The sequence below is a fragment of the Candidatus Deferrimicrobiaceae bacterium genome (genome assembly GCA_036504035.1).
Classification (GTDB): domain Bacteria; phylum Desulfobacterota; class Deferrimicrobia; order Deferrimicrobiales; family Deferrimicrobiaceae; genus JANXPS01.
Genome location: DASXVV010000011.1, coordinates 1 through 115,343, shown reverse-complemented (window position 1 = coordinate 115,343; position 115,343 = coordinate 1). Strand labels below are relative to the sequence as shown.

The 115,343-nt window shown below is 63.8% G+C and carries 106 protein-coding genes and 2 tRNA genes (1 of these 108 running past the window's edge); 83 read left to right on the top strand and 25 right to left on the bottom strand.

What is annotated here, in order from left to right; genetic code table 11:
• Positions 1–844, bottom strand: partial view of an ATP-binding protein gene (locus VGK27_09605; GenBank protein ID HEY3490360.1) — the 5' end (the start) only. 2,042 nt of this gene lie to the left of the window's left edge; the window shows 844 of its 2,886 coding nt (coding positions 1–844); its start codon is at positions 842–844; its stop codon lies off the left edge, out of view.
• A gap of 81 nt (positions 845–925) precedes the next feature.
• Here VGK27_09605 and VGK27_09600 point away from each other — a divergent pair, with 81 nt between their 5' ends.
• Together VGK27_09600 and glgP are read left to right on the top strand one after the other, a co-directional pair.
• Positions 926–2,584, top strand: a complete 1,659-nt coding sequence (locus tag VGK27_09600; GenBank protein ID HEY3490359.1) for an AMP-binding protein — start codon at positions 926–928, stop codon at positions 2,582–2,584.
• Positions 2,581–5,133, top strand: coding sequence for an alpha-glucan family phosphorylase (gene glgP, locus VGK27_09595; protein ID HEY3490358.1), 2,553 nt, complete (start codon positions 2,581–2,583; stop codon positions 5,131–5,133). Before VGK27_09600 ends, glgP begins: the two co-directional genes overlap by 4 nt.
• 279 nt (positions 5,134–5,412) lie before the next feature.
• Here the strand turns inward: glgP and VGK27_09590 are convergent, their stop codons facing one another.
• Both VGK27_09590 and VGK27_09585 read right to left on the bottom strand, forming a co-directional pair.
• Complete coding sequence (locus VGK27_09590; GenBank protein HEY3490357.1) at positions 5,413–6,108, bottom strand: TIGR04283 family arsenosugar biosynthesis glycosyltransferase; 696 nt, start codon at positions 6,106–6,108, stop codon at positions 5,413–5,415.
• Entirely contained in the window at positions 6,105–6,830 is a 726-nt protein-coding gene (locus VGK27_09585; protein ID HEY3490356.1) for a VTT domain-containing protein, read from the bottom strand. Before VGK27_09585 ends, VGK27_09590 begins: the two co-directional genes overlap by 4 nt.
• A 66-nt stretch (positions 6,831–6,896) precedes the next feature.
• Here VGK27_09585 and VGK27_09580 point away from each other — a divergent pair, with 66 nt between their 5' ends.
• The 39 genes from VGK27_09580 (at position 6,897) to VGK27_09390 (ending at position 49,672) form a co-directional block, all read left to right on the top strand.
• The gene (locus VGK27_09580; protein HEY3490355.1) at positions 6,897–7,478 is read left to right on the top strand and encodes a DUF3332 family protein; all 582 of its coding nucleotides are present in this window, start codon (positions 6,897–6,899) and stop codon (positions 7,476–7,478) included.
• Positions 7,479–7,511: 33 nt separating this feature from the next.
• Entirely contained in the window at positions 7,512–8,975 is a 1,464-nt protein-coding gene (locus VGK27_09575; protein HEY3490354.1) for an ATP-binding protein, read from the top strand.
• 3 nt (positions 8,976–8,978) lie between these two features.
• On the top strand, positions 8,979–10,340 hold the full coding sequence (locus tag VGK27_09570) for a sigma-54 dependent transcriptional regulator (protein ID HEY3490353.1): 1,362 nt from the start codon (positions 8,979–8,981) through the stop codon (positions 10,338–10,340).
• Positions 10,341–10,516: 176 nt separating this feature from the next.
• A complete protein-coding gene (locus VGK27_09565) occupies positions 10,517–11,011 on the top strand; it encodes a hypothetical protein (protein ID HEY3490352.1) in 495 nt (164 codons plus the stop codon).
• A 216-nt stretch (positions 11,012–11,227) separates the two neighbouring features.
• The gene (gene serA / locus VGK27_09560) at positions 11,228–12,805 is read left to right on the top strand and encodes a phosphoglycerate dehydrogenase (GenBank protein HEY3490351.1); all 1,578 of its coding nucleotides are present in this window, start codon (positions 11,228–11,230) and stop codon (positions 12,803–12,805) included.
• Positions 12,806–12,833: 28 nt separating this feature from the next.
• Positions 12,834–14,129 carry an adenylosuccinate synthase gene (locus tag VGK27_09555; GenBank protein ID HEY3490350.1) on the top strand — a complete coding sequence of 432 codons (1,296 nt, stop codon included), beginning with the start codon at positions 12,834–12,836 and terminating at the stop codon, positions 14,127–14,129.
• 40 nt (positions 14,130–14,169) lie between these two features.
• Positions 14,170–14,245, top strand: a tRNA-Lys gene (locus VGK27_09550).
• 15 nt (positions 14,246–14,260) lie between these two features.
• A tRNA-Glu gene (locus tag VGK27_09545) sits at positions 14,261–14,336 on the top strand.
• 1,033 nt (positions 14,337–15,369) lie between these two features.
• Complete coding sequence (locus VGK27_09540; protein ID HEY3490349.1) at positions 15,370–17,262, top strand: FAD-dependent oxidoreductase; 1,893 nt, start codon at positions 15,370–15,372, stop codon at positions 17,260–17,262.
• A 26-nt stretch (positions 17,263–17,288) separates the two neighbouring features.
• A complete protein-coding gene (locus VGK27_09535; protein HEY3490348.1) occupies positions 17,289–17,627 on the top strand; it encodes a cytochrome c3 family protein in 339 nt (112 codons plus the stop codon).
• Between the two features lie 123 nt (positions 17,628–17,750).
• On the top strand, positions 17,751–19,136 hold the full coding sequence (locus VGK27_09530; GenBank protein HEY3490347.1) for a cytochrome c biogenesis protein ResB: 1,386 nt from the start codon (positions 17,751–17,753) through the stop codon (positions 19,134–19,136).
• Positions 19,136–20,005: a c-type cytochrome biogenesis protein CcsB gene (gene ccsB, locus VGK27_09525; GenBank protein ID HEY3490346.1), complete on the top strand. Its 870-nt coding sequence runs from the start codon at positions 19,136–19,138 to the stop codon at positions 20,003–20,005. Before VGK27_09530 ends, ccsB begins: the two co-directional genes overlap by 1 nt.
• Positions 20,006–20,064: 59 nt before the next feature.
• Positions 20,065–21,372 (top strand): cytochrome c3 family protein, encoded by a 1,308-nt coding sequence (locus VGK27_09520; protein ID HEY3490345.1) that lies wholly within the window; start codon positions 20,065–20,067, stop codon positions 21,370–21,372.
• Positions 21,373–21,382: 10 nt separating this feature from the next.
• The gene (locus VGK27_09515; protein ID HEY3490344.1) at positions 21,383–22,396 is read left to right on the top strand and encodes a tetratricopeptide repeat protein; all 1,014 of its coding nucleotides are present in this window, start codon (positions 21,383–21,385) and stop codon (positions 22,394–22,396) included.
• Between the two features lie 9 nt (positions 22,397–22,405).
• On the top strand, positions 22,406–23,155 hold the full coding sequence (locus VGK27_09510; protein ID HEY3490343.1) for a cytochrome c3 family protein: 750 nt from the start codon (positions 22,406–22,408) through the stop codon (positions 23,153–23,155).
• Between the two features lie 8 nt (positions 23,156–23,163).
• Positions 23,164–24,291 carry a redoxin domain-containing protein gene (locus tag VGK27_09505; GenBank protein HEY3490342.1) on the top strand — a complete coding sequence of 376 codons (1,128 nt, stop codon included), beginning with the start codon at positions 23,164–23,166 and terminating at the stop codon, positions 24,289–24,291.
• Positions 24,292–24,510: 219 nt separating this feature from the next.
• Positions 24,511–25,386, top strand: a complete 876-nt coding sequence (locus VGK27_09500; protein HEY3490341.1) for a 4Fe-4S binding protein — start codon at positions 24,511–24,513, stop codon at positions 25,384–25,386.
• The gene (locus VGK27_09495; GenBank protein ID HEY3490340.1) at positions 25,373–26,320 is read left to right on the top strand and encodes a cytochrome c3 family protein; all 948 of its coding nucleotides are present in this window, start codon (positions 25,373–25,375) and stop codon (positions 26,318–26,320) included. The genes VGK27_09500 and VGK27_09495 overlap by 14 nt, the downstream gene beginning before the upstream one ends.
• 55 nt (positions 26,321–26,375) lie before the next feature.
• Positions 26,376–27,878: an ATP-binding protein gene (locus tag VGK27_09490; protein ID HEY3490339.1), complete on the top strand. Its 1,503-nt coding sequence runs from the start codon at positions 26,376–26,378 to the stop codon at positions 27,876–27,878.
• Complete coding sequence (locus VGK27_09485) at positions 27,878–29,311, top strand: sigma-54 dependent transcriptional regulator (GenBank protein HEY3490338.1); 1,434 nt, start codon at positions 27,878–27,880, stop codon at positions 29,309–29,311. Before VGK27_09490 ends, VGK27_09485 begins: the two co-directional genes overlap by 1 nt.
• Before the next feature lie 70 nt (positions 29,312–29,381).
• Positions 29,382–31,148: a peptidylprolyl isomerase gene (locus VGK27_09480; protein HEY3490337.1), complete on the top strand. Its 1,767-nt coding sequence runs from the start codon at positions 29,382–29,384 to the stop codon at positions 31,146–31,148.
• On the top strand, positions 31,145–32,677 hold the full coding sequence (locus VGK27_09475) for a hypothetical protein (protein HEY3490336.1): 1,533 nt from the start codon (positions 31,145–31,147) through the stop codon (positions 32,675–32,677). The genes VGK27_09480 and VGK27_09475 overlap by 4 nt, the downstream gene beginning before the upstream one ends.
• Positions 32,678–32,977: 300 nt before the next feature.
• A complete protein-coding gene (locus tag VGK27_09470; GenBank protein ID HEY3490335.1) occupies positions 32,978–34,540 on the top strand; it encodes a hypothetical protein in 1,563 nt (520 codons plus the stop codon).
• Positions 34,541–34,600: 60 nt separating this feature from the next.
• Positions 34,601–35,758 (top strand): hypothetical protein, encoded by a 1,158-nt coding sequence (locus tag VGK27_09465; protein HEY3490334.1) that lies wholly within the window; start codon positions 34,601–34,603, stop codon positions 35,756–35,758.
• A gap of 165 nt (positions 35,759–35,923) precedes the next feature.
• Entirely contained in the window at positions 35,924–36,433 is a 510-nt protein-coding gene (locus VGK27_09460) for a redoxin domain-containing protein (protein HEY3490333.1), read from the top strand.
• Between the two features lie 149 nt (positions 36,434–36,582).
• Entirely contained in the window at positions 36,583–37,485 is a 903-nt protein-coding gene (locus tag VGK27_09455; protein ID HEY3490332.1) for a hypothetical protein, read from the top strand.
• A 37-nt stretch (positions 37,486–37,522) separates the two neighbouring features.
• Positions 37,523–38,074 (top strand): TlpA disulfide reductase family protein, encoded by a 552-nt coding sequence (locus VGK27_09450; GenBank protein HEY3490331.1) that lies wholly within the window; start codon positions 37,523–37,525, stop codon positions 38,072–38,074.
• A 29-nt stretch (positions 38,075–38,103) separates the two neighbouring features.
• Positions 38,104–38,616 (top strand): TlpA disulfide reductase family protein, encoded by a 513-nt coding sequence (locus VGK27_09445; GenBank protein ID HEY3490330.1) that lies wholly within the window; start codon positions 38,104–38,106, stop codon positions 38,614–38,616.
• Positions 38,613–39,737, top strand: a complete 1,125-nt coding sequence (locus VGK27_09440; protein ID HEY3490329.1) for a multiheme c-type cytochrome — start codon at positions 38,613–38,615, stop codon at positions 39,735–39,737. Before VGK27_09445 ends, VGK27_09440 begins: the two co-directional genes overlap by 4 nt.
• 25 nt (positions 39,738–39,762) lie before the next feature.
• Positions 39,763–40,341, top strand: a complete 579-nt coding sequence (locus tag VGK27_09435) for a TlpA disulfide reductase family protein (GenBank protein ID HEY3490328.1) — start codon at positions 39,763–39,765, stop codon at positions 40,339–40,341.
• A complete protein-coding gene (locus VGK27_09430) occupies positions 40,338–40,871 on the top strand; it encodes a redoxin domain-containing protein (GenBank protein HEY3490327.1) in 534 nt (177 codons plus the stop codon). The genes VGK27_09435 and VGK27_09430 overlap by 4 nt, the downstream gene beginning before the upstream one ends.
• 8 nt (positions 40,872–40,879) lie before the next feature.
• Complete coding sequence (locus tag VGK27_09425) at positions 40,880–42,142, top strand: multiheme c-type cytochrome (GenBank protein HEY3490326.1); 1,263 nt, start codon at positions 40,880–40,882, stop codon at positions 42,140–42,142.
• A 7-nt stretch (positions 42,143–42,149) separates the two neighbouring features.
• Positions 42,150–44,051: a hypothetical protein gene (locus VGK27_09420; protein ID HEY3490325.1), complete on the top strand. Its 1,902-nt coding sequence runs from the start codon at positions 42,150–42,152 to the stop codon at positions 44,049–44,051.
• Entirely contained in the window at positions 44,048–45,103 is a 1,056-nt protein-coding gene (locus VGK27_09415; protein HEY3490324.1) for a glycosyltransferase family 2 protein, read from the top strand. The genes VGK27_09420 and VGK27_09415 overlap by 4 nt, the downstream gene beginning before the upstream one ends.
• A gap of 51 nt (positions 45,104–45,154) precedes the next feature.
• Complete coding sequence (locus VGK27_09410; protein ID HEY3490323.1) at positions 45,155–45,604, top strand: dTDP-4-dehydrorhamnose 3,5-epimerase family protein; 450 nt, start codon at positions 45,155–45,157, stop codon at positions 45,602–45,604.
• A gap of 19 nt (positions 45,605–45,623) precedes the next feature.
• Positions 45,624–46,664: an SDR family oxidoreductase gene (locus VGK27_09405; protein HEY3490322.1), complete on the top strand. Its 1,041-nt coding sequence runs from the start codon at positions 45,624–45,626 to the stop codon at positions 46,662–46,664.
• A 3-nt stretch (positions 46,665–46,667) separates the two neighbouring features.
• Positions 46,668–47,534, top strand: coding sequence for a dTDP-4-dehydrorhamnose reductase (gene rfbD, locus VGK27_09400; GenBank protein HEY3490321.1), 867 nt, complete (start codon positions 46,668–46,670; stop codon positions 47,532–47,534).
• 55 nt (positions 47,535–47,589) lie between these two features.
• On the top strand, positions 47,590–48,756 hold the full coding sequence (locus VGK27_09395) for a glycosyltransferase family 4 protein (GenBank protein HEY3490320.1): 1,167 nt from the start codon (positions 47,590–47,592) through the stop codon (positions 48,754–48,756).
• Positions 48,757–48,775: 19 nt separating this feature from the next.
• Positions 48,776–49,672: a glycosyltransferase family 2 protein gene (locus VGK27_09390; protein ID HEY3490319.1), complete on the top strand. Its 897-nt coding sequence runs from the start codon at positions 48,776–48,778 to the stop codon at positions 49,670–49,672.
• Between the two features lie 25 nt (positions 49,673–49,697).
• Here VGK27_09390 and VGK27_09385 read toward each other — a convergent pair whose 3' ends face one another.
• From VGK27_09385 to VGK27_09360, 6 genes are all read right to left on the bottom strand, one after another.
• Entirely contained in the window at positions 49,698–50,951 is a 1,254-nt protein-coding gene (locus tag VGK27_09385) for a class I SAM-dependent methyltransferase (GenBank protein HEY3490318.1), read from the bottom strand.
• A gap of 49 nt (positions 50,952–51,000) precedes the next feature.
• A complete protein-coding gene (locus VGK27_09380; protein HEY3490317.1) occupies positions 51,001–51,966 on the bottom strand; it encodes a GDP-mannose 4,6-dehydratase in 966 nt (321 codons plus the stop codon).
• Between the two features lie 49 nt (positions 51,967–52,015).
• Entirely contained in the window at positions 52,016–53,158 is a 1,143-nt protein-coding gene (locus VGK27_09375) for an ATP-binding protein (GenBank protein ID HEY3490316.1), read from the bottom strand.
• 137 nt (positions 53,159–53,295) lie between these two features.
• Positions 53,296–54,462, bottom strand: a complete 1,167-nt coding sequence (locus VGK27_09370) for an ATP-binding protein (GenBank protein HEY3490315.1) — start codon at positions 54,460–54,462, stop codon at positions 53,296–53,298.
• 157 nt (positions 54,463–54,619) lie between these two features.
• Positions 54,620–55,864: a HipA domain-containing protein gene (locus VGK27_09365; GenBank protein ID HEY3490314.1), complete on the bottom strand. Its 1,245-nt coding sequence runs from the start codon at positions 55,862–55,864 to the stop codon at positions 54,620–54,622.
• A gap of 2 nt (positions 55,865–55,866) precedes the next feature.
• Positions 55,867–56,163 (bottom strand): helix-turn-helix transcriptional regulator, encoded by a 297-nt coding sequence (locus VGK27_09360; protein ID HEY3490313.1) that lies wholly within the window; start codon positions 56,161–56,163, stop codon positions 55,867–55,869.
• Between the two features lie 256 nt (positions 56,164–56,419).
• On the opposite strand from VGK27_09360, the gene VGK27_09355 reads away from it, so the two are divergent.
• The 4 genes from VGK27_09355 to VGK27_09340 all read left to right on the top strand — a co-directional run bounded on the left by VGK27_09355 (position 56,420) and on the right by VGK27_09340 (position 60,058).
• Complete coding sequence (locus tag VGK27_09355; protein ID HEY3490312.1) at positions 56,420–56,941, top strand: helix-turn-helix transcriptional regulator; 522 nt, start codon at positions 56,420–56,422, stop codon at positions 56,939–56,941.
• Positions 56,919–57,590 (top strand): nucleotidyl transferase AbiEii/AbiGii toxin family protein, encoded by a 672-nt coding sequence (locus tag VGK27_09350; protein ID HEY3490311.1) that lies wholly within the window; start codon positions 56,919–56,921, stop codon positions 57,588–57,590. The genes VGK27_09355 and VGK27_09350 overlap by 23 nt, the downstream gene beginning before the upstream one ends.
• Before the next feature lie 82 nt (positions 57,591–57,672).
• The gene (locus VGK27_09345; GenBank protein ID HEY3490310.1) at positions 57,673–58,641 is read left to right on the top strand and encodes a glycosyltransferase; all 969 of its coding nucleotides are present in this window, start codon (positions 57,673–57,675) and stop codon (positions 58,639–58,641) included.
• A gap of 43 nt (positions 58,642–58,684) precedes the next feature.
• Positions 58,685–60,058: a radical SAM protein gene (locus VGK27_09340; GenBank protein ID HEY3490309.1), complete on the top strand. Its 1,374-nt coding sequence runs from the start codon at positions 58,685–58,687 to the stop codon at positions 60,056–60,058.
• A 5-nt stretch (positions 60,059–60,063) separates the two neighbouring features.
• On the opposite strand, the gene VGK27_09335 is transcribed toward VGK27_09340, so the two are convergent.
• The 8 genes from VGK27_09335 to VGK27_09300 all read right to left on the bottom strand — a co-directional run bounded on the left by VGK27_09335 (position 60,064) and on the right by VGK27_09300 (position 66,357).
• Positions 60,064–60,237, bottom strand: coding sequence for a hypothetical protein (locus VGK27_09335; protein HEY3490308.1), 174 nt, complete (start codon positions 60,235–60,237; stop codon positions 60,064–60,066).
• 102 nt (positions 60,238–60,339) lie between these two features.
• Complete coding sequence (locus VGK27_09330; GenBank protein ID HEY3490307.1) at positions 60,340–61,332, bottom strand: glycosyltransferase family 2 protein; 993 nt, start codon at positions 61,330–61,332, stop codon at positions 60,340–60,342.
• Between the two features lie 17 nt (positions 61,333–61,349).
• Positions 61,350–62,804, bottom strand: a complete 1,455-nt coding sequence (locus VGK27_09325; GenBank protein ID HEY3490306.1) for a glycosyltransferase family 4 protein — start codon at positions 62,802–62,804, stop codon at positions 61,350–61,352.
• Positions 62,801–63,748: a class I SAM-dependent methyltransferase gene (locus tag VGK27_09320; GenBank protein HEY3490305.1), complete on the bottom strand. Its 948-nt coding sequence runs from the start codon at positions 63,746–63,748 to the stop codon at positions 62,801–62,803. Before VGK27_09320 ends, VGK27_09325 begins: the two co-directional genes overlap by 4 nt.
• Positions 63,749–63,769: 21 nt before the next feature.
• On the bottom strand, positions 63,770–65,272 hold the full coding sequence (locus VGK27_09315) for an oligosaccharide flippase family protein (protein HEY3490304.1): 1,503 nt from the start codon (positions 65,270–65,272) through the stop codon (positions 63,770–63,772).
• Between the two features lie 359 nt (positions 65,273–65,631).
• Complete coding sequence (locus VGK27_09310) at positions 65,632–65,757, bottom strand: hypothetical protein (protein ID HEY3490303.1); 126 nt, start codon at positions 65,755–65,757, stop codon at positions 65,632–65,634.
• 22 nt (positions 65,758–65,779) lie between these two features.
• The gene (locus VGK27_09305; GenBank protein HEY3490302.1) at positions 65,780–66,031 is read right to left on the bottom strand and encodes a type II toxin-antitoxin system RelE/ParE family toxin; all 252 of its coding nucleotides are present in this window, start codon (positions 66,029–66,031) and stop codon (positions 65,780–65,782) included.
• The gene (locus tag VGK27_09300; GenBank protein ID HEY3490301.1) at positions 66,028–66,357 is read right to left on the bottom strand and encodes a type II toxin-antitoxin system RelB/DinJ family antitoxin; all 330 of its coding nucleotides are present in this window, start codon (positions 66,355–66,357) and stop codon (positions 66,028–66,030) included. Before VGK27_09300 ends, VGK27_09305 begins: the two co-directional genes overlap by 4 nt.
• A 358-nt stretch (positions 66,358–66,715) precedes the next feature.
• On the opposite strand from VGK27_09300, the gene VGK27_09295 reads away from it, so the two are divergent.
• On the top strand, positions 66,716–67,108 hold the full coding sequence (locus VGK27_09295; protein HEY3490300.1) for a nucleotidyltransferase domain-containing protein: 393 nt from the start codon (positions 66,716–66,718) through the stop codon (positions 67,106–67,108).
• Positions 67,098–67,517, top strand: coding sequence for a DUF86 domain-containing protein (locus VGK27_09290; protein ID HEY3490299.1), 420 nt, complete (start codon positions 67,098–67,100; stop codon positions 67,515–67,517). Before VGK27_09295 ends, VGK27_09290 begins: the two co-directional genes overlap by 11 nt.
• Positions 67,518–67,686: 169 nt before the next feature.
• On the opposite strand, the gene VGK27_09285 is transcribed toward VGK27_09290, so the two are convergent.
• Positions 67,687–68,811 carry an ATP-binding protein gene (locus VGK27_09285; GenBank protein HEY3490298.1) on the bottom strand — a complete coding sequence of 375 codons (1,125 nt, stop codon included), beginning with the start codon at positions 68,809–68,811 and terminating at the stop codon, positions 67,687–67,689.
• A 197-nt stretch (positions 68,812–69,008) separates the two neighbouring features.
• On the opposite strand from VGK27_09285, the gene VGK27_09280 reads away from it, so the two are divergent.
• Together VGK27_09280 and VGK27_09275 are read left to right on the top strand one after the other, a co-directional pair.
• Complete coding sequence (locus VGK27_09280; protein ID HEY3490297.1) at positions 69,009–69,953, top strand: GDP-L-fucose synthase; 945 nt, start codon at positions 69,009–69,011, stop codon at positions 69,951–69,953.
• Positions 69,950–71,221, top strand: coding sequence for a DegT/DnrJ/EryC1/StrS family aminotransferase (locus VGK27_09275; protein HEY3490296.1), 1,272 nt, complete (start codon positions 69,950–69,952; stop codon positions 71,219–71,221). The genes VGK27_09280 and VGK27_09275 overlap by 4 nt, the downstream gene beginning before the upstream one ends.
• Here the strand turns inward: VGK27_09275 and VGK27_09270 are convergent.
• The 7 genes from VGK27_09270 to VGK27_09240 are packed head-to-tail and all read right to left on the bottom strand — an operon-like array spanning position 71,218 to position 77,346.
• Positions 71,218–71,565: a DUF2304 domain-containing protein gene (locus VGK27_09270; protein HEY3490295.1), complete on the bottom strand. Its 348-nt coding sequence runs from the start codon at positions 71,563–71,565 to the stop codon at positions 71,218–71,220. The genes VGK27_09275 and VGK27_09270 overlap by 4 nt on opposite strands.
• Complete coding sequence (locus VGK27_09265; protein ID HEY3490294.1) at positions 71,562–72,254, bottom strand: glycosyltransferase family 2 protein; 693 nt, start codon at positions 72,252–72,254, stop codon at positions 71,562–71,564. Before VGK27_09265 ends, VGK27_09270 begins: the two co-directional genes overlap by 4 nt.
• Positions 72,251–74,425, bottom strand: a complete 2,175-nt coding sequence (locus tag VGK27_09260; protein ID HEY3490293.1) for a hypothetical protein — start codon at positions 74,423–74,425, stop codon at positions 72,251–72,253. The genes VGK27_09265 and VGK27_09260 overlap by 4 nt, the downstream gene beginning before the upstream one ends.
• 3 nt (positions 74,426–74,428) lie before the next feature.
• Complete coding sequence (locus VGK27_09255; GenBank protein HEY3490292.1) at positions 74,429–75,388, bottom strand: glycosyltransferase family 2 protein; 960 nt, start codon at positions 75,386–75,388, stop codon at positions 74,429–74,431.
• A 28-nt stretch (positions 75,389–75,416) separates the two neighbouring features.
• Positions 75,417–76,211, bottom strand: coding sequence for a class I SAM-dependent methyltransferase (locus tag VGK27_09250; protein ID HEY3490291.1), 795 nt, complete (start codon positions 76,209–76,211; stop codon positions 75,417–75,419).
• A 2-nt stretch (positions 76,212–76,213) separates the two neighbouring features.
• A complete protein-coding gene (locus VGK27_09245) occupies positions 76,214–76,783 on the bottom strand; it encodes a TlpA disulfide reductase family protein (GenBank protein ID HEY3490290.1) in 570 nt (189 codons plus the stop codon).
• A gap of 14 nt (positions 76,784–76,797) precedes the next feature.
• Complete coding sequence (locus VGK27_09240) at positions 76,798–77,346, bottom strand: TlpA disulfide reductase family protein (GenBank protein HEY3490289.1); 549 nt, start codon at positions 77,344–77,346, stop codon at positions 76,798–76,800.
• A gap of 328 nt (positions 77,347–77,674) precedes the next feature.
• Between VGK27_09240 and VGK27_09235 the strand changes: the two genes are divergently transcribed.
• The 34 genes from VGK27_09235 (at position 77,675) to VGK27_09070 (ending at position 115,232) form a co-directional block, all read left to right on the top strand.
• Positions 77,675–79,189 carry a VCBS repeat-containing protein gene (locus tag VGK27_09235; protein ID HEY3490288.1) on the top strand — a complete coding sequence of 505 codons (1,515 nt, stop codon included), beginning with the start codon at positions 77,675–77,677 and terminating at the stop codon, positions 79,187–79,189.
• A gap of 94 nt (positions 79,190–79,283) precedes the next feature.
• The gene (locus VGK27_09230; GenBank protein ID HEY3490287.1) at positions 79,284–80,246 is read left to right on the top strand and encodes a HEAT repeat domain-containing protein; all 963 of its coding nucleotides are present in this window, start codon (positions 79,284–79,286) and stop codon (positions 80,244–80,246) included.
• 6 nt (positions 80,247–80,252) lie between these two features.
• Complete coding sequence (locus VGK27_09225; protein HEY3490286.1) at positions 80,253–81,221, top strand: permease; 969 nt, start codon at positions 80,253–80,255, stop codon at positions 81,219–81,221.
• A 20-nt stretch (positions 81,222–81,241) separates the two neighbouring features.
• Positions 81,242–81,991, top strand: a complete 750-nt coding sequence (locus VGK27_09220) for a carboxypeptidase-like regulatory domain-containing protein (protein ID HEY3490285.1) — start codon at positions 81,242–81,244, stop codon at positions 81,989–81,991.
• A 7-nt stretch (positions 81,992–81,998) separates the two neighbouring features.
• Positions 81,999–83,105, top strand: a complete 1,107-nt coding sequence (locus VGK27_09215; protein HEY3490284.1) for a carboxypeptidase-like regulatory domain-containing protein — start codon at positions 81,999–82,001, stop codon at positions 83,103–83,105.
• Positions 83,106–83,221: 116 nt separating this feature from the next.
• The gene (locus VGK27_09210; GenBank protein HEY3490283.1) at positions 83,222–84,247 is read left to right on the top strand and encodes a PQQ-binding-like beta-propeller repeat protein; all 1,026 of its coding nucleotides are present in this window, start codon (positions 83,222–83,224) and stop codon (positions 84,245–84,247) included.
• Positions 84,244–85,689, top strand: coding sequence for a right-handed parallel beta-helix repeat-containing protein (locus VGK27_09205; GenBank protein HEY3490282.1), 1,446 nt, complete (start codon positions 84,244–84,246; stop codon positions 85,687–85,689). The genes VGK27_09210 and VGK27_09205 overlap by 4 nt, the downstream gene beginning before the upstream one ends.
• A complete protein-coding gene (locus VGK27_09200) occupies positions 85,686–86,774 on the top strand; it encodes a hypothetical protein (protein HEY3490281.1) in 1,089 nt (362 codons plus the stop codon). The genes VGK27_09205 and VGK27_09200 overlap by 4 nt, the downstream gene beginning before the upstream one ends.
• A complete protein-coding gene (locus tag VGK27_09195; protein ID HEY3490280.1) occupies positions 86,771–87,943 on the top strand; it encodes a hypothetical protein in 1,173 nt (390 codons plus the stop codon). Before VGK27_09200 ends, VGK27_09195 begins: the two co-directional genes overlap by 4 nt.
• A 17-nt stretch (positions 87,944–87,960) precedes the next feature.
• A complete protein-coding gene (locus VGK27_09190; GenBank protein HEY3490279.1) occupies positions 87,961–88,830 on the top strand; it encodes a right-handed parallel beta-helix repeat-containing protein in 870 nt (289 codons plus the stop codon).
• Entirely contained in the window at positions 88,827–89,792 is a 966-nt protein-coding gene (locus VGK27_09185) for a DUF362 domain-containing protein (protein ID HEY3490278.1), read from the top strand. The genes VGK27_09190 and VGK27_09185 overlap by 4 nt, the downstream gene beginning before the upstream one ends.
• A 5-nt stretch (positions 89,793–89,797) precedes the next feature.
• Positions 89,798–91,240, top strand: coding sequence for a VCBS repeat-containing protein (locus VGK27_09180; protein HEY3490277.1), 1,443 nt, complete (start codon positions 89,798–89,800; stop codon positions 91,238–91,240).
• Between the two features lie 2 nt (positions 91,241–91,242).
• Positions 91,243–92,817, top strand: coding sequence for a 4Fe-4S binding protein (locus VGK27_09175; GenBank protein HEY3490276.1), 1,575 nt, complete (start codon positions 91,243–91,245; stop codon positions 92,815–92,817).
• Positions 92,814–93,884 (top strand): hypothetical protein, encoded by a 1,071-nt coding sequence (locus VGK27_09170; GenBank protein ID HEY3490275.1) that lies wholly within the window; start codon positions 92,814–92,816, stop codon positions 93,882–93,884. Before VGK27_09175 ends, VGK27_09170 begins: the two co-directional genes overlap by 4 nt.
• 14 nt (positions 93,885–93,898) lie before the next feature.
• Positions 93,899–94,348: a hypothetical protein gene (locus VGK27_09165; protein HEY3490274.1), complete on the top strand. Its 450-nt coding sequence runs from the start codon at positions 93,899–93,901 to the stop codon at positions 94,346–94,348.
• Positions 94,349–94,353: 5 nt separating this feature from the next.
• Positions 94,354–95,325, top strand: coding sequence for a U32 family peptidase (locus VGK27_09160; protein HEY3490273.1), 972 nt, complete (start codon positions 94,354–94,356; stop codon positions 95,323–95,325).
• A complete protein-coding gene (locus VGK27_09155; GenBank protein HEY3490272.1) occupies positions 95,322–96,116 on the top strand; it encodes a hypothetical protein in 795 nt (264 codons plus the stop codon). The genes VGK27_09160 and VGK27_09155 overlap by 4 nt, the downstream gene beginning before the upstream one ends.
• Positions 96,117–96,178: 62 nt before the next feature.
• Positions 96,179–97,057, top strand: coding sequence for an AAA family ATPase (locus tag VGK27_09150; GenBank protein HEY3490271.1), 879 nt, complete (start codon positions 96,179–96,181; stop codon positions 97,055–97,057).
• Between the two features lie 21 nt (positions 97,058–97,078).
• The gene (locus VGK27_09145; protein HEY3490270.1) at positions 97,079–97,705 is read left to right on the top strand and encodes a glycine betaine ABC transporter substrate-binding protein; all 627 of its coding nucleotides are present in this window, start codon (positions 97,079–97,081) and stop codon (positions 97,703–97,705) included.
• A 19-nt stretch (positions 97,706–97,724) separates the two neighbouring features.
• Positions 97,725–99,467, top strand: coding sequence for a right-handed parallel beta-helix repeat-containing protein (locus VGK27_09140; GenBank protein HEY3490269.1), 1,743 nt, complete (start codon positions 97,725–97,727; stop codon positions 99,465–99,467).
• 31 nt (positions 99,468–99,498) lie between these two features.
• A complete protein-coding gene (locus tag VGK27_09135) occupies positions 99,499–100,449 on the top strand; it encodes a DUF362 domain-containing protein (GenBank protein ID HEY3490268.1) in 951 nt (316 codons plus the stop codon).
• On the top strand, positions 100,446–102,275 hold the full coding sequence (locus VGK27_09130; protein ID HEY3490267.1) for a NosD domain-containing protein: 1,830 nt from the start codon (positions 100,446–100,448) through the stop codon (positions 102,273–102,275). Before VGK27_09135 ends, VGK27_09130 begins: the two co-directional genes overlap by 4 nt.
• The gene (locus VGK27_09125) at positions 102,275–103,951 is read left to right on the top strand and encodes a hypothetical protein (protein ID HEY3490266.1); all 1,677 of its coding nucleotides are present in this window, start codon (positions 102,275–102,277) and stop codon (positions 103,949–103,951) included. Before VGK27_09130 ends, VGK27_09125 begins: the two co-directional genes overlap by 1 nt.
• Positions 103,944–104,852, top strand: coding sequence for a phosphate/phosphite/phosphonate ABC transporter substrate-binding protein (locus VGK27_09120; protein ID HEY3490265.1), 909 nt, complete (start codon positions 103,944–103,946; stop codon positions 104,850–104,852). The genes VGK27_09125 and VGK27_09120 overlap by 8 nt, the downstream gene beginning before the upstream one ends.
• 38 nt (positions 104,853–104,890) lie before the next feature.
• Positions 104,891–105,274, top strand: coding sequence for a hypothetical protein (locus VGK27_09115; GenBank protein ID HEY3490264.1), 384 nt, complete (start codon positions 104,891–104,893; stop codon positions 105,272–105,274).
• Positions 105,271–106,329 (top strand): YedE family putative selenium transporter, encoded by a 1,059-nt coding sequence (gene yedE, locus VGK27_09110; protein ID HEY3490263.1) that lies wholly within the window; start codon positions 105,271–105,273, stop codon positions 106,327–106,329. The genes VGK27_09115 and yedE overlap by 4 nt, the downstream gene beginning before the upstream one ends.
• A gap of 5 nt (positions 106,330–106,334) precedes the next feature.
• Positions 106,335–107,339 (top strand): permease, encoded by a 1,005-nt coding sequence (locus VGK27_09105; protein HEY3490262.1) that lies wholly within the window; start codon positions 106,335–106,337, stop codon positions 107,337–107,339.
• Positions 107,336–107,653: a PqqD family protein gene (locus tag VGK27_09100; protein ID HEY3490261.1), complete on the top strand. Its 318-nt coding sequence runs from the start codon at positions 107,336–107,338 to the stop codon at positions 107,651–107,653. The genes VGK27_09105 and VGK27_09100 overlap by 4 nt, the downstream gene beginning before the upstream one ends.
• On the top strand, positions 107,650–108,663 hold the full coding sequence (locus VGK27_09095) for a GeoRSP system radical SAM/SPASM protein (protein HEY3490260.1): 1,014 nt from the start codon (positions 107,650–107,652) through the stop codon (positions 108,661–108,663). Before VGK27_09100 ends, VGK27_09095 begins: the two co-directional genes overlap by 4 nt.
• A 58-nt stretch (positions 108,664–108,721) precedes the next feature.
• Complete coding sequence (locus VGK27_09090) at positions 108,722–109,624, top strand: SPASM domain-containing protein (protein HEY3490259.1); 903 nt, start codon at positions 108,722–108,724, stop codon at positions 109,622–109,624.
• Positions 109,621–110,205, top strand: a complete 585-nt coding sequence (locus VGK27_09085; protein ID HEY3490258.1) for a sigma-70 family RNA polymerase sigma factor — start codon at positions 109,621–109,623, stop codon at positions 110,203–110,205. The genes VGK27_09090 and VGK27_09085 overlap by 4 nt, the downstream gene beginning before the upstream one ends.
• A gap of 43 nt (positions 110,206–110,248) precedes the next feature.
• A complete protein-coding gene (locus VGK27_09080) occupies positions 110,249–111,094 on the top strand; it encodes a zf-HC2 domain-containing protein (protein ID HEY3490257.1) in 846 nt (281 codons plus the stop codon).
• Positions 111,091–111,717, top strand: coding sequence for a hypothetical protein (locus tag VGK27_09075; GenBank protein HEY3490256.1), 627 nt, complete (start codon positions 111,091–111,093; stop codon positions 111,715–111,717). The genes VGK27_09080 and VGK27_09075 overlap by 4 nt, the downstream gene beginning before the upstream one ends.
• Before the next feature lie 2 nt (positions 111,718–111,719).
• Positions 111,720–115,232 carry a CxxxxCH/CxxCH domain-containing protein gene (locus tag VGK27_09070; protein HEY3490255.1) on the top strand — a complete coding sequence of 1,171 codons (3,513 nt, stop codon included), beginning with the start codon at positions 111,720–111,722 and terminating at the stop codon, positions 115,230–115,232.
• Positions 115,233–115,343: the final 111 nt, after the last annotated feature.

Below are 115,343 nucleotides of genomic sequence, written 5' to 3'. Positions count from 1 at the left end.
GCGCCCGCACGATTCCCCGCGCGTCGACGACGCCCAGGCGGAGCAGCCCCGGGGCGGCGGACCGGAGCGTTCTGAGGCTCATCCGGATGTTGGCTGGCATCTTCCCGGGCTCGACCACCGCGGCGACGGCGGCGACCGCCCGCACGTTGTCGCCGAGCCACGCGTCGAGGATGTTCTTCCCCTGGTCCGCCACGTTGAGGAGGTTCGTCCGCACATCGGACACGATGCGGTCACCTTCGGCCTGGCCGTTGACGACGACCATGGCGAGGGCGGGGATCAGGACGAAGCAGGAGAGCGCCGCGAAGAGCGATTCGCGGAAGCTGACCCTTTCGCGCACGCCGAACGGCCTGACCAGCGGGGTGAAGGAGAGCAGGATCACCAGCGTCCGGGCGACCAGCGCGTTGAGGATCTGGTTGGCGGCGTTCTTGGTGAGGATGAAGAGCGCATTGGTCGTCTCGGCGTGCAGCAGCCCGGTGTAGATGAAGAAGTAGCAGGGCATGCCCGCGAGGAACCAGAAGAGCACGTCGGCGACGACGAGGTCGACCTTGAAGCGCCGCCAGAGGAGGGCGACGACGGCCGCCTCGGCCGTGAAAGTGACCATCGCCCAAGGGTGATTGTAGAGAAGGGTCGTATAGGCGGAGGCGACGAGCGCGGCGAGGATCCCCCACGCGCTCCCGTACCATTGCAGCACCATCATGGCGGGGATCGAGCCGAACAGGAGGTCGGAGGTGAGCAGGAAGGGCACGCGGAAATGATTGCCCGCCACGCCTGCCAGCATCAGCACGGGCAGCATCGCCTGCCGGACCAGGCGTTCCCTGCGCGATAGCGCGTTCTGCAACGTCACCCCCTGATCCGATATATTGCCCTATTCCACAGCGGCTTTGTATACTGTCCGCGCCATATTCGATGCTTGGGAGGGGATCTCATGGATTTTCTGAACGTTACGACCGGGCGGATGGTCGACGAGATCGCGCGGCAATTTCCCGAAAACGACGCCTTGGTCTACGTAGACCGGGGGCTCCGGCTGACCTACCGGCAGTTCCGGGAGCAGTGTCGCGCGCTGTGCCGGGGGCTCATGGCGATGGGGGTCCGGAAAGGCGACCACGTCGCGATCTGGGCGACCAATTATCCCGAATGGGTACTCCTCCAGTTCGCCGCGGCCCGCATGGGTGCCGTGCTGATCACCGTCAATACCGCCTACCGTCCCTTCGAACTCGAATACCTGCTCAAGCAGAGCGACGCCGCCACGCTCATCCTGATCGACGGCTTCAAGGACGTCAGCTACCCCGACACGCTCTACGAAGTTTGCCCCGAGCTGAAGAAGGCCCACCCGGGGGCGCTCCGGTCCGACAAGTTCCCGCATCTCCGCAACGTCGTCTACATCGGGCAGGAGAAGATGCCGGGCATGTTGAACTGGGACGAGATGATGTCGATGGGCGAGAACATCCCTCCCTCTGCGCTCCTGGAAATCGAGCAGTCGTGCGACCCGGATGACGTCATCGCCCTCCTCTACACGTCGGGCACCACCGGCTTCCCGAAGGGCGTCATGCTTACGCACCGGAACCTGGTGATGAACGGCTACTGCATCGGCGAGCGCATGCTGTTCACCGAGAAGGACCGGCTCTGCATCCCGGTGCCCTTCTTCCATTGCTTCGGCTGCGTGCTGGGGACCATGGCGTGCGTCACCCACGGGAGCACGATGGTGCCGGTCCAGCACTTCAACCCGGCGGCCGTCCTCGAGTCGATCACGAAGGAGAAGTGCACCGCGGTCCACGGCGTCCCGACCATGTTCATCGCCGAGCTCGAGCTGTTGGAAAAGTCCGAGCCGGGCAAGTACGACCTTTCGTCGATGCGCACCGGCATCATGGCGGGCTCGCTCTGTCCGACCGAGATCATGAAGGCGGTCATGGAGAAGATGAACATGACCGAGATCACGAACGTCTACGGCCAGACCGAATCCTCGCCGGGGATCACCCAGACCCGCACGGACGACACGTTCGAGCAGCGGGTGTCCACGGTCGGGCGCGTGTTCCCCGGGGTCGAGGCCAGGATCGTCGATCCCGAGACGCGGAAGGAGCTCCCCGTCGGCACGCCGGGCGAGCTGGCGACGCGCGGCTACCACGTCATGAAGGGCTACTACAAGAACCGCGAGGCGACCGAAGAGGTGATCGACAAGGACGGCTGGCTCTACACCGGCGACCTGGCGATGGTCGACAAGGACGGCTTCTACTCGATCACCGGGCGCGCGAAGGACATGATCATCCGGGGCGGCGAGAACATCTACCCGCGCGAGGTCGAGGAATACCTCTACACCCATCCCCACGTCCTCGATGTGCAGGTCGTCGGCGTCCCGAGCGTGAAATACGGCGAGGAGGTGTGCGCCTGCGTCCGGCTGCGATCCGGCGTCACGGCAACCGAAAAGGAGCTCATCGACTTCTGCAAGGGGAAGATCGCCAATTTCAAGGTGCCGAGATACATTGCCTTCGTCGACGATTTCCCGAAGACGGCGAGCGGCAAGATCCAGAAATACAAACTTCGCGAGGACGTCATCAAGCTGTTCGGCCTCGAAGGGATCAAGCCATGAAGGTTCGCCATTTCCACGTCCGCCCGGACATCCCCGCGGCGCTCAAGCCGCTCGAGGACCTCGCGCGCAATCTCTGGTTCTCCTGGAACTGGGAAGCGGTCCAGCTGTTTATCCGGCTGAACCCGAAGCTGTGGGAGCGCTCCTATCAAAACCCGGTGCTGATGCTTGGCCTTCTTTCGCAGGAGGATTTCGAGGAGGCCGCGCGCGACGAGAGCTTCGTGGCCAACCTCAACCGGGTCCACCGCACCTTTACCGAATACCTCGGCGCGAACACCTGGTTCCAGGAGCGCCACGCCGACGCGAAGGGCTTCCTGACGGCCTACTTCTGCTGCGAGTTCGGCATCGACGAGGGGCTCCCGATCTATTCCGGCGGGCTGGGGATCCTCTCGGGCGACCACCTCAAGTCGGCCTCCGACCTGGGGCTTCCGCTCGTGGGCGTCGGGCTTCTCTACCAGAAGGGTTACTTCCGGCAGCAGCTCAGCCTCGACGGCTGGCAGCAGGAGCTCTACCCCGACAACGACTGGTACAACATGCCCGTGATACTCATGCACGGGCCCGACGGCAAGCACCTGACGATCGACATCGATCTTGCGGGCGAAAACGTGACCGCGCGCGTCTGGAGGGTGCAGGTCGGGCGCACGCCGCTCTACCTGCTCGACACCAACGTGCGGAGCAATTCCCCACGGGCGCGCGAGATCACGTCCACGCTTTACGGCGGCGACCGCGAGCAGCGGCTCCGGCAGGAGATCGTGCTGGGAATCGGCGGCGTCAAGGCGCTCAAGGCGCTGGGGCTCGCCCCGACCGCCTACCACATGAACGAGGGGCACTCGGCGCTCCTGATCCTCGAGCGGATCCGCATGCTGATGGCCGACCACGGGGTCAACTACGAGGCGGCGCGCGAGCTGGTGTTCGCCACCAACGTGTTCACGACTCACACGCCGGTTCCCGCGGGCAACGAGGTGTTCGACCCCGAGCTGCTTCGCCGGTACCTGTCGCCGATGGCCGATGCGCTCGGGCTCGACTGGAACGGCTTCCTGGCGCTCGGGCAGGGGTGCGAGCCCGAGGGGCAGGCGCCCCGGTTCGGCATGACCGTGTTCGCGCTGCGCAACGCGGCCTTCGCCAACGGCGTGAGCCGGCTCCACGGGGAGGTGTCGCGCCGGATGTGGCAGGGGCTCTGGCCGACGCTGCCCGAGTCCGAGGTTCCGATCGGCAGCATCACCAACGGCGTGCATACGCTGAGCTGGCTCAGCCACGAGATGGAAGACCTCTACCTTCGCTACCTGGGCCCCCGCTTCATCGAGAAGCCTGCGGACCACAAGGTGTGGGAGCGGATCTCCGCCATCCCCGACGGCGAGATGTGGCGGGTGCACGAGGCGCGCAAGGAACGGCTGGTCTTCTTCGTGCGCAAGCGGCTCAAGAAGCAGCTTCTCCGGCAAGGGGCGGGCGCGGCGTCGCTCCACGCGGCCGAAGAGGTCCTCAACCCGCATGCGCTCACGATCGGGTTCTCCCGCCGCTTCGCCACCTACAAGCGTGCTGGGCTTCTGTTCCGGCAGCCCGAGCGGTTGGCGAAGCTGCTGGCCGACACCGACCGGCCGGTCCAGATCATCTTCGCGGGCAAGGCGCACCCGCAGGATCTTCCGGCCAAGGAAATCATCCGCTCCGTCGTCCACTTCACGCAGGACCCGCGCGTCCGGCACCAGATGGTGTTCCTCGAGGATTACGACATCAACGTCGCCCGCTACCTGGTGCAGGGGGTCGACGTCTGGCTCAACACGCCGCGCCGGCCGCTCGAGGCGTCGGGCACCAGCGGCATGAAGGCCGCGGTCAACGGGGCGCTCAACGTGTCGATCCTCGACGGCTGGTGGGCCGAGGGAAGCGACCTCGACACCGGGTGGGCGATCGGCGGCTCCGAGGAATACACCGACACCGAGGAGCAGGACCAGGTCGAGTGCGAGGCGCTTTTCAACCTGCTCGAGCGCGAGATCGTGCCTCTCTACTACAAGCGCGACCGGTCCGACCTCCCGCGTGAATGGATCGGGATGATGAAGTCGGCCGTGCGCAAGCTGGGCGCGGTCTTCAACACCAACCGGATGGTGGGGGAATATGCCGAGCGGTTCTATCTGGCGGCCCACCAGGTGGGAAGCCGGCTATCGGCCGACGGGCTCGAAGGGGCGAAGCATCTGGCCGAGTGGCGAAAGCGGGTGCGGGGGGCCTGGAGCCGCGTGTCCGTACGAACGGCCGAGCGGCGCAAGGACAAGGAGATCGTCGTCGGGAACGCGATGGAGCTGACCGTCCGCGCGGCGCTCGGCGACCTGTCGCCCGAGGATGTCGCGGTCGAGATCCTCTACGGCCCGCTCGACTCGAGCAACGAGATCCGCGACGGGCGGATCGTCCGCGCGATGCACGAGGGCCGCGAAGACGGCGAAGACGTCTTCCGGGCCGACCTGCCCACAGTCCTCACCGGCCGGTACGGCTACGCGGCGCGCGCCGTTCCTCTCCACCCCGACCTGGTCAACCCGCTCACGCCGCTGCTCATCTCCTGGGAGTAAGCGAGGGGCGCCCGCCGCGGAGGCAGCCACGGTCGTCGCCCCTCCCGGGAGGCAAAGCGGAGCCGGGGTGTCCCCTGAAGGAGGCCTATCCGCCCCGCGACGTTCGGGTCTGCCGCCATGGATGGCGGCGCGGGGCGGGGTGGAGTCGCAGGCCGGGCCATGGATGGACCGGACCAGACGTCCTCCGAAAGGGGATACTCCGGTCCGCGTCGCCGGACGGGACTAGGCGACGATCCCCCCCCCCCCTCCCGCGGAGCCCGGGAAACCGGGGCATCCGCTTCAGCGGTAATATTTCGCGCACCGTTCGGCGGACATGCCCAGCGCGTGCGCCGCGCGCAGTGACCACATCCGCAGGATGGTCCGCAGCGGCCCGCGCGCTTCCCAGCGGCGAGCCGACGTGATAGCCCGTTCCCCGAGCAGCACGGTTTTTCCCGCCCGCCGCATCGCGGCCGAGAGCCGAACGTCCTCCATCAGCGCGACCCGCTCGTAACCCCCGATACGCTCGAAGAAACTTCCCCGCACGAAGATCGCCTGGTCGCCGGTATAGGCGCGAAACAGCCGCGACCGGACGCCGATCATCCTCCCCGTCAGCCGGAGCAGCATCCGGGTCCACTGCCCGGCGCTCCCCGAGGCGCCGAGCGCCAGGGGGAAAGCCCCCCCGACGACCCGTCCGTCCGCCATCGCCTTCCTGACCGATTTGCAGGCCCCCGCGGGAAGGCGGGTGTCCGCGTGCAGGAAGAGGATGAAGTCGCCGCCGGCTGCGGCGGCCCCGGCGTTCATCTGGAGGGCGCGCCCGGGCGGGCTCGACAGGAGACGATCGGCGCCGGCGCGCGTCGCCTCGGCAACGGTGCCGTCGGCGCTGCCGCCGTCGACGACGATCACCTCGTCCGCCCCGGCATCGCGGGCGCTCCGGATGCAGTCGGCGATCTGCCCCGCCTCGCCCAGCGCCGGGATCACGATCGAGACCCGCGTCACACTGCACCGTTTTCCGGCAGCGCCCCCTTGCGGAATCTCCGGACGATCCGGGGGAGGAACAGCGAGAAGATGATCAGCGCGACAGGAAAGAGGACGTCGAACGTTGCGAGGTCGGCCGGCGACTGGTAGGTGCGGGCGATCTCCCAGAAACTGCCGTAGCAGAACGAGGCGATGAAGAACGGGGCGACGCTGCCCAGGAGCGTGCCCCAGATATAGTCGCCGAACCGGATCCGCGATGCGCCGGCGCCGTAGTTGAGCACGATGAAAGGAAACCAGGCGAGCCGGAGGTAGAAAACAACCGAGAAGCCGTGGGCCTCGGCCTTCGCGTTCAGGCCGGCGAGCTTTCCCGACAGGAGCCGGTGGGCGAGCCCGTGCAGGAAGTAGCGGCCCAGGACGAACGAGATCGCGGCGGCCGCCATCGCCGCCACGAAGTTGTAGAGCGAGCCCGCGAACTTGCCGAACAGAAGGGTGCCCGCCAGGACGAACGGCGTGGCGGGCAGGAAGAGCAGCCCGACGATCATCACCCCGATGAACACGAGCGGACCCAACGGGCCCGCGCCGGACACGAGCGCGTTCATCCGGGCCAGGAGCTGCGCCCGGCCGTCGGCGGAGGCGAGCATCGCGCCGGCCGGCGACAGGAAGAGAAGCCAACAGACTCCGGAAAAGATCATGACGAACGCGGCGATCTTGATCCAGGACGAGCGGGGAAGGGGATTCTTCATGGGGAGATATTACCATCCTGATACAATGGTCGCCGAATCCACAATCCCAGCAAGGGGGTAAGCAGCATGTCCATGCGCCGTGTGATCAAGGGTATCGCGCTCGCGACCACCCTTTCCTTGTCCGCCCTGTCCGTCGGCTGTTACGGCAAGTTCCAGCTCACCCGGATGATCTACGATCTCAACCGCTCGGTCGAGGACAAGTACGTCCGAAGTGCGGTCACGTGGGCGTTCGTGATCGTCCCGGTCTACGGATTTTCGGCCTTCCTCGACTTCGTCGTCTTCAACGTCGTCGAGTTCTGGACCGGCGAGAATCCGATGGCGGTGACCCGGGTCCACACCGAAGGAACCGACACGATGGCGATGACGTTATCCCGCGACGGCAAGGGTACGCTGGCGACGCTCGACCGTTTCCGGGCGGGCAAGCGGATGGATTCGCTCGTGATCCGCGACGCGGGCGACGGCGTGGTCCGCGCGTCGCTCTTCGAGAACGGGCTCGAGACGCGCCATTCGGTCGCACGTCTCGGCGCCGACGGCGCCGTAACGGTCGACGGCCGCGCCGCGGGCGCCGCCTTCTCCGTGCGCCACGCCCCTGCCGAGGTCGAAACGCTGCAAGCGCGGTTCAAGTCGCTTCCGGGCATCCGGGGCTAGCCGGCCGCCGCCGGGAAAGGACGCCAGAAGCCGATGGCCGGATTTCGCCTGTCTCTCCGCGACCGGGGCTTGCAATTCAAGCTCACGATGGTGATGTTCATCCTGTTCGCCTGCACCATGTCGGCCGTCGTCGTGCCGTACTACTGGGGGCGCGAGTCGCTCAAGCAGGATCTCGAGAAAAGCTTCCTCGAGCTCTCCAACGCCATTCGGGTCAGCGTCGACCAGCTCACGGCGCCCGAAGAGACCGAGCAGGACCGCCTCCGCGGCTACGTCGAGGGGCTCAAGCGCTCCGGCATCCGCGAGGTGTCGATCATCGGCGAGGACATGGGGGTCATCGACAGCACCAACCCAAAGGAGATCGGGAAGCATTCGAAGATCAAGCTTCCCTCCAAGAAGCAGCTGATCATCAACGCCACCTTCGGCGAGGAGGGGCCGCCGAGCGAGGGCAAGATCCAGTCCAAGGATCTGGTCATCCCCGTCACGGTGGGGGGCGATTCGCTCGGCTACATCCACGTCCGCATGCAGATCGAGGATTTTACCGACACCATCCGGAGGAACCTTTATCTCCGTACCGTCAGCATGATGGCCATCTTCTCGCTTGGCCTTGCGCTGGCGGTCTCCATTTCCTCCCACTACGTCCGGCCGGTCGAGCAGCTGGCCCGGGCGGCCGAGAAGGTCGCGGCCGGAGACCTGTCCCAGACGCTGGCCGAGACCGGCAACGACGAGGTCGGGCGGCTCACCCGCTCCTTCAACGAGATGATCGCCAAACTGCGGCAGAACCGGGAGCTCGAGGAAAAGATCCGGGAGACGCAGTACCTCACGCACCTGGGGCGCCTCGCTTCCGGGGTGGCGCACGAGATCCGCAACCCGCTCAACCTGATCGGGCTGGCCGTCGACCATCTCGATGCGCTGACGGTCGGAGTGACGCCCGAGGCCGGCGCCGAAAAATCGCAGACCATCCACCGGATCAAGGAAGAGATCCTGCGGCTCAACGAGCTGGTCACCAACTTCATCATGTACGGCCGCCCCCCCGCGCTCGCGCTCGCGAGCGTCAGCATCCCCGAGATCATCGACAGCGTGATGGCGATGGCGGGCCCGCGGCTTCGCGCCCAGAAAGTCCACCTCGAGAAAACCTTCACCGATTCTCCCCCGCTGCTGATCGATCCCGACATGATCCGGCGGGCCGTGCTCAACCTGGTCGGCAACGCACTCGACGCCATGCCCAGCGGCGGGGTGCTTCGCATCGCCTCCGGGCCGGCCGAGGGGGGCGGATACGCGATCTCCGTCGAGGATACCGGCGCGGGAATCGCCCCGGCCGACCGCGAGAAGATCTTCGAGCCCTACTTCACCACCAAGAGCACGGGGCTGGGACTCGGGCTCATCCTGTCCAAGCGGATCGTCGAGGCGCACGGCGGCGACATCACGCTGACCTCCGAGGAGGGCAAGGGCACCTGCATCCGCATCCTGCTCCCGGGGGCAGCGAATGGAGCCGCTTAAGCCATGACGGGAACCATCCTCGTCGTCGACGACGAGCACAACCAGCGCGAGATCCTCGGATCCATCCTGCGCAGCCAGGGTTATGCGACGATCCTGGCCGGCAGCGCCGAAGAGGCGTTGCGGGCCGTCGAACGCGAGCCGGTCGATCTCGTGCTGACCGACCTCATCATGCCCGGCATGACCGGCGTCGAGCTGATCGATGCCCTGCACGAGAAAAACCCGGGCATGCCCATCCTGCTGACGAGCGCCTACGGCACGATCCAGACCGCGGTCGACGCCATCAAGCGGGGCGCCTACTACTATCTGGAAAAGCCCGTCGACCGGGCCCGCCTCCTCATCATCATCGAGCGCGCGCTCGAGAACCTTAGGCTGCGCGAATCCCACCGCGTCCTGTCCGAAAAGCTGTTTCCCGGCGCGGCCGAGATCATCGGCGAGCACCCGAAGATCCGCGACCTCAAGCGGATCCTCCCCCGCATCGCGCGCAGCGAAGCGACCGTTCTGCTCACGGGCGAGAGCGGCACGGGAAAAGAGGTGGTGGCCCGCAACATCCACGCGATGAGCGACCGAAGCGACGCCCCGTTCCTTGCGGTCAACTGCGCTTCCCTTCCCGAGAACCTGTTCGAAAGCGAGCTGTTCGGCCACGAGCGGGGGGCCTTCACCGGGGCGCACCGGCGCGAGATCGGGCTGTTCGAGGCGGCCGAGAAAGGCACCCTGTTCCTCGACGAGATCGCCGAGGTCAAGCTCGAGATCCAGGCCAAGCTGCTGCGTGCGCTGCAGGAGCGGGAGATCCGGCGGGTCGGGGGAAAGGACAACATCCCGATCGACGTCCGGATCGTCGCGGCCACCAACCGGGGACTCGAAGATGCCGTCAAGGCCGGGTCTTTCCGGGCCGACCTGTTTTATCGCCTCAACATCCTCAAGGTGTCGCTCCCCCCGCTGCGGGAGCGGATCTCCGACATCCCGGCGCTGGCGCTCCACTTTCTCGGGAAGCATGGCGAAAAGGGGATTCCCCCGGTCCGCGAGATCTCGAAGGAGGCGATGCGGCTGATGATGCGCTATGGTTGGCCGGGCAATATCCGCGAGCTCGCGTCGGTGATCGAGCGTGCGGTGGTTTTGGCCGAGGCGGGCGTCATCACTCCCGAAGAGCTTCCTCCCGAATTGAGCGACGAAGCCGGCGCTGCCGGAGTCCAGCGCGCCTTCGAGCTGCCGCCGCAGGGCGTCGATTTCGAGGCGGTCGAAGAAGGGTTGCTTCGGCAGGCGGTCGAGCGCTCCGGGGGTGTTCATACGCGGGGGGCCGAGCTGCTCCGGATGAGCTACAAAACATACATCTACCGGCTCAAGAAGTTCGGGATCATCGCCCCCTGACGGGCGAATCCCCAAATGGGGAATCGCAGGCCGATTTGGGACAGGCCGGCCCGTCGAAAGGCGGGGCAAGACCTTGCATTGCCCCTCCCGTCTGGCTTCCGGGACCGGGTCCGCTTTGGCACCATTATTGATTGCTCAATCCCGACAAACATTTTTTCCACAGGAGGATTTTCCCCATGAATAAGCTGTTGGCACTGATGATGGCCGGTTGCTTCGCCCTGACCGTCGCGGGCGCGGCCGTCGCCGAAGAGCCCAAGGCGCCCGCTGCCGCCCCCGCCGCCAAGGAAGCGCCCGCGAAGAAGGCCGCCGGCAAGGTCTCCAAGGTGCGCGTCATCACCGGCGCGGTCGAGTCGGTCGATGCCGCTGCCGGCACGCTCGCCGTCAAGGGCCGCAAGGAGACCGTCACGCTCAAGGCCGCCGAAGGCGTCAAGCTCGACGATGTCAAGGTGGGCGACAAGGTCACGGTTACCTTCCGGGGCGACGCCCTTTCCAAGGTCGTCAAGGCCAAGGCCCGGGCGGCAAAGGACTGCAAAAATTGCCCCAACGACAACAATTGCAAGGATTGCCCCAAGGGAGCCCACGCCGGCAAGGCGACCAAGGGCGGCAAGGCGACCAAGGCAGACAAGGCTTGCAAGGAATGCCCCCAGTCCGGGGCGGCGCCGAAGAAATAAGGCATTTTCACCCGTAATTCCGCCCTCGCCGGGCCCGGCGGGGGGTTAAACCGCAAATCCCGTCGCGGTCCGTGCGGTGGGAAATGCGGGTTCGGGGCAGGGGAGAGGCGACTCTTCCCTGCCCCTTTTCCGTCAAATTGACTTTCGGGTTGCCGTCTGGTAGATAACTGGTTTGCGCATCAGTCCTAAAACCCCCCTTTTGGAGGTCCTTATCCCATGAAGGTTCTTTGCCTCGACAACCTGCAGCAGGTCGGAATCGACGTGTTTCTCAAGGAAGGCATCGAGGTCGACGTCAAGGGCAAGATGACGCCCGAGGAGCTGGCCAAGGTCATCAACGATTACGACGGCATCGTCGTCCGGGGGGCCACCAAGGCCACCGAGGTCTCCTTCGCCAACGTTTCCCGTTGCAAGGTCATCGGCCGGGCCGGCAGCGGCACCGACAATATCGACAAGCCCGCCGCCACCAAGAAGGGCGTCGTCGTCATGAACACCCCGGGGGGCAACAACGTCACCACCGGCGAGCACGCCGTCGCCATGATGATGGCGCTGGCGCGCCAGATTCCGCAGGCCACCGCCTCGATGAAGGCCGGCAAGTGGGAAAAGAACGCCTTCATGGGCACCGAGCTCACCGGCAAGGTGCTGGGCGTCGTCGGCATGGGCCAGATCGGCAAGGTCGTCGCCGAGCGCGGCCTCGGGCTCAAGATGCAGGTGCTGGGCTACGACCCCTACGTGAGCAAGGAAGATATGGCCCGGCTCGGCATCGAGTGCGTCACGCTCGACGAGCTATATGCCCGCGCCGACTACATCACCCTCCACACCCCGGGCACGCCCGAGACCAAGGGCATGATCAACGCGGCCACGATCGCCAAAATGAAAGACGGCGTGTCGCTCATCAATTGCGCCCGCGGCACCCTCATCAACGAGGCCGACGTGCTCGCGGCGCTCCAGTCCGGAAAGATGAAGGGCGCGGCGCTCGACGTCTACGCGGTCGAGCCGCCGGCCGATTTCAATGCTCCTCTGCTCCAGAACCCCAACGTCATTCTCACGCCGCACCTGGGCGCCTCCACCAACGAGGCCCAGGAAAAGGTGGCGGTTCTCATCGCCGAGCAGATCAGCGATTACCTCAAGAAGGGGACCATCCGCAACTCGGTCAACTTCCCGTCGGTTTCCGCCGAGCTGATGCCCACGCTCAAGCCCTGGCTCGAGGCGGGCGAGAAGCTGGGCGCGTTCCACGGCCAGCTCCTCGACGCTCCCGTCAAAGAGCTCAAGATCGAATTCCTCGGCGAGATCGGCAAGCTGTCGACCGCGCCGATCACCATCTCCATCCTCAAGGGCATGCTCCAGTTCCAGACCGAAGACGTCAACCTCGTCAACGCCCGCATGGTGGCCGAAGAGCGCGGCATCAAGGTCAGCGAGGCCACGTCGCCGCGTTCGGCCGACTACGCGAACCTGCTCCAGGTGACGGCCGTCACCGAGAAGGGCGATACATCCGTCGCCGGCACCGTGTTCGGCGCCAGCCCGCGCATCGTTTCGATCGGGTCGTTCCCGATCGAGGCCGAGCTCTCCGGCGGGATCCTCCTGCTCAAGAACGAGGACGTCCCGGGCGTGGTCGGCAAGATCGGCACCTTCCTCGGCGAGAAAAAGATCAACATCGCCGGCCTTCAGCTTGGCCGCGAGAAGGCGGGCGGCATGGCGATCAGCCTCTTCAACGTCGACCAGCCGGTCCAGGGCGAGGTGCTCGACGCGCTCAAGAAGCTGCCCAACATCAAGGGCGCCCACTACCTGTCGTTCTGACAATCAAGAAGAAGAGAGGCAATCCAAGGTGAAAAGCATCATCGTGCTCGGCGCCCAATGGGGCGACGAGGGCAAAGGGAAGATCGTTGACATCTACTCCGAGTTCGCCGACACCGTCGTCCGTCCGACGGGAGGCAACAACGCCGGGCACACGCTCGTCGTCAAGGGCGAGAAATTCGTATTTCACCTGATTCCCTCCGGCATCCTTCATCCCGGCAAGAAGTGCGTCATCGGCAACGGCACCGTGATCGATCCCAAGGTTCTCCTGACCGAGATCGACCGTCTCCAGGAACGCGGCTACCTCAAAGACGATAACCAGCTCCGCCTGGCGCTGCTCGCCCACATCATCATGCCCTGGCACGTCCTGCTCGATCGCGCCCGGGAAGACAAGCTGGGATGCAACAAGATCGGCACCACGGCGCGCGGGATCGGCCCCTGCTACGAGGACAAGGTGGCGCGGGTCGGCATACGCGGCATCGATCTCCTGCAGCCCGAGGTGTTCGCGGCCAAGCTCAAGGCCAACCTCGAGTTCAAGAACTTCCTGTTCACGAACTACTACGGTCTCGAACCGCTGTCGTACCAGGCGATCTACGACGAATACCTCGGCTACACCGAGCGGCTCAAGCCCTACTTCATCGATACGTCGCTGTTCGTCAACGAAGAGATCGTCCGCGGCGCCAAGGTCCTGTTCGAAGGGGCGCAGGGCTCTCTGCTCGACATCGATCACGGCACCTATCCGTTCGTCACTTCGTCGAATACCACCGCGGGCGGCGTCTGCACCGGCTCAGGTGTCGCGCCCACGCGAATCAGCGGTACCATCGGCGTCTCCAAGGCATACGCCACCCGGGTCGGCGGCGGCCCTTTTCCGACCGAGCTCCTCGACGAAGACGGCAACACGATCCGCGAAAAAGGCCACGAATTCGGCGCCACCACCGGTCGCCCGCGCCGGTGCGGCTGGTTCGACGCCCCGGTGGTCCGCTATGCCAACCGGGTCAACGCCTTGGCAGGCATCGCCCTGACCAAGCTCGACGTCCTTTCGGGCATGCCGCGCCTGAAGGTCTGCGTCGGTTACGACGTCGCCGGCGTCCGCCACGACGAAGTGCCGCTGGCGCTGGCCGAGCTCGAGGCAGCGAAGCCGATCTACGAGACGGTCGAAGGATGGCCCGAGGACATCACGTCCGCCCGCGAGTTCGGCGACCTGCCCAAGGCGGCCCAAAGGTACGTCCGGACGATCGAGGAACTATGCGGGGTCGAGGTGACGCTGGTATCGGTCGGCGCCGACCGGAACCAGACCATCATCCGGAAGAACCCGTTTCGCGCTTGACAAAGGGCACGGCATTCCGGTAGCATCTTCCGTTCCGGTCGAGCCCATAGCTCAGTTGGCAGAGCATCTGACTTTTAATCAGAGGGTCGCGCGTTCGACCCGCGCTGGGCTCACCAACTTGTTTTTCATGCGTCCCCATCGTCTAGAGGCCAAGGACACCGCCCTTTCACGGCGGCGACGGGGGTTCGAATCCCCCTGGGGACGCCAACATACGAAGTCTTTTTCCCAAACATATCGTCCCCAGGGGGATTCGAACGCGCACCGGCCGCCGAGCGAATAGCGAGGATGAGCCCGCATGGATGCGGGCGTAAGGCCGGAAGCCGGGCCCGAGCGAGCGCACAGGATGTGCGCGAAGGGAGGGCGAATCCCCGCAAACGCCAACATATCAGGACTTTTTCCCAAACATATCGTCCCCAGGGGGATTCGAACGCGCACCGGCCGCCGAGCGAATAGCGAGGATGAGCCCGCATGGATGCGGGCGTAAGGCCGGAAGCCGGACCCGAACGAGCGCACAGGATGTGCGCGAAGGGAGGGCGAATCCCCGCAAACGCCAACATACGAAGTCTTTTTCCCAAACATATCGTCCCCAGGGGGATTCGAACGGGAGACTGTCGCCGGGCGAGTAGCCCGGAAGAGCGGCCATGGATGGCCGCGGCAGGCAGACGACCCGGGCCGGAGCAAGACGAACAGGATGTTCGGCTTGCGTAGGCGAATCCCTTGGCAAGACGCCAACATACGAAGTCTTTTTCCCAAACACATTGTCCCCAGGGGGATTCGAACGGGAGACTGTCGCCGGGCGAGTAGCCCGGAAGAGCGGCCATGGATGGCCGCGGCAGGCAGACGACCCGGGCCGGAGCAAGACGAACAGGATGTTCGGCTTGCGTAGGCGAATCCCCGCAAACGCCAACATATCAGGACTCTATCCCAAACACATTGTCCCCAAGGGGAGCGAGAATCCGTCTGGTAATATTCGTGACGGGGATTCGAGCTCTGAGGCAAGCGCCGAGCGAATAGCGAGGATGAGGCGCCGTGGATGGCGCCGGCAGCGCGCCGAGGCCGCCGGCGGCAGCGAGGACAGGATGTCCGAGCGTGAGCCGGTGAACGCGCACCGGCCGTCGAGCGAATAGCCAGGAAGAGCCCGTTCTGCTATATTGCCGGCTTGTGTCGTATAAAGCCTTTTTGCCTTTGACCGCCTATCCCCTTGATTTTTCGCCTGCGAGAGACTAGAAGTAAAAGACTTATGGATTTTCTGCGTCCTGAAAACCTGCTTCGTTACGGCTACAAGGACTGCCTCCTCTGCGAGGTCGACCGGAAGGGCGAAGAAAAGCGTTGCCGGCGATGCGGCGGCCGCGTCGGGCAGCGCGACCGCCTCCTGTGGGAGATCAACCGGGAGCGCATTCGACGTAACGCCGCCACGCTCTCCCGCTTCTGGCCGGGGGCAGGCCATATTTATAGTGGCCGCTACGGCATCGGATTCTTCTGGGCCATCCTGATCCCGCTTGCGCTTGGGCTCATGGTCAATGTGTGGCAGGGGCCTTCCATCCGGTCCGCGTTCCGCATGATGGGGCACGGGGCAGCCGGCAAGGCGTTCCTCGACGTCTGGCACGCCGCGACCTACGGTCACTTCGTCCTCATCCTTGCCTTCTGCTACATCTGGTACCTTGCGCGCAAGGACGCCGCCAGGGGTTTCAAGACGATTCTCGCTCCGTGTCAGGCAGCCTGCCCCTCCGGCGTCGACATCCCCGATTATCTTGCGCTCGTGCGTGAAGGGCACCCGGTCGAAGCGCTGGCGCTCGTGCACGACAAGCTGCCCTTCGCCGCATTCTGCGGGCGCGCCTGTCCCCATCCTTGCGAGCAGAAATGCGTCAGGAACGAATGGAACGCTCCCATTTCGATCATGCAAATCAAGCGGTTCGCCGCCGACCGGGGCTATGCGGCCGGCGTCGCCCCCTCCAATGAGATCGTCGACGGCATTCCCTCGCCGCGCATCGCCGTCATCGGAGCTGGCCCTGCGGGCCTGTCCGCCGCGAACACGCTGGCAAGGCTGGGCTGCAAGGTCACTGTCTACGACGAAAACGAGGAGCCGGGCGGCACCATCCGATACGGCGTCACCGACTTCCGGTTCCCGTACGAGGCGTTGCTCTCCGACGTCCGGGCCATCCTCGCCCGGGGGGTCCACTTCCAGGGGGGCCGGAAATTCGGCGCCGATCTGTCGTTCCCCGATCTCGCCCGCGAAGGATTCGACGCCATGTTGATCGCCGTCGGCACCAACGCCGCGATCCGCCTCCCCGGGACGGGGGGCGAAAACGAAGGCTTCCACGACGCGCTCACGTTTCTCGCCAAGGTCAAGCGTAAGGAGCCGGTCCGTCTCCAGGGCAAGGTCGTCATCATCGGGGGCGGCGCCGTCGCGATCGACGTCGCCCGAACCGTGGTCCGGCTCGGGGCGCCCGATGTCACGATCACCTGCCTCGAGTCACGCGAGACCATGCCCGCGTTCAAGTGGGAAGTCGAGGAGGCGCTCGATGAGGGAATCAAGCTGCTCCCCGGCACCGCATCCAAGAAATTTCTCATGCGCGACGGCCGTGTTTGCGGATTCGAGGCGCTCCAGGTCGAGCGGATCGACCTTGATCCCAAGGGGCGCATCCTGCCGCGCACCATCCCGGGAAGCGAGTTCGAGGTCGGAGCCGACGTTGTTATCATGGCCATCGGAAGCCGTCCTGCGATGGAATTCCTCCCGGCCGGTTCGTCCCGCCGGCTCGTCGATCCGGGCCATCACGTTTACCAGTTGATTTCCACGGGGAAGGATTCTACAATTCCCGCCTATATGTGCGGCGACTGCGTCAGGGGCCCCGCGACCGTTGTTGAAGCCTCCGCTTCCGGTCGCGCAGCCGCATTGAATATTTATGGCGGCCTGTGCGTCTCAGAGGTCAAGAAGGCGCGGTTCGAAGACAATTATCGCCGCCTGCCCGAACCCCAGGTCACCGATCGCCCCGAGTGGCGGGTTCGGCTCCATGGTCCCAAGCTCATGGCCGAAGAAAGTCGTTGCACGTTTGAAGAAGTCGAAAAGGGGTTCACCGAAGAAAGCGTTCGCCGCGAGGCCGAACGTTGTGCCAGGTGCAATCTCTGGTTATAAACCAACACGGAAGGGGGTGAGTTCCAATGAAGAAGTTTGCGGCGTTTATGGTAGTGGCCTTGGCGGTTGTTTTTGCCTTCGGCACGGCTTTCGCGAACCCTGAGAAGATCGTCATCAAGGAGTTTCAGAAGTCGAAGCCCGCTGTCACGTTCGACCACAAGGCCCACCAGGCCAAGGTGAAGGTCTGCAAGGACTGTCACCACAAGAACGAGGCCGGCAAGGAAGAGAAGTGCTCCAAGTGCCATGCGGCAAAGGCGGACGGCAAGAAGCTCGAAGCCAAGGAAGCCTTCCACAAGCAGTGCAAGGGTTGCCATCAGAAGGAAAAGAAGGGCCCGACCAAGTGCGACGAGTGCCACAAGAAGTAAGGTGCGCACGGGCTTTAAAATGACGAGGGCGGGGATCTCCCCGCCCTCGCCTTTTATCCTTTGACTTGAGCGCTTCCTGCAAGGTATACAGTATACAATCCCGACAATTGAAGGTGACTGGCAATGGTTGACGAGAAACGCGCGCAATCCCCGATCGACCGGGCATGGGAACTTCTCATTTCGCTCAAGCTGGCCATCACGGTCCTCATTCTGCTGGCGACCGCCTCGATCTTCGGTACGATCATCGAGCAGAACCAGTCGATCGAGAAATACAGCCAGGTCTACGAGGACTGGCTGGTCAAGATCCTGAACTCCACCGGCATGTTCGACATGTACCACTCGCTCTGGTTCAACGGATTGCTGGTGCTGTTTACGGTCAACCTGACCTGCTGCACGATCGACCGGCTGCCGCGCGTCCTCAAGATCGTCCGGAATCCCAAGAAGATTTTCGATGAACAGTTCGAAAAATCGCTTTCGCTCGCCGGCAAGTGGCGCAAGAAGGGGAGCGTTTCCGAGTGGAGCGCCAGGTACACGGGCGCCCTCGCCTCCGCCTTCACCGCGCCCGTCGTCACGAACGACGGTGAGGCGGTCCACCTTTATGCCGAGAAGGGGATCATCTCCCGCTTCGGCGTCTACATCACCCACCTCTCGATCATCATCATCTTCCTGGGGGCGATCATCGGGAACGTGATCGGCTACAAGGGATTTCTCGGTCTTCCCATCGGCGATGCCGCCCAGTTCATCCCGGTCAGGGGCGGGTCCGACCTGAAGGACGTCGGATTCAAGGTCCGTTGCAACAACTTCTGGGTCGAGTATTACCGCGACCAGTTCGGTAACCCGACCGAACAGCCGAAGGAATATGCCTCCGACCTCAGCATTCTCGAGAACGGCCGCGAGGTCGTCCGCAAGAAGATCGTGGTCAACGACCCGCTGCGCTACAAGGGCGTCTGGTTCTATCAGTCCAGCTACGGCCAGGACAAGCCTTCGGCGCGCATGCTCCTTCGTCGCGCCGACGGATCCATGCCCCCCGAGACGTTCCACCTGCTGTTCACCCGCGGTGAGGCGTTCGGCGTTCCGGGCATGGGTATCGTGCGCATCCTCGATTTCCAGGACAACTTCGAGGGCAAGGGCCAGGCGATCCAGGTCCAGATCGAGAAGCCGGGGCAGCAATCCGTCACCGAGTGGCTGCCGGCGGCCGATCCCGAGGCCGATCGCAAGCGGGGCGACGCCTTCATCGTCTCGCTCCAGGGCGTCGAGCAGGTCACCTTCACCGGGCTGCAGGTGGCCCACGACCCGGGTGTCAACACGGTTTGGCTCGGGTGCACGCTCATGGTCATCGGCATCATGATCGCCTTCTTCATGTCCCACCAGCGCGTCTGGGTCCGCATCACGCCTGCCCCCGAGGGCAAGGTCGATGTGGCCGTGGGCGGTGCCGCGACGCGCAACCGGCTTGCCTTCGAAAATAAATTTGAGAAAATACAAGGCGAATTGAAGGAGCTGCAAAGCTAATGGAACCCACCGTCGCGAACATCGGTAACAACGTCTATTTCTTCGACTTCACGATGATTCTGCTCGGCGTCGCCTCGGTCGTCTATCTCGTGGGGCTCTACGGCGACAAGCCGTCGATTTCCCGGGGCGGCACCTGGATCTGCATCCTGGCCGCCATCTCCTCGTTCGTCGCGCTCGGGTTGCGCTGGGTCGAATCCTACCAGATGGGCATCGGCCGGATTCCGGTGACGAACCTTTACGAATCGCTCGTATTCTTCGCGTGGGCGGTGGTCCTCTTCCACCTGTTCGTCGAGAGAAAATACCATTCGCTCGTGTTCGGCGCCTTCGTCATCCCGATCGCCTTCGCGACCATGGTGTTCGCCCACTTCAAGGGCGGCGGCGGCGCGATCACGCCGCTCAACCCGGCGCTCCAGTCCTACTGGCTCCATGCCCACGTCATCACCTGCTTCATCGGCTACGCGGCGTTCGCCGTTTCGGCCGGGGTCGCGGTGATGTACTTGCTCAAGGCGAAGCAGGAAGCGGAAAAGCGCACCAGCGGGGTCGTCACGCTTTTCCCCGCAGCGAAGCAGCTCGACGAGCTGGTCTACAAGGCCATCATCTGGGGCTTCCCGTTCCTGACGGCGGGCATCATCACCGGCGCCGCCTGGGCCAATTACGCCTGGGGCACCTATTGGTCCTGGGACCCCAAAGAAACCTGGTCGCTCATCGTCTGGCTGGTCTACGCCGCCTTCCTCCACGCCCGGGTTACCCGCGGCTGGCACGGCAAGCGGGCCGCTATTTTATCGATTGTAGGTTTCCTTTCCACCATCATGTGCTACCTTGGCGTCAATCTGTTCCTGGCCGGGTTGCATTCCTATGGTGGGGGCTGATCAGCTACAGGGGGAAAAGTTTTTCGCACAATAACCAACTTGGGGCAGGGAGGTTGCGAATGCGAAAGTTCTGGCTTGGCCTGGTAGCATTGCTACTTGGGATCTTCGGAACGGCAGTTCTCTCCGGAAAGGCGTCTGCGGCCGATGCGTGTGTCACGGCCGAATGCCACGCCACGATGGGTAAGGCGGCCTATGTCCACGGTCCCGTTGGAGCGGGCATGTGCACCGTTTGCCACGCCGAGGCGCGCAAGGGGCATCCGAACAAGGACAAGAAGCCCGATTTCACGCTCGTTGCCCAGGGCAAGGCGCTCTGCGACAAGTGCCACCAGGAAAAGCCGGTCGATCGCTTCGAATACAAGCACACGCCGGTCAAGCGGGGCGAATGCACGGGGTGCCACGATCCGCACCAGTCCGACGCGCCCAAGCAGCTCAAGAAGAAAAAGACCTCCGACCTGTGCTACCTCTGCCACAAGAACACCCAGCAGATCAAGAAGTTCCTCCACGGCCCGGTCGCATCGGGCGACTGCAACGTCTGCCACAACCCGCACTCCTCGCCCAACCCGCACCAGCTCGAAGCGCGCGGCAACGACGCCTGCTTCCTTTGCCACGAAGACCGCAAGGCCGAATTCTCCCGCAAGTACCCGCACAAGCCTGCGCTCGAGTCGTGCCTCAAGTGCCACGATGCCCACAATTCCGACCACAACTTCATGCTGTCCGGCGAAGGGGTCGCACTCTGCTACTCGTGCCACCCCAAGGTCAAGGCGCATATGGAGCAGGCCACCGTACGCCACTCGGCGCTCGACAAGGGGCCCTGCACCACATGCCATACGCCGCACTCCTCCGATTATCCGCGGCAGCTCAAGACGCACACCAAGGACATCTGCTACACCTGCCACAAGGAAATGGGGGCCAAGGTCCGGGCCGCCAAGAACCTTCACGGGCCCGTCCAGCAGAACGACTGCTATGCCTGCCATGATCCGCACGGGAGCAAGAATCCCCAGATCCTGAAGAAGTACTTCCCGTCCGAGTTCTACAAGCCGTACGCCACCGAGAACTACGCGATGTGCTTCGACTGCCACAACAAGGATATCGCGCTCGACAAGGTCACGACCAAGCTGACCAACTTCCGGAACGGCGACGTCAATATGCACTTCCTCCATGTCAACAAGGAGAAGGGGCGGTCCTGCAAGGCGTGCCACGAAGTCCACGCGGGCGATCAGGAAAAACACATCCGGAAAGAGGTCCCGTTCGGCAAGTCCTGGATGCTTCCAGTCCAGTTCACCAAGACCCAGAACGGCGGCAATTGCGTCGTCGGCTGCCACAAGCCCAAGTCCTACGACCGCGTCAATCCGGTCAAATACGAATAGGGGGACGGGAATGTTGAGGATCGTCAAGAATCGTGCTTCCCTGTTCGTGTCGACCATCCTGGTCGGGCTTATCGTCTTCACCGTGCCCGGGACCGGTTCGGCGTTCCGTAACCTGAAAGAGGGCGCTCCGGCGCTCCCCTTCTCGCTGAACGATGCCGACGGGAAACCTTTCGAGTTCAAGCCCGACGGCGGCAAGGTCACGGTCTTGTCGTTCCTCAAGCTGTCGCAGGACCGCTCGGTCGACCAGATCAAGGACCTGGTGACACTCAGCAACGAGCTGACGGGCAAGGGCGTCGAATTCATCATTGTCGCCTCCTACACCGACAACGTCGAAGACGCCAAGAAGATCACGGCCGACCTGGGCGTCAAGTTCCCGATCCTGATGGATCGCGACCAAAAGGTATATTCCGACTACGGCCTCTACATCCTGCCCACCACCGGCATCATCGGCAAGGATGGCAAGTTCGCCTTCGAGCACGCCAGTCACGGCCGCGACTTCAAGGACCTGGTCGGCGGCAAGGCCAGGGTCATGGCCGGGCTGATGAAGGAAGAGGAATACCAGAAGCTCATCACGCCGGTCGAAATCCCCAAGAAGAGCAAGGAAGAGGGCGAGGCCGAGAAAGAGCTCAACTTCGGCAAAACGCTCATGAAGCGCGGGATGATCGACAAGGCGGGCGCCGCGTTCGCCAAGGCGGTCGCATTCGACCCCAAGAACGTCCATGCGCGCATCGCCTACGGCGAATCGCTTGTCGCGTTGAAACAGCTTGACAACGCGTTCGTCCAGTTCGACGAGGCGAAGAAAATCGCTCCGACGAACCGCGAGGCGCAACTCGGCATCGGTGCGGTTCATCTTGAGAAGGGTGCCATCGATAACGCCATCACCGAGATCACGGCGGCGGCCCAGCTCAATCCCAAGCCCGAAAAAGCTTGGTACTGGCTCGGCATGGCCTATGAAAAGAAGGGCGACATGAAAAACGCCGTCCTTTATTATAGAAAAGCTGTCGAAAAGCTCATCAAGGAGTAGGGCGCGCCGATGCAGAACGGAAAGTCGCTCGCGCTCGGTGTCCGCACCGCATTTGTCCTGTTCCTGGCGTTGACGGCGGGGGATTTCATGTCCCCCGCCGTTGCCGCGCCGCCTCCCAAGTCGGCACCCACCGGCCCGCTGGTCATCGAAACGAAGCTCCCGAAGTCGCGTTTTGCGATCCTGGCTCCCGCAGAAGGAGCGAATCTCCCGGCCGGCAAGACGATGATCATCGGTCGCACATCCGAAGAGGGGGGGAGAGTCGACCTGTTCGTCGACGGCTCCATGGCCGGGCAGGCCACCCTCGAGCGTGACGGGTTTTACTGCCTCGTCACGCTATCTCCGGGGAAGAACACGATCGTCGCCCGATCCGGCAAGAATGAATTCACGATCACGGTGAACGCCGGCGGCAAGCCCGACTACGTTTCGCACCCTTCCCTCGAAAAGTGCGGCGGCTGTCATCCGGCGGCAGACGCTTCGTTCAAGATGGCCGGTCCGAAAGACAAGATGTGCTACCGTTGTCACCAGCGCAAGGACCGACGAAAGAACGTCCATGGCCCGATGGGCGCGGGAGAATGCACCGCGTGCCACGATCCCCACGGTTCTTCCCACAAGTCTCTGACCGTGGCCGAGCCGTTGAGCCTTTGCGTGATGTGCCACGACCAGGAAAGCTCCGAGAAGCACATGACGAGATCCAAGGGGAAGCCGTGCACCCAGTGCCACGATCCCCACGCATCAGACAAACCTTATCATCAGAAGTAGGTCCTGACATGTCGAGCCGTACCGCTACGTTTTTCTCCGCCATTTCGCTGGCCGCTGCCGTTCTGCTTTTCGTCTCTCCCCCCTCCGCCGCCGCGTTCAAGAATGTCGCTGAAGGCAGCGAGGCGCCTTCGTTCAAGCTGAAAGCCGCAGACGGCAGCGAAGTCACCCTCGACGGGTACAAAAAGGAAAAGGCTGTCATCCTCGTCTTCTTCGCCACCTGGAGCGACCGGGCCATGGCCGAGCTGTCCGATCTCCAGAAGTTCGCCGCCGAGCTTGGCCCGAAGGGGCTGAAGATCGTCGCCCTCAACGTCGAGCACGAACACGGGTCCGAAGAAGACATCAAGAGCATCAAGGAAAAGGTCGCCGCCCTCGGCATCTCCTTCCCGGTGCTGTTCGATGCCGGGCTAGATACTTACCGCAATTACGGGGTCGTTGCCGTTCCGTCCACGGCGGTCCTCGGCGAGGGAGGCATCGTCCGCTCCACCCTCAACGGATATCCCTCGTTCGCCTCGGGCGAAATCCGTGCGCAGGTCGAGGTGATGCTCGGTCTCCGGAAACCCGAGACCGCCGAGGTTGCCAAGGTCGAAACCGGGCACAAGCCGGTCCACGCCGCGCTGCTCAACTACAATCTCGGGCGGCGCCTTTATCTCACGGGGATGTCCGACAAGGCCGAACCAAAGCTGAAGGCCGCGGCCACCGCCGATCCGGCCTGGGCGGCGCCGCGGGTCATGCTGGGCGAGATTCTTCTCATTCGCGCCAAGAAGGTTCGTGCGAGCGCTACCGAGGCCAAGGCCGAATTCGAGGCGGCGATTGCCGCCGAACCCGAAAACGTAGTGGCGCGGACCGGGCTTGCGCGGGTATACTGGCGACTTGATTCGATCGCGGATTCCGAGCGCGAGATCGACCTGGCGCTCGCAAAGAACGGCGCTTATCCCCCGGCCATGCTGCTCAAGGCGGCGATCCTGGGCAAGAAGGGCAAGCTTCCCGACGCCGACAAATTGATCGCCGACGCCCTCGCGTTGAATCCGAACGATCCCGAGGCGAACGCAATGGCCGGCTTCGCCTATGAGGCGGCCGGCAATTTGGCGCGCGCCGCGTCGATGTATCGCAAGGCATGGCTTTTGAGCGGAGACTGACTATTCCGCTGATCAAGGAGCACGGCATGAAGAATATGCGCCCTATCGCGTTTCTCGTCACGGTCCTGGCTGCTGTGTCCCTATTGGGCTACGGCATCTTCCGCGAAGAGATCGGCGAGGTCATGTTCAACGCCGCGATGCTTTGACTTTCGTGCATCGGGGTCGGGTGATCCCGCAGCATCGCGGTCAACGAGGGGAAATCGTCAAGGTGGCAATCCATTGGGCTTCCTGAAACGCCGCATCTTCCAGGGACTGGGCACGTTCCTTCCCAACTCCTATCTTCAGGGCTTCCTGACGGCTTCCCTGTACCAGGGGTCGTTGAAAGGGATGTGCAGCCCCTTGCTCAACTGCTACGCCTGTCCGTCGGCGCTGCTATCCTGCCCCATCGGCACGCTCCAGCATTTCATGGTTACCGGCACCGTCCCCTACTATGGGGCCGGCACGCTCGCCGTCATCGGCGCGTCCGTCGGCCGCATGACGTGCGGCACACTGTGCCCATTCGGATTCCTGCAGGACCTGCTTTACAAGATCAGGGCCTACAAGGCGTCCATGCCGGTCTGGACCCGCTGGTTCCGCTACTTCGTACTGGTCGGGCTGGTGTTCATCATTCCGTTCCTGACCCACGAAAACTGGTTCTCGAAACTCTGCCCTTGCGGCACGCTCATCGGCGGCTTGCCTTGGGTCACCCTCAATCTCAACGTCCGGTCCATGATCAAGGCGCTATTCTGGGTCAAGGTCGCCATGCTCATGTTCATCGTCGGCACGTCCACGATGATCAAGCGTCCGTTCTGCCGGGCCGCTTGTCCCCTGGGCGCCATCTTTTCCCTGTTCAACAAATCCAGTCTTGCCCAGCTTGCCTGGAACGCCGAGACGTGCACCCGCTGCGGCAAGTGCCAGAAGATCTGCCCGGTCGATATCCGTCCCGACCGAAACTGGACCAACCCCGACTGCCTGCGCTGTCTCGACTGCACCCGCTGCCCCAGCCTCAAACTAACGACCGTCTTCCAAAGAAACCCCTTCGGATTGCCCACGCAGCCGCAAGCCGGGAACGGAACGGAAAGAATCGAGGAGGTCTCCGCTCTTGAACACCCGTAACACGCTCCGCATCCTGGTGATGTTATTCCTGCTCTTTTCCGCGACCGCTCGCGCAGCCGACGGCCCGGTTGTCCTTTACCCCCCCGACCTGATGCTTTCATCCGAGGGGAAGGTCAAGGTATTCATCTTCTCTCCCGACAAGGCGACGCCCTTGGGCGCGACCATCAACTTCAAGGCGCTGACCGGCATCGAAGGAGACAATTTCAAGAAGGGCGAGATCGCGCTCAACCCTGGGCTCAACTTCCTCGAAGTTGCCGGCAAGCGCGTCCGCATCTACTACCTGCCCAACGCCAAGATGGACCGCTTCATGCTCCAGGGGAAAAAGAGCGAGGAGCCCTACGTCTTCCTCTCATCCAAGCTCCATCCCGCGCTCGACGACGGCTGCGAGGGCTGCCACACGTTCGAGGACGGCAAGCTGTCGTCCAAGCCCCAGAAAGAATCGTGCTACGCCTGCCACACCGATTTCACCAAGGTCGAAGAGGGCAAGACAGTCTTCGTTCATACGCCCGTCGCGGGCGGCGAGTGCACCTCCTGCCACGATCCCCACTTTTCTTCGTTTCCCAAGCTCCTGAAGACCGAGAAGGGATGCCGCGAGTGCCACGATCCATTTCCCGAGGACGGCGTTGTCCACAAGCCCGTCAGCTACGGCGACTGCGTCGCTTGCCATAGCCCCCACGCGGGACCGGGGGCCAAGCAGCTGATCAAGACGGGCAACCTGCTTTGCCTGACCTGCCACGAAAGCCCCCACAGCCAGCACCGGTCGGCCGTGTCGAAAGGCAAGCTGACCACGATCCCGCCCGACTTCCCGGTCGACAACACGGCGGGCACCCTCGAGATGGCATGCATCGGCTGCCACGCGCCGCACCAGTCGCCCGAGCGGCGCCTCTTCGTCAAGAGCCAGGGGCAGCTTTGCAAGACTTGCCACCAACTATGATCTCGCAAGGTCCCGGCGCCCTCGAGGGCGCCGGGATTCCTGGCCCCCCCCGGTGATGAGGATTCTCCCCCGCTCTCTCTTCTTCCGCATGTCGCTCGCCATCAGCATCTCCCTGGTGGTGGTTTTCGGCACGTCGTCCTACCTGATGTACCGCATCCAGTCCGACCAGGCGATCGAAGCCACCAAGCTTCAGGCGCAGATCCTGACGCGGGCGCTCAAGAACACCATCCGCATCGGCATGGAGAGCGGCCACGCCAACTCGCTCATCTCCATCTTCCACACGGTCGGCGCGCTGCCGGGTGTCGAGAAGATGCGCGTGTTCAACGATGACGGCGTCATCCTCTATTCCGCGAAGCTCTCCGAGATCGGCAAGCTCACCGACGAACTTGACTATGACACCTATCGCAAGCCTGGCCCCGACCGCAGCACGCCGTTCGCGAGCACGAGCACAGGGCACCGCTCCTTCTGCATGGTCGAGCCGATCGAGAACCAGCCGTCGTGTCGCCGCTGCCACCCGGCCGGCCGCGAGGTCCTGGGCATCCTCGACGTCTGCCTCTCGATGGAAGAAACCGAGAAAAAGATCGAATCGAACCGGCTGATCCTGCTCTCTTTCACCGGCCTGGCCATCCTCCTCACCTCGCTGCTCAACAGCATCATGCTCAAGCGGTTCGTCTCCACCCCCGTTTCCCGGCTGGTCGACACCATGATGTCGGTCGAGGCCGGGCATCTCGACGTCAAGGTCGACCTGCAAAGCGGCGACGAGCTCGGGCGGCTCGGCAGCAGCTTCAACGAGATGATCCGAAAGTTGGCCGAGGCACAGGCCGAGATCGAGCGGTTCCACCACCGCCAGCTTGTTCGCGCCGACCGGCTGGCTTCGCTGGGCGAGATGGCGGCCGGCATCGCCCACGAGATCAAGAATCCGCTGGCCGGCATTTATGGCGCAGCCCAGGTCCTCGCTCGCGAATTTCCCGAGGGCGACGTCAAGCGCGAGATCGTCGAAGAGATGATGGTGCTCATCAAGCGTCTCGACAACACCATACGCGACATGCTCAATTTCTCGCGCTACACCGAGCCGCGCTTTGCGCCCGGCAACCTCAACGACGTCATCGACAAGGTGCTCTTCCTCGTGCAGCAGATCCGGGAGGGTAAACGGGCCAAGATCGTCCGCGACTTCGATCCGGCGATGCCCGAGATCGAGATGGATGCCGAACAGTTGAAGCAGGTATTCCTCAACCTCGCGCTAAACGCGCTGCAGGCCAATCCCGACGGCTGCACGCTGACGGTCCGCACCTACTCCGAAGTCCCGGCCGAGTTCGAGGACATCAAGCATCGAAACCGCTTCGTCATGGCCAGCATTGCCGATGACGGTCCGGGTATCCCGGCCGACAGACTGGGCAAGATCTTCCAGCCCTTCTTCACGACCAAGGAGAACGGGACCGGCCTCGGGCTTTCGATGACCCGCAAGATTCTCGATATGCACGACGGCAGGATCTCCGCGGCCAACGGCCCCGAGCGTGGCGCCGTATTCTCGGTATTCCTCCCCAAGGAGAAACTCTGATGGGCCGATCGAAGATCCTTGTCGTCGACGACGAGCGGATGATCCGCTGGTCGATCCAGCAGGCGCTCTCCAAGGACGGTCTCTCCGTGGCGGCGGTCGAGACGGGCGAGGAGGCGGTCGCCCAGGCGACCGACGAGATGCCCGATCTTGTCCTGCTCGACATCACGCTCCCGGGCATCGACGGCATCGAGGTGCTTCGCCGCCTCAAGTCGATCGACCCGGCGCTTACCGTCGTCATGGTCACGGCGATCGAAGATGTCAAGGTCGCCGTCGAGGCGATGCGGCTGGGCGCCTACGATTACATCAGCAAGCCATTCGACCTCGACCGTCTCAAGGTCATTGTCCACAACGCGCTCGACCGCCACGAGCTTCGTCAAGAGGTCGAGTTCCACCGCAAGGAGTCGGTCAAGAAATACGGCTTCCATCGCGTGATCGGTCCCAGCCGCAAGCTTGCCGATGTTATCGAGATCGCCCGGAAGGTCACGATGTCCGAGGCCACCACGGTCCTCATTCAGGGCGAAAGCGGCACCGGCAAGGATCTCCTGGCGCAGGCCATCCATTACGAGAGCAGCCGCGCCACCCGGCCCTTCATGGCCATCAACTGCACCGCGCTCCCGGCCGAGCTGCTCGAGTCCGAGCTGATGGGGCACGAGAAGGGCGCCTTCACCGACGCCAAGTCGGGAAAGAAGGGGTTGTTCGAGATCGCCGACGGCGGCACCATCTTCCTCGACGAGATCGGCGACATGCAGCACGGCCTGCAGGCAAAGCTGCTCCGCTTCATCGAAAACAAGGCCTTCCGGCGCGTGGGCGGCCACCGCGACATCGAAGTCGACGTCCGGATCATCGCAGCGACGAATAGAAACCTGTCCGAGCTCGTCAAACGGGGCATGTTCAGGGAAGATCTCTATTTCCGGCTTAACGTCATTCCGATCTTCATCCCGCCGCTGCGCGAGCGCACCGAGGACATCCTCCCGTTGGCCGACCATTTCCTGGCCGAGATCTCGCACGACTTCAAACGACCCGTCCGATCCTTCAACGACACCGTACGGATCCGCATGCTTTCGTACGAGTGGCCCGGCAACGTTCGGGAGTTGAAAAACTTGACCGAGCGTGCAATCATACTCGGAACCAGGGAGGTGATCGACGAGACCGACCTTCCTCTTCCCGTGTCTGATCCGGGGCCGGGAGGGGGGATTTCTTCCTTGGCGGCCGGTGAAGGCGAATATCCTCACCCTTCGGGTGATGTCATTCCCGAAAATTCCGGTTACAGGTTTCGGCTGCCGAGCGAGGGAATCGATCTCGAGAGCGTCGAGCGCGATTTCATCCGGCAGTCCATCGATGTCACGTCGGGCAACCAGACGCGCGCCGCCGAATTGCTGGGGTTGACCCGGGATGCGCTCCGGTATCGCATGAAGAAGTTCGGGTTTCTTTAAAAAAATAGCACCGCGTTCCCACGGAGGACACTTGGTTACCGCAATTCAAAACGTCGATTCTCGGAGGCGAATGGCTGCGCCGGTCCTGGCGCTTTGCCTGTTCGCTGCAGTCGGATGCTCGGGTCCGGATTCGTCCAAAACCGCGTCTCCCGCCCGCGACAATGCCTTGGCCGACAATGCCCTGGCGGCAACAGCCCCCAGCCTTCCCTCCGACAACATGGCCGCCGTTGACGCCGCCCTTGCCGGTGCATCCCCAAAGCCGTTGTTCCTCGTAAACCAGGTCCCCGTTCCCGCGATCGAATTCCGGATGTACATGGACGTGATCGCGGGGCCCGAGGCCCAAAAGGGGCCCCAGGTTCTGCCGGAACTGGTCGATTCCATGATCAACAATCGTTTGCTGGCCACGATGGCGGTCAAGGAAGGCGTCGACAAGCTACCCCGCTCCCGGTCCAAGATCGAATCGCGCTGCAACCAGATCTGGAAAGACGTTTTATGGACCCGGGTGGTGCAGCCCTCCATCAAGGTCACCGACAAGGAAGTGCTGGCCAAGGCACCCAAATTCGAGGAACTCGTCTCCGTCCAGCAGTTCATCGCCGATTCCCCGGAAAAGGCCGAGCAGTTCCGCAAGCGCATGGCCGCGGGCGAATCCTTCGACGACGTCGCCAAGCAGGAATCCCTCGGGCTCACCGCGAAAAACGGCGGCAAGGTCGGTTATATCAAGCGGGGGTCGACCATGTACGATCCCAAGGTGATCGCGTCGATCTTCCGGCTCAAGAAAGGCGAGCTGTCTCCCGTGATCGAGACCACGCTCGGCCAGTCCGTGTTCAGGCTGCTCGACCGGAAGATGCCCGAATCGCAAAAGATCGAATGGCTCCCGAACGGCCGCAAGGAGGTCCTCGCCCAAAAGGGGAAACAGGTCTGGGACGATTACAAGGCGAAGGTGATCAAGAAGCACAAGATCGTCCTCAACAAGGCGGTGATCGACGGCTACATGAAGGCGCGCGCGAACAAGCAGTCGATCGAGCCGCTGATGCTCAAGTCCGCGTTCAAGGTCGACAGCGTCGATTTCTTCCTGGTCGACCTGGTCGATCCCTCGGGTACGGGGCTCATCCACGGTGAAAACACACTCGAGATCATCGCCAACAAGCGTGCCGAGGATTATGCCGTCGCGCAAGAGGTTGCCCGCCTGGGGCTGAAGGCGCAGGAACCCGCCCGCAGTCTCCAGGAAAAGCTGCTTACAGAAGAGGTGCTCGCACGCGAGTTCATCAATTACCGCTGCCGCGACATTCAGGTGACGGGCCCCGAGATGAAGGACTATTACGACAAGCACCTGGCCGAATTCAGCGTCGGGCATTCTCTCGATGTCTCCCTGATAGAGACCAAGTCCAAGTCGCGCCTCGACGAGATCTACGGGCTGCTGGCCAAGGGGACCCCTTTCGAGGAGGTCGCCGAGAAATGGTCCGACAACAAGACGCTCAAGGGGGGACGGCTCGGGTTCGTTCCCGAGGCCACGATCGCTCCCCAGTTTGCCGACGTCAAGAAGCTCAAGGTCGGCGAATATTCGAAAGAGCCGATCAAGCTTCGGGCCAAGAAAGAGAACGTCGACCTTTATATCGTCGCCCGGGTCAACGGCGTCCGCGAAAAGGGGGTCATCCCCTTCGAGCAGGCCGACAAGCCCAGCCTTGAAAAGGCCGTCATGGCCGGCAAGCGCGAGGGCGTCGTCAAGTCGGTCCTGTCCGGCCTGAAGAAAAACAACAAGATCCAGTTCACACCGGAATACGACCGCTTTTCCTCTACATACTCAAAGATGTCATCCAAGGAAGGGAGAATGAAATGAAACAGTTTGCAAAGCGAATTTTGCTTTTCGGGCTGCTCGTGGTTCCCGTTGTCATGATGTCCATGGCGGGGGTCGCGCAGGCAGCCGGACCGATGTGGATGCCCGGCTTCCCGCTTCGTGCTGGTGCGGCGGTCATCATCATGTGGACCCCGGTTCCCGGGGCGACCGAGTACCGGCTGTTCAAGAAGATGGGCTCCGAAGATTTCAAGGAAGTCTACAAAGGCCCGGTCAACACCTATAACGATGCCGATGCGCCGGTTACCAAGACCATCGAATACAAGGTCGTCGGCGTCGCGGGCGGCAAGGACACCGACTTTTCCCCCGTCGCGGCTCTCAGGGGCGTCGAGCCGTTGAAACCGCCGGCGTTCACGGGGGTCATCCCCGCTGCCGATGCGATTACCCTACGCTGGTCGAATCCGGTCGGCTCCGTCTTCTTCAATCTTTACCGTTCCGATAAGAAAGACGGCCCCTACGACCTGCTCGGATCGTTTCAGCAGGAAATCTACACCGACCGCAAGATCGACAAGATGAAGACCTACTTCTACCGCGTGACCGCCGTCGACAAGAACAACACCGAGTCCGAAAAATCGGCTCTCCAGGAAGCCAAGACGGTTGAAGTGGTCAAGGTGTCCGATATGAAGATCCTGGTCAAGAAGCCGGTTCCCAAGGGAACGTTCGCCGGGGAAGATCTCTACGAATTCGAGGCGCCCGCCTGGATGACCCTCCTCGACAACGGCGAACTGGCCGTTCTCGACCGCAACAGCATCCAGTTCGTCGACAAGGACGGAAAGTTTCTCCACCGGATCACCCTCGATCCCAAGTGGTCACACCCGTCGGCGATCGTGCCCGACAAGGACGGCAATTTCCTCCTGGTCTTCTATGCCGAAGCGATGGTCCGCAAGGTCGGCGCCGACGGGAAGGTCGTCCAGGAGATCACCTATCCCGAAGATCCCCAGAAAAGATCGGTCAACAATCCGAACTTCGTCGCGCAGGACAAGGAAGGCAACTACTGGATCTCCGACGGCAAGCGGTTCCAGCTGATCCAGCTTGACCCCTCCGGCAAAAAGGAGCTCGCGGTCCTCGGGCGCATGACCGGTACTTTCAATGCCCAGACCATCGCCCCCGAAGACATGCCGGGCGTCGGCATCCTCTACTGCAACCCGTACGACGGCAATCTTTACGCCATCCTGGCGATGAACGCCCAGATCAAGGTCTTCGACCCCAAGACCAAGAAGCTCATCAAGGTCCTGGGCGGCGTCGGCGGCCAGCTCGACCAGTTCCAGGGAATTGGCGGATTATACTTCAAGAAAGACGGCGGGATGTTCGTGTTCGACAGCCAGATGCAGGTCCTCAAGGAATTCGACAAGGATTTCAAGTATCTCGCCAGCTACGCCGATATCGAGCAGAAGGGCATGTTCAAGCTGTCGACGAACCTGGCGTCCTCCTTCGTTTATAACGAAAAGGCGGGGCGGTTTTACATCCTCAGCGCGATGGGCAACAAGGTCTACATATACGACATGCCCAAATAGCTGGGCCATATCACCCTCCAGGCGCGCGGTATCGCACCGCGCGCCTGGCTCTTTTTCTCCCTCTCCAAGAACCCTGGTCCGACCTTGCTGATTTTAAACGGTTATATTTAATCGATCCGTCGCGATCGCGCTTGGCATGTTCCTTGTAAAGTTACGGCTAGGAATTGATGGTCGAGTCTTTTCACACACCGGGTCGAGATTGATTAGCACAATCCATCCGAAAGCGAGGTGAGGATCAAGGACGACGTGGCGAACAAGGTTCGAAAGGCTACCAAAGAGTGAAAACAGGAGGAAAATAAGATGAGGAAGTCGAAGGTTTTGCTTCTTGTTCCGCTGATGTTGCTGTTCTGCGTGGGCATGGCCCAGGCGGCGTTCGACAACTCGCACCACGACATGCGGACTTACAACGCCCAGAAGGAAGGCTGCTTCCAGTGCCACGGCCGTTCGTCCACCTTCGTGTTCTCGGGTGCGACCGACAACCAGTTCGGCAACGTCGGCGGCCTTTGCCTCGCACGCTGCCACGCGGGCGTTTCCGGCCAGACGATCCTCGGGCCTTCCGCCACCCTGATCCCATCCACTTCGGTCAGCATCGATCCATTGACCTATAACGCCGTGGCCAACACCAAGACCTACGACGTGGTCTATTTCGAAAATTCGCACGGTCACCTGAAGTCCGCCCTCAAGAACGCGGCGGGCGCCACGCAGGACCTGACCGCCCTCACGACGGGCGCCCAGACCTGGCCGTACGTCGGCACCGCCGCGACGACGATCGAATGCACTTCCTGCCACGCAGTCCACGACAGCGCCAATGCGCCGTTCCTTTGGGCGCCGCTGGCCGCGAGCAACGCGACCACGCTCGACGGCTTCTGCGACAAGTGCCACACCGAACGCGCCACCAATAACCTGACCGCAAATCCGGACGGCAACCACCCGGTCGACTTCTTGGTCGACAACACGGCAGCCGCCGGCCGCAACACGCTCACCCGTCATGCTCGCTCCATCGTCATCCAGGGCTACACCGGCGGGCGCATCTTCGACGTCGCCAACAACTTCACCGCAGCCGCGATGACCGGCACGGCCAATTCCTGGGCCAGTGGCGGCCACCTGACGTCCGGCCAGAACGCCGCAATGAACAACTGGACCGGGGGCGCCAGCACCCAGCAGATGGGCTGCTACACCTGTCACGCAGCGCACCGCAACGGTGGCATTGCCGGCGAAAACGCCCTGACCGTCATCCAGACGGCCGACCTCAACAACGGCTGGAACCCCCTCTGCGTCGGTTGCCACGGCTCCTCCACCACGCAGGCGGCCGATGCTTCCGAATACCGCGTCGGCACCACGGCGTGGGGCCACCCGGTCGGCACCTCCACCGCGGTCGGCGCCAACGGTTACGTCTCGAGCGTGGGCAACTTCAATTTCCAGATCGCCACGCTGACGCCGGCAAGCTGGAATGCGGGTCCTGCCAACAACAACGAATACAACCAGCTCGGCACCACCGGCCGCGTGCTTTGCACCTCCTGCCACAAGGTCCACTTCGGCACGGGCATGTCCATCGCCAACCTCGGTCAGGGCACCAAGGCCATTTGCAAGCAGTGCCACAGCGGCGTCGGCATCCCCAACGAAGCTGACCAGTCCAAGGGTTCCTCGGTGGCCACCGGCGCGAACGTTGCCAACTCCCACCATGTCACGCACGCTGGCGCCATTGCGGCCGGCTCGGTCGACAAGGTCGGCGACACGGCCACCAAGCTCCAGATCGCGCTGCCGTCCTGGCGCAACACCACCACGGGCCTCGGCGACGTCACCGTCACCGGCATGGACTGCGCGGATTGCCACACCTTCAACAACACGGCACACAACTGGTAATCAACGCACCGGCAGTTCGATAACGAACGAACGTAAATCCTTTTCGGAGGTACATAAAAGATGAGGTACACCAAGATCTTGCTTTTGGGCATGAGCGCTCTCGCCCTTGCCTTCGGTACAGCCGGTGCTGGCCTGAATCCCCAGAACCCGGGCCTGGCCGGCGGCACCACCTTCTACAACCCGGGAGCATCGCGCATCTGCGTCGATTGCCACTCCCGTATTCCTAGCGCCTCGGCCAACAACGGCACGCACTTCGTGACCGGCGGCGGCACCACGCACGACACCCGCACCGGCGGCGGCTGGTCCGGCTCCCGGTTCGGCGTGCGCGATGGCGCCACCGGCGGCCAGTACTTCAAGATCTCCGCATGGCCCAACCCCGTTGCCGCCCGCGGTAACGTCTACTCCAAGTACAGCAACGCAGCCGACAACGTGACCTACATCTTCGGGGCACGCACCGACAACACCGGCCTCGCGACGGCGCAAGCCACCGCATCTTCCTTCGGCGGCTACGAAATCATCTGCGAATCCTGCCACAACATCGTTTCCAACGTGGCCGGCGGCAACAACCTGCTCGCGCCGATGTCCGGTGCCTATGTGGCCGGCGGCGGCAACCTGGTGCAGGCCAGCCCGTGGTCCGTTTCCGACGAAGCTACCCTTTGCGTCGGTTGCCACGGCTTCCTGTACGCCACCAACGCGACCGCCCAGCAGCCGCGCTACGCGGACACCCGGAAGGCCAACGAAGTGACTGCAGGCGACAAGCAGAACAACCACCAGCACTACATCAACGGCGCTCCGATGGCCCAGAACCACCATGTCATGACGGCCGACACGATCACCCAGGCCATCGCGGGTCAGGGCCTCTACTGGGCTGACACGCTCGTCAAGGACACCTCGGCTGCCGGCTGGTTGCCGGCCGCTTCGGCCGTTACGACGACCGGCGTCGCCAACACCCGCGGCACCATGCCCATGATCGTCGGTGCATGGAACAACGACGGCAGCAAGATCAAGTCCACCACCGCGACGCAGATCAACTGCGTGCATTGCCACGCCGCCCCCCACTCGGGCGACGCCACCACCGCGGCTTCGATCCTGCGCGACACCAACGCCCAGGGCACGATCACCGCGGCGAACTCCATCTCCCGCATCGGCGAAAACGGCCGGACGTGGATGGGCTTCAACGACTTCAACTACTGCCAGGATTGCCACAAGCTCCGTTAATCCGGCAGTCGCAGCACGTTTAGACCGGTTGCCCGGCAGGCGAGTGATCACGCCTGCCGGGCAACCCTTATCATGTGAATAATATATTCAAGTCTGACGTCCGAACTTCCGATATGATTAGGCAAGAGGCGAGCAGCCTCAATATCCTGCCAGGAGGTCCACTGTATGAAGCTTAAGGCATTGGTCATGGTTGCCGCGCTTTCGCTTGGCCTGTCCGTCTTCGCGTACGCGGCCGATGAAGAAGTCGCCAAGGCTCCGGAACCCATCAAGTACGGCCAGAACATTGGCGACAACCTCCAGCCTGTGGTTCTCAGCACCGTCGATGGCAGCAAGAAGGTCGAACTGGCGAAGTTGACCGAAAAGTCCGTTTTCGTCATGGTTTCCTCGGTCTGCACGGCCTGCCGCAAAGAACTCCAGGAGCTCTCCGAGAATCTCGAGCGCTTCAAGGGCAAGGCCGAAGTCTATGCCGTCGTGATCGACATGGACAGCAAGACCGGCGCCGAGCGCATCGGCAATCTTCCGTTCACGATGCTGGCCGATCCCGAGCAGAAGATCGCCCAGGCGACCAACCTGGGCACCAATCCGTCCACGCTGATCGTCAAGGACGGCAAAATCCTCTACACCAAGTTCGGCTACAAGTCCAACCAGTGGAAAGAATACCTTCAGGAACGTTAGTTGGGGAAGGACGGAGGCCGAAAAAGGCCTCCGTCCACCTCGAATCCCCGCCCCGTTTTCTGGTAACATGCGCTTGATCCAAATAGTATAATCTACAGATATCTTTTTCTTCAGGCGGTGCGGGTTTGGAATTTGTCCGGGAGCGGCCGGTGGTTGTACGAAACATCTTGTGCATTGCTTTCGTCCTGACTCTCGCCTCCCGGTCCGTTTTCGGAGACGGCGGCCTCAATCCGGCCAATCCCGGGTTGCCCAAGGCCAGCTACGGAACCGACAACGTCCCCAACAACGGCGCTTCCGCGATGTGTGTCGATTGCCACACCGTGGCTCCCGTGGTCGGAAGGGGCTCCCATTTCGTTCACCAGACTTCCCGCACCACTTCCTCCGCAGACCAGACCGCCAAAGAGCGCCTCGTTGCCTGGTCTACGACCACAGCCTTGTCCAAATACGGGAATTACGTGGCGTCGCCGCCGATCTCCGTTACCGGGGTCAAGGGCGAGATCATCTGCGAGTCGTGCCACAACATCATCCTCAACCGAAAGGGCGGAAACAACCTGGTCGAGTCGTCCTTCAACTCCGACCTCCGCCCTGCGCAGCCGAACCAGATCGACAGCTCGAGCACGACGCTTTGCGAAGGGTGCCATGTCACGGCGTCGCTTCCGGGGCACCATCCGATGACCGGAGACACGACCTCAAACGGCACCATCCTGTCCAACAGCGACCCCGCAAGCGCGTTCACGCGCCTTTTCATCGACAACACCAACCCCGTTCCCGCCGGGAGCACGAGCGAAGTGATATATCCGGGGGCCAACAAGGTCAATTGCATCTCTTGCCACGCCAACGGCCACACCGGGTACACCAATACCGGGGCGCGGATCCTCCGGAGGGGCTGGGCCGGGCCTGCGTCCATCACGCCGATCGATTACAAATCGGGCGTCGTCGGCGCCGCAACCGATGGCGCCCAGCGGCAATTCGACAAGGACCCGTCGGGTGTCATCCGTCTGGTCCCCAATTGGCAGCCGCTGTGCGATGCCTGCCACACGCTTGACGACTGAACGCCAGACTATTCTTTCACCCGAGAGGTCTCGAGACATGCCCTTCAACATTCGAAATCGTGCCGCGCTTCCGCTGGCGGTATTCCTGCTCTCGATGGTCCTTGCGTCTATTGCCGGCGCAGGCGCCATGCCCGAAAACAAGCCGGGCCCGGGCGATGCGGCTCCCGTTTTCGTCGTGACCTCCCTCAATGGCGATCGGGTCAGCCTCGAAGAGTTGACCAAGGCGGGCAAGATCGTGTTCCTCAACTTCTGGGGGCTGCGCTGCTCCTCGTGCGTCGAGGAAATCGGCTATCTCAACCCGCTGTTCGATCAGTACTCATCCAAGGGCGTGGTCTTCCTGGGCGTCAATGTCGACGGCGTAAAGCCCGAGATGATCCGGAAGCAGATGCCCGGCATGCAGAATTCGCCGAAATTCACCGTGCTGCCCGACCCCGAGTTCAAGATTCCCGACATGTACAATCTTGCGGGAGCCCCGTTGTCGTTCGTCATCGGGAAAGACGGGCGCATCCAGTATCGGCACGAAGACTTCAAGGCCGGCGACGAGAAAGAACTCGAAGAAGCGCTTAAAAAGGCACTTGTTTCGAAATAATGCCTTCTTCCGCAAGAACTTTCGTATTGATGACCCTTGTCATCCCGCTTCTTGGGGTGGTGTCGCTATTCGGTTCCACATCGGCCGCCGCCGATTATCCTCTAGCTCCGTCTTTTTCCTGCACGACGCTTTCCGGCACAAAGCTGACATCCGATACGCTGGCCGAGGGACGCCCCTACGTCGTCTTGATATTCTTCGGCGTCAATTGCAAGCCGTGCCAGACGAAGATCGCACAACTGAACGCGGTATGGCGCAACGATCGTTTTCGTGAAAAGGCCCGGATCTATGCCGTGAACGCCGACGGCTTCGATGCCGCCAGGCTTTCCGCCGAAGTGGCCAAACGCCAAATCTCGATCGATTTTCCGGTGGTGGTCGACGATAACCAGGTCATCACCAACCTTTACGTCGACCGGATCGTTCCCTTGACGGTCGTGATCGGAAATCGCGACCGGATCCTCTTGACGTCGATCGGGGCGCGGGTCGATTCGGTCCGCAAGATCGAGGAAATGATCCTGGCAGGAAAGGACGCTTGCGACAAATGACAAGCCGTAGACTGACTTGGGGGGTTCTTGCCTCCGCGTTGATGATCGCCGCGCTCTTGGCTTTGCCCGTTTCGGGCATCACGATGACCGTGAAGGGGCCCGAATACGTCGGCTCCGAACGATGCGTCGCCTGTCACCAGCTCCAGTACAAGGGGTGGGTCAAGACTTTCCACAGCACGGCCGTCCAGGATGCCCGGAAAGACCCCTCGGTCGTCATGGCCGACATGACCGCGCCCGACTTGCCGTTTTCCAAGAAAGACATCGACTATACGATCGGGGGCCACTGGGACCAGCGTTACCTGACCCGGATCGACAACGAGTACTACATACTGCCCCGGCTCTGGTCGGTCCAAAGCCACAAGTGGCGGCCATACAGCACATACGGATGGCAAAAGCGTCCCTATTCCAACTATTGCATCGGCTGCCATTCGGTCGGTTTCAACCCGGTCACCAAAACGATCTACGAACACTCGATCGGGTGCGAGTCGTGCCACGGAACCGGCCGAACCCACGTCAACGCCCCGGGCCGCAGCAATATCGTCAACCCGGGTCGGCTTCCCGAGGATCGCCGCGAGGAAATCTGCGCCTCCTGCCACGTTCGCGGCAAAGACCTTTCCGACGAATATTTCTTTCCGATCGGCTGGAAGCCGGGCGAAGAGCTGGGGCGGTTCCTCGTCCCCCTCGAAAAGAAAGAGGGCGAGACGAACAGTGTCGCGATCCATCGGCTCTGGGGGAAGTGGAAGGCCGATCGCGAGGCCCAGGCGCGCTCCAGGTGCGAGGTTTGCGGCATCCACCAGGACGCCAAGCCGAAAGACACCAAGACCGATCCGAACGCCGTGTGCCTTGGCTGCCACGAATTCGAAGACCGGGTTCCCCAGCACACCCACCACAAGGACGGGGCGGTCGGCTGTTCCGATTGCCATATCGAAAAACCTCAGAATCAGGTGAATGAAGCGAAGCCCGCAGACGTCCATTCCTACAGCTTCTTCCTGATCCACAGCCAGAATTGCTGGGACAAGGAAATCAACAAGCGGTGTGCAAAATGTCATGCTGACAAAGGCGAAAAATGGGCTTACGATACTTTCGAATCCTGGAAAAAGCCCGTCGTGGTCGATCATTAATTTCAATCGTTTAGGGGGCAGTGTAATGCGGGGTGCGATCAAGACTGTCATTTCTATTCTTGCGGCTGCGTCGGTCCTGTTCGCCGCGGGGGGGGCATTTGCCGCCGGCGATACCGCCATGCGGCTCAAGGTCGGCGACAAGGCCCCAGATTTCCGTCTCAAGGATCTTTCCGATCCCCGGGGGCGCATGGTGAACTTGTCCGAATACGTGGGGCCCAACGCAAAAGAGAAAAGGGTGGTCATGCTCGAGTTCTGGGCCACCTGGTGCGACATCTGCAAGAAAGAGATGCCCAACCTGGTTCGACTCCACAACAGCTGGAAAGACAAGGGCTTTGTGCTGCTCTCCATCGTCCTCCAGTCGGGCAGCGTCGACGACGTCAAGAAGATCATGCGTGAAAAGCGCCTCAACTACCCGATCCTGCTCGATCAGGATCTGGCCGTGGCCACCAAGTCCTACGGCCTCGCCGGGCCGATCCCCCTCAAGGTGGTCATCGATCACAAGGGCATCATCCGTTATTCGCATGTGGGTGAAAACACGATGGGCGCCGACGACGACCTGCCGTTCGTCATCGAAGATCTCGTCAAGGAACTCCCGAAGAGATGACTCGCGGCCTTTACCGGATTTCGGTCGCGACGGCGGTCGCCTTCCTGATCGCGACTGCCGCCGTCGCGGGCGCGGCGCCTTCACCGGGGCCGCCCAAGCCGCTCGAGGTCGGACAGCGCGTTCCCGAATTCTCGCTGTCGTCCCTCACCGGCGGACAAGTATCCTACGAACGCCAGATTCGCGGCAAGGCGCCGGTCACGCTCTTTTTCTTCATGACCACCGCCTGCAGCGCCTGCTATGAAGAGCTCAAGGAGATCAACGATCTCCTGGCCAGGAACCAGACCCGCATCGATGCCTGGTGCATCGCGGTCGACCTGCGCGGCGCCCAGACCGTTGCGCCGTTCGCCAAGGCCAACAACTTCAGGGTCCGTTACCTGGTCGACCCCAAGTTCTCGTTGCCCCGCGTCTTCGGCTTCAACTACACGCCCTCGTTGGCGGTCATCGACGCCAAGGGCGTCCTGCTCTACAAAAAAGGGGGATACTCCCCCTCCGAGAAGGTCTCCGACATCATTCACAGCTTCATCAAATAGGGTATTTTATGAATCGCACGTCCCGACCGACTGTCCCCGTCGTTACGCTCGCGTTTTGCCTCATGGCTTCCGCGGCGCTCGCCCTGCTGTGCGTGCCGTCCGCCGCCTCCGCTTTCGGAGGACCCGGCGCCAAGGGCTTCGCCGGTTCCGAACGATGCGAAGAGTGCCACGACGAGATCTACAACCAGTGGATCCTGACGCCGCACGCCAACATGCTTCGCGACGCCAAGAAAAACCGCAAGGCGGTCGCGGCCATCGACTTCTCTCGCGTTCCTTTCAAGCGCAAGGACATCAACTGGTCGATCGGCAGCCATTGGGTCCAGAAATACCTCACTCGCATCGACAACGACTATTTCGTCCTGCCCAAGGTCTGGAACCTGGTCGCCGACGACTGGGAACCCTATTCGATGTTCAACTGGCGAGAGAAGCCTTATACCATCTGGTGCGACGGCTGCCACACCACCGGCTTCGATCCCGAGACCAAGTCGTTCACCGAGCCGTCCATCGGATGCGAGTCGTGCCACGGGCCCGGCGACAAACATGCCAAGAGCCAGGCCGCGGCCGACATCGTCAATCCCGCCAAGCTCCCGAAGGACCGTGCCGACATGATCTGCGAGCAGTGCCACACCGACGGGAAAGACACCAAGGCGGGCGGGCAGTTCCCGTTTCCGGCCAATTACCGTCCGGGCAACAATATCGACGACTTCTATACCAACTTCTTTGCCCCGAAGCCCAAGTCCAACCGTTGGTATTGGGGCTCCATGGACTACCTCGAGCGTCATCGCATGTTCATGTTCTGGCAGTCCAAGTTCTATTCCACGGCGCGCGCCTGCGACGTCTGCGGCTTCGACCGCGGCGCCAGCGGTCCGGCCAAGGCCGAGCGTTACATGAGCCGCGACGAATACTGCGGCACGTGTCACCAGAAGATTCTCAAGATCTCAAAGCTCCATTCGCGCCACGACCCGTCCGAGGCCGAGTGCATCGACTGCCATCCGGCTTCGCCCACCAAGGACGGCAAGCGGTACAGCATCCACGATCACAAGTTCGACTTCTCGGGCCCCGAGCTCGAATGCTCCGAGTGCCACGACCTGTCCGACAAGACCGACCGCTACTACCGCAAGCCGGGGTACAAGCACGAGTTCCACTTCACCCGACTCAAGTACGGCGAGCCGATGTCGATGGAAGACGCATGCAAGAAGTGCCATCCCGACAAGGACGCGGCCCAGACTCTCTCCGACTGGAAAAACGCTTCGGCTCCTGCCGGACGCTGAGGAGCCCATGAAGACCGATTCCCTGCTCACCGGGCAGCGGCAGCGCGTGATCGTCTACGCGCTGTTGCTCCTCATCACGCTTCCGATGCTCACCAAGACGTTCACCAGCGACTACGGCACCCATCTCGCGATCGGGCGTCAAATCGTCCAGGCGCTTTCGATTCCCGACAAGGAATTCCTCAACTACCCGTCGCTCGGCATGGAAAATCCGAACGGCGAGTGGGGGTTCGAGGCGCTCCTTTGGATCGTCTTTTCCCTTGGCGGCCAATACGGGCACTACACGGTGTCGTTCCTGTGCTGGGCGGTCGTCTTCGGAATCTTCCTGCTCCTGCACCGCGCGACCGTGCTGCGGGGCGCCAATCCCTACATCGCCGTCGCTGCCATCTTCGCCTTCTCGGGCTTCCTGCGCATCCGAATCCAGCCGCGCCCCGAAATCTTCACCTACCTGTTCACGGCGGCCACCATCTATCTCTTCAGCGAGTATTACTTCGGCGCGCGCAAGAAGCTGATCTACGCGTTTCCCGTCATGGTGCTGGTCTGGGCCAACATGCACCCCACCTACCTCATGGCGTTCGGGCTCGCCTGCGCCTTCGCCGGAGAGCGGTTCCTGCACGCCTTGTTCAAGGGCGAGCTCGATGTCCGGTTTGCCAAGGAAAAATTGCTGATCCCCGCCATCCTCACGATCCTGGCGGGTCTGCTTTGCGGGATCAATCCGCATGGGTGGGACGCCCTGCTGGTTCCTTTGAACCTCATATCACGCAGCAACAGCGCGACCGGAGGCGGCGGGAGCAACCCGGTGCTCATGTCGATTTCCGAGCTTACCCCGGTGCGCGAGACCGGTTTCCTCATCTACTACAAGGCCGCCGCCTGGTTTGCCGTGGCCACGATCTTCATGGGGCTCGTCGGCCGCCGGCTCTACCTGCTCGACGTCGTTCTGTTCGGCATCGCCTTCAAATATTCCTGGGATTCGGCGCGCGCCGTGTCGATGATGGGGCTGTTCCTTTCTCCGGGGGCCTCGCTCCAGATCACCGGATTCCTCGAAGCGGTCGGACGCTGGGTCGCACCCGCCTCCCCGCTCAAACCTAAAAACCTCAAGGCGAAAGACAAGCCGTCGCCTCCTTCTGCTTCCAAGGCCGCCCCGGTCGCCGAACCCGCCCCCGCTGACACACGCCGCTCGCTCGGGCGCAGCGCCGCCATGGGCGTCATCGCCGCATGCCTGCTCGGCTTCGGCGTGCTGACGCTTTCGTTCTCCTTTTCACAACTCGAATACGGCGTTGGGCTCACCGAGCACAAGTTCTCCCTCAAGGCGGGCCAGTTCCTTCGGCAGCTCCCGATCAAGGGGAACATGTTCAACTTCTTCGATATCGGCGGATTCCTCGACTGGCAGCTCTATCCCGGCAAGCTCACCTTCATCGACGGCCGCACTTACAACTCCAAGATATTCATGGATCACCAGATGGGCACCGGCAGCCTGCCGGGCTGGGACGCGATGTTCAACGAGCACGGCATCACCTATGTCGTCCTCAAGACGATGGATTCCTCGGGGATGGTGCTTCCGATCATCTCCACCCTCGCCAACGCTCCCGAGTGGCAGCTCATCTTCGCCGACGGGTTGTTCGTGGTCTTTGCGCGCGACATTCCCGAGAATCACGATTTGATCCGGAAATACGCGCTTCCCAAGAACACGACGCTTCCGAACCAGATCATTCAAGAGGCCTACCATTACATGTACCTCGGCATCTCGCCCGTCGTGGCCTACATGACCATTTCCGACATGTACCAGCTCGTCGGCGACCGGCAGGGCGCCATCGCCGCGCTCCGCAAGGGCGCCGGCGAAGTGGGCGGCGAAGAGGCCAATATGCTCAACGGCCGGCTGCTCCAGATCCAGGGGGGCGGCGCGTTTCGGTGATCTCACAACCGGACATCGGCAAGTCACCACGCGTTCCGCTCTTTTCCGTGATCATCCTGAACTGGAACGGCCGTGCGCTGCTCGAAGAATGTATCGATTCCGTGCTGGGCCAGACCATCGACGACTACGAAACGGTCATCGCCGACAACGGCTCGACCGACGGGTCGGTCGACTATGTCCGCGAGCGGTACGGCGACCGGGTCCGGATCATCGCCCTTCCCGACAACCGCGGTTACGTCGGCGCCTACAACGTCGCCATCCCCCAGACCCGCGGCGAATGGGTCATTCTGCTCAACAACGACACCCGCGTCGAGACCGACTGGCTCGAGGCGTGCGCCGAGGCGGTTCGCAACCATCCCGAGGCGGGGATGTTCACCCCCAAGATTCTCGAATACGACCACCCGGACGTCATCGACAACACGGGGCACGTGATGTATGCCGATGGCATGTCTCGCGGGCGATCGCGTCTCGAAAAAGACGATGGCAGGTTTGACGCCGACGAAGAGGTTTTCTACCCGAGCGGATGCGCGGGAGTCTACAACCGGAAGATGCTCGAACGGATCGGCCTGTTCGACGAGCGCTTCTTCGCGTTCGGCGAAGACACCGATCTCGGGCTACGCGGTCGCGTGGCCGGCTACCCATGCTGGTTCGTCGCGAAAGCCAAGCTTTACCACAAATATTCGGCGACCTGGGGCAAATACTCCCCGGGCAAGGTATTCTTCGTCGAGCGCAACCGGTTCTGGATACTGCTCAAATATTTCCCCGTCAGGGAAATACTGCTTTCCCCCGCCTTTACGATGTGGCGATACATCGCCCATTTTCGCGGGATCCTGAAAAAGCAGGGCGCCACCTACCGATTCACCGAAAGCACATCCAGCTGGAAGCTGTTCTTCACGGTTCTCAAGGCCGAGTTCAGCGCCCTGGCCGGGTTGCCGCACATCCTGTCCGACCGCTACCGGTTCCGGAAGACCCGGGTCCTGTCAGGGGCGGCATTCCGGGATCAACTTCGCCGGTTCGCCATGACGGCCGAGGAAGTCGCGCTTAAAGACTAGCCGCAAACGCGACGAAACGCGTCATCACAAATCTCTTCGGGAGTGAGAACGATGATCAAGGACGTCAAGCTCGAAAACCTGGTCGTGCGCAGCGACGATCGCGGTTATCTGATCGAGATCCTGCGCGCCACCGATCCGCATTTCACGAAATTCGGGCAGGTCTACCTGGTCGGCAACCTGACCCGGGGCACGATCCGCGCATTTCACAAGCACGATGAACTTTGGGACTGGTTCTTCATCTCGCACGGTTGCGCCAAGTTTGCGCTGGTCGACGATCGCCCCGAGAGTCCCACCTACAAGGAAACCAACACGTTCATCATCGGAGACCGCCAGCCGGGACTGCTGGTCGTTCCGCCCGGCGTATACCACGGCTGGATGTCGCTCCAGGACGACACGCAGCTGATCAGCACGGGCAGCGAGGTCTATAATCGCGATAAAACCGACGAAGTCCGTGTCCCATTCGATTCCTTCGGGTACGACTGGTCGGTGCAATTCAAATAAACCGTCACGGGACGCCATCATGCGAATATTGATCATCGGCGGGGCCGGCTATGTCGGGTCCGTGCTCACGCACGAATTGCTGGAACGCGGATACACTGTGCGCGTATTCGACCGGTTGTTCTTCGGAAAGCGGGGCATTGCCGACATCGAGGACCGGATCGATCTCATGGTCGGGGATGTGCGCGATATCCCCGATTCGGCCTACGAAGATGTCGAAGCGGTGGTCAACCTGGGCGGATTATCCAACGACCCGACGGCCGAATACAATCCCAAGGCCAACACGGAAATGAATACGGTGGCAACCCGCAAGAGCGCCGAGGCGGCCATCCGGATGGGGATCGACCGCTATGTGTTCGCCTCCTCCTGCTCGGTCTACTACAGCGCGGCCGGCCTCGAGAAGGAAGACAACCTGCTGAACGAAGAGTCGAAGATCGACCCGAAGGCGGCCTATTCCCGATCGAAGTTCGAAGGCGAGCGCGAATTGCTGGCGCTGGCCGAGAAGCATCCGACATTCTGCCCCGTCATGCTGCGCAAGGGAACCGTGTTCGGTTTTTCCCATCGGATGCGCTATGACCTCGTCGTCAACACGTTCATCAAGGATGCGCTCCGGTCCGGCCGCATCAACCTCCATCTTGGCGGGGAGATGTGGCGCCCCCTGGTCGAGGTGCGCGACGCGGCCCGGGCCTACATCGCCGCGCTCCAGGCCGATTCGTCGGCGGTGCGCGCCCAGATCTTCAACGTCGCCTACCGGAACTTCCGCATCTCCGAGCTGGCGCTCCGCACGCGCGAGGCGCTTCGCGCACAGGGGGTCACGGTCGATCTTTATCCCGATTTCCAGTACAAGGGGGTTCGCTCCTACCGGGTCGACACCGACAAGATCCGTCGGGTCCTGGGGTTCGAGCCGGCCGTCACGGTCGAGGAATCGGTGGTCAACATCCTGACGCAGATCCGGGCCAACGGGATGACCGACTACGACAATCCGCTCTACTACAATATTTCGTGGATGAAACTGCTCGAGGAATCCGAGCGGATCATCGCGGTCAACGGAAAGGTCTTCTGATCGATGGCCGCTCGCGTCCTCCTGATCGGCGCCAACGGGCAGCTGGGTTCCGACATCGCGGCGGTCCTGGCTGCCGATCCCGGGTTCGATTGCGTCGGCCTGACGCACGACCGGCTCGAAATCGGCCGGAAAGACGCCGTGGTCGAGGCCGTCCGGGAATACAGGCCCGACATCGTCATCAACACTGCGGCCTTCCATAACCTCGACCGGTGCGAAGAGGAAGCGGCGTTGGCGTTCGACGTGAACGCGGTTGCGGTCAAGGGGCTGGCGCAGGTTTGCGCCGATTCCGGGGCGACGCTGGTCCATTTCAGCACCGATTACGTGTTCGGGGGGGCGCGAAGCACGCCGTGGCACGAGTCCGATATGCCGTGCCCCTTGAACGTCTACGGCATTTCAAAACTGGCGGGCGAACTCGCGGTCGCGGCGTATTCCGAAAAGCATTACGTCCTTCGCGTGTCCGGACTCTACGGGAAAACCGGGCCGCGCGGCAAGGGGTTCAACTTCCCCGACCTGATGATCAGGCTGGCGCGCGAGCGTGGCGAACTCAAGGTCGTCGACGACCAGGTCTTGACCCCGACCGCCACCTTGAGCATCGCCCTGCGGATACCCGGGCTGCTCAACCGGGTGCCTTACGGCCTTTATCACTTCACCGACGAGGGCGCGTGTTCCTGGTTCGAATTCGCGGCGAAGGTCATCGAGCTTGCCGGCATTCCCGCCACCATGACCGCCGTGAAAACCGGGTTCTTCGGAGAGAAAACGCAACGCCCGGCCTACTCGGTCCTGTCGAAGGATTCCATCCGACGCTTCCTGCCGCACGATCTGCTTCCATCCTGGGAGCAATCGCTCGCCCGTTACATCGAAGGTCGATGATACTGCCGAAAATCGCGATCGTGACGCCGTCGTCCCGAGCCGGGGTTCCGACGTCGTGAACTTGTTGATCGTCACGCCGTTTCTTCCGTTCGAGGGCGTTTCGCACGCCGGCGGGAAACTGGTCCATTTCCTCCTCAAGTCCTTGGCCGAAAGGCACGCGATCCACCTCGTCACCCGATATTACCCGGGGGAGGAACGGCATTTTCCCGCCCTGCGGAACATGCTGGCCGGTTTCGACGCCGTGCCGGCCGACGCGCCCTTGCAGGCCGGCTCCACGATTTCCGTCCTCAGGACGATCGGGTCCTATCTGCGGCTGGCGCGGCGCGCATCCGAAGTCGCGCGGTCCGGCCGGTTCGACGCCTGCCAGGTCGAGCATACCGAGACGGCGATCTTCTGGCGCCCCCCCGCGGGGCTGCCCGCTGTCCTCACGCTGCACGACGTCATCGCAAAGCCCGCGTTCCGGGTATTCGAGTCCGCACGGGGGCCCCTGGCAAAGTCGAGGGCCTGGATGGCGTACCGGATCAAAAGCATGGCCGAGCGGCGCGCCGTTGCCCGTTTCGGGAAGATCCTCGTGCTGTCGGAAGAAGACCGCCGTTGGGCGGAACGCCTCTACGGCTTGCCCCGGATCGAAGTCCTCCGCTATCCGGGCGGGGTCGATTTCACGGGGCTTGCGCGCCGAGAGGCGCCGGGCCGCGTCCTGTTTGCGGGTGCGCTCAACCGGCCCCAGAACATCGATGCCGTCCGGTACTTCGTCGAAAAAGTCTGGCCGGCGATTTCCGCTTCTCACCCCGCCGCCGAGTTCCTCGTCGCAGGCGGCGGTTGTCCCGAGGCGCTTCGATCCGAATTGACCCGGACGCCGGGCGTCCGGCTGACCGGGTACGTCGACAGCCTAGAGGCGGTCTACGCGACCGCATCCGTGTTCGTGGCGCCGATCCTGTTGGGCGGGGGGGTGATCGTCAAGATCCTCGATGCGCTTTCCATGGGGCTTCCCGTAGTCACCACGACGTATGGCAACGAGGGCATCGACGCGGCGGACGGCGACGAGCTGCTGGTCGCCGACGATCCGGAGGCGTTCGCAGCGAAAGTGTGCGCGCTCCTGGACGACGCGCCGCTCCGGCAGCGCATCGGCGGGAACGGCCTCGCCTTCGCGCGGTCCCGCTTCTCTCACGACGGGTTCTTGAGGACGGTCGAAGGCGCCCTGGCCGAGGCGGGCGGGAAGTGATCCCCGTCGAGGAGACGACATGACGATTCCGGCCGAACCGATGTCCGGCGGTCTCCGGCTGAAGGGGGTCTCCCCGCGCCGCACGCCGAATGGCCCGTTGATCACCGTCGTGACCGTCGTCCGGGACGGCGAGGCCCATATCGAGCAGGCCATCCGCAGCGTCCTTTCGCAGGCCTACGGAAACGTCGAGTACATCGTCCTTGACGGCGGATCGACCGACCGGACGCCCGAAATCATCCGGCGCTACGAGGACCGGATCGCCTATTGGGCCAGCGAGCCCGATCAGGGGATCTACGATGCGATGAACAAGGGCATCGGGCTCTCGACCGGCGACCTCATCGGGTTCCTCAACAGCGACGACTGGTACGCCGAGGATACCCTTGCCGACGTGGCGGCCATCTGGAATAGCGAAGAAGGGGCGGGGCGGGTGATCGCCGGGCGATGGCGAATCGTCATCGAGGACATGGATTTCACCATCGAGTCGAGCCCCTCGTTCGATTTCAGCAAGGGGATGCCGTTCAGCCACCAGGCGATGTTCATCCCGAAGGCGGCTTACGATTCGGTCGGGCTCCACGACCTGAAATACCGGTATGCGGCCGACCTCGACATGGTGTTGCGGTTGTATACCGGCGGGGTGCCCTTTGTCCTGTCCGACAGGGTGCTGGCCAACTTCCGGACGTCGGGGGCCAGCGACCGTTATTATCGGGAGAGCCTCCGGGAGGCGACCGAGACCATGCGGCGGCACATGCCCATCCGGACTTATGCCGCCTTCCGTCTTTTCAGGGCGCGGTACGACCTGATGAAGCGCTTTTCCGCCCTGATCGAGCGGGTCGCCGGAAAGACGGCTTCCGATCGGCTGAAATCGGCCTACTTCCGACTCAAGGCAAGATATTCCCGGTCCTGGCAAATCCGGTAGCGGTGAAGGCCGCGCCCGGCCCCGGTCAGATCAGCGTGAAATGCGGCATCGGCACGATGAAGCGGCCGCCGCCCAACAGGAATTCCTTCTCCCTCGCTTGAAACTCTTCGAGAAAGTGCCACGGCAGCACGAGGAAATAATCGGGCTTCGCCGCGCGCGCTGCTTCTTCCGACACGATGGGAATGCGCGTGCCCACGGTCACCCGCCCGAACTTGTCTTTGTTGCGCTCGGCCGCGCCCGCGATGAGCTTGTGGTCGAGGCCGTAGTACTGGAGCAGCGTGTTGCCCTTCGTCGAGGCGCCGTAGACGTAGACCTTCTTCCCCTTGGCGACTTCGGCCGAGATGAAGTCGACGAGGTCGCCCTTGATGCGGTCGACCCAGGTGGCGAACTCGAGGTAGGGAACGTTTGTGTCGAGTCCGAGCCGGGCTTCCTCTTCGCGGAACGCAGCCACGCGGTCGGCCGCCAGCTCGCGGTAGGTCTCGTCGGCGAAGGAATGCGGGTCGGCGGCGCGGTTGCGGATGTAGGCGCGCATGCTGCCGCCGTTGACGTCGTTCATCTCGAGGTCGACGACCTCGAAGTCGTGGCGCTGCAGCAGGTATTCGAACGAGTGGAGCGAATAATATTCGAGATGCTCGTGGCAGACGTTGCCCAGCTCGTTGGTCTTGAGCATGAGCGGCAGGTAGCTCATCTGCACGATCCACAGGCCGTCTTGGTGCATGACCTTCTTGATGTCGCCCACGAACTTGTTGGGGTCTTCGAGGTCGTAGAACATGGCGATGCTGGTGACGACCTTGGGGCGGTGATTTGCGAGCTCGGGGGCGGCCAGGAACGGCTCGGCCTCGAAGTAGCCGAGCTTGTGGTAATCGGCGATCTTCCGCGAGTACTGCGCCAGGTTTTCGGCCGGATCGAAGCCGATCTTGAAGATGTCGCCGGTCTTGTAGGAGCCCAGAAGCGTGCCGTCGTTGCAGCCGATGTCGAGCACCGAGTCGCCCGCCTTCAGGTGGACGAGATGCTCGGCCGTGTTGGCGATGTCGGCCAGGGCGGTGCGCATGGTCTGGTTCGTGCCCGACCGGTACCAGTAGTTCTGGTACATCGCCTCGCCGGGCACGGTGTGCTTGAGCTGAAGCAGACGGCAACGGCGGCACAGCACCAGCTCGAGCGGGGCCTTCGTGCCGTCGGGATCGCCGGGAGCGGGGAAGTCGGAGACGTAAGTGTCGCCCAGCGACAGGATCGGTTCGAGCGCGCCTTCGCAAACGCGGCAGGTGGTCCGGGTGATCATCTGGTCAATTTCTCCCTTGAACGAAAAATGTGTGATTTATGATAAACCATCAGCCGTTGTTTGGGGACTCCAGATCGGCCTCGACCATCATCCTCACCAGCTCCCGGAACGTCACCTGGGGTGACCAGCCGAGCAGTCGCCGCGCTTTGTCTGCGTTCCCGACCGGCAGCGTCGCCTCGGGCAGCCGGGGGGTGGTTTCCGCCTCCTGCACGACGTGGTCCTCATAATGCAGCCCCACGCAGGCGAACGCCTCCGCACAAAGCTCGCGGACCGAGTGCGTCTGCCCTGTCGCGAGGACGTAATCGCCGGCCTGTTCGGCCTGCAGCATCAGCCACATCCCCCGGACGAAATCGCCCGCATACGCCCAGTCGCGCCGGGCATCGAGATTGCCCAGCCGCAGCTCTTTCTGGCGCCCCAGCCGGATCATGGCCGCGGCCCGGGTAATTTTCCGGAACACGAATTCGGCTTTCCGCCGGGGGCTTTCGTGGTTGTAGAGGATGCCGGCGCAGGCGAACAGCCCGTGCCGCTCGCGGTAGTAGCCCGTGATCCAGTGCGCGTAGGCCTTGGCGTAGCCGTAAGGGTTGTTGGGCCGGAACGGCGTCGACTCGTCCTGGGGCGATTCGGCCGCGTAGCCGAACATCTCCCGACTTCCGGCCTGGAAGAAGCGGATCAAAGGGTCGGTCACGCGGATGGCCTCGAGAAGCCGGGCGACGCCGATGCCGAGCGATTCGCCCGTCCAGACCGGTTGGTCGAATGCGGCCGCCAGCGACGAGTGTGCGGCCAAGTTATAGACTTCGTCGGGCCGCACGTTGCGCAGGAGGGTTTCGAGCTGCCCTTGATCGAGCAGGTCGGCCTGGTGGATTTCGACGCGGTCGCGGAACTTCCGGAGATGTTCGTAATCGGCAACGACGGGATCGTGTACGGTCCCCGCTACCCGGTAGCCGGTTTCGATGAGTCGTTCGGCCAGGTAGGAGCCGTCCTGCCCGGCGATGCCCGTGATCAATGCGGTTTTCAATAGATGCCTCCTGGAGCCATTGCCTTTTGGCCTATCCCGGACAGGGCGATTACCCCGGCCCGAGCCTGGGCACCGATTCGAGCAGCCGGGCGATCGGCACGGCGGTGATCCTTTCCGCGAGGAAAAATTCATGTTCTCCGGCGTGAACGACGAAAAGTGCATCGAGTTCAAGATCGGCAAGCGCCGAGCGCATGGACGGTGTGACGCGCGGGGCATCGGTCCGCTTGAATTCGAATCCGATTCGGGCATTGCCGCGGACCAACAGCAGGTCGAGTTCGGCGCCTCCGTGTGTCCCCCAGAAGTGGCATTCTTCGGGACGAGCGCCGGTATGCGCGATAACTTCCTGAAGGGCGAATCCTTCCCACGAGGCCCCGAGGCGCGGATGGCCGAGGAGCGCGTCTTTCGTCTCGAGTTGCAGCAGGGTGTGCAGAAGTCCGCTGTCCGTGAAGTAGATTTTCGGAGATTTCACCTGGCGTTTTCCGAGATTCGCGTGCCATGGGGGGAGCTGTCGAATGACATATGTGGCTGTCAACAGATCGAGATAGCGACGGACGGTATGTTCGCCGACGCCGAATGAGCGGGCAAATTCCGCCCCGTTCCAGAGTTGTCCGTGGCAGTGCGCCAGCATGGACCAGAAGCGGCGAAGCGTTGCGGCGGGAATCCGGATACCGAGTTGCGGGATGTCGCGTTCGAGAAAGGTGCGAACGAAACCGCGGCGCCATTCTGCGCTGGCCGGGTTGCCGGGCGCAAGGAACGACTTCGGAAAACCGCCTCGAAGCCACAACCGGTCATAAGCTTCGCCGCCGACTTCCGACAGGTTGAAACCGGCAAGATGAACGAACTGGATGCGGCCGGCGAGACTTTCGGAAGAATTCCGGATCAGCTCGGGCGAGGCGCTGCCGAGAAGGAGGAAGCGGGCAGGCGTGCCGGGTCGGTCGGCCAGTACCCGCAGCAGCGGGAAGAGGTCTGGCCGAAGCTGGATTTCGTCAAGCACCACGAGACCGCGAAGCGCTCGCAAGGTAAGCGACGGCTCGGAGAGACGGCTTTGATCCGCAGGATCTTCGAGGTCGAAAAATGTGGTTTTCGACCCCCGCCACCCGGCGGCGAGCTGGCGGGCCAGGGTGCTTTTCCCCACCTGTCGCGCGCCCAGCAACCCCACGACGGGCGAGTGAGCGAGGGCGGTTTTGACCATTTTCAATGCCTTTTCACGTGCGATCATGGGACACATATTACCATGAAATCATGTAGGCCTGGTGGCGTGATTTCAATCTTTAGCGGCGACTTTGCGAGGCCCGGGGCAGGAAGCCGACCGGATATGCCGGGGCGCCTCTACGACAGACCGGCCAGCGCTTCGGCCATTTCGCGGACGCCGATCGCCTCGATGCCTTTCCCCTTCGTGTAGCGATCATCCCCCGAATACACGACAAACGCCTTGTCGGGCCGGATGTCCTCCAGCGCGACGTGAAAGCCTTTTTCGATCTTCGGCACTCCGCCCCGCTTGATCTTGATCGCCCAAGTCCGGTTGTCGGGCAATTCCAGCAGCAGGTCGATCTCGGCGCCGGAGGAAGTCCTGTAGAAACTTGCCTCGGTTCGATCCGGCGCGACGCGAAGCAGATTTTCGATGACGAACCCTTCCCAGCTCGCCCCGCAGACCGGATGGCCCAGGACGGCATCCTCGGTATCCAGGCGCAGAAGCGCGTGCAGGATCCCGCTGTCCCGGACATAGGTCTTCGGCGATTTGACGAGCCGCTTGCCGGCGTTGGCATGGAAGGGGGGGAGTCGGCGAACCAGCAGCAGGTCCACCATGAGATCGAGATACTTCGCGACCGTCTTGCCGTCGACGGCCAGACTCCGGGCGAGTTGGGCGGCATTCAGCAGCGCGCCTTGCGAATGCGCCAGCATGGTCCAGAAACGGCGCAAGGTTTCCGCCGGGATGCGCGGTCCCAGTTGCGGGATATCCCGCTCAAGGTTAGTCCGGATGAAATTTTCCCGCCAGGCGGCGCTCTGGCGATCGTTGGCAGCCAGGAAACTGCGCGGGAACCCGCCCCGGATCCAGAGCGGCGACGCATGTCCTGGATCGATTTCCAGCACATCGAGAGGCGCCAGTTCGGCATAGGCGATCCGCCCCGCCAGGCTTTCGCCGGACTGTCGAAGGAGGTCGATCGAAGCGGATCCCAGCAACAGGAACCGTCCCGAAGTCCGCCCGGCCAGGATGCCATCGTCGATCAGGCCCCGCAACGTCCGGAAAAGGCCCGGGGCGCGCTGGACCTCGTCGAGGATGACGAGCTTGCCCGACTGACCTTCCAGGTAGCCACGGGCGTCGCCGAGCTTTTCGAGATCGTGGGGATTTTCGAGATCGAGATAGACCGTTTCGGCGATGCCGGCGAGCGTCCGGGCCAGCGTCGTCTTTCCGACCTGCCTTGGCCCCAGCAGGGCGACGGCCGGGAACTGGCGGATCAGATCCTGAAGACGCTTGGCAGATCGACGGGCAATCATGCTTGCAATTATGGACTAATAGTCCATGAATGCAAGGATAAGTGCGAAGAGATCACCCCTGCTAAAGTCCGGGCCCCATCGAGCAGGTTCCGGACCGTTTCTCCGAGCACGTCGCACCGGTTACGCGTGGTGATGCAGAAGGAGAGGCGGATCCCGCTCAGGCCTTGCCTCGGGACGTACGGCTTGACGTTCCACGAAACGATGCCCGCAGGATGTCGCATTCCTTTTTCGGTATCCCGCATCCCCGAAAATGATCTTGCCAACCCGAGACGGTTTCGGCCATCGACGCGATCACCCCGCCGGCCTCCTCACCCGATAAGCCGAATCGCGCGGCGCGGCTCAGCGCGTTTTCGGGCGTGGCTTCCCGCCCATGTGCTCCGACCGACATGGCGAGCCGGAATTGCGTCCCCACGCCGGGTTGCGTCAGCGAGGGAACGATGTCGTAGGCCGGAGAGAGCCGCAACAAACCGTCCTTCTCGACGAGAAAGGCGTGATTGCGGGGATGATCGTCCGTGTTCCTGACGAAAATATTGAAAATCATCCGTCGATACAACTCACGGAGATCCGAGGGCGGTGTGTGTCGGCGCATCGTGTCGGCGATTGCGGTGTAGTCCCACTTCTGCCGATCGCGCTCGTCCCACTGCATCAGCGAAAGTGCGCTCAGGAAGCCGGTCCGCAGCCACCCTCCATCGCCTTTTTCCCGGTCGAAACGCCGGATCAGGAACACGTTCCTGTTTCCGATCGTCATGAGGTGTGTGTCGGGGATCTGGATCCCGCATCGGCGGGCGAGCGTCATCGTGGCGTATTCGATTCGGGGTATGTCGAGCGAGTCGTCTTTCGCGGGAAATTTCGCGATCCACAGGGCGTCATTCCATTCGACGACGCATTTCGGCCGGGCCCCCCCCATGCTGGTTCCTTGGCGGAGAATTTGGAGCAGGTGCGTCTCGACCGGTTCGTGCGCTTCGATTTTTCCGGCAACGTCGATGATGTTTGCGAGTTGATCGAAATGAGGCGGACCCAAGGCCGGTTCCGGATCTTCCGAAGACAGGCGAAAATCGATATTGCCGACCCGGGTGGCGTTTGCGGCGACCAGAAAGTCGATTTCCGATAGCGCCTCGGGGGCAGTCCCGGCTTCGGCGGCGATGACAATCCGCCCCCAGTAATCGGGCGACGCATCGCGAAAGGCGCCGTACAACCCGCCGTTGGTTGTAATCTCACGCGGCCGCAAGCCAAGCGGCAGTGCGATCGGGTCGACCGGAAGCGCATTTCCGCGATCGAGATATCGCCGCCCATAAGCGAAGGCGCCGATGCCGGCGTCATCGTCATGGGTGAAAATTCCGGCCGGGACCGCTGTCGTTTCCCCCGGCAAGTAGATGAAAACCGTTAGGCGACGCACGGGCATCGTCAAAAATCCGGATCGTCGTCCGGGTTAGCGGAAGGCCGGATGCGGAGCGGGAGGCGCTGCCGCTCGCGGAAAAGCCCGACTTCGTCTCGTTCGGGAACGGCGACCTCCAGAAGGGATTTGTCGAGGCCCAGGACCCAGAGCGCCGACGCGAATACGCCAAGAGAGACGCCGGGATCACCTTTTTCGAGCCGGGAAACCGTTTTTCGGGTAACGAACATTCGCGATGCAAGCTCCTGGATGGTCATTGCACGCCGCTTCCGGGCAATCCGGATCCGTTCGCCGAGAAGGGTGACCACCCGAGAGACATCCGGCAGAAGTGCTTGACTTCCTAGCAGCAAATGAGTCATACATGACCCCTTAAACGACATAAGGGTAATTATAAGACTAATTGGGGCGGGATGCCAGCGATTCAAAAAAGGGGCAGGGTTATCGCATGTTCTCGCACTGGTGCGTCTGATCAGCACGCCGCCGTAACAAGTTGACGTTGCCGGTCACCGGCACGCGAATGTATAATATAATTGACATCAAGGTCTGGTCGGGAAAGAGGCGTTCGTGGAACTTTACGCGATCGGGAAAATCGTTCGGGAGGAACGCCTGAAGGAGCACCTCACGCAGGCGCGTCTTGCGGAACTTGCCGGCGTCTCCCGGGCGACGCTGAACAGTCTCGAAAAAGGGACCAAAAACGAACTGGGGTTCGCAAAACTCGACAAGATTCTGGGCATAGTCGGATATGACCTTGCTCCCGTCCGGTCGCCACGGAACGCCAGCCGAGTGGGGGGAATCCTTCGCCGGATGGCCGGGCGTTACATCTGGTGGCAGCCGCCAGTCGAATCAGTCAAGACCCCGCTTCGGGTGATCGCACAGGTAATGGATGTCGGGACACTCGAAGACATCCAGGAACTCGCCGGGGTGCTCGGGAAAAGAGCGTTCATCGACGTCCTCAGGCAGGCGCGCCCCGGTTGGTTCCGCCCGAGATCATGGGCGCTCTGGCACACCGTTCTGGGTTTCGATCCACCTGTGGAGATTCCCCCGATGCCGACGAGGAGGCGCGATGGTCTTCCAGACCCGGCCTGACATCCTTCCCGCTGCCCAGAAAAAACTGTGGCCGCTGCTCGCGCCTCTGTCGGGGATGGGGTATTGCCTCTACGGAGGAACGGCGCTGGCATTGCGGTTCGGGCACAGGCAATCGATTGATTTCGACTTTTTCAGCGACCGCCTTCTCGACCGGACTCTTCTTGAATCCCTCCCGTGGATCGGGGATGCAACGGTTCTCCAGGACGAACCTGGGACCTATGTCGTTCTCGCCGTTCCACCGAAGTCGCGGGCTGGCGTGAAGGTCTCTTTCTTCGGAGGGTTGAAAATCGGGAGAGTGGGGGTACCGGAGCGTTCAAGTGACGGGGTGATCCTGGCCGCTTCGATCAGGGATCTGCTGGCCACCAAGCTGAAAGCGCTATTCGATCGTGTCGAGCCGAAGGATTATCTCGATGTCGCGGAAATCCTGGGAAATGGCGGGAGCCTCCTCCAAGGTCTTTCCGACGCGATCACCCTTTTCGGGAAATCCTTCTCGCCCGCCGAATGTCTTCGCATCCTCTGCTGGTTCAATGAACCCGAACTGGTTTCTCTGCCGGATCGGTGCAGGCAATCGTTGCAAGCTTCCGTCAGGGCCGCATGGGACAAACCGCTCCCTCCATCGGAAAAAACGGGGGCTTCGCTGGTCATTTGATCTTCGGCGCGGGGATTCCGTCCCCAAGAGTGCCGAGTTCGTTTCCGTTCTGCTACCATGGCTTGCGGAGGGATATCCACCCATGAACCTAGGTCCCAAGGTCTCCATCTGCATCCCGGTCTACAACGCGTCGGCGCATATCGACCAGGCGATGGCCACCGTCCTGTACCAGGATTATCCGAACCGGGAAATCGTCGTGGTCGACGACGCTTCGAAGGACGATTCCTGGGACCGGCTGCAGAAATATGCGGGAGCGCCCGGCGTCCGGCTCTACCGGAACCCCGACAACCTCGGGATCGGCGGCAACTGGAACCGGTGCGTCGAGCTTGCCGAAGGCGAATACATCAAGTTCGTGCATTGCGACGACCTCTGTTACACGGATTGCGTCTCGACCCTGGTTGCCGCGGCCATGGCGCATCCGGAGGCGGGGCTGGTCTTTTCGGCCCGGGATTTCCTGCTGCACGACCTTCTCCCCGGCGAGGCCAACGTCGCGAACCTTCGCTTCCTGCTGGGCGTCCATGCGCGGCAGAAGGAACTGGCCCCGGGGCTGAACACCGGCAGCAAGGTGCTGAACACGCTGTTCCCGGGCCTCGAAAACGTCGTCGGCGAACCCACCAACACGCTGATCCGGAAAAGCGCGCTCGGGCGGATCGGCGGATTCGACGTCCGCTTCCGGCAACTGATCGACATCGACGGCTGGATCCGGCTGCTGCTCGATTCCGATGCCGTGTTCGTTCCCAGGTTCTTGAGCCAGTGGCGGGTCCATGAAGGGCAAACGTCACAGGTCAACGCAGCGGAGGGGCGGGTGATCCCGGAGCTGTGCCTCCTGTTCATGAAGCACGCGGACCGGCTCAAGGGGATCCTCGACAGTGCGTCGCATTCCCGTTTCGCCTGGACCACCCTGATGCTGCTGCTCGTCCGGAAAAAGGCATGTTTGAACGGCATGACCGGCGAGGAATACGCATGCACGCGCTCGGCGGCCTGGCGGGCGCAAGGAGGTGTCGGCGGAATGGTGGCGGGGGCAGTGCGGTATTTGCTGCGGTCATGCTAGCGCGAATCTGGCCGGCGGGGATGCCGGATGGTACAATTCACGGATGAATATTCTCCTGATCTATCCCGGGCTCGTCGAAGGTTTCGCTTCCTATGACCGTGGCGCCAACTGGTTCAATCACGGCATCGGCATCCTGAGCGCCATCTCGAAGCGCGAGGGCCATTCGGTCCATTACATCGATTGCCGCAAGTTGAAGGACTGGGCCGAGTTCGAGTCGACCGTCGAAGCGGTTCCCTACGATGTCGCCATGATCTCGATCGCGACCGTCGATTTCGATGCGGCGAAGCGAATGGGCGCCATCCTCAAGAAAACGCGCCCCCAGGCGCCGGTCATGGTGGGCGGTCCCCACCCCACACTGATGACCGAGGAAACCGCCGCCGTCCCCGAATTCGACATCATCTTCACCCACGAAGCCGAGGTCACCCTGCCGGGCATCCTCGCCGATCTCAAGAACGCGCCGCGGATCGTCCGCGGCGCTGTGCCCGAAAACCTCGACGCGATCCCGTTCGTCGACCGGAGCCTCTCGCCCGAAGGCGAGACGCCCTGGCGCTATCTCGAGAAGCCGTACTACTCGATCACGGCATCCCGGGGATGCCTCTACAAGTGCACGTTCTGCCAGCCCGCCGAACGGAACGTGTTCGGCGACCGTGTCCGGCGGCGGAGCGTCGACAACATCCTCGACGAGCTCGAGATGCTCGCCCGCGACTACGGGATGAAGTCGTTCATGATCCACGACGACTGCTTCACGCAGTATTACGGCTGGGTCGAGGAGTTCTGCGAGAAGAAGAAGCAGCGGGGGCTCACCCAGACGTTCGTCTGCCAGACGCGGTCCGACATCGTCTGCAAGCGTCCCGACCTGATCGAGAAGCTCAAGTCGGTGGGGTTGCTCTGGGTGCTGATCGGCTTCGAGAGCGGCAGCGACCGGGTTCTCGATTTCATCAAGAAAGAAACGACCGTCGCCCAGAATATCGAGGCGGGAAAAATCTGCAGGTCACTCGGGATCAACATCTTCGCGAACCTGATGTTCGGTCTTCCGACCGAGACGAAGGCCGAAATGGAAATGACCGTCAAGATGGTCCGCGAGATCAAGCCGGCGATCCCCAGCCCCGCGATCTTCACGCCGACCCCGGGCAGCGAGCTCTACGATTACTGCATGGAGCACGATCTCAACCTGATCACGACAAGCGAAGGGTACCGGCGCAACCTCGACAGCGGGGCCAAGATCAAGGGCGTCGATTACCGCTTCGTCAACAAGTGCATCTACAAAGTGCTCGGAGCGTCCCCGAAGGACTGGATCTACTACAACATCGTCATCAAGCTCATCAACCACGGGATCATCAGCAAGGAATTCATGTATCGGCTAGACATCAGCGGGAGGATCAACCGGCTGAAGAAGATGCTGGCTCCGGCTGCATAAAGAGGTCAGCCCCGCGCTTGGCGCCCCAGGGGGGCTCCCGTGGCGTGCTCTTCCATGATCTCGGTCATCAGCATCTCCAGCTTTTCGACACTTTTATCCCACGAAAAATGATCGAGGACGAACCGTCGCGCACGCGCCGACATGTCATCCCAACCGTCGCCCCGCGGCAGATCGACCACCCGCCGGGCAAAATCATCGGGCGTGTCCGCGATGTAAAACTTTTCCTCGGACGGGGCGGAAATTGAATGGAACGCGCTTGGTTTTCTGCGAAATGCCTGCAGTTAACTTTTACGGAAGTAAAAACGGCTATTTTTAAGTTCGAAGACGGCAAATCTTGGGTCTGTGTAGCGCATTCGGAAATAGCCAAATAGCACGAGGTTCAGCAACATTCCCGGCAAGAGCGAGATGACGGAGAAGAGCAATCGTTCTGAAATCGAGTTGCAACGGCTCGCAATAAGTTTCCGATATTCCGCTATGGAGTACATCCCTTTGGCACGGTCGAACATGAGGCGGCGTACGCTTCTCCACGGATATTTTGGGCACACGGCGGACTTGGCTTGCTCGGATATCCCCGAGAAAGACCAGATGAGTTCGGGCCATTTGAAGTGGAGGATTTCGAAAGCACGGGATGTCCAGGTTGCGTTTCCGTACCGAATAATGATCATAGGGGCGGCGATGACCAGGGCACCATTTGCCAGACGCTCCTGAAAGATGACGCCAACGTGGATGAAAAACGACCCATAGTAGCGTTCCCGCTCCCGTTCAAGCCAGAGACTTCTCCGGACGATCACGCAGCCAATGAACGAAAGATAGTCTGCAGTTTCAGCCATCAGCGTATCTGTTTCTTCAGGGGAGTAGAAGCGGTCACTGGTCATCCGCAAGCTGCGCTCCCGGATCGTTTCGCGCAAGTCGGCGTTTCTTATCTCGGCGTTCAGGATGAGCAGGTCGGTGCCCGAGGAAAGTTTTTGCAATACAAGGTCGACCGTGCCGGGTTTTAGCAAATCGTCATCCGAAAACAGCCAACAGTATTTTCCGCGAGCCAATACGACCGCAGCATCGAAGTCGCGGTCAATTCCCTGGTTCTTTTCCTGCCGCTGATACCGGATTTGCGGATGTCGGCTCAGGAAGGGGCGAATCACCGATTCGGTGTTGTCGGTCGACGCACCATCAACGATCAATATTTCGACGTTGTCGGGGGATTGGGAAAGGATGCATTCCAGCGTCTCCGCGATGAAGGCGGCCCGGTTGAAGGTGGAGATGCAGATGGACAGCATGGGCGGTGTACGAGGATTCATACGGTTGCCGGCCGTCCGAGAAACGCGCGGAAGTCTTCATTGGTCTTGACTGCGGATTTCAAGAGCATGGACTGGGATGTCCACGACACAAAGCGGCCGAGAAGGACGTTTGGTTTCGGAACGACGTAGAGTTTGGCGCCGAGTTGACCGATGTTCTGGTTGTTTTCGGTAACGCGGTTTTCGTGGACGTATATATTTACGACCAGCAGGTTGACGAGCGGATATTCGTTACGGAATACCGCCGGGGGGGGGGGGATAATGTTCATGCGTTTGCCTTTCATGATATCGGCGATCAGTTTTTCCATTTTGTTCGCGCTTATTTCCCACGAAAAATGATCGAGGACGAACCGTCGCGCACGCGCCGACATGTCATCCCATCCTTTGCCTCTCAAAAGTTCCACGACCCATCGCGAAAAATCCTCGTCGGAGTCCGCTACGTATAGCCCTTCCCCGGAAGGGGCGCCGATGCCGCTGTTGCCGGCTGACGTGGTCACGACCGGCGTGCCGCATGCCATGGCCTCCAGCACCTTGGTCTGGACGCCGATCTTCAGTGCAATCGGGCAGATGCTCACCCGCGCCATCCTGAGGTAATCCCGGATTTCGGGAACGGCGCCGGTCACCGTGATTCCCTCTGTTTTCCCCAAGCTAAGAATCTCGGGGATCGGGTTCGCTCCGACGATCCACAGCGTTGCGTCGGGGACTTCCTTCTTCACCGTCGGATAGATGTCGCGCGCGAAGTGGAGCGCCGCCGCAGCGTTATGGGGGTGGTACATGTTGCCGCTGATCACGATCATCCCCTCGACCCGCTTGACCGCATCCGACGGGCTGAACCAGTCCGGGTCCGTGCCATAGGGGACGCAGGCCAACCGCGCATCCGGCAGGAAAGACTGGTTATCGCGGGCGTCCTCTTCCGAAAGCAGCGTCACCCGGTCGAAACGGGGCGATTGACGCCGTTCGTATCGGCTAAGCCTTCCGGTTTCGAATCCCCGCCACAGGCGCTGTCGAATCGTCCAGCCGCGTTTGTCTACTCGAGTGAATTTCAACGGCTCGGGGTCTTCCATGAGCAGGATCTTCGGCCCCGAGTACGATTCCGGTATGAATTGGGCCATTTCGATCTGGGATATCACGACGTCGTACCGGTCTTCTTCGAGATGCCGTCTGATTATGTTTGCGGAGGATCGCGAGGCATAGAGCGAGACGATCAAGGGAACGTCTCCGACCAGTCCGGCAAACGCGTTGAGGGCTACCTTTCTCGTGGTCGGAATCTCGAGCACCTTCATCATCCGGCACATGTCCGACAGTCCGCCGTCCCCGCTGGAATCCGGATGCCTGAAGCAGATCAAGCTGACGTCATGCGAGGCGGAAAGCTGCCTGATCTGGTTGTAGAGAAGCTGCTTGCCGCCCGTGTTGGTGGGCCAGGGCAGCCGGTGGGCCAGGAAAAGAATCTTCATCGCTTGATAAATTCCAGCCCGATGACTCCTTCACCAGGCAAGTCGCCGATGCGCTCGTAGAATCCCAATTCCTTGCCCATCATGATCGGCTCTCGCCAGTAGCGCCATGGCTGTCCGGACCAGCGGTCCAGCAACACCTGGCGAAGGAACCCGTCGCGCTTTTCGCCATAGATGGCGCTGCGGACCGGCTCCCCCGTGACGGCAAATATTTCGCGCTTCAATAATTCGTCGTCGAAGATGTGTTCCAGGAAGACATAGCCTCGTTCGTCGGTTTCGAGCAGACCGTATTCGTTCTGGTCGACGTGAAGGGAGTACGCCTCCCTCGCGCACGGAACCGTCAGCACGAGTTTACCGCCCGGCTTAAGGAGCGCCCACATCTTCTCGATGGCGGGACGCACTTCGGGGATGTGCTCCACAACCGAAAGGCTCGTGATGGCGTCGAACGAGGCAGACGGGAAGGGGGCGTCCTCGACGAGGCAATCGTGTAATCCGCAACGATTCCGGATTCCGGCCGCATCGACGAATCGGGTGGTGATAGGAAGATCGCTGGAATTTGGATTGATCAGCTCCGTCCGCAAATTAGGCGTTCGACAGGTCAGCAACAGGGGGAAGGCGTAGGGGGATGAGACATCGAGATAATTCGCCATTGGATGTCCCGCCAGCGACTGCCAGGCAAACTCGAACTCGAAATAGCGCGTCAGGATGACCGGGGCGAAGATCGACGTATGAAGTTCCGTGAAGCCGAGGGGCGCCTTCCGGTTGAACAGGAGCGAGAGCCCCAGCATGGAGTAATCGCGATGGAAGGCAAGTCCGGGGGTGCCCAACGCATGCGCCGCGAGCCAGCAGGGCAGTGACGCCGCACATCCGTACAGGGAAAACAACAATCGCTTCCACAACGGCCGAGACGCGGCTTTTTCGGGAATGGAAGCATAAACCGATTTCAATCAAATCCTCCACAAGTGTGTCTATGCCCCAGGGACTTTTGGCTTCATCAACAGATATCGCAATTGCGGAGTTGCCAAGGCCGCGACGGTGAAGGCGAGAAGAAGAAGAGCCCCCAGGGAAAGGATTGCAGGGATCGGCGCCGGGGGGATATCGAGTACTTGCTTCCCGATCAGGACCACCAGCAAGGAACCGGTCAAGGGAAGGCCGACATCGCGTAAAAACCACCTTCCTGCCTCACCTTGGAGGAGTCGGCGATGAGTCAATGGGACGCCGACGGCCATATATGTGCCATTCAATAAGACCCAGACCGCTGCCGCACCCACTGCCCCGTATCTGGTTGCCAGGAAAAGGATAGTCGGAACCAGCGTGAAAATAAAGACCGTGTTGATCTGCAGGCCTATCTTGGTCCATCCGTGTGCGAGTTGGAGCGCATAGGGAAGATTCATTAGTCCATTTAGAGCAGTACCGATGACCAGGATGGTGACGATGGGGGCCGTATTGCGTGCCACTTCCGTGTTCTGCGTCCAAAGCATCATGACCTCGTGCGAAAAGAGGCAAAGAACCGCCGCAACGGGCAGAATCAAGACGGCCATGACCTGAGTCGAGCCGTGGTACATGTCGGTCAGACCTTTTTCGTCCTTCTCGGCCACGAGCGCCGAGAAGCGGGGGAAGACGGTGTTGAACATCGGCGTGATCAGGACCGAGGAAATTCCGGTCGTGATCACGCTCGCAAGCATGTAGTAGCCAAACGTCGTCAGGTCGAGCAGCTTGCTCAGGATGACTTTGTCGATTTGCGTCAAGATGAGCGCTGACAGAGTGATACCGCTCATTCCGGCTGCGAACTGCCAGACGTTGCGGACAAGGGCGGGCGTGATGCGTGCTGGCCGTTCCGTTGCGGGCAGGCAGCGCCACAAGGCCACGGTGATCAGGACAACCTGGAGGCACCACACCGCGATCTGCCAGGTGAAGAAGGCGGAAACGGTCGGCGAGACGCGCCACAGGATGAGCACGGCGCCGACGCTGGACAGCGTTGCCATCGCGATTGAGAGGCCGTTCAGGAGCACCTGCCGTTGCAGCCCGATCAACCCCCCCTGGTAGAAGCTGAAGGGCCATTGCAGCGCCGCGAGGGCGCCCATGATCCGGATGGCGTGGAGGACCTCGTCGGGCGTCAGCCGCCCCGGCTTGATCCAGTGGGTGGCGATGAGGGGGGCGGCGAAATATACCACCGCGCCGATCAGGAGGCCGATCGCCCAGTAGCCGATCTCGAGCGTTCGGACGAAGTCGCGCGCTTCGCCGGCCTTCTCGGGCAGGGCGGAGTAGCGCGCCATCTCCCGCGTCATGGTGGGGCTGAGGCCCAGGTCGAGGATCTGGATCACCCCGTTCATCGTGAGGTAGAAACCGATCAGCCCGTACGCTTCCATCCCCAGGAACTTGATGTAGAGCGGCGTGCAGGCCAGACCGAGCAGGGCGGTCCAGCCCGATCCCGCGAGGTTGGCGATGAAGTTCTTCTTGACCCGGCTCATGGGGTGGAGGTGGACGTAGACATCAAGGAATTGCAGGAGTTATTGCCGGAACCCAGCGTCGAATCGAATCCCTTTTAAGGTCGTTCATAGAGAATCGTGCCGAAGTGGGCGGCAGGGGTCTTGACAATGATGTCCTTGGGTAGGGATATCCCGCGCAAGGCTTTGCGAATCGGGAGGGAACGCCGGTGTGGCAACTCGTCGGTCGGCAATATGACCATCAGGTCGATATCGCTGTCTCCCGTTGGTACCCCTGCGGACTGGGAACCGAAAAGGATGATCTTTTGCGGGTCGCAAACGCTACGGATACGTGCAACGGCGTCTCCGAGAATGTCTTCGATTCGCCCCATGGGGATAGTTTATTACGAACAGACCCGGAAATCCGGCAAATAATCGTCAAAGTAGAGCGGCGTGCAGGCCGGCCCGAGCAGGGCGGTCCAGCCCGATCCCGCGAGGTTGGCGATGAAGTTCTTCTTGACCCGGCTCATGGGGTGGACGGGTTCGGCTGGGTCAAAATGTTTTTGGCCGCAGTTGTGCCCCGTGGAGAATCCGCAGGATCTGGACCCGATCCTTCCGGATGCGATAGACGGCAAGATAAGGTGTTCGGCCGACGCGTCCGCTTCGGGGATAGGAACCCAGATGCCCGACCTGTTGTTCGATGGCATCACCTTGTTCGATAGCTGCTGCCGGATTGTCGGCAGCGATATATTCCACGATCGAATCGAAATCCTGGAGTGCGTCGGACAACCACTCGACGATCATCCCTTGTCGGCCTTGCCGACGCGGGATTGCAATTCCTTTCGCTTCCGGTTCCAACGGGCATGGACGGAATCGTGTGGTGCGAAGTCTGCTTTCGGGTTGTCGGCTTTCTTCAAGGCCTCCTCGACCTGCAGCCGGAACCAGCGGTCGTGCTCTTTTGCCGCTTCCTCGGGAAGCCGGACGGCAAAGGGAAGCCCTTTTTCCATGACGACCTGGTGCAGGAAAAGCCGGATGGCGTCGCTCATGGACAGCCCGAATTTGGAGAGGAGCGATTGGGCTTCCAGCTTTAAGGCAGAGTCGATGCGGGATCGGATTACGGATTCGGACATGTAAACCTCCGGCACGTTTGTGGCTACAACGTAGTATACCACCAAATGCCGAGCCGGCTTCCTTCCGATAAAACTCGAACTCTTCCAGAGACGCCAGAATGATGTCTTTCGGCAGCATGACATGGCTCCTGTCTTCGGAAAGTGCTCCCATGGGTGGATTATTGCGAGGGATGGGGCCTGGACCCTACGGGAAGGTTGGCGGTGACCCCGATCAGCCCCAGCAGGGCGGTCCAGCCGGAGCCCGCGAGGTTGTTGCCTGGAGGCACTCCTTCCGTTGTGGATTGGGTGTAAACTGCCCGTCAGGACTTCCTGTTCCGGGGGGGCATTGTACAAATTCGATAAATTGCCAGTGGGAATCATGGATCGCCTGCCCGCGCTTTGCGGGATGTTCCAGGGTGATCCGCTGGTCATTTTTGCCTATCTGTTCGGAGGGTGTGCGACCGGACCGGTCAAGCCGGTTTCCGACATCGATCTTGCGGTTTATCTGTCCGATACCGAATCCATCGCACAGACCAAACTGGACCTGTTCTCGAAGATCAGCGATGTTCTCGGGACTTCCGAGATCGATCTCGTCGTCCTCAACGTATCCTCGGTCAGCATCACGGGAAGGGTACTTCAAAACCGGAGGTTGCTTGTGGACAAGCATCCGTTCATCCGGCATCGATTCGAATCGTCCATGTTGCGGCAGTTTTTCGATTTTCGGAAAAAGGAAGAAACACTCCTATCGCTGAGGTACGGGCTTGGTCGATAAATATCTGATTCTCAGAAAAGTTGCCGAACTAGATCGCTACATCGTCGAAATGGGCGAATATTCGACGATCGAGGTCGGCGCATACCGAGCCGACTGGAAAGTTCAGCGCATCGTCGAAAGAACGTTGCAGATGATGATTGAAACCTGCGCCGATATAGCCAATCACGTCATTTCCGACGAATGCATGCGCGTTCCGACCGGTTATGCAGATACCTTCCGGGTCCTTTCCGAAAACGGGGTGATTTCCCCGGACCTTTCTTCTGTGATGGAAAAGATGGCGAAATTCCGGAACATCGTCGTCCACCAGTACGAAAGTGTGGATGCAGAGATCGTGGTGCTGGTCCTGAGAAAGCATCTCGGCGATTTCGGGGAATTTCGAGGGGCCATCCTGAAACACTTACCGGACTGATTCCCCGAATGGAGCGACCGGTAGGTCAATTCGGGAAACTCGCGCCGAAGGAGCGTGCTTTTCCCGACCTGGCGGGTGCCGGTCAGGACCGTTCCGGGAGATTCTCCGTGCCATGTATTTTGTTTCACGCCTTGACGGAATATCTGCCATAGGAGATTTGTGCCGCGGGTTAGCCCACGAACGACAGGTAATTTATGGGCGTGATCGTCTCGAAGGTCGCATCCGGATAGGCGTCCGCCCAGGCGGAAGGCGCCTTGATGCGCTTGTTCGAAGACCACTTGCACTCGTAACCGAAAAGGCCGCCGTCGCGTTCCTCCACGTAATCGACCTCTTGTCCGCCATACGTTCGCCAGAAATGGAAGGTGCCATGGATTCCGGCATAGGCCCTTTTTTTCATGCGTTCGGAGACGATGAAGTTTTCCCACAGAGCGCCGATGTCGTTGCGTGAATCGAGCGGATTGTATTGGCCGATGACGGCGTTGCGAATGCCGTTGTCGAGAAAATAATATTTGGCCTTCGAGACGATCTCGGTCCGCAGGTTCCGGCTGAAACCCCCGACACGCACGATGACGAACGCCTTCTCGAGGATGTCGAGGTACCGGCCGACGGTCTTGACGTCCAAGCGAACCTGGGTTGCCAATTCGCTGAGCGAGACTTCGCTTCCGACCTGGAACGCGACCAGCTTGAGCAGGTCGACCAGCGACCGCGATTCGCGGATTCGTTCCAGCGCGAGCACATCCTTGAGCAGGTAAGAACCGGCAAGTTCGTCAAGCAGGGCCGCTTTCCCTTTTTTGCCGGTGGTCGTCACCACTTCGGGATAGCTGCCGAAAACGAGAAACTCCGCGAGCCGTTCCCGCAGGTCGTGGGCGTTGTGCTGCTTGAGCAGCTCTATCTGGCAGATCGGAAAAAGCGTGACGGTTTTCTTGCGGCCCGTCAGCGGTTCGCCGACCGCGTGGGCCAGATCGAAGGAGGACGACCCGTTGGCGATGATTCTCAGGCCCGGGTTGTGATCCACGAGGATCTTCAGCCCCGTGCCGATCTCGGGCACTTGCTGCGCCTCGTCGATCGCCAGCAGGTCGTATCCCTCCGCGAAGCCGAGGATCTGTTCCATGTCGGAGGAGCCCAGCAGGTGGCGGAGGCGGATGTCGTCGCCGGTTTCCAGGCGATAGCGCAGGCCGCAGGAATCCAGCCACGCATTCAGAAGCGTGGTTTTCCCGGCCTGCCGGGGGCCGTAGATGACCAGCACTTTCCCGGGGCGGACCAACCGGTCGAGCGACAGGGCTCGTGGAATCATGGCGGCGCGATCCTTTGATTAGTATTAATATATGGAACTATAATCCACATATTAAGGCAACCCAAGGGGAGATGCAATGGCTCAGGGTTCCGCCGACTGAAGGATGCTGATATGGCGTGCAGCCTCTCGCGCACCGGGATGCCGACTAGGGATATAATCGAGAGTTTGTTCCAATGGCATTCGAACAAGGAGGGAACGTGGATAAAAACGCGAAAATCCTGGTTGCCGGCGGAACCGGCATGGTTGGTGGCGCTTTGGTCAGGTTGCTCCGGAAGGAAACTTATACCAACGTACTCGCACCGCCGCGCGCCGAGCTCGACCTTTTGTCATCCGACTCGGTCGACCGCTGGTTCGACCGTAACCACCCGGATTACGTGTTCATGGCTGGCGCAAAAGTCGGCGGCATCGCCGCAAACAGCGCAGATCCAGTCGGTTTCCTGTCCGAAAACGTCAAGACGCAGATGAACCTGTTCGAGGCGTGCCGGAAGTACGGGACACGGAAAAACATGTTCCTCGGCAGCTCCTGCATCTACCCGCGCGAATGCCCCCAGCCGATCCGCGAGTCATACCTGATGACCGGCCCGCTCGAGCCGACCAACGAGGGGTACGCGCTGGCCAAGATCATGGGGCTCAAGATGGCCGAATACTACTGGCGCCAGCACGGCATGGTCACCATTTGCCCGATGCCGTGCAACCTCTACGGCACCGGCGACCATTTCGATTTCCAGCGCTCGCACGTTTTGTCGTCCCTTGTACGCCGCTTCGTTGACGCGAAAGACGAGGGGAAGCCGTCGCTCGAACTCTGGGGCACCGGGTCGGCGCGGCGCGAGTTCCTGCACGTCGACGACGCAGCCGAGATCATGCTGGCGCTGATGGAACGGTACGAGGAGAATGCGATCATCAACATGGGGCCCGGCGTCGACCTCACCATCAAGGAGCTGGCCGGGATGATCGCCGAGGCGGTGGGCTACGCGGGCGAGATCCGATGGGATCCGACGAAGCCTGACGGCATGCCGCGCAAGTGCATGGAGGTCTCCCGGATGCTGGCGCTGGGCATCCGCCCGAAGATCGGGCTTCCCGAGGGCATCCGCCGGACGATCGCGGAATACCGCGAGCTCAAGCGCCGAGGGGAGGTTCGTTGAACATCGACCTGACCGGCCGGCTGAAGGGCGTCGTCGAGTTCCTGATCGAATCCAGCAGCCGCATCAACGAGGCCAAACCGCAGAAATACTGGTACCCGCTTAGCATGGCCACCTACGGCGTCGAGGAGATCCTCCAGGCGCTCGACTCGATGTGCAACTTCCGCACGACGATGTGGGAGAAGACGCGAGAGTTCGAGCAGCGGTTCGCCGAATACCAGGGCTGCCGCGAGGCGGTCATGGTCAACAGCGGGTCCTCCGCCGACCTGCTGCTGTCGTTTCTCCTGACCAGCCCGCCCGACAACCGGCTGAAGCCGGGCGACGAGATCCTCGTGCCGGTCGTCACCTGGCCGACGCAGGTCTGGTCGCCGCTGATGGCGGGGCTCAAGGTGCGCTTCGTCGACGTAGACCCCGCGACGCTCAACCTCTCGATCGAAGACCTCGAGCGCAAGATCTCGCCGAAGACGAAGGCGATCTTTTTGGTTCACGTCATGGGCAACCCCTGCGACATGGACCGCGTGCTCGCCCTCGCGGAAAAGCATGGGCTGCCGGTCATCGAGGATTGCTGCGAGTCGCTCGGATCCGAATGGGACGGCCGGAAGGTGGGCAATTTCGGGGTGGGCAGCGCCTACTCGTTCTTCTTCTCGCACCACATGACCACGATGGAAGGCGGGATGGTCGTCACCGACGACGCCGAGACGGCCGACCGGCTCCGCGTCCTGCGCGCCCACGGGTGGCTTCGCAATGTCGAGGCGTCGCACGTGCACCTCGACGGGTGCGGGATCGACCCGCGCTACGCCTTCGTCAACTGGGGCTTCAATGTGCGCCCGACCGACCTGCAGGCGGGCTTCGGCCTCGAGCAGCTCAAGCGGCTGCCCGGCTTCACCGAACGGCGGCTGGCGCTGGCCGCCCGCTTCTTCGCGTTCGTCGACCGCGTGCCGTGCCTGTCGCGTCCGGCTGTGGGCGCCAAGGCGGCGCCCATCTGGATGTCGTTGCCGATCATGCTGGGGGACGATGCGCCGTTCTCGCGCGACGAGATTACCGCCTGGCTCGAAGGGGAGGGGATCGAGACGCGCCCGATCATCGCGGGCAACCTTCAGCGGCAGCCGGTCGCGAAGCTGTTCGACTGCTTCGACGGCACGCCGTATCCCGGGGCCGACCGCGTGCACGACCGGGGGTTCTATATCGGGCTGTCGCCGATGACCTCGGACGAGACGATGGGTCGATTGATCGAGCGGTTCGAGGCGTTCCTGCGGACGAAAGGAATCTAGCGGGGGCGTTCGCCTGACAACCGCTCCTTGAGCAGCGCGAGCTCCTGCGCCATCTTCTTGTTCATCACGTATAGCCGCGACACGGTGATCGAGAAGTGGATGAGGATGAGCAGGACGAAGAAGATGGCGACGAGGAACAGGAACGAGGGCGGATAGAAGATGCCCACGGTGTGCGAGGCGGCCTCGAGCCAGTCCCTCCGGACCGACAGGACGACCATGACGATGCTGCCGAACAGCCACAGGATGGAATATTCCTCGCGCAGTTTGCGGCGCCGGACCATTTCGATGATGTAGGCCGCGAGCGCGAAGGCGCTCATGGCGGCGAGGAGCGTAACCCGGTTCAACCGAATCTCCGGATGCAATTGATGAAGAAGGAAAGCGTTACCTTGACCATATAGTACACCGAGCCGAGCGGGGTGATCGACGATTTCCCCTCGGTGCGCGAGTGCATCCGGGTAGGGATCTCGACCGCGCGCGCATGCATGTGGTGCATCAGGATGTAGGCGTCGACCTCGGGGTAGTCGGACGGGTAGTGCTGCGAGTAGAAGTCGACCAGCTTGCGGTTGATGGCGAAGTAGCCCGAGGTGGGATCGGTCACGCGGTAGCCGGTGAAGAGTCGCACCAGGATGCAGAAGTAGCGGATGCCGAAGCGTCGCAGGAAGGTGCCGCGATATTCGGTCTCGCCCAGGAAGCGCGATCCGATGACGGCATCGGCGCGTCCCTGGAAGATGGGTTCGAGCATCGCGGGAATATCCCCGATCTCGTGCTGGCCGTCGGCGTCGATGCGCACGACGGCTTCGTATCCGTTCTCCCTCGCGAAAAGGTATCCGGTCTGAACGGCGCCGCCGATGCCGAGATTGCACGGCAGGTCGAGCACGATGGCGCCGGCGCTGCGTGCGACCTCGGAGGTGTCGTCGGGCGAGCCGTCGTTGATGACGACGACATCGTACGGAAGAGTCGCGCGGAGGGTGGATACGATCGCCCCGATGGATTTATCTTCGTGGTAGGCGGGGATGAGGACCATCGTTTTCATGACAGCACCATCGTACGACGCTCGCGGCGCGAGAGGAAGACAAAGCCGCAGCAGGCGGCGAGCAGGGTGACGCCGCTCAGTGCGCACAGGGCGGTCCAGAGCCGCGGTTCGTAGCGCCAGACGACCGTATGCCGGCCCGGGGGCACGACGACGCCGCGGAAGTAGAGATTCACCGGGAAGACCGCCGCAGGGGCGCCGTCGATCGTCGCGTGCCATCCGGCGGCGTAGCGTTCGGTGCTGGCCAGGACCGAGGGCGCGCTCCCCGGGGCGTCGACGATGACCTCGACGCGCTCGGGGGCGTAGCCGACCACCCGCGCCGTTCCGTAGGCGCCCGGGACGACGCCGCCGGGGGGAAGCTTGCCGGGATCGCCGACGAAGACGGGAACCGGCGCCCCGGCGCCGACGGAGCCCAGCGCCGCCAGGACCGCGTTGTCGGAGACGGCCTTCTCGACCCCGGGAGACAGCCAGAAGCGGACGGGAGACGCCATCACTTCGGCGAACCGGCTGTCGCACAGGTTGTCTTCGAACGCTTTCGCCTTGAGCGACAGGGAGGCGAGGACGATCGGCTCCTTGATGACCTGCTGGACATTGAAGAACCCAAACTGGCGCGGAGGATGGCGCGGTCCCGGCTCGCCGGCCACGTCGGTCGTCCGGCGGTGGTATTGCTCGACCTGGGCGATGGAGTCCCGGTAGACCCAGACGGTCTCCTGGTTGATGCGCAGGTGCGCCCCCAGGTCGAACGCGACGAGCAGCGCCAGGAGCGCCGGGACGGTGCCCGAAGGCGTCGGCGCCGTGTGAAGCCGCCAGGCGAGGAGCGTCGCGGCCGCGAGGACCGCCGCGGGCAGGAAGAGGGGGACGGCGTTGCCGGCCACATCGATGCCGTGCGAGGAAAGGAACGAGGCGATCGCGGCGAAGGCGGCCAGGGAAATTCCGGACCAGCCCGCGAGGAGCCGGAAAGCCGAGCGCGACGCCTCGGAGTCCCGGCAAAGCGTCGAGATCCCCATGCCGGCGCCGAGGGCCAGCGCGAACAGCCAGTAGAGCCGGAAGGGGCTCGAAAACCGCATGAACTTGATGGGGGGAAACAGGTAAGACAGCACAGTTCCGAGGCCGCCCTTTCCCCCGACCGAGATCCAGTACATGAACAGGAAAAAGACAGGGATCCACCACCAGCGCTTGCGCCCTTTTGCGGACAATAGCCAGATCGCGGCGAGGGGGAACGCGAGGATGCCGGCGTAGCCGTCGGTCATCGCGATGTCGATGCCCATCCATTCGCGTCCCAGGATCGTGGCGTAGGGGGAAAACAGCGACGCGTGCGACGGCAGCGAGAAGGGCGATCCGAGAATGATGCCGGCGCCGAGCGAGCGGGTCCGGTCGGTATAGTTGGCCCCTTCGGTGAAGAAGGCGTGGAGTACGGGCGACCAGACGACGATTCCGATTGCGCCGACGATGCCGAGGACGGCGAGGATCCGGACGCCCCGCTTCAGGCCCGAAACGGATTCCGCATCGGGGCCGTCTTTGCCGAATGCGAACCCGTGGCGAAGCACCAGCCAGAGCGCCAGCGCATACCCGTTGAACATGGCGAGCGGGGGGTAGCCGCCGAGGGTCGAGACCCCCATCGCACCCCCGGCGAGCACCGCGTACGACCAGCGCCCCGTTTCGACGGCGCGGTCGGCCAGCAGCACGAGGAAGGGCAGCCAGGCGGCCACGCAGATATACGGCGTGTGCTCGGCGTTGCTGATGAAGAATCCGGAGAAGGCGTAGGCCATCGCCGCGGCGAAAGCGCCCGTCGGCGTTCCGGCAAGGTGGCGGACGAGGAGGAACATGCCAAGTCCGGCCGCAAGCCAGTGGATCGACCAGAAGCCGATGAAGGCGCCCCACGTGTCGTCGGTCATGCCGGCGAGGAGCAGCGCCAGGGGATTGAGCGTGACATGGTCGGGATCTGCGAGGAAGGGGTAACCGCAGTTCGAGTAGGGATCCCACAGCGGAAGGCGGCCTTCCCGCACCGAATCCGAAAAATAGGTGTACGCCGGATAGAACTGGTCGCGGGCATCCCATCTCGGCTCGGCCGATTTCAACAGCAGAGGGGAAACCAGGAACAGGAAGAGGATCGCGAAGGCGCCCGCGGCGATCAACCAGCTTGCCCGGCCTTTGGGCGGCTTAACCGGTTTCATGGATCATTTGTCCTCGGGATCGCCGAGCGCGCTGCTCTGGGCGCGCACGATATAGAGAGGGCGGTTGCGCGTCTCGATGTAGGTCTTGCCGACATATTCGGCGATGAGGCCCAGCAGGATGAAGTTGAGCGAGCCGATGAACAGGATGGAGATGGTCTGGAAGGTGTAGCCGGGCAGCGGCACCCCCCAGACGAACCAGACGAACAGGATCTGGACGGAAAAGCCCGCGCCGAAAAGGAAGCCGAGCATCCCGAGCGCCAAGCAGAAGCGCAGGGGCGCGATCGAAAACGAGCAGAGGGCATCGAGTGCAAGCAGCGAGAGGCGGAGGTAGTTGTATTTCGTGATCCCGCCGTGCCGTTCTTTCTGGTCGTATTCGACGCCGCACTGGCGGAAGCCCACCCAGATCGACAGGCCCCGGACGAAGCGGGTGGTCTCGCGGCAGCGCCGGAGCGCGAGGAGCGCCTTGCGGTCGATCAGCCGGAAGTCGCCGGTATCGGCCGGCAGGGGAACCTCGGAAAGCTGGTTGAACAGGCGGTAGAACAGGGAGGAGGTGCTGCGTTTCAGCCATCCCCGGTCTTCGCGCAGCCGGCGGGTCGCGTAGACGATCTCGTACCCTTCGCGCCAGCGCGCGACCATGTCGGGAATCACCTCGGGAGGATGCTGGAGGTCGGCGTCCATCAGGATCGTGACCTCGCCCGAGGCGATGTCGAGGCCCGCGGTGGAAGCGGCCTCGTGGCCGAAGTTCCTCGAGAAGGAGACGAACCGGACGCGCGGGTCGGCCTCGCTCATGGCCTGGATGATCGGCAGCGTGCGGTCGGTGCTTCCGTCGTCGACGAAGATGAGCTCGAAGGTCGAGGCGCAGGCGGACAGGATCGGAACCAGCTTTTCGTAGAGCACCCGCACGTTCGGCTCTTCGTTGAAGGCCGGGACGACGACGGAAATGGTTTCGGGCAACGGCGTCAAGGAGGGTGCCTCCGACGCGACCGCGGCATCAGGATAGGACATGGTATTGCGTCCACAAGAGGAACCCGGCCGGGCTCCGGTCGAAGATCGGCTCGAGCGACGAGGAGATTCGACGGCCCCACTCGCCTCCGAATTCGGCGAGAAGCGGGATGTAGAGGCCGCAGCGGCCCGACTCGACCGGTTGGAAACCGGATTGCGCCGCCTCGGCGAGCAGCTGCCGCCGGGTCAGCAGGTTGATGTGTTCGTTGTCGATGATGGCTTCGGGGTATATCCGGCAGGCGATGGCACGAAAGAGGCGACTGGTGGCCAGCCGCATGATGAGCTCGACCGAGCTGTGGCTCTGGGGAGTCGAGAGGATCAGCTTGCCGGATGGGGCCAGCACCCTGCGGATTTCGCCGAACGCATCGAGGCTGCGGCCGGGCGGCAGATGCTCGAACACCTCGGAGCAGAAGACCAGGTCGAACGACCCGTCTGCGAACGGGAGGCGGAGCAGGTCTCCCTGCATGAAGAACGGATGGGGGGGCGGGGACTGCTTGTCCTCGAATGAGGAAAACCGGACGAATTCGGCGTCGATGTCGAGGCGCACGCAGAAGCGCGGGACAATCCGAAGCGTCTCGCGGTAAAGATTGCCTCCGATGCCGACTTCGAGGCACCGCTTGCCGGCCGCGTAGCGGTTGAGCAGGCCGGTCAGCCTCGCGTTGCGCTCGTGGTGAAGGTGGCGGCGAGTCGGGTTCCGGGAGTCGAATACGGACCGGTAAAGGTGAACCCGGTCGGCCCGGGCCGGATCGAAGGGGCCGACCCGGGGCTCCTGTTCCCGATGCAAAGCTACTTGATGACCTTTTCGATTTCTTTCTTGAGCTGCTCGCCCGTCACGGAGCCGACCACGCTGAAGGAAATGGTGCCGTCCTTGCCGACCAGGAAGAGCGCAGGCGTGCCGGCGACGCCGTAAGGGTCTGCCACCGCGAACGCGTCGCCGACCAGCTCGTCGAAGACGATCCGGAAGGTCAGCTTTTCGGCCGCGTAGAACTTGTCGACCGCTTTCTTCATGTCGCGTCCGTCGAGATTGACGCCGACGACCGAAAGGCCCTTGGGAGAGAACTGACGGGTCATCTCGTTGATCATCGGGATCTCTTCACGGCACGGGCCGCAGAAAAACGACCAGAAGAAGAGCAGCGTGGGGCCCTTGTCGAGCGAGTCTTTCAGCCGAAACTCCTTGTCGGTCAGGTCGGTCACGGCGAAATCGGGGGCCTTGGCGCCGGCTTTCAAAGTTTCGATCCCCTTGACGGTGGGGATCTTGGTGAAAGTGGCGGGCTTGTCGGCGGCCTTGGCCGTGCCGGATAGCAGGGCGAGCGTAATCGAAGCTGCGATGACTAAGGTGGAAAGGTTCCGAAACATGGATGGCTGCCTCGCTATTTCTTGATTTGTTTCAGGGCGTCGGCGACGACGGTGCGGATGTGCTTCTCGTCGCCCGCCTTGTAGCCTACATGATAAAACTTGATCCGGCCGTCGGCCCCGATGACCAGCGTGGTGGGAAGCACCATCGCGTTGAAGGAGGTGGCGACCTTGCGGTCCTTGTCGATGAGGACGGGGAAGTTGATCTTGGTCGGCATGCCCTGCATGAACTTGACGACGCGCTGGGTGCCGAAGGAGTCGAGGTTGACGCCGATCATCACCAGCCCCTTGTCCTTGAACTCGTTGTAGATCTCGACCAGGCGGGGAATCTCTTCGACGCACGAGGCGCAGTAGATGGACCAGAAGTCGAGGACGACGACTTTCTTGCCCTTGAGCTGGGCGAAGCTCAGGGGGTGGCCGTCGATGGTCGTGCCCGCGAAGGCGGGCGCTTCGTCGCCTTCTTTCATGCCGCCCCCGCCTCCGCCAAAGAAGGCCGTCGCCGGCTGGACAGTGAAAAGGATCGCCAGCACGGCGGTCAAGCAAAGGAGAAGGGCTCTACGGGTCATTTCCGGACATCCTCCTGAGAATAATTTGTAGACTTATATCACAGCAACCCGGTCATGTGTTACAGGAAACATCCGCACACGGGGTTGGACGTGGCGCTTGACGAAATATTCGACGACGATGTAACATATCGGCAGTTTGCGTGTAATCTTTAGCGTGGTACCCCGCGAGGGTGCCGAAAAACACACTTCTCAGTGGAGGAAACAAAGATGAAGAAGATCCGCTTCGCGGCCCCGAAAGTCGTCGGTTCGTCCACCGTCCATCCCTGCTGACAGCAACAGGAAAGCAACATCGAAACAGGTACGCCATAGCCCCTTCAAGGAGATGAGGATGGGACTCCAGACACAAATCTGGAAGTACGCGTTTGCCTCGGCCATGGTTGTCGCCGGGTTTGCCACGATCTCGATGGCAGAGCCGTTTGTCGACATCACGTCCGACTCGGGCATGGCCCTAAACGGGCGCAACAAGGGTGTCGCAATCGCCGACGTCGACGGAGACGGCCTCCAGGACATCTTCATTTCCAATAAAGGGGGCCCGAGCCACCTTTACCTTAACCTGGGCAATGGCAAGTTCAAGGACGTCACCGAAGAGGCCGGCTTGTCCGAAACGGGCTATGCCATGGGGTCTTCCTTCGGCGACGTCAACAACGACGGCAAGCCCGAGCTCTACGTCGCCAAGGGCGGCCGCTACGAGATCGAGTCCAACCGGCTCTATTTCAACGCCAGCACCCCCGGGCACGTGAAGTTCATCGACATCACCGAAACGTCGGGAACCGGCATCAAGGCGTTCACCTACGGTTCCACGATGTTCGATTATGATCACGACGGTCGCCTCGACATCTACTGTTCCAACTACGGCGTGGGCCAGCACAACGTGCTGTTCCGCAACGAGACCAACGGCCCACGGCCCGAAGACGTCAAGTTCGTCGACGTCACCGACAAGGCCGGCGTGGGCACCGGCACCTGGTCCTGGAGCGCCGTGGCGTTCGATTACGACGGCGACGGGTGGGACGATCTCTACGTCTCCACCGGCCGGTACCCCGGCGTGGGCCGCAACCTGCTCTACCACAACAACCACGACGGCACCTTCACCGACGTGGCCGAGACCGCGGGCGTCACCAACGGCGCCTGGACGCTGGGCACGGGCGTGGGCGACATCAACAACAGCGGCCGGCTCTCCATGTATATCTCGAACTACGTCGGCGGCAACAAGATGATGCTCAACCTGGGCAACGGCAAGTTCAAGGACATCACGAAAGAGTCCGGCACCGCCCACAACGGGTGGGGCAAGGGCACCGGCTTCGCCGACACCGACCATAGCGGCTACCTCAGCATGTACGAGGGCGACTGCAAGTTCTCGAACCAGCTCTATCACAACAACGGAAACCTGACCTTCACCGATATCGTCGACAAGTTCCCGTCCATGAAGCTCGAGACCATCCGCACCAAGGGCGTGGCGTTCTTCGACGTCGACGGCGACGGCGACCAGGACCTGGTCGTGATGAACTGGGAAGTCGGCCCCCGCCTCTACCGCAACGACCAGAACGACGGCAACTGGATCAAGGTCAAGGCCGTCGGCACGACCTGGGCCGATCCGTCCGACCGGCCCAAGTCCAGCCACGATGCGGTGGGCGCGACCGTCAAGCTGTTCGACGCCTCCGGCAAGTTGCTCGGCTTCCGCCAGGTGATGACCTCCAACGGATTCTGCAGTTGCCCGCCGCTCGAAGTTCACTTCGGCGCCCCCGCGGGTGGCAGCTACACGGTCGAGGTCACGTTCCCCAGCGGGATCAAGGTCACGAAAAATGTCACGGCCGGCGCGGCCTACGAAGTTCGGGAAACCGAATAGCGCCAAGGCCTTCAAGACGCGGTTCCTGCGAAAGATCCTAGCCCCGCTGCCGGTTCACGTGCGGCGGGGCTTTTCATTTTCTGGCGGAGGGTGAATGAAGTCGACGCGGTCAAGGGTGCGGTGGATCGGCATCGGGTTCTTCTGCCTCCTCTTCGCGGCGTGCGGTACGGCCGGCGGCGAGCGTCGCGTCCTCCACACAGCGATGCCGGGGACCCCCCTCTCTCCCGAGGCCGAACGGGCGGTCGAAGAGGCAAAGGCGGGCGATCCGGGCAAGATCCGGGCATTGTTGGGATATTTCGCGACCGAAGACAACGAGCGGCTGATCCGCGTCATGACGGCGATGGGGCCCAAGCTCGAATCCCCGATGATGGCGGCGCTCGATGACCCGGATCCGGCCAAGGTCGAGCTGGCCGCGGGGCTGTTGGGCGAGATCCGGGCCAAAGAAGCGGTTCCCCGGCTGACGGAGATGCTCAAGTCCGACCGGTCGCGGCGGTATATCGCGGCGTGGGCATTGGGCGAGATCCGCGATCCGGGCTCCATTCCCGTGCTGGTGGGGGCGCTTTCCGATCGCACCGAGAGCGTGGTCAAGGCCTCCACGCGCGCGCTCATCAACATCGGCAAGAAGTCGACGCCGGCCATCGTTTCGGCGCTCCCCGGATCGTCGGGCCGGGCCCGGAAGGCGATGCTTCGTGCGCTCGAGGACATCGAGGACACGGGGGCCGAAGACGCGCTGCTTGCCGTCCTCGACACCGAAAAAGATCCTGTGATCCAGGCGGCGGCGGCGCGGGCGCTGTCCAAATGCGGCACCGTCAAGTGCTATGCGCCGCTCGAGCGTTGGTTGCTCGAGGGCGAGACTGGCGTGCGCGTCGAGTGCGCCTGGTCGCTGGGCATCCTCATCGCGAAGCCCTCCGAGGGCGCCTTGCGCAAGACGCTCGAAGACGCCGACCCCAACGTGCGCGAGTGGTCGGCGCGGGCGCTCGAGAACATCACCGGCGAGCGGGTGCTGTACCGCGACGCCAAGGGGAAGAAAGTGCTCCCCTACAATCTTTACAGGTAGCCGGCCGTGCTTAACGACCTTCCGATCATCAAAGACCTTTTCCTGGCCCAGGCCCGGACGCTCTGGCCTTATTATCTCGGCGGCGTCGTCTTCGCAGCCCTCATAAAAACCTTCAAATGGGACCGGCGAATCAGGGCCTCGCTCATCCGGTACGACCGGGCCGCCATCTTCGTGGCCGTCGGCGCCGGGCTCGTTTCCCCACTGTGCTCCTGCGGCATCATGCCCGTCGTGATCGCGCTGTCGGCGGCGGGCGTCCCAATTGCACCGGTGCTGGCGCTCCTCATCACCTCGCCCCTCATGGCGCCCGATGCTTTCATCCTGACCGTCGGGCAGCTCGGCTGGGTGTGGGCGTTGTGGAAACTCGCGATCGCGGCCATGGTCGGCCTTTCCGCAGGATTCACGGCGCGGTGGCTGTCATCCCGCGGCGTCCTTTCAAGTACCAGCTTCATGGTCGAGAAAATGTATGCCCGCGACGGCAAGGTCCGCCCCGGCTTCGAAGACATCGTGAACGCCGGTTGCTTCAAGAGCGCCGACGGCCACGAGGGGCATGTGCACGACCGGGGGAACCGGTTCGTCTTCTTCCTCGAACGGTTCCGCGACATGGCGTTCGAGGTGGGCAAGTTCCTGCTCGCCGCGCTGGTCATCCAGGCGCTGATCACCTTTTACCTGCCGCTGAATCTGGTCGAACCCGTTCTTGGGCGCCGGTCGGCGCTGTCGATCCTGTTCGCGACGCTCCTGTCCGTGCCCTTGCCGGTTCACCAGATGGCCGCACCGGCCATCATCAAGGGGTTGCTGGCCACCGGCATGAGCCCGGGGGCGGGGATGGCCATGCTGGTCGGCGGCCCCGTCACCAGCATCCCGGCGCTGGCGACGCTGGCGGGCGTCTACGAGCGGCGGGCATTCGTTCTCTACCTGGCCGTCGGCATGACGGCGGCGTTGGCCAGCGGCTACCTGTTCCAGGCGTTCTACGGTTGATCCATAAGGAGGTTCCCCGGATGAAGGTTCGCTCGACGCTGTTCACCGCCGCCATGGTCCTGATGGCCGCGTTCATGATCGAGGGGTGCGCGACCCCCAAGGTCGCCGGCAGGCCCGGCTTAACCGGCACCATCTTCGCCCCCGCCGACAATGCGTATCTCTATGTCTACAAGAAGGGCGTCACGCCCCATGGCCCGGCCGAGGTGATCACTCCGCTCTCGACGCTGGCGGACGGCGCCTTCTCGGTCGAGCTGCCGCCCGGCGAGTACACGGTCGTCGCCCGCCGCCGCGCCACCAACGAGAACGGCGGGCCGCTGGTCGCCGGCGACCGCCGCAGCGAGCCGGTCGACATCAAGGTCGGCACCGACGGCAAGATCGTCCTCAACCTCGTGATGAACGTCAAGGAAGATGCCGAGTACAAGTCCTCCTTCATCCCCCCGAAGGAATGGACCACCGCGGTAGCCGGAACGGTCCGCGACTCCGAGGGCAACCCGGTGCAGGGGACCCGGGTCCATGCATACACTTACGTGCAGATGTCCGAGCGTCCCAAGTACGTGAGCGAGCGGACCGGCCCCGACGGGAAGTTCGTCATCTTCCTGCCGAAAGGCGGCACCTATTACCTGGCCGCGCGCGACCGCTTCGGCGGCCCGCCCCGCATCGGCGATCTCTACGGGCGCTACGACGAGGGCTCGATCAATCCGACCGGCGTCGTCCTCAAGGACGGCGAGCGCAAGGAAGGCATCGACATCATGGTGTTCCGGGTCTGGTAGACGTCGCTTGCGCAAGGGCCTCAGCACCGGGATCCTGATCGTCCTGGCGCTCTCTCTCGCCGGTTGCGCCGGCCGATCCACGCTTCGCGCCGCGCACGGCGACCTGCCGGTCGAGGTCGCGGTCCGGGTCGCCTGGCAAGAGGCGCCGATCGCCGGCGCCCGTGTCGAATGGCGTGCCGGCATCTCGCCCGACGATCCCGGCGCCGTCCGGTCGGCATCGACCGGGCCCGACGGCATCGCCCGTTCCGCGATCCCGCCCGGCCGGTATTTTTTGATGGCCCACTGGCGCAAGGACGGCAACTACGCCAGGCCCGTCCAGCCGGGCGACCGCTTCTCCTTCTTCGGCGGCAACCCCGTCTACCTTTCCGCGGGGCCTCCCCGCGAGATCTTCCTCGGCCTGGTCGAGGCCGTCGGGCCGCCCCCTGCCGCGGCAGGAGAGGAGACGACGGCAGCCGGCGTGTCGGGCGTGGTGCTGGCCGACGGCGCCCCGCTGGCCGATGCGCATGTTTTCGCCTACCTCCGGACCGACACCGCCTTCCGCGACATGGGCTTCGCCGCTTCGGCGCCGACCGGGGTCGACGGCGCCTTCTTCCTCGACCTTCCGCCGGGGCGTTATTACCTGGTCGCGCGCAAGCGCGCCTCCGGCGGAATCGCCGGGCCGCTGCGCAAGGGTGACGCGTTCGGCTATTACCCGGGGAACCCGGTCGACGTCGTCCCGGGCGACCCGCTTCGGGTCACGCTCCCTGCGACGACGCTCCGGCTGAGGAACACGCCCACCTATTCCGCGTCCGCCGCCGCCCCGTCCTTCATCGAGGGGCGCATCCTCGGTTTGGACGGCAGGCCCCGGCGCGGGATCTATGCGGCGCTCTACGACAACCCCGACCTGCTCAACCGGCCGATCTTCATCTCCGAGGTCACGGGTGACGACGGCCGTTACCGGCTGCCGGTGCCGATCCCCGGGAACTATTACCTCGGCGCCCGCAGCGGCTACGGCGGCTCCCCGGTGCCGGGCGACTTCTACGGCCGGTACGAGGGGAATGCCGCGCATTCGGTCAAGATCCGCGGCGGCGACCGGCTTACCGGTTTCGATGTCGAGGTCTCCGAGGTCCGGTGAGGCCCCGACGCAACGGCCCGGGAAGTGGTATCTTGTTAGAAACGCACCTAGTCCCTGAGCCGGGTAGGTTCTCTTCCTTGACGCATCGTCTTCCCTCACTCATTGCGATCCTTTTCTTGGCGGCCTGTACGCTCAAGGCGTCGTCCCCGGCCTCCTGCACGGTGAAGGAACTCTGGAGATTCGGGACCGGCGGCTTCGTCGACTCGGCACCGGCCTTGGCCGGCGATCTCGTCTACGCCGGGTCGTGGGACCATTCCCTCTACGCGCTGGACACGGAAACGGGACGCATGCGATGGTCCTTCGATGCGGGAGATTTCATCGATTCGGCGCCGCTGGCTGCGCGCGGGATGGTCTACGCCTGCGCCTGGAACCGGCGCTTGTTCTGCCTTGACGGCCTTTCCGGCCGACTTTCCTGGTCCTTCGAGATGCCCCCCTCGGCGTTCGACGACCATCGCCAATCCAGCCCCGTCCTTGCCGGGAATAACGTGCTGGTCGGCGGGTTCGACGGGATCGTGTACGCGCTCGACAGCGCTTCGGGCCGGAAGGCGTGGGAACTGCCGACGGGCGGCCCGATCCGATGCCGGCCCGATCCCGCGGGCTTCGCGGGCTCCGGCGACGGATTCCTCTACGCGTTCGATCCCGCCACGGGCGCGATGCGCTGGCGGTTCGGCGCGGGCGATGCGGTCAACAGCGGGCCGGTCGCGTACGGCGGTCGCGTCTATTTCGGTTGCCGGAACGGAAAGATCTTCTGCGTCGACGCCGGGAGCGGGCGCGTCGCCTGGATCCGGGACACCGGGAGCCGGATCGAATATTCCGCGCCGCTCCTCGTCGAAGGGTTGCTGTTCATCGGCGACTGCGACGGGATGCTTCACGCCCTGCGCCCGGCCGACGGGTCGTCCGCATGGACCTTCCGGGCCGCCGGGCCGATCTATTCGTCGCCGGTGCTCGCGGGCGGGTCGGTCGTGTTCGGGGACAACGGGGGCGGCGTGTATTTTCTCGACCCCGCGACCGGACGCGAGCGCGCGCGGTTCGCGGCCGGGGGCGCCGTTCAGGCGGTAGCGCCGGGGCCGTCCGGGTCTGTCTTGTGCGGGTCGCGCGACGGGCATGTCTATATGCTCACACGCTCGGGAGGCGATCGATGAGGCATTGGTTGGCATGGGGAGCGGCCTTTTTGGCGATGGCGGTTGCGATGTTGGCGGCCGCCGCCGATGATCGGCCAGTCCGAAAGATATCCGGCCCGATCGACAACGATGCCGTATGGGAAGGTCGCGTGCTCGTAGAGCAAACCGTGGCCGTCAGGGCGGGCGTCCGGCTGACCATCCGCCCGGGCGCCGAGATCCTTTTCGTCAAGGGGACCGGGCTCGAAGTGTCGGGGATCCTGTCGGCCGTCGGCACTTCCGACCGGCCGATCCGCTTCGGATCCGCCGAACCGGCCCCCGCGCGGGGCGACTGGAAAGGCCTGTTGCTCGCGGGGCCCGGCGACAACAGCGTGCTGCACCGGGCGGTCGTGACCGATGCAGAGACGGTCCAGGTCCACGGCGGTGCTCCCGAAATATCGGAGTGCACGATCCGGAGGATGATCACCGGCGTCTTCATCGGGAAGGACATGTCGGGGAACATCTCGAAGAACACGATCACCGACATGTCGACGCACGGGATCGATTGCCAGATAGGCTCCACCCCTTCGATCGTCGGCAACACCATCCGGAAGTGCGACAAGTCCGGCATCATCGCGCAACGGAACTCGGCCCCCGTCATTTCGGGCAATGCCATCGGCGAATGCAACAGCGGCATCAGTTTCGGGTCTCCCGCACCCGCGCCCGAGGGGAACCGGATCGACAACTGCACCGTCGGGATCGCGCTGAACAACGTGGGAAACGGGATGGCGGTCCGGGGTAATCATTTGTTCCGCAATGCGACCGGCTTGTGGATCGAGAATTTTTCCTCGCCCAAGATCGAGGGCAACGTGTTCGACAATAACGGGGCCGGCATCTTCTGCTTCAGGTCGTCCAGCCCCGACATCGTCCAGAACCGCCTTGTCGGCAACCAGAACGGGATCGCGTGCTCCCAGATGTCCGCGCCGAGGATCGCCTCGAACGACTTCTCCCGGAACGAGACCGGCGTCTACCTGACGCTGTCGTCCTATGCCCGCATCAATGGCAACAACTTCGACAAAAATGACATCCAGGTCAAGCTGGACAACATGTCGCACGACTGGGAAGTGCGGGTCGGCCGGAAACCGGGAAGGGGAGCGTTTGCCCGCTCCAGGACCCAGGCCGGGCAAGGGAAGGGAATGGTTGCGGGAACGAAGGCCACGCAGGAGGAGAACGACGTCCCGGTGGGGGAGGGGACCATCGAAGCGACCGGCAACTGGTGGGGGGAGAAAGACACCGCCGAGATGGCGGCCAAGGGGCCTGCGGCAAACATCGGTTCGCTGGTCGACGGCTACGATGTGCCGACCCGGACCTACGAGGGGTATCCCGGAGAATATCTCCAGGATCGGATAAACTATAAAGATTGGAAAACGTCCCGGATTCCAGGCACGGGCGTCCCGGATGCACAAAGAGAGGATCGGGCGAAATGAAGCATTTTACTGGCTGGGCGCTGGCGCTCTTGTTGTTGGCATTACCGCTATGCGCCGGGGCGGCGGGCGGCGGGACGGTCAAGGGCAAGGTCAATGCGCAGGGGAAGGCGCTCGCGGGCGCGGTCGTCTCCTTCTATTCGGGATACGAGGGCGGCTTCCACGGAAAGCCCGCTTTCGAGTCGAAGCCCACCGGGGACGACGGCCTGTTCGAAGTCAACCTGCCCAAGGGGCGCTACTACGTCCTCGCCCGAAAGCTGGTCAACGGGACGGCGGCGGCCGTCAAGCCCGGCGACCACTTCGCCTATTACGGCGGAAACCCGGTCGTCGTGGGCGATGGCGAGTCGATCGCCATCGGCATCAACTGCAGCGAGGTCATCGACGTCGGCGCGCGGAAGCAGGCGGGCGGCACGGGCATCCGGGGCAAGGTGCTGGCCGACGGCAAGCCGCTCGACCGCGCGCGCGTGACGCTCTACCAGGATGGCGAGACCATCTTCCGTGGCATCGGCTACGCCTCGGGGCTGACCAACGGCAAAGGCGAGTTCTCGTTCAATCTCGAGCCGGGCAGCTACTACGTCGTGGCGCGCAAGCGGGCGGGCGACGACAAGATGGGGCCGCTCGGGGGCGGCGATTTCTTCGGCTACGCGCACGACAACCCGGTCGGCGTCGACAAGGACGGCTATACCGTGATCTCGATCAGCGCCGTCAACAAGCTCGTCAAGGTCAAGGAGGGCGGCGAGGGCGTCACGCTGGGCGGCACCGTCAAGGCGGGCGAGACGATGATCTCGGGCGTCGTGCGCGACAAGGACGGCAAGCCGGTCAAGGGCGTCTACGCGGCGGCCTACCGCGACGCGATGATGACCCAGAAGCCCGATTTCATTTCCCCTCGCACAGGTGCCGACGGCGCTTACGCGATCCAGCTCTCGGGCGGCGGCGAGTATTTCGTCGGGGCGCGCAACACCATCGGCGGGCCGGCCGAAAAAGGCGACCTTCTCGGGAAGTACGACGGCAACGAAGATCACGCGGTCCGGCTGAAGGAAGGCGACAAGGTGAAGTCGATCGACATCGTCGTGGAGGTGGTCGAATGATGCGCGCGGGATGGATCGCGGCGGGGCTTGCCCTCCTCCTTTGCTGCGCGGCATTGCCGGCGGCGGCGGAGACCGGCGCAGCCCATGAGAAAGAGGCGAAGCAGGCTGAAGCGCTCGCCGCGAAGATCGCGGGGGAGACGCCCCCGGGCACCGGCTTCGAGGGGCGCGTCGTCCGCGACGGCGAGATCGTCCAGGATGCGCGCGTCTACGCCTACAAATCGTTCGACGACCTGGTCGCCTGCAAGCCGGCCGCCGTGTCGGGGCCGACGGCCGACGACGGCTCCTGGAAGATCGACCTCCCGCGCGGGAAATACTACCTTGCGGTCAAGAAGCGGAAGGCGGGCAAGGAAGACGGCCCGCTGTCGCCCGGCGACTTCTTCGCCTTCCAGGGGTCGAACCCGATCACGGTCGCGCCCGGGAAGTACACCCACGTCGGCTTTTCAGTCGTCGCCCTCGACGAGGGCGTCACTTACGAAAAAGGGGCCGATTCGGGCACGGGCACGCTCAAGGGCGTCGTCTCGCTGGGCGGCAAGCCGGCCGAGGGCGTCAGCGTCATCCTCTACCTCGACGGCAAGAACGATTTCCGCGGCGTCGGCTACTCGTCCACGCCCCCGACCCGCAAGGACGGCCAGTTCCGCATCGACATGCTTCCCGAGGCCGACTATTTCGTGATCGCGCGCAAGCGCGCCACCGGCAAATCCGCGGGGCCGCTGACCGACGGCGACGCGTTCGGCTACTACATCGTCAATCCGGTCCACGTGAAGGCGGGGCAGTCGGCGACCATCAAGCTGGGCGTCATCGCCAAGGCGGGCGAGATCGGCAAGGAAGACAGCCTTTTCCGCGACACGGGCACCTATATCTCGGGGCACATCCTCGACAAGGACGGCAAGCCGGTCAAGGGCGTCTACGCCTTCGCCTATACCGAGCGGGCGATGGCGCACCAGCGGCCCGACCACATCTCGAAGCCGGTCGACGCCGAGGGGCGGTTCGTGATCTACCTGCCGCAGGGCGGCACCTACTACATCGGCGCCCGGTCCGACTACGGCGACACGCCGGGCTACGGCGAATGGTACGGCCGCTACGAGGGCACCGGCGACCACTCGGTCAAGGTCGAGACCGGCAAGGTGCGCGACAAGGTCGACATGGCGGTCGAGCAGATCCTCAAGTGAGAATTCCGGGGGGCACGATGGGCATCCTTCGAAGCGTCATCCTGGCCTCGCTGGCGCTGTGCGCCGTCGTGGTGGCCGTCCAGCCGGCGGGGGCTGCGGACTGGTTGCGGTACGAGAAGGGCTACATCACGAAAGACACGACCTGGAGCGGGACCGTGACCATCGTGGGGCAGACCGTGGTGCGCCGCGGCGTCACGCTCACCATCCTCCCGGGCACCGTAGTGAAGTTCGAGTGGATCGACGAGGACGGCGACGAGATCGGCGACGGCGAGCTGACCGTCGAAGGGAAGCTGATCGCGCGCGGCACGAAGGACAACGTCATCACCTTCACGTCGGCCCGGCCGAACCCCAAGATGAAAGACTGGACGTTCGTGCAGATCTCGGTCAACAAGGAGGCGCTTGTCGAGCACTGCGTGTTCGAATACGCATTCTCGGGACTGCAGGTCCACTACTCCGACGCGGTGATCCGCAACTGCCTCTTCCGCTACAACTTCGAAGGCGTCCGGTTCTCGACCACCGACGTCCGCATCGAGAACAACGACTTCGTCGAGAACTACTACGCCATCCGGAGCGAGGCGCACGGCTCGCGCGCGATCGTGACCAAAAACCGTTTTCGGGGCAACGATTTCGCCTTTTTCCCGGTCCAGAAGAACGGGGAAACGGTCAAGACGTTCGGGAACGACATCGCCGAGAGCATCCACTACAACATCAAGTTCGGCATGAACCAGAAGCAGGACATGGACTTCGCGAACAACTGGTGGGGAACCGCCGATCCGGCCGAGATCGCCGAGACGATCTGGGACGGCGACCGGGAGGCGGGGCTCGGCCGGGTGACCTGGCGCCCGTTCCTCGACAAGGCGCCGGAGGGATGCGGCATCCAGCCGTGACGGAATCAGGACGGAAGGGGTACGGGATGGCGATCGACAGGCGAACGTTTCTGAAAGGAGTCGCGGCGGGCTCGCTGGCCGCGGGATTCGGGATGATCGACGGCGCCGGGCGCGGGATCGGGCTCGGGCGCGAGGCGGGGGCGGCGTCCGGGGCGACGACCTCGCTCGCGGTGGCCAAGGGGGCACCGCCCGAGACGCTGGTGCGCAACGCGGTCCGGGCGCTGGGCGGCATGCAGCGGTTTGTCCGCAAGGGCGACGTCGTCCTGCTCAAGCCCAACATCGGATGGGACCGCACCGTCGAGCAGGCGGCCAACACCAACCCCGAGGTCGTGAAGGCCGTCGCGCGCATGTGCATCGAGGCGGGCGCGAAAAGGGTCCGGGTGATGGATCGGCCGTGCAACGACCCGCGCCGCTGCTACAAGAACAGCGGCATCAAGGACGCGATCGAGTCGATCGGCGATCCCGCGGTCACCATCGAGCACATGGATGCGCGCAAGTTCGTCGACCGCGCGTTCCGCGGCAGCAAGACATTGCCGGGCTGGAGCTTCTACAAAGATGTCCTCGAGGCCGACCGGCTCATCAACATCCCGATCGCCAAGCACCACAACGCGGCGCGCCTGACGATGAGCCTCAAGAACGTCATGGGCGTTCTCGGCGGCAACCGCGGCAACATCCACCACGACCTCGACCAGAACATCGTCGAGCTCAATACGGTCGTCAAGTTCGACCTGATCGTCCTCGACGCGGTGCGCATCCTGACCGCCAACGGCCCGCAGGGCGGCCGCCTGCAGGATGTCCGTAAGATCGACACGGTCGTGGCGGGCACCGATCCGGTCGCCGTCGACGCCTACGGCGCGACGCTGTTCGGGATCGCGGGACGCGACGTCCCGCACGTGCTCTATGCCGCCCAGAAGGGGCTCGGGGAAATCGATCTCGCCAAGGTGAGGATATTAAAGGCCTGAAGGGTTTGCTCGCGGCCTCGGCCTGCGCTTCGCTGTTGGCCTCGGCCGCCGCATCCGACATGCCGGCGGCCTGGCTCTCCGACGCGACCGCGTCCTCGGGCATCCCGTCGATCAAGTACGGCGAGGGCGCCTGTTTCACGTTCAACGGGGAAAACGGACGCGCCGACCTGTTCCTCCCCGTCGTCAAGGGACGCAACCGGATGCTGCGCAACCGGGGGGATGGTCGTTTCGCGGAAATCGCCGGCGATGCGGGGGCCTTCGGCACGGGCGGCATCGGAGCGCTCTTCGCCGACCTCGACGGGGACGGGCGGGACGAGCTGTTCGTCGTCCGCGGGGCTTACCCGTACGGGACCAACCTGCTCTATGCGGCCGACGCCGACGGGAAGTGGCGCGAAGTCTCCGCCGAAGCCGGGCTCGCCGCGCGCCGCAACGGCATCTCGACCGCGATGGCCGATGTCGACGGCGACGGGCGGCTGGATATTTTCGTCGCCAACTGGGGGCGCAACACGCTCTATCTCAACCGCTCCGAGCCGGAGCGGTTGCGTTTCGTCGACGCCACCGATGCCGCAGGGCTCGGCGAGGAAGGGCGAAGCTGGTCGGCGACCTTCTCCGACCTCGATGGCGACGGGCACCCCGACCTGGTCGTCGCGCGCGGCGGCGACGGCAAGAGCGACGGGCTGAAGTATTACCGCAACCGGGGCGCCGGCACGTTCGAAGACTGCACCGCGGCGGCGGGGCTCGGAGGCTTGCGCTGGTCGATGTCGGTCGTCGCGGCCGACCTCGACGGCGACGGCAGCTTCGATCTGTTCGTCGGAGGGTACGACGGTCCCGACCGGTTGTTCCGGAACGACGGGCACGGACGCTTCACCGACGTGACGGCGTCCTCCGGGATCCGGTCGGGCCACAGCGTCGGGGGGGCCGCGGGCGACCTCGATGGCGACCTGCTCCCCGAGATCGCGAGCGCCGGCTTTTCCGGGCCCGTCCGGCTGTTCCGCAACCTGGGCGGGATGCGGTTCGAGGAGCTGGGCGCGCGGGCGGGCGTCGGAAGCCGGAAGCGGAACGAGGGAATCGTGTTCGCCGACGTCGACGGCGACGGCGCCCTCGATCTTTACGCGAGCAACTACGACGGCCACAACCGGCTTTACCGAAACACGGCGGGGCGTGTTCCCGCGCTCGCGGTCCGGCCGTCGGTGCCGGGGCGGACCGCGGTAGGCTCGGTCGCGCGACTTTATGAGGCCGGGAGGCTCGGCGATCCCCGCGCGCTGCTCTCGACGATGGAATTGCAGGCCGGGAGCGGATACTGCGCGCAACCGCCCGCCGAATGGCTGTTCCGGCTGCCGGGCGGCCGCCCGTGCGACCTGCGCGTCACCTTCCCCGGCGGCGCGGTCGCCGAGAGAAGAAACGTCGGGCCGGGGCGGGTGACCATCCGTCCCGGGAAGGAGAGATGAAGATGTCGATGCGCACGCTGCGGCGTGTTTCCCAATGGGCCGTGTTCCTCGTGTTCGGCTTCCTGTTCCTCAACACCGAATACAAGGACAACGACGTCCTCCGCTACGCGGTCAACGTGTTCCTCCGGCTCGATCCGCTCGTGGCCGGCGCGGCCGTGGCCGCGGGCCGCGCCCTGATCGGGCTCGTGTGGCCCGCGCTGGTCACGGTCGCCCTGACGCTGCTCCTGGGCCGCTTTTTCTGCGGGTGGTTCTGCCCGATGGGGGCGGTCCTCGACGCGGCATCCGCGACGCTGTTCCGTCGGCGTCGGCGGAAGCCCTCGACGGTCCCTTCCTCCTGGCGCCGCTGGAAGTACCTGCTGCTCGTCGCGCTGGCGGCGTCCTCGCTCTTTACGCTGCAGTGGGTGTTCCTGTTCGACCCGATCAGCCTGCTGATCCGCACCCTGACGTTTTCCGTCTACCCCGCGCTCAATGCCGCGCTCAACGCGCTCTTCGGCGCCGCCTACAAGGTCGGACCGCCCGTCACCTGGGTGACCGAACCTGCCTACGGCTTCCTCAAGGGGCACTTCCTCGCCTTCGAGCAGCCGGTCTACCGGAGCGCGATCGTCGTCGGCGGGCTGTTCGTCGGCATCCTCGCCGCCGAGCGCTATCAGCGCCGCTTCTGGTGCCGGAACCTGTGCCCGCTCGGCGCGCTGCTGGCGCTCCTGGGCCGCTTCGGCCTGTTCCGGCGGCGCGTCGAGGCCGCCGGCTGCATCAAATGCGGCCTGTGCGACGGCGACTGCCGCACCGGCGCCATCCGCGACCATCTCGCGACCGATCATGGCGAGTGCATCGAGTGCATGGACTGCCAGGTCGTCTGCCCCGAAAAGGTCATCTTCTTCACGGGCAAGGAAGGGCGTCAGGGCGACCCGGTCGACCTGTCGCGCCGGGGCGTGATGCTGGCGGCGGCGGCCGGCGCCGTTTCGGTCCCCTTCTTCGGGTCGCAGGCGCATGGGAAGGCTCCGTCCCAGTGGCTGATCCGCCCGCCGGGTGCGCTGGCCGAACCCGAATTCCTCGCCCGCTGCACCCGTTGCGGTGAGTGCATGCGCGTCTGCATCGCCAACGGCCTGCAGCCGGCCTGGCTCGAGGCGGGGATCGAGGGACTGTGGAGCCCGGTGCTCGTCCCGCGCATCGGCTACTGCGAGTTCAACTGCTCGCTCTGCGGCCAGGTCTGCCCGACGGGTGCGATCCGCCGGATGCCGGTCGCCGAGAAGCGCAAGGTCAAGCTCGGGCTGGCCGAGGTCGACCGGAGCCATTGCCTGCCTTGGAAGGGCGAATCCGACTGCATCGTCTGCGAGGAACATTGCCCCACCGGGAAGAAGGCCATCGTGCTCCAGGAAGAGAAGGTCGTCACGATGGGGGGCGAGGTCAAGACGTTCAAGCGGCCCTACATCGACGAGCGCGAATGCATCGGGTGCGGCATCTGCGAGACCAAGTGCCCCCTGCCCGACCGGGCGGCCATCGTGGTCACCTCCCGCGGTGAGACGCGCGCCGGGGTGTCCTACACCGCCACCCGAGGGGACGCCGGGGGATACCCGTGATTCGCCGGGCCGTCGCCTGCCTGCTCCTGACGCTCGCTGCCGCGGCCGTAGCCCTCGCGGCGACGCCCGACGCCCCGTTCACCGGGGTCCGCGGCAAGGCGGCGCTCGACAACGAGGGCGTCGCCGGCGTGGTCGTCCTCGCTTACCGCGACTACGACCGGGGCGCCGCGCAGGAGCCCGAGGCGCAAAGCCGGGCGACGGGGGCCGACGGGATGTTTTCCCTCGCGCTGCCGCCCGGCAACTGGTTCCTCGTCGGGCAGCGCGCCCCGGGCGCGCCCGCCGCGCCGAAGCCGGGCGACCTGTTCTGCTTCTTCGGCGGCAACCCCGTACGCGTCGAGACGGGGAGGGCGGCGCTGGTCGGGCTCAACCTGTCTCGGCTCGACGCCGATCCCGCCCCCGACGCGCAGGCGGGCCTCTCCGGCTTGGTGTACGACGAGAAGGGGAAGCCGCTGGCCGGCGCCACGGTCTACCTCTACAAGAGCGCCGCCGACGGTTTCAAGGGGATGCCCGGGACGTTCGTCCGCACGAAGGAGGACGGCGCGTTCCGCGTGCGCGTGAAGAAGGGCACCTTCTTCGTGATCGCCCGCAAGCGGAAGTCGGGGGAGCTGTTCGGTCCCACGGCGCCGGGCGACTACTTCGGATTCTACCCGGGCAATCCGGTGACGCTCGTCGAAGGCGTGCCGCGAGGCCTGCGGATCGACGCGATGCCGCGGCTGTCGCAGCAGGAGCGGATGGGCGAGGCTAAGGAGCCCGTGCACGAGATCTCGATCCGGGCCCGCATGGTCGACGGGGAGGGGCATCCGGTTCCGGGTGTCCGCCTGCTGGCCTACAAGGACGCCTCGATGAGCGGATACCCCGCGTACGTCTCCGGGAAGTCGGGCGCCGACGGGCGGGTCGACCTGCTCGTCGCCGATCCGGGCCGCTATCACCTGCTGGCGCGCGAGCGGCTCGGGGGGCCGGCCGACGGCGAGTGGTACGGCCGGTACGGCGGCACGCCCGATCATTCGGCCGAAGCAATGGCCGACGCGCCCGCGGAGCCGCTGGTCGTCGTGGTGGAGAAACGGTGATGGGAGGGCGGAACGTGTCGCGAGTCCGTGCGGGCGTCCTGGCTGCGCTGCTCCTTGCCTGCGGCCTGGCGGGGGTGGCGTTTCCGCACGCGAATGCCCGCTTCTACCGGGGCGACATCAAGGCCTCCGGGTCGTGGGAAGGGATCATCCGGCTGACGGGCACGGTCGTCATCGCCGAAGGGGTGACGGTCTCTATCGAGCCGGGCACCGAGGTGCTGGTCCAGCCCAAGGTCGGGGCCGACATCGTGGTGCGCGGGCGTCTGCTGGTGCGCGGCGTTCCTTCGAAGCCGGTGCGCTTCGACACGGCGGGGGGCTGCGCGGCGGGCCCCTGGGGCGGCATCGTTTTCGAGCGCGGCTCGGTGGGCATCCTCGAGAACGCGGTCGTCCACTGCGCGGCCAAGGGGATCTCGGGCGACCAGGCCGGGGTGACGCGGCGCGGCGTGACCGTCCAGGGGGGAAAATAGCGGCCATGCGCATCCTGTCCCCCGTCGATCGCGCCGACGAACTGCCCCTTTTGGCTGATGCCGGCGCCGAGGAATTCTACGCGGGCATCGTCCCGCCGTTCTGGGCCGAGGCGTTCGGGCCGCTCGTCTCGTGCAACCGCCGGACCTTCGACGCGGCCAACCTGCCCTCCCTGAAGGAGCTCGACGCGCTGGTCTACGCCGCCAACCTGCGCGGCCTGCCCGTCTACGTCGTCCTGAATGCCACGCCGATCCCCGACGCCATGCTCCCCAGGCTCGTCGACTTCGTCGTCGAGCTCGCGGCGCGGGAAGTGCGCGGCGCGATCGTCTCCGACCTGGCGCTTCTGCTCGCACTGCGCGACCGGCGGTTCCGGCGGTTCGAGCTCCACGCGAGCACCCTGTTCTCCGCCTTCAACGGCGCCGCGGTCTCCTTCCTGGCCCGGCTGGGCGCGGCACGCGTCGTCCTGGCGCGCGAGCTCTCGGTGGCCGAGGCCTCCCGGGTGGCCGCCTCGTGCAAGACTCCGGTCGAGGTGATCGGGATGCGCGGGCGCTGCCCCAACATCGAGGGCTTCTGCGGCCACCTGCACGACGATCCGAACCGGACGTGGCCGTGCGAGCTGCATTACGAAAAGCAATGGGAGGGGATCGCCCCCGAGATGCCGCCGATGGTGCGCAAGGCGCTCGACCGAAACGAGGGCGCAGACCGCTACTATTCGTGCGGGCTGTGCGCGGTGCCGATGCTGGCGGCCGCGGGCATCCACGCGTTCAAGATCGTCGGGCGCGGGTCCGAGACCGCCCGGAAGGTCGCGGCGGTCGAAGCCGTGCGCCGGATGCGCGACGAGGGTGTGCCCGACGCGGGGAGCGCTTCGTCGTGCGCACGCCGGGGGAAGGCGCTCTACCGGGAGATATTCGGCCGGCCCTGCAGCCCCGCCAACTGCTATTTCCCCGAATTCCGTCCCGGCGAGGAGGATCGCCCGTGATCTCCGAGATCCGCTACGCGGACCCCGACGGCGTCCTGATCCCGCGCCTCCCGGCCGGCGTGGGAGCCGCGATCGGCAGCGACTACTGCATCCACCTTCTGCCGGGCCGAATAGCGCTCACGCAGGCGATCGAAGAGACGTCGGCGCGCGACATCCCGCTGCTGCTGCTGACGCCATACCTGCGCGACGCCGAGCTCAAGCGCGTCACCGCGTTGCTGCGATCGATCCCGGCCGGCGCCGACGTGACGCTCTCGGTCAACGACTGGGGCGCGCTCTACGCGTGGCGAACGCTGTTCCCCGAACTCCCGCTGACGCTCGGCCGGCTGTTGTCGGGCCAGAAAAGCTGCCCCCGCATCGGGGTGTCCGATCGGCTGACGGACGAAGAACGCGCGTGGCACGGCGAGGGGCTCCATTCGTCGCCCGTCGCGTCGCGATTCCTGACCGGGAAGATGGGAATCCGGGGCTTTCACGTCGATGCGCTTCCGTGGGGTATCCCGCGGGCAATGCCCATGGCGGACGGGGAAGGGGAGACGCCGCTGCTCTTCGTGCACGAGGGGTGGCCCATCGTGACCGTGTCCGACCGCTGCCCGTGGCTCGGCGGGGCCTCCTCCGCATCCGTGTCCGCCTGCCCGAGGCATTGCCGCGAAGGCCGGGTGCGGCTGCGCGAGCCGTCGATGGGGGATGATCTCATCGCGCGCGGGAAGGCGCGATTCGCCGAGCGGAAGGACGAGGCGCCGCAGGCCGATTCCGGCGTCCGGACCATCCGGGTCCGATACGACGGCTGCCCCTGAGATGTAGAATTCCGCCCGCCCCGGACGTATCATATAAAGATTGTCATCAGACGGAGACTCCCGTGCATAGACGGCTTGAAAACGTTTTCTACGAGGTGCGCGACCCGCGCCTGTCCTGGGCCGACATCGGCGGCCTCGCGGGGCCCAAGGAAAAGATGAAGGAAATGGTCTGCCTTCCGCTGACCCGCCGCGACGAGCTGGCCCGCATGGGCGTCGAGCTGCCCTCCGGCGTCATGGTCTGGGGGCCGCTGGGGCAGGGCATCACGATGCTGGCCGAGGCGGCGGCCACCGAGGCGGGCGTCACCTACGCCTACGTCTCGGGCCAGGAGATGCTGGGCAAGATCGACCGGATGGAGGAAGCGTTCGAGATCGCCGTCCGGGAAGCCCCGTGCGTCTTCTTCATCTCCGACATCGACTGGCTTTGCCCCCGGGCCGGCGCCGACTATTCCTGGTCCCCGGGCAACCTGCGCGCCAAGCCGCCCACCTTCGCCGACATGGCGTTCACCGAAAAGTTCCTCCGGCTGATCGACGGGCTGCTCGAGGTGCCCGCCGTCCGTCTCGTCGGTTCCTGCTACCGCATCGACGTGGTCGACCAGGCCGCCATCAAGGAGAAGAAGCGGTTCAACCGGAAGATTTTCGTCGCCCCGCCGTCCGCGCAGGATCGCGAGGAGGTTTTCCGCATCTACACGAAAAAGATGCCGATCGACCCCGCGGTCGATTTCGGCGAGGTCGCCCGGCTGGCCATCGGCTGCACCGGCTGGGATATCGAAAACATCTGCCGCAAGGCGGCGATCCTTGCGGTCGAAGGGGGAAACGTCCGGGTCGGCCAGCGCCACCTGATCGATGCGCTCGGGGGGATCACTCCGTGGCTCACCCCCGACATGGAGTCGGGCTACCATCGCATATTCGACGAAGACTGCCCGCACCACTATTCGTTCTGAACCGTGACTTCGGAGGAGACGTTGAAAAGACTTGCCTATTGGTTTTCGGCGGTTGCGCTGACCGTCGCCCTCGCGTGCGCGATCTCGGCCTCGGTCCCCGGCCGCGCGTCGGCCTGCGTCGGCCGCACCCTGTTCATCGGGCATTACGACAGCCCCGACCAGGTGATGGTCGCCAACCTGCTGGCCGTGTTCATCGACGAGCGCACCGGCACGACCGTCAAGCTGACCCGCTTCGCCACCCGCGACGAGGCGTTCGAGGCGATGCGCACCGACAAGATCAGCATCTACAGCGACTACTCCGGCGTCGTCCTCCGCAAGTGGGGCGGCGAGGCGCCGTCCCAGGACGAAGAGAAAAATTTCGCCCGCATCAAGGAGATCCTCAACCGCAAGTTCAATGTCGTCTGGCTCGAGCCGTTCGGATACGACCGCTACTTCACCGAGAAGGGTCGGGCGGGCGAAAAGCCGGGACCGGCCGGCCTGATGCTCTGCAAGGATGCGCTCTCCAAGTTTCCGGCGCTCCCCAAGCTTCTCGGGAAGCTGCGCGGCGTCCTCGACAACGAGACGATGGCGACGCTCGTGCGGGAAGCAGGCGCTTCCGACCCGAAGACGGTCGCCCGGAAGTTCCTCAAGTCTCGCAAGCTGATCTGACCCGGCGGCGGCAGCCCCGTTGCTCCGGTTCCTCTCGTCGACGCGGCTGACCATCGCCCTGTGCCTGGTTCTGGCGGCGCTTGGCGCGGTCGGGGCATTCCTTTACACCGGCGCCACCTCGTTCGCGAGCCAGGGCTCGATCAACCTTTATCGTTCCCCCCTGTTTCTCGCACCCGCGCTGCTCCTCGCACTCAACGTCGCCTGTTGCGCCTTCACCCGTCTGCGAACCGGTCAGTTCCGGGGCTTCCGGGCCGCCGTCTTCCTGGGGCTGCATGCCGGCCTGGTCATGCTGATGGCGGGCCTCGTCGTCGATGCCCGCTTCGCATTCGTCGGGACGCAGCTTTATCGGGTCGGGGAGCGCTCCGCGGCGTACTTCGACTGGCGCGACAATGTCGACAAATCCTTTCCATTCACGGTCGAGGCGCTCGGATACACCGAGAGATACCATCCCATGGACCTCCAGATCGGCATCCGGGATGCATCCGGAGGCAAGCACGGGCCGTTTCACGTCCGGGAAGGCGTTCCGTTCGACGTCCCGGGCACCGGCCTGACGGTCGTTCCGCGCCGCTTCGATATCTCGCGGAAGGCGCTGACGTTCGACGCCTCGCTCGGCGACCTCCGCGTAACGGGGATTCGGACCGGGTCGTCGGGAGCGTCGGCGCCCGGCGGATTCACGGTCGTTCCCGTCGCGTGGGCCGATCCCGAAATCGCCGAATACGTCGCTCGCGTCCGATTCGTGCGGCCGGGAATCGCTCCCGAGGTCGAAGAGATCCGGATCAACCACCCGGGCGCGTTCGGCGGCTTCACCTTCTGCCTGACCGTCGCCAGGCCCGACGAGACGGGCAGCCGGGTCATCGGGCTGCAGATGACGCGCGAGCCGGGCGCTCCATGGTTCTGGGCCGGGGCGCTCCTGTTCGGCGTTTCCCTATCGATCGACCTGTTTCGCAAGGCCAGGCGCGCCGCCCCACTCGGGGCGGCCGTGCTCCTCATTCCGGCCGTCCTGTCCTTCGCGTGTCCCGGCGACGCCGCGGCCTTCGGGCGCTCGATCTCCGCCGAAGAGAGCTGGGAAGGCACCGTAAAGATCACCGAGCCGGTCACGGTCGAGAAGGGGGCGACGTTGACGATCCGCCCCGGCACCGTGGTGCTGCTCTCGGGCGACGAGCACGGGGAGGCGGGTGTTCCCGACGGCGGCCTCAAGGTGTTCGGCAAGCTTCGCGTCGAGGGCGAGCGCGGAAGGCCCGTCCGCTTCGCCCGGTTAGACCCCGCTCGCCCCTGGAACGAGGTCTTCATGAAGGAGGCCGACGTCGTGATCCGATACGCGCTGTTCGAGGGGGCGCTCTGGGGGCTGCACATCCACGACGGCGACGTGACGATCGCGCGGACGACGCTCCGGGGCAACGGCGGCGGGGCGCGGCTCAAGGGCACCGGGGCCCGTTTCGACCGCTGCAGCATCGTCGGCAACGAGATCGGTCTTCGCTTTTGGGATGGCGGTCCGCGCATCACGGCCTCGGTCATCTCCGGGAACCGGACCGGGCTCTTCTACAGGGACGGCGCCGGGGGTGGTAAAATCAACGGGTGCCGGATCGAGAACCTGGAGGTCGACGCCAAGATCGGCGACTGGGCCAAGGGCGGTCTCGATCTGTCGGGTAACTACTGGGGCGGCCGCAAACCGAAGCTGCGCGACTTCCGCAACCCCGGAACCAAGGAAAAGATCCCCGTCTCCCCCGTCTTGAAGCGTCGTCCGGTCGCGGGCGCCGATTGAGGCGCGGCGCGCCGGACACGAAAGGGTACGCATGGACCGTGGCGGAATGAATCGACGCGATTTTCTCAAGCTGGCCGGAGGGGCCGCGGGGCTGGCCGCCGCCTCGGGGTCGATCCCGGCGTTTGCCAAGGCCGCACCCGCGCCGCATCCGAAGGGCGGCGCCGTCGTGGGGGCCGCGTCGGGGCCGGGCGTCGCCGCCAATGTGCGTCGCGCGATCGCGGCCGTCGGCGGCATCGGCGCCTTCGTCTCGCGCGGCGACGTCGTCGTACTCAAGCCCAACATCGGCTGGGACCGCAAGCCCGAGCAGGCCGCCGACACCGACCCGGAGCTGGTCGTCGCCGTCGCCGAGCTGTGTCTTTCCGCAGGGGCAAAGTCGGTGCGCGTCTTTGACCGCACCTGCAACGAGCCGCGACGCTGCTACGTCAACAGCGGCATCCAGGATGCCGTCGAGAGATTTGCCGCCAAGTCGGGCGCCGGGCGGAGCGTGCAGATCTACCACGTCGAGGATCGCAAGTTCGTCCGCACCGTCATCCCCGGAGCGACGGCGATGAAGGAATGGGAACTCTACCGGGACGCGCTCGAGGCCGACAAGATCATCAACCTCCCCGTCGCCAAGCACCACTCGCTGGCGGGCATCACGCTCGGGCTGAAAAACATGATGGGCATCATGGGCGGCAACCGCGGGCAGCTTCACTTCAACCTGGCCGACTGCCTGGTCGATCTCCAGCGGCGCATCCCCGCCCGCCTGACCGTGATCGACGCCACGCGCGTGCTGCTCCGGAACGGTCCGTCCGGGGGCAACCTGGCCGACGTCAAGGCGTTCAACACCGTGTTCGCCTCGGGGAACGCGCTGGCGGCCGATCTCGCCGCCGCCGACCGGATCTTCGGCTTCAAGGCGGCCGACGTGGCCCACCTCAAGAAGGCGCTCGATTCCGGCCTCTGGTTTTCGTCCCCCTCCGCCTGGCGGATCGCCGAGGGATGAAGCTGCGTGTCCTGACGGTTCTCGCGCTGGCGCTTACTTTCGCTGCCTGTGCGCATGTCCCGAAAGGCGGGCCGTCGGTTCCCTCCGTCGTCGTCATCGAGAAAGACACCGAATGGCACGGCGACGTCCGCGTCGACGGCATCGTCCACGTCCGCAAGGGGGCGACGCTGACGCTTGCCCCCGGGACGCGGGTTTTGTTCGAGCCGCGCACGTACGCGGCGGGCGAGGAGCACGAAGGGTTCGTCGGGGGCGGATTCAAGATCGAAGGTCGCGTGGTCGCCGCCGGGACCGAAGACGCGCCCATCCTGTTTTCCCCGTCCGGCGGCAAGGCCTTCGCCGGGGGATGGGACAAGCTGCTGTTCACGTTCAGCACGGGCAGTCGGTTCGAATGGTGCATCTTCGAGGGCGCCCGCTACGCCTTCCACACCCATTTCTCGGAGCTCTCCGTCTCGCACTGCACGTTCCGGGACAACGAGGAAGGGATGCGGATGGGCAACTCGAAAGTGCGCATCGAAGACTCGGTCTTCACGTGCAACGAGATCCGAGGCATCAACTTCCGCGATTGCCGCAACGAGATCCGGCGCAACCTGGTCTACGGGAACGGCGACGGGATCTTCCTGCACTCGAAGGACAGTGCATCCCTCATCCGCGAAAACGCGATCTACGCCAACCGCCGCTTCAACCTGCGGCTGGGCGACCTCCACGCCGAGGACATCGATGCCGGCGGCAACTGGTGGGGCACCCGCAATGAAGAATCCGCCCGCACGAAAATCTACGACGGGGGCAGCCTTCCGGGGATCGGCCGGGCGAAGCTTGCGCCGATGCTCGCGCTTCCGCCCGCAACCGGCGCAGAGATTCGCGGCGTCTTCGTCCGGGGGCAGTCGCCGGTTCCCGGCGCCGAAGTCCGTGCGCTGGCGTCGCCCGCCGACGGGCTTTTCCCCGACGATTTCGCCGCGAGCGCCGTCACCGACGCGGACGGCCTCTATCGCCTCCCCGTACCGCCCGGACGCTGGTTCGTGTCGGGCCGCAAGGGGACAGGTCCCGGGTCGCTGTTCGCTTTTCCGGGACGCAACCCGGTCACGGTCGAGGCGGGGGAGCGCGCCGTCCTTGCCTTGCCCGCCATCCTGGCGCCGGCCGGCAAGACTGTGCGCGCTGCCGCCGCGAATCGGTCCGGGTTTCTCGTGCGCGTCACGCTCGACGGCATTCCCGTCGCCGGAGCCACCGTCCAGGCCTTCCGTCCCGATTCCCCCGACTTCCGGGGGCCCGGGGAGGCGTCGGCGCTGACCGGCGCCACGGGTGCGGCGCTGCTGGTCCTCCGCCCGGGGAAATACCTGCCCGCCGCCCGGAAGCGTCCCGGCGGCGCCGTCATCGGCGTGGTCGAGGAGGGAGGGCTGTTCGGCGTCTGGCCCGATGCTCCGGTCGAGGTCGTGGCATCGACCGTGACCGATCTCGAGATTCCGCTTTTCGAGAAGCGCGGTTACCTCGGCCAGGAGGAGGCATCCGGAAATCCCGAGGCTTCCGCCGAGGGAAACCTCCTCTCCGGGACCGCCTCCCTCGGCGGTTCTCCGGCCGAGGGGTACATCGTCTATTTCTATCGTCCCGGAGAGACGATCGGACGTCCGCTGGCGCGTTCGTCGGTCGTTTCCGCGCAGGGCGCGTTTTCCGTGTCGCAGGCGGGGGAGGGCGAGTTCGCGGCGTTCCTGCGCAAGTCCGTCCCCGGCGTCCCCGGCGGCGTAGGGGAAGAACGCATCGGCCCCGTCGTGGTCCAGGCCCGGGGAGGCCGCCTCACGCCGGCCGTGCTCCGGTTCGCCCCCGCCGTGAACTGATGCGCTTCCGCGTCGTCGCCGCGTCGCTGGCGTTGCCGGCACTGCTCTTCGTCTCCGCGGCATCCCGCGCGGCAGAGGCGCCCGGCGTCGGCCCGGCGGGGCGAACCCTTTCCGGAAAATTGTCGGGGGAGACGCGCGTCTCGGGAGAGGTCCATGTCACCGACGACGTGATGGTGCTTCCCGGTGCGACGCTGTCCGCGGCGCCCGGAACGGTCTTCCTGTTCGACCGGAGCGATTCCACCAAGGTCGATCCCGAATATTTCTACGGGGGCGTCGAGATCGTCGTTCGGGGCACGCTCGCGGCCGACAACGCCGCTTTCCGCTTTCCGGGGCGCACCGGCGGGATCGTGGTCGACGGCGGCCGCGCCCTGTTTTCCGGCGGTGCGATCACCGGCGCCGAAGCGGGGTTGACGGTGCTGGCTGGCGGAGAGGCCGCCGTCTCCGGCCGTCTGTCCGTGGGCGACTGCCGCACCGGCGTCGCGCTCTTCCCCGGCGGGCGGCTCCGGACCGAACCGGCCGGAATGCTCCGGGCCGCCGGCAACGGCGTGGGATTCGTCCGCTTTGCGGGCGCCGGCCCGGCCCCCGCATCCTTCGTGTCCGAGGGAAACGAGGAGGCCGACGCCGTCGCGTGGGATCCCGACGTCGCGCCGCCGCCCCCGGTTTCCTTTGCCGTCCCCCGGCCGCCGTCGACTGCCGCCCGGATGAGCGACACGTTCATCGACCACGACCGGACGCTCTCGGGCGACATCGTCGTCGACGGGGTCATCCGGGTTGCGCCGGGAACGACGCTGACGCTTTTGCCCGGCACCCGCCTTTTCTTCACTTTCCGCGACACGGACGGCGACGGCATCGGCGAGAACGGCCTGTTTCTCCAGGGCAACCTGGCTGCGCGCGGCACGAAAGAGAAGCCGATCGGCTTTTTCCCGTCCGAGGGCGACACCCGGGGGCTGTGGGATTCGATCAGCTTCATGGCGAGCGACCAGGGCGAGAACGTGCTCGAACACGTCGATGTGGCCGGGAGCTATCGGGGGCTGCACGCCCACTTCAGCAGGTTATCGGCCACCGACATCCGCATCTTCCGCTGCTGCCGGGGCTTGCAGTTCCAGGAATCCGAGGTGTCGCTGGCCCGGATCTCGGTCGATGAGGTCCAAAGCGCCATGCGCGGGCGCGACGCCACGGTCCGCATCGACGGGCTGTCGGTCCGCGACGCGGTCTCCGGCGTCAACCTGTTCCGGAGCGCCGTGTCGCTGGCGAAGGTCGAGATGCGCGACACCGGGTGGTACGGCATCCGGCTCCGCGACAGCCGCGCGAGCTTCGGGCCGGGACGCTTCTCGCGGATGTACGTCCCGCTGTCGGTCCAGGAAGGGACCGCGCGGATCACCGGGGTGTCGGTCGACGATTCCGGGCTCGCCGCGTTCTCGCTGCTCGAAGGCGATGTTACAATGGAGTCATTCCGTTCGTCGGGAAGCCGGGTCGACGGGATCAGCGCCTCGAAGGGGAGCGTGGTCCTTTCTGGCGGCGAGATCGCCGGCTACGGGCGCAACGCGGTCCACCTGTCCGGTCCGGCAGCGGTCGTCCTGAAGGGCACGAAGATCGGGTCCCCCAAGGGGACAACAAATATTCCGGTTCACGATGGCAAGGTCGTGCCGGGTCTGGGAATCGTCCGGGTTGAGTAGAGTATCCAAAGCCGTATTCGCGTTGCTTCTGCTGGGAACCGTGCTGGTCTCGGCAAAGGCCCTTCTTCGCCCTCCGCAGCCCCCCTTGCGGATCGGCTTCCAGGTGTGCAACTCGCTCGAGGAGAACCAGGCGCGCTTCGAGGTGCTCGGGGCCTGGCTCGAGAAGGAGCTCGGCCGCAAGGTCGTCGTATCCCACGTCAACACCACCGATTTCGTCGAGATGGCCAGGCAGAAGCGGTTCGATGCCGTCCAGGCCAACGGCTACATCTATGTCAACGTCAAGGAGAAGGTCGGCTGCACGCTGCTCGCGCGCGAGGAAAAGCTCGACACGGGGCGCGATACCGGCGGGCTCATCGTGGTCCGCTCCGATTCCCCCGCCCGCACGCTGGCCGACCTGGCCGGCAAGAAGATCGTCTTCGGGCCCGTCCTTTCGCCCGGCGGATACCTGACGCAGTACGACACGCTGCTCTCCGCGGGGCTCGATCCCGAGAAACTGTTCGGCAGCTACACCTTCCTGCCCGGCGCCTGGCAGCACGAGAAAGTGGTCTATTCGATCCTCTACGGGGCGGTCGACGCCGGCGCGGTCAAGGTGGGCGACCTCGAACGGATGTCGGCCGAGGGCAAGGTGCGGATGTCCGATTTCCGCGTGCTCGCGAAATCCCCGCCCGTTCCCAACTGCACCTTCTTCGCCCTGCCGCAGCTCGACCCCAAAGAGGCCAACCGGCTCCGGGAAGCGTTGCTCCGGCTGTCGCCCGGCGATTTCGCTGAAGTAAAAGGCGAGCGTCTCAACGTATTAAAGAGGGATGGGGTTCGCGGTTATTCCCCCACGCGCGACGAAGAATTCGACGTTCTCAGGCGGATGGCCCGTCGCGCCAACCTGCCCCCCTACGAAAAATTCTGAAAGACGGCGAGGCGATAGACGTGTTGCACGGGCGTAAATTGACGGGACTGACGGCGGTGCTGGCCGTCCTGTCGCTGGCCGGGGCGGGGCGCGTGGCCGCGATCGGCCGTTTTTCGCTTTCCGTCGACGGCGACTCTGCCTGCAGGACGCAGGATGCCGGGTTTTCGCAATCGCTTCTGTCGAAGGCGCGGGAAGCGGAAGCGCGGGGGGACGTCGGCGCGGCGCTGTCGCAATATCGGGCGGCCGTCGTGGCCGACACGCGGCTGGCCGACCGGACCGACACCCGCTACCTGGGCAGCGCGTTCGAGCGCCGGCTCGACGCCTGGGTCAAGGATCTCAAGGCGGGACGCCTCCATGCCGGGCCGGCGGCGCTCTCCGATGCCTCCTTCCTGTTCCGGCGCATCTACGGGGGCTGCGGATGATCCGGCGGCTGCTGGTCTATCCGGAGGAGGCGTGGTCGCTGGCGGTCGTGGGCGCCCTGTTCGGGCTGGCGGCCGCGACGCTGACGCTTCTCGGGAACCCCGCATCCAGCGGGCTGTGCGCCTCCTGCTTCCTCGTCAACGTCGCCGGAAGCATCGGGCTTCACGCGCGCGCTGCGCAAAGCTACCTGCGTCCAGAGCTGCTCGGCATCGTGCTGGGCGCCTTCTTCGCGGCATTCTCCACGAAGGAATTCCGGGTCGGCGGCGGCTCGTCGACGCTGCTCCATTTCGTCGGCGGCGCCTTCATCCTGCTGGGCTGCGAGGTCTTCATCGGCTGCCCGATCAAGGCGTTGCTTCGCACGGCGAGCGGGGGGGTGGCCGGTTTGACGGGCCTCGCGGGCCTTACGGGCGGCGTGCTCCTGGCGGTCCTGTTCCTGAGAGACGGCTTTTCCCTGTCGTCCCGGCGTGCGTTGCCGGAACCGCTCGGTTTCGCCATTCCTGTGGCGGCGTTCGCGCTGCTCGCGATGGCGGTCTACGGCGCCGGGCAGGCGCTGCCCGGCGGTACCTCGCACGCCCCTTTCGCGATCTCGCTGGCCGCGGGGCTGTTCTTCGGCGCGGCCGGGCAGCGAAGCCGCTTCTGCGTCACGGGATCGTTGCGCAATGCGGCACTCCTGCGCGATTTCCGGGAAGGGGCGGGCACCGTCGCCTTCCTCGGGGCCGTGCTGGCGTTCAACCTCGCGGGCGGCACGTTCGTCCCGACGCTGGCGTTCGAGGCGGGGGCGCACACCGACCTGACCTGGGCGTTCCTCGCGCTGGCGATGGTCGGCTTCGGCGCGACGCTGATCGCGGGCTGCCCGTTCAGGCAGCTGGTACGCGCCGCGACGGGCGATCTCGATGCCGCGGCGGCCGTGGCGGGCATGCTCCTGGCGGCGGGATTATCGGTCCGCCTCGGCATCGGCTCCTCTCCTGCCGGCGTGACCGACGCGGGCAAACTGACGGTGCTGCTGGGCTGGGCGCTCTTCCTGGCCGTGGCGGCGTTCAAGCGAAAGGCAGCGTAAACGCGATGGCAGCAGCACTTCTCGAACTGGGCAAGGATTTCCTCGTCGAGCTGTGGCACGTCTTCCCCTATTTCCTGGTGGGCGTGTTCGTCGGCGCCGTCATCCGCACCTTCCGGCTCCACGTCCGGATGCGCGACACGCTCGGCAATTTCGGCGTCTGGGCGATTCCCGGCGCGATCCTGATCGCCATCATCTCGCCCCTGTGCTCCTGTGGCACCATCCCCATCTTCGTGTCGCTCGTCTCCTCGGGCGTCCCGCTGGCGCCCGCCATGACGCTGCTCATCATCTCGCCCCTGATGAGCCCGAGCGGCTACTCGATCACCGCGGGCTACCTGGGCCTGCCCTGGGCCAACCTCAAGGTGTTCTCGGCACTCTTCCTGGGCGCCTTCGCGGGAACGATCACCTGGTGGCTCGAACGGATCGGCTGGTTCGGCCCCCCCGGCGAGCAGCTCCGCCTCAAAGGCAAGATCGACATCCACGCGGCCGACTGCCCCGGCGAGCTGTCTTGCACCTGCGGCGACCAGTGGAGCAACCGGCTTGCGCGAAAGGGGCATGGGCAATTCGTCATCTTCCTGGCCAAGGCATGGGAACTGACGCTCAAGACCGGCAAGTTCACCCTTATCGGCGTGTTCATCGCGACGCTGGCCGAGAACTACCTCCCGTGGCAATGGATCTCCGGCTACCTGGGCGACGGGTCGCTCCGGAACGTGCTGCTCGTATCGTTTCTCTCGGTCCCGATCCACGTCAACGAGATCACGGCCGCGGCGATCCTCTACAGCCTGCCGCTGATGGCGAAGGGGCCCGCCCTGGCATTCCTGATCGGCGGGCCGGTCACCTCGATCCCCGCGATGTCGGTGCTTTTCACGATGTGCCGCCGCCGCGTCGTCGTCGCGTTCCTGCTGATCTCGCTCTCGGCGACGCTGATCCTGTCGATGGGGTTCCAGGAGCTCGTCGACCGCTACCCGTCGGTCAAGGCCCGTTTCGAATTCAGCGAGAACAGGGGGAAATGATGCGGCCCGAACGCAATCCCGCGATCGTCTGGCGGCTCGAGAAGAAGAACTACGACGCGGCGTGGGATGCGGCGCGCAACGACGAGGACGATTTCGAGGACCAGGGCGTGCTCACCCTCATGATCAAGGGGGGCATCCACCAGCTCAACCTGGTCGGCGCCGAGATCTGGACCCGCATCGACGGCGTGAAGGACGACGCGGCGATCGCGGCCGAGATGGCCGAGCTGTTCGGTTGGGAGCCCGCCGAGACGATCGAGGCGGTGCAGGCGTTCCTCGAAGGCATCGCCTCCCGCGGCTGGGTGACGCTCTCGTGACGCTCACCCACCTGGCATCGCCCGTCACCGTCAACTGGGGCATCACGGCCCGCTGCAACTTCGTCTGCAGCCACTGCTTCTCGCGGCTCGACCAGGCGCCCGAGCTGTCTTCCGAAGACGCCCGCCGCGTGGTCGACATCCTCGCCGACCACTCGGTCATGTTCCTCAACTACGGCACCGGCGAGCCGCTGCTCCGGAAGGACCTTTTCGAGCTGACGGCCTACGCGACGGGCAAGGGGCTGAAAGTGACGATGAACAGCAACGGCTCGCTGATCGACGCGGCGGCGGCCGACCGGATCCGCGACGCGGGCTTCCATGGCGTTGGCATCAGCATCGACTCGGCCGACCCCGCCACGCACGACGCGTTCCGCCGCATGCCGGGCAGCTTCGACAAGGCGGTGCGCGCCGCCCGTCTGCTCCGCGAGCGGGGGGTCCCCCTTTCGATCTCTTCGGTCATTTGCAAGATCAACCATACCGGCTTCCCCGCGCTCGTGGCGCTGGCGCGCGAGCTGGGCGCCCACACGATCGACCTGCACAATTTCAAGTGCTCGGGGATGGGGGGCCTCAACAAGGACCAGCTCGACCTCTCTCCCGAAGAATGGAAAGCGTTCTACCAGGCGGCGGTGCCGATGCGCGAGACCGTGACCGACATCGACATCGCCTTCGACGATCCGATCCTGTCGCTGCTGGGCGCCGAGGACAAGGCGGCGCTGGTGGCAGGGTCGGTCTGCGGCAAGCTCTCGCTCTACGTCAAGCCCGACGGCGAGGTCACGCCATGCGGTTTCATCCCCGTTACCATCGGCCACATCCTCCGGGATGATTTCGGCGAGATGTGGGAATCGTCGCCGGTGCTCGACCACCTGCGCCACAAGTCGGCCACGGGAAAATGTTCCGGCTGCTCGAAGTTCTCCGCGTGCCTCGGCGGCTGCACCGCGCGCGCCCTCGCGGTTTACGGGTCCTACGAGGCGCCCGACCCGCACTGCTGGGCCGGGGACGAAGGCGGGGAATAAATTCCCCCGTTCGGATAGAATAAGGCAGATTATTCGAGGAGGGCCGAAGAGGGCGGGCGTGGAATTTGCTCTTCCCATACGCGTGAGGTGGGACATCGGTCCGGCGGGCGATTCTGCGAAGGCGTTGCGGATCGCCACCCGGATTCGCGACGTCGAGCCGCTTTTCGTCGAGCTGTCGGTCGACGATCCCCGGGCGCTTCCGATCCTTTCCCCGATCCTAGAAACGTTCTCCGGCGGGTTCACGCAGCTTTCGCTGACGCTCGGTCTGTTTCCCGGCGCGGCCGAGGCGGCGAGCGGCCTGTCATACGTCGAGACCGTGTGGCGGATCGTCGGCCTGTCTGACCTCGACCGGTTGCCCGCCGGCGCCGGATCGGCAGCCTTCGTTCCCGACGCCGAAACGATCGCGCGGCTTCCCGGCGTGCTCGACGCCTTTTCCCGAAGCGCTGCGAAAGCGCTCCACCTGCCCAACATCAACGCGGTGCGTGCGCTGGCCGATACCGGCCGAGTCCCGGTGCCTTCCCCGGCGCAGTACGCTTCGTTCGAAAAGGCGCTCGAAGCCGGGGAAACAGACCTCGGAACCCGCCGCCTGGTCGTCCACGACTATTTCTTGTGGCGCATATTGGCCCGGCACTTCCCGGGCAGCCTCGGTGAGCGGCTCGAGTTCGGCGGCTGCCAGGCGGGCGGCGCGCTGGCCTACGTCGATCCCGCCGGGGGGCTTTACCCCTGCGACGCCCTGCCGTTGCGGCTGGGCGACCTGTCCGGCGACGCCTCCTTCCGCGAGCTATGGGACGCCCCCGCCCGCATCGCCGCCGTTGCGGCGATCGGAGCGACCCCGACCGGATGCGCGGGATGCGAGGCGCTCCCGGCCTGCCGGGCCGGCTGCCGTGGGCTGTCGCTCGTCGCGAAAGGGACGCTCGACGCGCCCGACCCCGCCTGCCCCGGGCAGGTGAGGTCCCGATGACCTTCGACGACGATTCCGACCTCGCGCGCAAGGTCCAGAATGGTGACCGGGACGCCTTCGAGGCGCTGCTATCCCGCTATGAGCGGCCGATCCACGCGTTCGTCTTCCATTTCTTCCACGACCCTGCGCTTTGCCAGGACCTGACGCAGGAAACGTTCCTGCGAGCCTGGCGCTTCATCTCCTCCTTCCGGCTCGAGGAGAAGTTCTCGACCTGGCTCTACTCCATCGCCAAGAACCTCTGCATCGACGAGATGCGCCGACTCCAGAAGGGGGCCACCGTCGACATCGATGCGGTCGATCCCGAGCTGTTCACCGCCGATCCCAACGGAAGCGGCGACCCGTTGCGCACGACCATCCTCCTTCAGGAAGGGGATACCCTGCGGCGCGTCGTGGCCCGGCTGCCCGAAAAATACAGGACCTGCATCATTCTGTTTTATTTCAACGAGTTGACGTACGAGGAGATCTCGGCGGTGATGAAGGTTTCACTCAGCAACACCAAAATCCTGCTGTTTCGCGGCAAGAAGATGCTGCTGGATCTATATCACAAGGAAACATCGGGCAAAGGTGTAACAAGGGGCTGAAATCGCTTGTATTATTGAATGCAAGACGAGAGGGATAGTCCTTATGAAAACGAACGGATGCCAGAAATACGAAATATCGATGGCCCGTTACATCCACGGCGAGATCCTGCGCCAGGAGCGGGAGGCGCTCGAGCAGCATCTGGAGCAATGCGCCGCCTGCCGGGACCTCTACGCCGACGTCGCGGAAGCCGACCGTCTGATGCGGGCGTTGCCGGCATCAGATATCGCGCCGCCCCCCTGGCTCCATGCCCGCATCATGGCCCGCCTCGCCGATTTCCCGAAGTCGTCGCTGCTTTCCCGGTGGCGCGGTTGGGGCTGGTCGCTGGCCGCCACGTCGGCCGGGGCGATCGCCGCCGTCCTGATCATGCACGGCACCCAGGGGACCGTCCCATCCAGAACTGCGTCGGTGGCGCCCTCCACGGGGGCGGTTACCGCCACCCCGCCCGAGCCCGCCGCCGCTTTGCAGGTTCCCGTTCCCGTCCCCGCCCCGTCGAGGGCGCGCCCCGAGCCCGCTCCGCCGGTTACGGCTCCGACGGTCGTCGCGCAGGCCGAGACGCAGGCACATCCCCCCGTGGCGGTCGCCGTGCCCGAGCCCGTGGTCAAGATCATCCGCGAGGTTCACATCTACCTTTATAGCCCGACCGCGCAGCGCGTGGCCGTCACCGGCGATTTCAACGGATGGGACGCCAAGGGGGTTTCGCTCAAGCCCGTCGAAGGCAAGACGGGCATGTGGGAGACCGACCTCCAGCTGCAACCGGGTGCCTACGCCTACAACTTCATCGTCGACGGCGACCTGCTCGTGCCTGATCCCGATTCTCTCAATCAGGCCCCCGACGGCTTCGGAGGCACCAACTCCATCCTTCTCGTGAAGGATGGGGCCCGCTCGTGATCCCGTCTTCGGCGCTTCGGGCGGCCGCCGGCCGTCCCGGGGCGCTCTTCCTGCTCGTCCTCATCCTTCTGGCCCCGCTCTCGGTGTCCTCCGCCCAGAAGGTCGGCGTCGAAAAGATGTGCAAGGCGCACGGCATGGGCTCCGAGTCCGACCTGGCGCGCGTTCGCGAGGCCTACAACCGCGCGATCAAGGTCGGCATCCCCGAAGCGCAGCTCCAGCCGTTTGTCGAAGACATCCTCCTGCACAAGCTCGACTGTCCCCAGGTGGTCCGGGTCCTCGACGTGTCGGCCGACCTGCGCAAAAAAGGCCTTCCTTATTTCGTCGTGTTCAGCAAGGTGCGCGAGGGAATGGCCAAGGAAGCCCCTCCCGCGCTCGTGGTCGAGGCGGCCGAGAGCAAACTTAATTCTTTATCTGCATCGCGCGATGTTCTAGAATCGCTCAAAACGATGGGCTATCGTGTGCGCGATTTCCAGAACGCCGCGGTTGTCCTCTCGTCTTATATAGAAAAAGGGTACACGGGGCCCGATATCGTGACCCGGATCGGCACCAAGGGGATCCAGGGGGCAGGGTTTACCGCGCTGTCCGGATTAGTCGAAAAACCAGTGAGGCGGAAAGAGCGCTGACCTTGCAAAACAAAGCCCAACGATTTTCTCTGGCGGCAGGAACCATCCTGGCTGCGATACTGGTCGTTTATGCGGCATCCAGCGTTTACGCCGGCGTCGTCAACAGCCCCCACGATTTTTCCGTGGCCACCGGTTTGTCCACCAAATCTTCGACCATCGCGCCCGATGGCGTCTGTTCCGCTTGCCACATTCCGCACGGAGCCCAGGACAACGTCCTGTGGGCTCGCCCGCTCTCCGGCGGAGTGGTCAACGGGAACTCCTACGGCAACTATCGCACCCCGCTTACGCTCGACGGCAGCAGCAACAAGCCCAACTACCTGGTCGGCTTCACCCTTCAGTGCTACGACTGCCATGATTATCATTTCAGCGGGGGCATCGACGATTTCCCCGCGTTCAACAACTTCCAGTCCAGCCACAGGCCTCAGGACATCGCTTTCGGGTTCCAGACCAAGAAGCGTGATTCGACCATCACGACCGACTCATCTTTGACCATGAAGACAGATCCGCCCGTCGGTTCCTACTCCGGCTATTACGAAAATTCCCCGCCCTTCCCCAGCAATTACGGTGCAAATGCCTCGCTGACGCCGCGCACCGACAACACCATGCTGGCCAAGACCGGCGGCCACTATTTCAAGTCGGGCGACCCCGGCAGCGGGTTATACAAAGGCGACAAGCTGCCCTGCAGCGATTGCCACGATCCCCACAAATGGTACGAGAACACGACGACGGGCAGGCAGGCGTTTTTCAGCCCCCGCATCCAGTCTTCCGACGCGACACGTTGGTCCAACCTCTTCGGCTCGTCGCCTGTCACGGCCAGCACCTATATGGCCAATCCGCTCCAAAATGCCGTGATGTCCCGCAACGACGCCGGGAGCCGGAAGCTGTGCATCGTCTGCCACAGCACGACCGACGGGACCAGCCCGGTCACCTTCACCAATATCAACCTCAAATACAGCAATCCGACGCCCTACATTGTCCGTCCGCCCGCCGGCATCACCGAGCATGCCTCGGCATCTACCGTGGCCTGCGTTTCGTGCCACCAGCACAACATGATCGATGCGAGTTGTTCCATGTGCCACGGCTATCCGCCGAGCGACACGGCGACGGTCGCCTATCCGACATCGTTCACGCCTTTTCCGGCCCCCGGCGCCGATGTCGATTCGCACGCCCGTCACATCGGCAACAAGCAGAGCCTGCCCAAGGGCTCCAGCGGGCCTTACAACTTCGCCTGCGGCGTCTGCCACAACACGACCCTGCACCAAAACACCAAGGTGTCGATCACCATCCAGGGCGCCTGGACCAAAAACGGCGGCGTCTACGACAACACCAATTATTTCAACCCGGCTTTCCCCGGGCCGACCGGCGAGCTCGACAACTCCAGCGCAAGCGGCGGATGGGGGGGGCCGTCCCGTTCGGGCGGCAACTCCTGCAAGAACGTCTATTGCCATAGTGCCGGCCGCGTCCAGACCAGCATGGCGCTCGATTGCACCGTCGACTACCGGATTCCCGTCTGGCTGTCGGGCAAGATTCTCTGCAACGGATGCCACGGCTACGGCACGACAACGACGCCCAACCCCACTTACGGGACGCTCGATTTCGGCATGCCGAGTTACGTCAACGGGGGGGTTGCCTCGGGCAAGGCCAATTCCCATTACGCTCACGTCGTGAAGAACGGCATCGAGTGCACGACTTGCCATTTCGGCATCGTCACAGGCTCGGGCGCGACGCGCGCCATCATCGAGACGGCGGTGCCGACCGCCCACGTCAACGGATTGCGCGATATCGGCTTCGACACGGGGATCGTGACCGGGTCGCCAAACTACGACAACACCACCCAGACCTGCACCGTCAGCTGTCACGGGTCGGGCGCGCTCCGCTGGGGCCAGACCGGGCTCAGCTGCTTCTCGTGCCACAGCGGCATCGAGCCGGCATCGAAGCCGCAACCCAACGCGGGTTTCCCCAGCCCGGTCGACAACGTCCAGTACTTATCCACGGGTCACGGCCGGACCGCGGCGCTGGGCAATTATCCCCCGAACGCTTCTCCCGACCTGAATCCGCCGGCCCACTTCGACAATGTCGCCGGCGCCGTCCCCGACTGCTACGTTTGCCACGCGATGCTTTCCAGACATATCGGTCGCACCGCGAACGATCTCTCCAACGATCCTTACCGGCTCGGATCCGCCAGGACCTCTCCCGTGTCCACGGGCGGGCTCGGCAACTTCACCGGCCCGTTCGGCGACAACGTCGACACGCTGTGCCTCGGTTGCCACGGCAACGCCGCCCAGCGCGCCGGCCACGACAATCAGGCCAAGGGCACCCGCACCGTCGACGCCCAGACCCATGCAACCGGCATTTCCGGCACGAAGTACACTTGGCCGATCCCCGCCTGGAAATGCGTCGATTGCCACGATCCGCACGGCGACGCAAACTGGAAGATGCTCCGTTCGGCGATCAACGCGCCCAGGACCCAGACCGACACGCAGGCCGGAAGCGACAAGCTCGGGACCCCGCTGCGTACGACCGGCCTCGACTGCGTCGTCTTCCAGAGCGTGGCCGGGCAGGGCCCCGCCAGCTATGCCTCCTCGCCGTCCACGGGCCAGGGCATCTGCGAGATCTGTCACAACCAGACCTTTACCTATCGCAGGGGAGGAGCGGGGGCCCAGAACGGGCACCCCACGACGCGCTGCTCGCAGTGCCACACCCACCCCGCCGGCTTCAAGGGCGCCAGCTGCAAGGGATGCCACGGCGGCGACGACGGCACCGGCCTGGTGATCAACAACGCGCCGAACATCGCGAAATACTGGCTGACCAGCGGCCACGGCAAATATTCCACGAGCTTGCCGTTGGCGGTCAATCCGATCCAGTGCGAGGATTGCCACGATATCAGCTATCTCTCCGGCGCCGATCACAAGACCAGCGGCGCGGCCGGCCTGACCGATCCTCCCACGAACACCAACACGCTCATGTGGCCCTCGAAGTCGGGTACCGCCGACACCAGCCCGACTAAGAACACTTCGCACCTGAAGTCGTCGTTCTTCCCGGTTTCCCCCACCCGGAAGATGGATTATGCCTTGGCGTTCGACGCGAAGTGCGGTTCCCTGGGCGTCGGTTGCCACACCTGGACCTACCCGACGTCGCACGTCGGGCACGCGCACCCGAATACCACGGTTTCCCCATACGACAACGTCCTGACCTTCGGAAGGCCGCACGCCAACACCCCGCCGGCCCCGAAGCTCTATTCCTGGTACCCGGTGATCGGCGCCGCGCCCGACTACCTGAACCGTTTCTACGAGACACCGGCTGTCTGGCTCATACAAGACCTGACCACCAACGCCGACAACGTGGTCTATGGCGACAACGGGGCCGGCTATGGGACCTGCATCACGTGCCACGATCCGCACGGGAGCAACGCCCCGATCAACGTCATCGGGGCAACGACCAACAAAATGATGCGGGGCGATATCGGCTCATCGACCCAGTCGTTTTTCTGCAACACCGCGTGTCACGGCAACTGACGGAGGTTTTATCCAAATGATGCTTCGGCATGAGGGGCTCCGGCTCCTGTTCGCCCTCGCCGCGCTTGCGCTCGTTTCCTGCGCGCAGGTCCCGGTCAAGGAAGGCGCGCC

Coding starts and splice junctions, on each gene's coding strand:
- VGK27_09600 (HEY3490359.1), top strand. CDS start 926: ATGGATTTTCTGAACGTTACGACCGGGCGGATGGTCGACGAGATCGCG.
- glgP (HEY3490358.1), top strand. CDS start 2,581: ATGAAGGTTCGCCATTTCCACGTCCGCCCGGACATCCCCGCGGCGCTC.
- VGK27_09585 (HEY3490356.1), bottom strand. CDS start 6,830: ATGAAGAATCCCCTTCCCCGCTCGTCCTGGATCAAGATCGCCGCGTTC.
- VGK27_09580 (HEY3490355.1), top strand. CDS start 6,897: ATGTCCATGCGCCGTGTGATCAAGGGTATCGCGCTCGCGACCACCCTT.
- VGK27_09575 (HEY3490354.1), top strand. CDS start 7,512: ATGGCCGGATTTCGCCTGTCTCTCCGCGACCGGGGCTTGCAATTCAAG.
- VGK27_09570 (HEY3490353.1), top strand. CDS start 8,979: ATGACGGGAACCATCCTCGTCGTCGACGACGAGCACAACCAGCGCGAG.
- VGK27_09565 (HEY3490352.1), top strand. CDS start 10,517: ATGAATAAGCTGTTGGCACTGATGATGGCCGGTTGCTTCGCCCTGACC.
- serA (HEY3490351.1), top strand. CDS start 11,228: ATGAAGGTTCTTTGCCTCGACAACCTGCAGCAGGTCGGAATCGACGTG.
- VGK27_09540 (HEY3490349.1), top strand. CDS start 15,370: ATGGATTTTCTGCGTCCTGAAAACCTGCTTCGTTACGGCTACAAGGAC.
- VGK27_09535 (HEY3490348.1), top strand. CDS start 17,289: ATGAAGAAGTTTGCGGCGTTTATGGTAGTGGCCTTGGCGGTTGTTTTT.
- VGK27_09530 (HEY3490347.1), top strand. CDS start 17,751: ATGGTTGACGAGAAACGCGCGCAATCCCCGATCGACCGGGCATGGGAA.
- ccsB (HEY3490346.1), top strand. CDS start 19,136: ATGGAACCCACCGTCGCGAACATCGGTAACAACGTCTATTTCTTCGAC.
- VGK27_09520 (HEY3490345.1), top strand. CDS start 20,065: ATGCGAAAGTTCTGGCTTGGCCTGGTAGCATTGCTACTTGGGATCTTC.
- VGK27_09515 (HEY3490344.1), top strand. CDS start 21,383: ATGTTGAGGATCGTCAAGAATCGTGCTTCCCTGTTCGTGTCGACCATC.
- VGK27_09510 (HEY3490343.1), top strand. CDS start 22,406: ATGCAGAACGGAAAGTCGCTCGCGCTCGGTGTCCGCACCGCATTTGTC.
- VGK27_09505 (HEY3490342.1), top strand. CDS start 23,164: ATGTCGAGCCGTACCGCTACGTTTTTCTCCGCCATTTCGCTGGCCGCT.
- VGK27_09490 (HEY3490339.1), top strand. CDS start 26,376: ATGAGGATTCTCCCCCGCTCTCTCTTCTTCCGCATGTCGCTCGCCATC.
- VGK27_09485 (HEY3490338.1), top strand. CDS start 27,878: ATGGGCCGATCGAAGATCCTTGTCGTCGACGACGAGCGGATGATCCGC.
- VGK27_09480 (HEY3490337.1), top strand. CDS start 29,382: ATGGCTGCGCCGGTCCTGGCGCTTTGCCTGTTCGCTGCAGTCGGATGC.
- VGK27_09475 (HEY3490336.1), top strand. CDS start 31,145: ATGAAACAGTTTGCAAAGCGAATTTTGCTTTTCGGGCTGCTCGTGGTT.
- VGK27_09470 (HEY3490335.1), top strand. CDS start 32,978: ATGAGGAAGTCGAAGGTTTTGCTTCTTGTTCCGCTGATGTTGCTGTTC.
- VGK27_09465 (HEY3490334.1), top strand. CDS start 34,601: ATGAGGTACACCAAGATCTTGCTTTTGGGCATGAGCGCTCTCGCCCTT.
- VGK27_09460 (HEY3490333.1), top strand. CDS start 35,924: ATGAAGCTTAAGGCATTGGTCATGGTTGCCGCGCTTTCGCTTGGCCTG.
- VGK27_09450 (HEY3490331.1), top strand. CDS start 37,523: ATGCCCTTCAACATTCGAAATCGTGCCGCGCTTCCGCTGGCGGTATTC.
- VGK27_09445 (HEY3490330.1), top strand. CDS start 38,104: ATGACCCTTGTCATCCCGCTTCTTGGGGTGGTGTCGCTATTCGGTTCC.
- VGK27_09440 (HEY3490329.1), top strand. CDS start 38,613: ATGACAAGCCGTAGACTGACTTGGGGGGTTCTTGCCTCCGCGTTGATG.
- VGK27_09435 (HEY3490328.1), top strand. CDS start 39,763: ATGCGGGGTGCGATCAAGACTGTCATTTCTATTCTTGCGGCTGCGTCG.
- VGK27_09430 (HEY3490327.1), top strand. CDS start 40,338: ATGACTCGCGGCCTTTACCGGATTTCGGTCGCGACGGCGGTCGCCTTC.
- VGK27_09425 (HEY3490326.1), top strand. CDS start 40,880: ATGAATCGCACGTCCCGACCGACTGTCCCCGTCGTTACGCTCGCGTTT.
- VGK27_09420 (HEY3490325.1), top strand. CDS start 42,150: ATGAAGACCGATTCCCTGCTCACCGGGCAGCGGCAGCGCGTGATCGTC.
- VGK27_09410 (HEY3490323.1), top strand. CDS start 45,155: ATGATCAAGGACGTCAAGCTCGAAAACCTGGTCGTGCGCAGCGACGAT.
- VGK27_09405 (HEY3490322.1), top strand. CDS start 45,624: ATGCGAATATTGATCATCGGCGGGGCCGGCTATGTCGGGTCCGTGCTC.
- rfbD (HEY3490321.1), top strand. CDS start 46,668: ATGGCCGCTCGCGTCCTCCTGATCGGCGCCAACGGGCAGCTGGGTTCC.
- VGK27_09390 (HEY3490319.1), top strand. CDS start 48,776: ATGACGATTCCGGCCGAACCGATGTCCGGCGGTCTCCGGCTGAAGGGG.
- VGK27_09385 (HEY3490318.1), bottom strand. CDS start 50,951: ATGATCACCCGGACCACCTGCCGCGTTTGCGAAGGCGCGCTCGAACCG.
- VGK27_09375 (HEY3490316.1), bottom strand. CDS start 53,158: ATGGTCAAAACCGCCCTCGCTCACTCGCCCGTCGTGGGGTTGCTGGGC.
- VGK27_09370 (HEY3490315.1), bottom strand. CDS start 54,462: ATGATTGCCCGTCGATCTGCCAAGCGTCTTCAGGATCTGATCCGCCAG.
- VGK27_09365 (HEY3490314.1), bottom strand. CDS start 55,864: ATGCCCGTGCGTCGCCTAACGGTTTTCATCTACTTGCCGGGGGAAACG.
- VGK27_09350 (HEY3490311.1), top strand. CDS start 56,919: ATGGTCTTCCAGACCCGGCCTGACATCCTTCCCGCTGCCCAGAAAAAA.
- VGK27_09345 (HEY3490310.1), top strand. CDS start 57,673: ATGAACCTAGGTCCCAAGGTCTCCATCTGCATCCCGGTCTACAACGCG.
- VGK27_09340 (HEY3490309.1), top strand. CDS start 58,685: ATGAATATTCTCCTGATCTATCCCGGGCTCGTCGAAGGTTTCGCTTCC.
- VGK27_09330 (HEY3490307.1), bottom strand. CDS start 61,332: ATGCTGTCCATCTGCATCTCCACCTTCAACCGGGCCGCCTTCATCGCG.
- VGK27_09325 (HEY3490306.1), bottom strand. CDS start 62,804: ATGAAGATTCTTTTCCTGGCCCACCGGCTGCCCTGGCCCACCAACACG.
- VGK27_09315 (HEY3490304.1), bottom strand. CDS start 65,272: ATGAGCCGGGTCAAGAAGAACTTCATCGCCAACCTCGCGGGATCGGGC.
- VGK27_09310 (HEY3490303.1), bottom strand. CDS start 65,757: ATGAGCCGGGTCAAGAAGAACTTCATCGCCAACCTCGCGGGATCGGGC.
- VGK27_09305 (HEY3490302.1), bottom strand. CDS start 66,031: ATGATCGTCGAGTGGTTGTCCGACGCACTCCAGGATTTCGATTCGATC.
- VGK27_09300 (HEY3490301.1), bottom strand. CDS start 66,357: ATGTCCGAATCCGTAATCCGATCCCGCATCGACTCTGCCTTAAAGCTG.
- VGK27_09295 (HEY3490300.1), top strand. CDS start 66,716: ATGGATCGCCTGCCCGCGCTTTGCGGGATGTTCCAGGGTGATCCGCTG.
- VGK27_09285 (HEY3490298.1), bottom strand. CDS start 68,811: ATGATTCCACGAGCCCTGTCGCTCGACCGGTTGGTCCGCCCCGGGAAA.
- VGK27_09265 (HEY3490294.1), bottom strand. CDS start 72,254: ATGAAAACGATGGTCCTCATCCCCGCCTACCACGAAGATAAATCCATC.
- VGK27_09260 (HEY3490293.1), bottom strand. CDS start 74,425: ATGAAACCGGTTAAGCCGCCCAAAGGCCGGGCAAGCTGGTTGATCGCC.
- VGK27_09245 (HEY3490290.1), bottom strand. CDS start 76,783: ATGTTTCGGAACCTTTCCACCTTAGTCATCGCAGCTTCGATTACGCTC.
- VGK27_09240 (HEY3490289.1), bottom strand. CDS start 77,346: ATGACCCGTAGAGCCCTTCTCCTTTGCTTGACCGCCGTGCTGGCGATC.
- VGK27_09235 (HEY3490288.1), top strand. CDS start 77,675: ATGGGACTCCAGACACAAATCTGGAAGTACGCGTTTGCCTCGGCCATG.
- VGK27_09230 (HEY3490287.1), top strand. CDS start 79,284: ATGAAGTCGACGCGGTCAAGGGTGCGGTGGATCGGCATCGGGTTCTTC.
- VGK27_09220 (HEY3490285.1), top strand. CDS start 81,242: ATGAAGGTTCGCTCGACGCTGTTCACCGCCGCCATGGTCCTGATGGCC.
- VGK27_09205 (HEY3490282.1), top strand. CDS start 84,244: ATGAGGCATTGGTTGGCATGGGGAGCGGCCTTTTTGGCGATGGCGGTT.
- VGK27_09200 (HEY3490281.1), top strand. CDS start 85,686: ATGAAGCATTTTACTGGCTGGGCGCTGGCGCTCTTGTTGTTGGCATTA.
- VGK27_09195 (HEY3490280.1), top strand. CDS start 86,771: ATGATGCGCGCGGGATGGATCGCGGCGGGGCTTGCCCTCCTCCTTTGC.
- VGK27_09190 (HEY3490279.1), top strand. CDS start 87,961: ATGGGCATCCTTCGAAGCGTCATCCTGGCCTCGCTGGCGCTGTGCGCC.
- VGK27_09175 (HEY3490276.1), top strand. CDS start 91,243: ATGTCGATGCGCACGCTGCGGCGTGTTTCCCAATGGGCCGTGTTCCTC.
- VGK27_09160 (HEY3490273.1), top strand. CDS start 94,354: ATGCGCATCCTGTCCCCCGTCGATCGCGCCGACGAACTGCCCCTTTTG.
- VGK27_09135 (HEY3490268.1), top strand. CDS start 99,499: ATGGACCGTGGCGGAATGAATCGACGCGATTTTCTCAAGCTGGCCGGA.
- VGK27_09130 (HEY3490267.1), top strand. CDS start 100,446: ATGAAGCTGCGTGTCCTGACGGTTCTCGCGCTGGCGCTTACTTTCGCT.
- VGK27_09125 (HEY3490266.1), top strand. CDS start 102,275: ATGCGCTTCCGCGTCGTCGCCGCGTCGCTGGCGTTGCCGGCACTGCTC.
- yedE (HEY3490263.1), top strand. CDS start 105,271: ATGATCCGGCGGCTGCTGGTCTATCCGGAGGAGGCGTGGTCGCTGGCG.
- VGK27_09105 (HEY3490262.1), top strand. CDS start 106,335: ATGGCAGCAGCACTTCTCGAACTGGGCAAGGATTTCCTCGTCGAGCTG.
- VGK27_09100 (HEY3490261.1), top strand. CDS start 107,336: ATGATGCGGCCCGAACGCAATCCCGCGATCGTCTGGCGGCTCGAGAAG.
- VGK27_09085 (HEY3490258.1), top strand. CDS start 109,621: ATGACCTTCGACGACGATTCCGACCTCGCGCGCAAGGTCCAGAATGGT.
- VGK27_09080 (HEY3490257.1), top strand. CDS start 110,249: ATGAAAACGAACGGATGCCAGAAATACGAAATATCGATGGCCCGTTAC.